Source organism: Draconibacterium sediminis (assembly GCF_000949475.1).
Lineage (GTDB): Bacteria > Bacteroidota > Bacteroidia > Bacteroidales > Prolixibacteraceae > Draconibacterium > Draconibacterium sediminis.
Map to the genome: position 1 here is coordinate 57,672 of NZ_JRHC01000001.1, position 115,343 is coordinate 173,014.

Genomic DNA, 115,343 nt, shown 5'->3' on the forward strand with positions numbered 1-115,343 from the left:
CTTTGAGTTTAAACTTTCGTTTGATCCAAAAGTTATCGAACACCAAAAGCGGCTTATCCAAATCGATAGCAGTTGAGCCGGTGTTCTTTACGGTAAGAATTAAATTATCGGGATAGAAATTTGCATCCTTCTCCAGTTTGATACTTAGCTGTTTAAGTTGCAAAAATGGCCTGCGCTCTTTTTTCGATTTCTTGCCAAAAGAACGGCTACTTACAATAAACGCTACGATAATTGCAACCAGAAAAAGAAATACCCATAGCAGTTTATGCCCTTCGGGACCTACCTCGTTTTGGGCAAAAAGCCACAACGAATTCAATAATAAAACCGCAAGAATACTTCCCTTCTTCATTGTTGCTAATTTGAGGCAAAAGTAAAGTTTTTATTGATTTAAGATCGCTGATGCTTACAGGTTTCAATACAATACGTTCCATACTTAACATGAAACCCATAAGCATCAGTATTTTATCATCGAAGTGTTTCTACCTCTTCAAGCGTTTTTGGCTTTGGTTTGCCGAGTAGCTGTACACCGCTTTCGGTCATTACAAAGTCCTCTTCGTTGCGTATTCCGCCAAAGTTACGATAGCTGTCAACCTTTTCCCAGTTGATAAAATCGTTGAATTTGTCCTGCCCGCGCCACAGATCGATTAGCTCCGGAATAAAGTAAATTCCGGGTTCGATGGTAAACACATGTCCGGCTCTCAGCGGTTTTGCCAAACGAAGCGATTTCAACCCAAACTGTGTACTTTTTGGCTGGCCATCATAACCCACCCAAACTTCACCAAGATCTTCCATATCGTGCACATCCATACCCATCATGTGCCCGGTTCCGCAGGGGAAAAACAAAGCGTGTGCACCCGCCTCAAATGCATCCATGGCATTTCCTTTTGTAAAGCCCATTGCTTTTAGCCCGTCGAAAATGGTTGTAGCGGCTGCAATATGCGCTTTTTTATAGGGTTTGTTCAACTCAAGTGCGCTGATGGCAGCTTCGTGTCCGGCCAGTGAAATTTCGTAGATATCTTTTTGCTCGGGTGTAAATTTTTTGCTCACCGGAAAAGTACTTGACAAATCGCCCGAATAGCACAATTCGTTTTCGTAACCGGCATCAACCAAAAACAAGTCGCCTTCTTTTATGGTGTTACCATGAAAATGATTGTGCAAGGTTTGCCCGTTTTTAGTGGCAATTATCGGGAACGCAATGTTTCCACCGGCTGCCAGTGCAACTTTATGGATTTCGGCAGCTACCTGTGCTTCCGTCATTCCCGGACGAGCAAACTTCATGGCTGCAATGTGCATATCAACCGATACGTTAACCGCCTGATGCAGCTGTTCGATCTCTTCTTGTGATTTTATCTCACGCTGGCTAACAACGGCTTTTACCAACTCCAACGAGTACGTGTTGGCTACATCTTTTGGCGCCACATCAATCAGCTCGAGCAACTTTATTTTATTCTCGGGGCGGTATAGCGGCAGGAAATGAATCTTCTTGCTTCTCTCCACCACCGATGCCAGTTCTTTCATGGGGAAAACTGTTGACACGCCACATTGGACGGCACGATCAGCAATGGAAGGCTGTGGCCCCATCCACACAATATCATCGATGGTGTAATCATTTCCGAAAATAATCTCCTTGTCGTTATCGATATCGATTACCGCAGCCAAACCCGGATGCTGAATTCCAAAATAATACAAAAAGGTGCTGTCTTGCCTGAAATGATAGGTATTATCAGCATAATTCATCGATGATTCGTCGTTTCCAAACAACAAAATCAATCCTTCCCCAACTTTCTCCTTTAGAACTTTTCTTCGTTCGATGTAAATCTCTTTCTGAAACATTTAAGCAATTTTTTTATGAGCATGTGAATGTAATAAATTCTCAAATTCACACTATGACAAATGTTCGCATTGCTTTCACAATGATTACCACGGAAAATACTTTGCACCATACTTCGGTACTTTTTGTATGAAACAGGTGTTGCAACAATAAAATTAATAAACCACGCAACCTTTGGTTAGCATTGCCCATCTGATTACTAAACAAAGAGAATGAGAGCTAACTACTTTTTCCTGTTATGTTTGTTAATGGTGGCTTTTGTTTCGTGTAATAACGGTTCGGATAATGATCTGGAAATGCCGGAACGCAGTTATACCAAGTTAATTGAACGAAATTCGGATAACACTTTTGAAGCCGAACTTATAACAAAAGCCGAATCGTACTATCCTCCGCGTGAAGATCTTATTGCTGCCACTGAATGGTCGGGAATGGAAGTGCCGGAGACAGATTATTGGTATTACAATCATTTTGATGGTGTGTTGATTCCTTATTGCATAACCACAGAAGCCATTGATTATTACACGACATTAATTGACGATTTCAACGCTAACAAAGAGGATGTTTTCTTTATTACAGCCGAGTTTACCTATTCCGCCAATGTTAGCTTTCACGATGCATACACTTCTCCGGATAAAAATTCAAGGGGAGAAACGTTAGATCCTCAAAGTTTTGAATCAGTTTATGTGGTAACACTTGATTTATACTGGATGGATTATTGCGGACCACTATGCGCGATGTGGATTGAAAAACAACGAATTGCTGTTTTTAATGAATCGGGAGAATTACTTGAAGTTTTTATGGACGGAACAATATCAGTTCCAGTCTCCTAACCAATTCGAATATAAAAAGAGCCTTACTTGTCTGTAAAGATCAATGTAAGGCTCTTTTGCTGTTATAAATCTACCACCTGAAAACCGGCTACATAAAAATCTTTATCTATTTCTACTTTTTTTACTTTCTCATCAGAGTCGAAAAATTTCCAGCGACTGGAAGGATTTAACCAATGAGGCTCTCCGTTAATGTATACCTTCAGTGGCAATTTAAAATTGTCGACGCAATTTGTCCACCTGTACTGCAGCTCACCATCAATCATCGCGTATTCAAAAGTTGGGATTCGGGTATCGCGCAAATACTGGTTAAAAAAGCCTTGCAATTCCAACCCGGTGTGCTGCATTAAATAGCCTTCAATTTGCTCAGCTTTTACCGTTTGATGATAGAACTCTTCATTTAAACCGCGTAGTATACTGCGCCATTTTTCATCGTCGTTCACAACTTGTCGCAGCGTATGCAACATATTGGCTCCTTTGGGGTACATATCGCCCGATCCAGGATAATTTACGCCGTAAACCCCAATAATGGGTCGATCGTTTAGAATTCCTATACGGCTTCCCCGAATATACTCGGAACCTGCTTTTTTGCCCCAGTGATACTCCACAAACAGATTTTCTGAGTAATTGGTAAAACTTTCGTGTATCCACATATCGGCCTCATCCCAGTTGGTAATGTTGTTGGCAAACCACTCGTGTCCCGACTCATGAATAATAATAAAATCGAATTTAAAACCCCAGCCCGAATAACTGATATCGCGGTTGCCAAAGCCATTGCGATAACCATTTCCGTATGTCACCGAACTTTGGTGCTCCATACCCGGATAAGGCACTTCCACCAACTTATAACCATCTTCATAAAACGGATACGGCCCAAACCAGTGCTCAAAGGCTTCCAGCATCATTGGCGCCTGTTTAAAATGCTCTTTTGCCTTTTCCAGGTTTTGTTTCAACACCCAGTAATCGCAATCCAAATCGCCCTTTTCGCCTTTAAAAACTTCGTGCCAATGGGCATAATTTCCAATGTTAATGTTTACACCGTAGTTGTTTATCGGGTTGTTTACAAACCAGTGAGCCGTTTTTGTGCCGTCGGCGTTTTGCTCCACACCGCGTAAACGGCCGTTCGATACATCCATTAAATGATCGGGAAAAGTTACACTTATCAGCATACTGTCGGGCTCATCGTAAGGATGGTCTTTGCATGGCCACCACAAACTGCCACCATCGCCCTGGTTGGTATTTACAATAAAATCGTTGCCATTTTCATCTTTTCTCCAACTTATGCCGCCATCCCACGGAGGTCTTCTACTTATCTTTGGTTTCCCTGAATATACAACCAGCAGCTCGTTAACCTCATTCGGATTTTGCGTTTTCTCCAATTCAACAAACCATGCATTTCCATCTTGATTATAGTCAAGAGCCTTGCCATTTTGAGTAATTCGCGAGATCTTCATTGGTGGCTGAAGATCAATCTGCATCACCTGATTTGATTCTAAAACCTTGTATTGAATCAAGTTGCTACCCGAAATTGTACTGTCAGTAGGATCGACCTTCACATCCAGATGATAATAAGTAAGATCCCACCAAACCCGTTCGGGCGTTATGCTGCCACGCAACGAATCCTGGCGTGTAAAATTTGTTTTTTGTGCAGCTACATTCAATACAAAAACAAGCAACACTACTGCTATTAATAATCGCTGTTTCATTCAACTAATATTTTGAAACTCGTTTTATTGAATGGCTTTGTCGTAAGCTTCTGTTCCACCAACAACCGGAATTTCAATCCTTGTTCCGTTCAAATCAACCGTTAATTCTGTTCCGGGTGTTGGCCGAAGTGTAAAATCGCGGTCGCTCGAAAAGATCATGAGCCCGATTTGTTGTCCGGCTTTAATCACCTGGTCATCGGGTTGCAGTTCGAAAGTCATTTCGTAAAACCTACCCGGTTTTAGCGGTTCACTTTCGCGTAATGATTTATAATTCTGAAGATCGGCCCAGCCGCGTGTTATAAGATTATCGGTAATTTTTGGTTTGCGCCATTGTGAATTATTCCAGGGTAACGAAACCAGGTAAACCGAAAGATTCACTGCCGGTTTGCTACTGGCTGCCTTGATGGTAATTTTTGCTTCTCCTGATATATGAAGGTCTTCTTTCAATTCCGGACTTACAAATATTAATCGGTGCTCAGTAATTTCGGCTTGTGCCAGCGCCTCTGCCGAAAACGAGTAATTATCAACAAGGGCTTCAGCTGCTTGCTTCGATGGTTGTTCGGTAACTAAACCTCCTTTTTTGGGAGCACCGCCGGTAAGGTAAAATTTCACCGGACTCGCATCCGGGTTTGGATAGTCTTTATACGGTGTTGGCTTCTCACGCTCGTCATCCTCGCGAACGATCCAGGCTTTTGCATCGCTTTCCACACCATTTTCTATCCCAAACAAATAGCGGGTAAACCAACGGTTCATCATGCTAATTGGTGGCGGTCCGCCATGTCCGTTCTGGTGATAGTAAATTTGGGCAGGAATTCCCTTTGCTTTTGCAGCTTCGTAAATACGGTAGCTGTGCTCGGGCATTACATTCCAATCGTTAAATCCGTGCGACATTAAAAGTGCCGCCTTCATTGGCTCCATGTCGTTCAGGTAATCGCGGCCGGCCCAAAAATCATTGTAATCACCGGTAACGCGGTCTTGTCCGTTTTTCATTTCCGTATCACGAACATGCTCACGTGCGTAGGCTCGTTTTTCCAAATCGCCGCTGTGAATAAAATCAAAAAGCACATCCACATCCTCGCCCAAATAACCTCCCGGAGAGCGAACCAAACCATTGGACCGGTAATAATGATAATACGAAGTGTTGGGAGCTACCGGAATAATCGCTTCCAGTCCTTCAACACCTGTAGTGGCAGCTGCCAGCGGCAAAGTTCCGTTATACGAAGTTCCGGTCATCCCCACTTTCCCGGTACTCCAGTAAGCCTCAACTTCTTCGTTTCCACGACGGGTTTTGTAACCTTTGGCGCGTCCGCAAAGCCAGTCGATTACCGCTTTTGGCGCCAGCGATTCGTTGTCGCCGCCAACAGTTGGCGAACCATCCGACAGTCCTGTTCCGGGCGATGATGAATGCACAACAATATAACCACGAGGTACCCATGTATCTACATGCCCTTTTGAAATGATTGGTCTTTCGCCGCGGCGCTGAACTTCGGGTGGGTGTACATGTTGTTTGGGTTGCTCGCCAAGCTCGTGATGAACATCCCAGAAAAATTCGGGATTATTACCGGCCGTTCCTGCGAAATACGGGCTCGAGTTATAAACTACCGGAAGTTTTAATCCTTCGCTTTCGGTTTGCCGCGGACGTGTAACATCAACATGCATGCGGTCTAAAAGGCCATCGCCATCCGAGTCAAATTCGGTTTCCACCCACAGATCTTCGCGAATCCAATAGGCCGGATCTTCAAACGCTTTTACAATTTGTGCCTCCCCATCCTTAAAAACAGGTTTTGCCGGCTCGTTTTGTTGTGCACGACTATTAAGAGCACACAACTGCATAAGCACCAAACAGGCAACACTTAAACTCAGGTTTTTTCTAATCTTCATTCGTTCAAAAAATTTTTACGCAGTCGGTCAATGGCAATACAAAAATTGGCCCCGGACTGCTTTTGTTACAGTTTTTTATGATCTATATCCCCAAAAAACAGGGGTGATACCGATGAGAAATTAAACTGAGCTTTTGACTCGCAAACTCCCAAAAGCTCTTTAATTTTCTATCGGCATTAACCATTGTAATCTCAAAGTTTCACCAAAGCTCACTTTGAAATACAATTGGTATAACAAGCATGTTTTTGAAAAGCTAAATATAGCCACACTGAACTTTTATATGATGACGAATGACAGACTTTGTTAATTATTTGTAAGGAATTAAAGCGTAAATCATCCTTTTTGTAATTAAAAGAGTCATTTGTATTTTATTTGCATCAATTATTAACACGACAGCTATGAGACAATTGGTTTGCCCCATATCGAAAGATGTGGTGGATGAAAAAATTACCCGAATAAACGCATTGATTGGTATTTTACTGCTAATAACAGCTTTTGTTATGGATTCGTCAATCTTTTTGATTGTACTGATGGCCGACTTTTTTATGCGCGCTTTTACCAATGTAAAGCTTAGCCCGATTAGCTATGTTAGTTATTGTTTGTCGAATGCATTGAATTTAAAAGAGAAACCAATAGCAAAGGCACCAAAGATTTTTGCTGCCCGATTGGGTTTTGTAATGTCGCTAATAATTGTCGGTTTGTTCTTCGCGCAGCTAAACACGGCAGCCATTGTTGTAGCCGGCATGCTGGTATTTTTTGCATCACTTGAGTTTGCTGCAGGCATTTGTATGGGGTGCATTATATACACTTATATCGTACTACCTTTTTATAAATAATTCTACTTAATACAATTTTTCAGTTTTTAGGCTTCTGTCAGTTGACGGAGGCCTTTTTTATTATAAGTCGCGCCAAAGCTGCCCATCAATACTTGAATTAGAATTGTTCGCGCGAACTTTTAAACTGTGTTTAACAAGTTTGCAAAAAATAAAAACACTATTTTTCCGGCTTTAATCTTTAACGACTAAAACCATCAATGATAAAAGCAACAAACAAAGTTGCCAGTCCGGCAATGTGGGTTCCAACAGCCTATTTTGCAATGGGTTTACCTTTTATGGTGCTGGCACAGTCAACGGCTATCATGTATAAAAATATGGGGATCTCGGATTCCAAGATCGCCTTCTGGACCTCGCTGATTATGCTTCCGTGGACCTTAAAACCACTATGGAGCCCGGTTTTGGAAATGTTTAAATCGAAGAAGTTTTTTGTTGTTACCAGCCAGTTTATTACCGCAATAACTTTTGCTCTGATTGCTTTTGCCCTTCCGTTACCCAACTTTTTTGCCTACACCATTGCACTGCTTGGTGTTATTGGTTTTAGTGGTGCCACCAACGATATTGCAACAGATGGAGTTTACCTCAGTGTACTTTCATCAAAAGATCAGGCCAGATACATTGGCTGGCAGGGAGCGTCGTACAATGTGGGTAAATTTTTGGCCTATGGAGGGTTTGTTACCATCGCCGGAATTCTTGAGAAACAAATGGGCGTAGTAAATGCCTGGGTAGCCGTGATGCTTGGAATTGGTGGCGTAATGGCTTTGGTAGGTCTTTATCACTCGCGTATGCTACCGGGCGGAGAAGCATCAACATCAGAAGTACAAAGTCTGAAAGAAGGATTTGACACACTTTTGGATGTGCTAAGAACATTTTTTCAGAAAAAACATATTTACTGGTACATTGCTTTTATAGTGCTGTACCGTTTTGCCGAAGGGTTTGCCATAAAAATTGCACCGCTGTTTTTTAAAGCTGCGGTTGCCGATGGCGGATTGGGATTATCAACCACCGAAATTGGCGTTGTTTACGGAACTTTCGGAACAGGAGCATTTGTTGCCGGATCGTTATTAGCCGGTTATTTTATTGCACGCCGCGGGTTAAAACGAGCTCTGCTTATTCTGGTCAGCACTTTTAATATTCCGTTTTTGGTTTATGCCTTGCTGGCCCATTATCAGCCATCCAGCCTTTACCTGGTAGGTGCTGCAGTGGTTTTTGAGTATTTTGGCTATGGTTTTGGTTTTGTAGGCCTGATGTTGTTTATGATGCAACAGGTAGCCCCCGGAAAATACAAAATGGCACATTACGCTTTTGCCACCGGAATTATGAATCTTGGGTTTATGGTGCCGTCGATGCTGAGTGGTTATTTCAGCGACTGGCTGGGCTACAAATTGTTTTTTGCCTGGGTGCTGGTGGCCACAATCCCCATATTTATTGCTACACGGTTCGTTCCCTTCGGACACCCCGACAATGTTGATGAAGAAACAATAGAAACAGATAAAAATGACTAAAAAAGTTAACATACCTTTTGAAGAGCGCCCGCAAGGTAGCACCGATGTAATGTGGCGCTACTCGCAAAATCCGGTAATTGGCCGCTATGCAATTCCAACATCAAACAGTATTTTCAACAGTGCTGTTGTTCCTTTTGAAGATGGTTTTGCCGGCGTTTTTCGCTGCGATAACAAAGCTGTTCAGATGAATATTTTTGCCGGCTTCAGTAAGGACGGAATCAATTGGGACATCAATCATGAACCCATTGAAATGGTTGCCGGAAATACGGATATGATCGAATCAGATTACAAGTACGATCCGCGTGTTACCTGGATTGAAGACCGCTATTGGGTTACCTGGTGTAATGGCTACCACGGACCAACAATTGGCATTGCCTATACCTTTGATTTCAAAACCTTTCACCAGTGCGAAAACGCCTTTTTGCCATTTAACCGGAATGGTGTATTGTTCCCGGAAAAAATTAACGGAAAATATGCCATGTTAAGTCGCCCAAGCGATAACGGACACACCCCGTTTGGCGACATTTACATTAGCTATAGCCCCGACATGAAATACTGGGGCGAACACCGCTGTGTAATGAAGGTTACTCCGTTTGAGCTGAGTGCCTGGCAGTGTACAAAAATTGGCGCCGGATCGGTTCCGATTAAAACTGAAGAAGGCTGGCTGGAATTCTACCACGGTGTAATTAACACCTGCAACGGTTTCCGCTACTCAATGGGTGCTGCAATTCTCGATCTGGAAGATCCATCGAAAGTATTGTATCGCACGCAGCCATATTTACTAGCTCCTGCAGCGCCATACGAACTGGCCGGCGATGTTCCGAATGTTGTGTTCCCTTGTGCCGCACTTAGCGACGGTGAGAAAATAGCTGTTTATTACGGTGCTGCCGACACGGTTGTAGGAATGGCATTTGCTTACCAGCAAGAACTTATTGATTTTATTAAGGAGAATTCCATCTAAAACGAAGTTCACGCAAAGACGCGAAGGTTTCGCAAAGCACGCTGAGAAAAATAATGAAACATGATGATGCTCTCACTAAGAGTGAGGGCATCAATATTTTCGGGGATCACCTTCAATACGTTTTTCTTGTATAAAATATACCTTGCTGGAATCAGGCACTGCAACCGGCATATTCCAGTAATTTCCCGAAGGTTTTACAACCGGCATATTATCACCCAAAGCCATAAATAGGTCTGTTTTTGATTTTAAAAATGGATTGTCGACTGTATTTTCTTTGTTATCAGCCAAAACCAGAGATTGAGGGATCTGGTTTTCCAATTTTAATTGGGGTGAAATTGTTAAATAATCAGGTTGCTGCTGTTTCTGAAAATCATCAAATTCAATACGCGGAAGTGGTTTTATGGCGTACTCATTTTGACTTAATGAAGTAAAACTCAAACAACAAACAAACATCAAAATAACTGTTGTCTTCATATCTTTAATTTTGCTTTAGCAAGTTAACAAAGAGCACTTTAAATAACTAAGCAATTGTGGTTTTTAACATTTGCAGTACTTCATCCTTCACACATACTTTCCAAAAGTATTTTTGGGCAAAAATCTGATACTTTACTCTCCTTTTATCGCCTTCAAAACCAAAGGTGTTAAATCCTCGCTTTCGGGCGAGATATAAGCCACGTTTCCGGCACTAACATCAAGTACATAGGTAAAGTTTTGCGCACCGGCAATGTTGCTGATTTCCTGGTTAATTTGTTTGTAAATAGGCTGAATAAGCTCCATGTTGCGGTTTTGCAACTGTTGCTGTGCGGTTTGGTTGTAGGTCTGTATTTTTTGCGACTGCTCCAAAATTTCGTTTTGCCGCGTTTGTTTTACAAAATCAGAATAGGTAGCGCTTTCGGCTTCAAACTTTTCTATGGCAGCCTCATGCTCTGCAATCATTTCTTCGTAAATCTCCTGCATGTCTTTTGATTCTTTTTCTATAACCGTTTGAAGACTATCAAGCATTGGGTGTTTTTGCACCAGCTCCTGGATATTTACATGACCGATTTTCAGAGGATTTTGTGCGTTTGTAAGCGTGGCAACACAAAGAATTACCACAGCAGTTAAGAGAAACTTTATTTTCATAGTTTATAATTTAAGATTTTGAGCAAAGATGATTGAATTATTGTCCCAATACAGCTAAAAGAAGTTAAACCTGTTTGCCCCAATAGTTAACAAACCAAAAGAGTTGAAGCCGATTCTTAAATTATGTTTCTAATCTTAAAAATTGTGTAATAAAGAAAGTTCTTGAAGTTGACTTTCCCTGTAGCAGAGCCAGGTGGCATCACGCCAACATCATTTCAGCTAAATCACTGCAACCAAATTTTCTTTATTTCACCCCTCTGTCATCCGTCAGCTGAAGAATGTCATCTCCCCTCAATGAGGGAGAAAAAGCGGAACCCCATGGCAAAGCCAGTGGGAATTATTAGACAAAAAAAAGGGCGGAAAACCGCCCTTCAATATTTTATATGTGGAAAATCTTAATTTGCAGGTTTTTCGAATAGAGCATCGTCAATTGGCTCATCTAATTTTATTTCTTCCATTACCACCGACTGTTTACCCATTGGCATTTCAATCTCAATTTTGTTGGCCATTTTAATACCATTCAAATCTTTATATTCTACCATTCTGGTTACAATATCCATGGTTTGACCCATTGCTTCTGCTCTCGATTCCACTTTCGAAACCAAATAATCGCTGGCATTGATATAATAGGTTTGAACAACTCCATCCTTATCGGTAAGTTTCAGTTTGTATGCTTCAGCGCCATCAACATCAACTTTGCCCAGCATTTCAATGCTACTCCCTTTTGCTTTGTAGTTGTACAGGGCACCTTCCATATCGGCCTGGCTCATTGCTTGTTTTAACTGGTCGCCTTCCAGATCCTGAGCACCCGCTCCCATCATCGGGTTAATCATCCATCCATGTTCGCCATCGTAAGCGCTGGTAGTTTTTTGTCCCATCATTTCCATATCAACACGGAACTTGTTGGGTTTTTTTACTTTTATTTCCATGGGCATTTCCATTCCCATTACATTTACTTTTGCTTTAACATTGAATGTTTTTACATCGGCCATTTTGTCCAGGCCATTGGCTTTGTAGTAACTATCCAATACATTGTCGAGTGATTGTGCTTGTGTGCTGATTAATGCAAAAAGCATTAAGGCGGCTAATAAAAAGGTACGTTTCATTTTGATTATGTTTTATAAAATTAAGTGCTAACAATTAATACCACTAAAGTACAAATTATTACAATCGGATTCAAAAGGGGTATTAAAAATAAATTTCGGCAATTATATTGGCATAATCCACACCTCTTTCAATTAGCATATCGCGCACTTCCACAACCATTAACGCCTTTCCGCAGAGGTAATATTTTACATCGGGCAATTCCGTCAGGTTCTCCAGATAATCGGTAACCCTTCCGGGAAAAACGTCACACGATTGTTCCTGCGAGCAGCAACGAACATAATTTTTTCCCATCGACCACTCCAGTTCATCCTCGAAATAAAACTGGTTTAAATGCCGAACTCCGTGTATAAGTGTTTTATTCTCAGAAATTCCCGAGCGGTACATGGCATAAAAAGGAGCAATTCCGGTTCCGGTGGCAATCCACCAGGCCGGCTCGCTGGTTCCCAGAAAACTACCGTAGGGTTCCGATACATACAAAATATCTCCCGGAATCATGGCTGCCATTTTGGGGGTTAAAAAACCATCGTCTTTAATGTTGAACAGGATTCGGATCTCATCCTCCTGGTTGCCGCTGCAAATGCTGTAAATACGCGGTGCGTGATCGGTGTCGACGCCGATTTTTACCACTTGCCCGGGCAAAAAATCCGAATTCCGTTTAAAAGATATCACATGCACTCCGGGCGATATCTCTTCATTATTGGTTATTACCTGCTTTACTAATGGTGCTTCTTTTTTTGCTCTTGCTGACATTATATTCAAATAGAAAAACTAAAGCATCGTAACAAAGCATTTGGCTAATTGTTTCGGAAAGTGAATGTTACCACAAGCGGATCATCAACTCCGGTAAGCATATTATTTACCCGGTAATAAACATCCAGGTTGTTGGCATTTGCCACCTCATCCGAATTGCCGCTTAAACTCAGTGCCGAAACATGATGCGCTTTCAATTTAATCGTTTCCGGAGCATCGAAACCCACACCGGGCTGAACCAGCTCCAGTTCGTAATCTAGATCCGAATTATTGGAGATTTTTACCACTCTCGATTCTTTGTTTCTAAGTTTTATCGGCTTGGTATCGTATTTTAACGACCCGAAAAAAAGCGGCTCCAGGTATTCAGAACGGCCGACAATGGTATTGTCAAAATAAACAGCAGTTCGTCCATCGAACAAAGCTTCTTTAATTCCACCAATAGTACGGCTTTTTGCAAAAACAAGGGTAAGCGGCCGGTGTCCGTCGTTAACATCCATTGGCCCGTGCACATCGGAATTTCCCAACATGGTTAGTTTCTTTTCGTTCGCCCATACCAGGGCTTCCGGGCAAAACTCCCAGTTATAAACTTCAATTCCGTGCAACATATCATTTTCGAAAAAGTAGGAATGTTCGTCCCACCACAAAACCGAGTCGGGTTGCTGTGCATCCCAGCACGGATGATTCCACATAAGAAATGCACCTTGATCGCGTGCCTCTTTTACAGCATCCTGCGCATCATCCAGTTCCAGTAAATTGGCATTTTTTATAAACAATGCATTTAAGTGTCCCGGCGGCATACTGCGCGTAATTTCTGCTCCTTTAATCAGCAAAATTTCTGATTGATCGGCCAATGGTTTTGCCAAATCGTACGAACGGTTGTGATCGGCCACCACATCAATCGAATGCGGCCGATATTCGATGTGATCGGTAATTGAAATGGCATCCAGCCCCTCATTCCAGGCTTCTTCAATACGAACAGTTGGCCATACAGTACCATCAGAAAATACGGTGTGCATGTGCAAATCGCACTTTAGTGTTTGGTAACCACTAATATTCGGAATGTTAATTATTCGTCGTGCCTGCGCAAAAAGTACCCCGCTGCTAACAACTAGCAATACAATTATAAACCCAAATTTTTTCATCATGCCGGAAGATTTTATGTAAATGTATCCGATTATAAATATCATCGAAAGTAATTAACATTAAAATATTATCATATTAATTTTTTATGAATTGTAAATGAATGGTTAAATTTAGGAGAATTAACACATTCTTTTTAATTTTTTTAAAAAGAAGCTTGTTTCATATTTAAAATATTCTGATTTTTGCACCAACAGTTATGGAAAAACTATTTAAAACCACAGGAAATCAAAGTCAGGCAGTTGAACAAAAAAAGATTGCCCAGAAAAAACAGATTCTTCGTTCAATCTATTTCAACGGGCCACTTTCAAATTCCGACCTTGCCCGCCAAATAAAATTAAGTACACCAAAAATAAACAGCTTATTACTCGAGCTTATTGAAGACCAACTGGTAACCGAATTAGGACGTGGCGACTCGAGTGGTGGCCGGCGCCCCAATATTTACGGGCTTGTTGAAAACGGTTTTTATGTAGTTGGAATAACTATAAATGTGGCCCGTACAATTATTTCCATTTTCAACAGCTGTAACCAGGAGGTTAGCGGCCCGCATTATTTCCCCATAAAAATGTCGTCGGACATTAACATTTTTAACCAGGTAAATGCCGAACTGGAAAAGGTTATTCAAGACAGCAATATCAACCGTGAAAAAATTCTGGTGGCCGGACTTGAATTACCGGGTTTGATCAACCAAAAAGAAGGCATTAACCAAACGTATTTCCCGGAAGAAAAAGACCTGTTTTCGAAACTGCAGAATATATTCGGAATACCGGTTTTTATTAGTCACGATGCCAAATTACGCACCTTTGCCGAACAGTATTTTGGACTGGCAAAAGGCAAGAAGAACGTGTTGATGCTGCAAGCCGACTGGGGATTGGGACTGGGTATAATTATTAATGGAAAATTGTACACCGGAAAATCGGGTTACTCGGGCGAATTTGGCCACCTGCCACTGGCCGATAACGGAGTACTTTGTGTGTGCGGAAAGCAGGGCTGTTTGGAAACCATTGTTTCGGCCAACGCCATTGCACGCCAGGCCCGCGAAGGAATTGAGCAAGGCCATTCGTCGCTGATAAAAGAACTTGTAAAAGACGATTTAAACAAAATAGATATCTCAACAGTTATTCAGGCTGCCAACTCCGGCGACCAGTTTGCCATTTCGCTCTTCTCGGAAGTAGGAAAATGGCTGGGACGAGGAATGGCTTATCTGATTCAGATTTTTAATCCTGAGTTGATCATTATTGGTGGACAAGTTGCCGTGGCAAGTCAGTTTATTCTGGCACCTATACAACAGGCCATTCATACATTTAGTAACCGCGACATAAGCAACGAAACCCAAATTCAGTTTTCGGAACTGGGAACCAAAGCCGGAACGATGGGAGCAGCAGCTTATGCGCTGGAAAGAATATCAAAAAAATAAAATATGACAGTCAATTTTACAAAGGTTGAAGAAGCATTTTTCGAAGAAACAAAGTCAAAGAAAATTTCGACCAGAATTCCGTATATCACCACTGAAAGTTTCCCAAAGCTGGGGCTGCTTTCGGCATTAAGCTTTTTAGAGTGGGCAAGTAAAAACCCTAAGGGTGTAGCCTGTTTACCAACCGGGAAAACGGCGCAGTATTTTCTGGATTTCACCCATCTTTTGCTTGATAACTGGAATAACAAGAAAGGAAAAGACTTTTTGGAGAAATATGGTTTAGCCGATGTAAAAAAGCCTGATCTGAGCGAGCTCTCCTTTGTACAAATGGGCGAGTTTTTCCCCATTAACCCGGAGCAACACAACAGCCTTTACAACTACGCACAAAAACAATACATTGAAGGTTTAGGCTTTAAAAAAGAAAATGCCCTGCTCATTAATTCCGAAGACATTAAACTGGCAGAAGGCAAACATTATTCCGAGATCTTCCCGGATTATAAGATCGATCTGTCTTTACGTTACCGCGAAGCAAAAACACATCAGGAGCAATTGCAACAAGAATCGATTTTTAATATCGATAACTGGTGTACAGCTTACGAAAATAAGATTCGCCAAAAAGGTGGAATCGGCTTCTTTTTAAGTGGTATTGGCCCCGATGGATTGATCGCATTCAATACACGCGGATCTGATCATTTTTCATCAACACGTTTAACCGAAACAAACTTTGAAACGCAAGCCATAACGGCTGCCGATTTGGGTGGAATTGAAGTATCGAAAAACCGCCTGGTTATTACCATCGGTTTGGGTACACTTACTTTTAATCCGGATAACAAAGCAATTGTTTACGCCGCCGGTGAAGCCATTGCCGACACCATCAAAGCGTCGTTGGAAAAAGAACCTTCAGTAACGTATCCGGCAACAGCTCTGCAAAAATTAAAAAATGCCCGTTTTTACCTTACCGATGGTGCAGCGGTGACGTTGGAAGATAGTATCGAGTATTTCTACACCGGTACACCGTGGAACCACCAGAAAACTGAACGCGCAGTTATTGAGCTCTGCAAAAAGATAAACAAGTTTGGCTCGAAATTGGATTTGGAAGACCTGAAAGCCGACAAATACTGTAGTATGATTCCTGGTCTGAATGAAAACACGGTTCAGTCGGTTATCGATTCTATTTTGGAGAAACTGCAAAAAGGAATGCAAAAAGAGGTGAACCAGGTGTATTATCACACCGGCCCGCACCACGACGATATTATGCTTGGCATTATGCCATCAACCAACCGCCAGTCGCGCGATGCAAGCAATGAGCTCCATTTTTCGGTAGCAACTTCGGGATTTACAGCGGTAACAAATACCTTTTTGTACAATGTGCTGGTTGACACTAAAGACCTGATCAACCAGGGTAAAATTGAAATGATCAATTTCCCCGACTTTTTTAAAGACGGGCACAAATACAAGTGGGACAAAGACATTTACCACTACCTCGACAACATTGCAGCGCAGGATGAAGAAGAAAAACGCCGTGGAGTTTGCCACCGTGTAGTACGTGCGCTGGTTTTAATCTGGGGAATTAAAAACGAAGAAGAACTTCGTGAAACGATTTTCGAGGTACTCTCCAGTCTGAGAAATACTTACGATGGCGGAAAAAATCCTCCAAAAATTCAGAAGCTGAAAGGAATGATCCGTGAGTTTGAAGAGGAACTGGTTTGGGCGCACTACGGCATTATGGTGAAAAACGTTCACCACCTGCGTTTGGGCTTTTACTCGGGCGAATCGAACTACGACAAAGACATTCTTCCTATTCTGGAGGACTTCCGGAAATACAAGCCAACAGTTATTAGTTTGGCAATGGATCCGCAGGGAAGCGGCCCCGACACGCACTACAAAGTGCTGATGGCAATTGCAAAAGCAGTTGAAGACTGGAGCAAAGAAGAAGACCTGAGCAAGCTGCGAATTGTTGGTTACCGTAATGTGTGGTTTAAATACAACCCGTGGGATGTTGAAGTGATCGTTCCGGTTTCGTTAAACTCGCTGGCAACACTGGGTAAATCATTCTCGGAATGCTACATTACGCAGGTAAATGCATCGTTCCCGAGTTACCAGCTGGATGGTAAATTCAGCGACCTTACGCAACGTGTTTGGTTCGATCAGCACAAACAAATACAACTGCTGTTGGGTAAAAACTTTTTCTACCAAAACGAATCGCCACTGCTACGCGCTACTCACGGAGTAATTTACCACCGCGAATTAACAGTTGAGCAATTCCTTGAAGAAGCCCAGAAACTGGGAAAAGCAACGGAAAATATACTTTAAAAACCAGAATATAATGAAACTAGTAATTCATAATAACTACGATGGATTAAGCATTTGGGCTGCCAACCATATTGCCGAGAGAATTTGTGATTTTAATCCATCGGCAGAAAAACCATTTGTGCTGGGTTTACCAACCGGATCAACGCCGCTGGGAACCTACAAAGCACTGATCGACTTGTACAAACAAGGAAAAGTAACGTTTAAAAACGTGGTTACTTTTAACATGGACGAATACGTGGGCATTGCCGAAGATCATCCGGAAAGCTACCACAGTTTTATGTTCGAAAACTTTTTTAATCACATCGATATTCCAAAAGAAAACATCAATATTCTTGACGGAAATGCCAAGGACTTAGATGCTGAATGCGAACGTTACGAAGCCAAAATTGAATCGTACGGAGGTATTGAATTGTTTATGGGCGGAATGGGCGCCGATGGTCACCTGGCATTTAATATTCCGGGATCGTCGATTCAGTCACGCACGCGTTTGGTTGATTTGAACTACGACACGATTGTGGCCAACTCGCGTTTTTTCGATAACGATTTAAACCAGGTGCCAAAACAGGCTTTAACAGTTGGTGTGCAAACAGTACTCGACTCGAAAGAAGTATTGGTTTTGGTGAACGGCTACAAAAAAGCCCGCGCACTGCAAAATGTAGTGGAAAACGGAATTAACCACATGTGGACATTGTCGGCGCTGCAAATGCACCCGAATGGCATTATTGTTTGCGACGAAGATGCCACAATGGAACTAAAAGTAGGTACGGTAAAGTATTTTAAAGAATCAGTTTAACTAACTGGATCCCAACAAAATAAAACTGCCCGCCTGATGATTCAGAGCGGGCAGTTGTTTTATATTTTTTCTGTGGATAGTTTCCAAAATCCACTACGCTACTCACTTGCAGATCTTTTTCGGACGGGCTTAATAACCACCTCCTGTTCGCACTGCGGGCAAATATAAATTTCGCATCCGGTGCAGGCAAAACAATTACTGCACGTGCGCGGAACATCGAGATTCGAGAACTGAAAATTACAGTATGAACAGGTGTATATTTTTTCCTTTTTGGGTGCAAACATTACACAAACGTTTTAACCAAACGAAGTATTCCGAAAATAATAACCAGCGTAAAAATGATAGCGGCTCCCGAAGGAATATTCAGGAAGTAGGAAATAAACAAACCGGCTATTGTGCCCACAAAAGCAAACAACGACGAATACACCAGCAGGCGTTTAAAATCGTTGGTGAATAAATTGGCTGTTGCCTGCGGTATGGTCAGCAACGACAAAATAAGAATGATACCCACTACCCTGATATTCAACACAACGGTTAGTGCAATGAGCACCATTATGAGGTAATTAAACAAAGCCACCGGCAAACCTGCTGTGCGTGCAAACTCTTCGTCGAAAGCGATGTAAAGGATTTTACGCAGAAATACGGCAAAGAATAGTACAATTACCGAGTTCAGCATAAACATCCACCAAAGCTCGGAAGTAGTTACCGTAAGAATATTCCCGAACAGGTAGCTCATCAGGTTTGGTGTATATCCGGGAGTAAGGAAAACAAAAATAATTCCCAGCGCCATTCCCAGCGACCACCAAATGGCAATGGAAGAATCTTCCCTGATTTCGGCTACTTTGGTAAAAAACTGAATGCCCAAAGCCGATAAAACAGCAAAAAGCACGGCCCCCAGCAAGGGGTTAAAGCCGAGGAAAAATGCCAAGCCGATTCCGCCAAACGAAGCGTGCGTTATTCCGCCACTAATAAACACAATACGCCGCGAAACGATGTAAGCCCCAATAATTCCGCACGAGATACTGGCAAACACGGCAGCCAAAAAGGCTTTCTGAAAAAAATCGTATGAAAATAATTCTATTATCGCGTTCATATTAATGATGATGGTGCTTTAAAACGGTATGCGGAATTTCGCCATGCGAGATGATTTGAATCGGGCAATTATAATTGGCCAGCTGCTCTTGCGAAATTACGTTACTCGGGTGATAATGCAGGTACTTATTTACACAGGCAATAGATTTTACGCAGCTCGTTATGGTACCCACATCGTGCGACACCAAAAGTATGGCAAGCTCTTCGTTTAACTTCTCCAACTTTTCGTAAAGTTCGCCTTCAAAACGGTTATCCACAAAAGTATCCGGCTCATCAAGGATGAGCAATTTAGGATCGCTTAACAAAGCACGGCATAAAAACACACGTTGCATTTGCCCGCCCGACAATTCGCCAATGGCTTTGTTCCGAATACCGGCAACACCCATTTCTTCCAGCAATGCTTCCGCTTTATCTTTTGCAATGCTCTTGGCATTTTGGCGATTTTGCATAATACCACCCGAAAGTACCACATCGAAAACAGTGATCGGGAATTTCCGGTCAATATGTCGTACCTGTGGCAAGTAGCCAATTGGTTTTTTCCGGCCGCTCATTTCTTTCGAGAAATGTATTTTCCCCGATTCCGGTCTCTTTAATCCCAGAATAGCTTTTAGAAGTGTTGTCTTACCTCCTCCGTTGGGCCCGATAACTCCCAGAAAATCGTTCTCCCGAATTTCGAGATCGACATTTTCCAGCACCGGCACCTTATCGTAAGCAACCGTCAGATTTTCTATTTTAATTAACGGATCCATTAAAAATTATCGATCAGAATTTGAGTCATAGTTCTCAGGTTTTCTTCCCACTCAGGTTTAAGCGGCGCCACCTGCATGATTTTACCTCCAATTTCATCGGCAAAAACGCGGGCATGTTCCCGGTCGAATTCGCTTTGAATATAAATAACTTTTATGCCTTCTGACTTGGCAATGTCAACCACTTCGCGCAAGTGTTGCGGCGTTGGCTCTTTTCCGCCGGTTTCAAGCGAGTACTGCTCTAAACCATATTCGCGGGCATAGTACGAAAGGCTCGGGTGAAAAACGATAAATTTTCGTCCGGCGTAATCTTTTAACTGATTTTTAAGATCGATATGGAGCTGATCACATTCTTTCACAAAACGCATGTAATTGGCCTTGTAATCACCTGCCTTTTCGGGTTTTAATGCCGAAAGTTCATCGAGAATTACTTTTGCCATTTGTTTTACCATAACCGGCGACAGCCACACGTGCGGATCAACACCATCAATATGCACATGGTCGCCGTGTTGCTCCATTTTGTCGGCAATCAAATCCAGTCCTTCCGAAATATTTACCACCTTCATTTTGGTATTGGCCTGCTTAATTTTATCGGCCCACGAATGTTCGAAACCAATGTAACCAATACGAAACCAAACAGCCGAACGCGAAATATCTTTCAATTGAGAGGGCAAAAGTGTATAGGCTGCCGGGCTCGATCCGGGTGGAATAAGCAGGTTTATTTCAAAATCATCGCCCGCAATTTTCTCGACAAACGTTTTTTGTGGTAAAATACTCACAGTAACAACGTCGGCCGCGGCACTCTTATCTGATTTCTTTTGGTTCCCGCACGATGCAAACAACGTAGCCACAACCAATAAAAGGATTATTCTCTTCATCAATGTATTTTTTAGTGTCTCATTTTAACAATGTTCCACAAATTTAGTTTTATGTTTTGGAATAAATAAATTGAACTCAGCTAAATGCTTTTTAACCCGCTATTCTTTTGGCGGAACGGGGTCGTAACCATGCGTTCCCCACGGATGGCATTTTGAAAGTCGCCTGACAGTAAGCACAAATCCTTTGAACGGACCATGGATTTTTATGGCCTTTACTGCATACTCCGAACATGTGGGAACGTGCCGGCACGATGCCGGAGTAAGTGGCGATATTCCGTATTTGTAAATATAAATCGGAATTAAAAGTATCCACCCCAAAAACTTCAGAATTGCTTTACCAATTGTTTTCATAATTATCAAGAAACAAAGGTAAGATTAAAATTCATCGTTGATTGGCGTTCTGAAATTCAGATTCATCTTAAAAAACGTTAAAGCTTAATTGAATTCAAAATAAATAGCCATAAACCGATGTCCGGCTCCCTTCCAATTGCATAATATTTTTAATTTTGCTAACACACAGAAAATGCAGATAAAATCTAAATTAATAAGCTTAATAAAAAATGAAAAAAGTAGCAATTGGAGTTGATATTGGCGGAACAAATACTGCCATTGGCGTAGTTGACGCGGAAGGACATGTGATGGTTAAAGACAATATTTCTACACCATCGCATGGCGATATCGACCAATACATCTCAGATTTGGCAGCAGCCATTAAAGAACTGATCAAATCAGTAAAGTTATTGAATGAGAATTTAGAAGTAGTTGGAATAGGAATTGGCGCTCCAAATGGTAATTACTACAGCGGAACAATTGAATATGCTCCAAACTTATCGTTTAAAGGAGTGGTTCGTTTAGTTGAATTACTTCGTGCACACTTCCCTGAAATGGAAGCACTTGCACTTACAAACGATGCAAATGCAGCAGCCATTGGCGAAATGATTTACGGTGGTGCCAAAGACATGAAAAACTTTGTAATGTTCACCCTTGGTACCGGTGTTGGTAGCGGTATTGTTGTAAATGGCGACCTGGTATACGGAAATGATGGTTTTGCCGGAGAATGTGGTCACACCACACTTATTCCTGGCGGACGTTTGTGCGGATGTACAGCGCTGGGCCACTTAGAGGCTTATTGCTCGGCTCCAGGAATGAAACGTACTGCTTTTGAATTGATGGTTCAGTACAACGCAACCGACAGTATTCTGGCCGACAAATCGTTTAACGAGCTGGACTCGAAAATGATTTACGACGCTGCTGAAAAAGGCGACAAAATTGCTTTGGAGGTATTTGAAAAAACAGGTGCATGGTTAGGACAAGGTTTGGCTGACACCGTTCACCACCTGAGCCCTGAAGCAGTATTCCTGTTTGGCGGACCAACTGCTGCCGGTGATTACATTTTCAAACCAACCAAAAAGCACATGGAAAAACACTTGCTTCCTATCTTTAAAGATAAAATCAAGATTCTTCCATCGGAATTAAAGCCTGGTGATGCAGCTATTGTTGGAGCCAGCGCACTGGCCTGGAAAGAGCTTGAAAAATAAAAAGTATATCCTTATAAAATCGAAAGCGGACCATTATGGTTCGCTTTTTTTTGCTTTAAATCTTCATTCGGAATTGTATCTTTAAGCAATGATAAGATTCGTCCACATCCTTCTCTTTCTTTACATTTCCGTCAATGCCATTGCGCAGGAGAATGAACTGTTCATCTCAGACAAAATAGCACTAGAAGAAAGTCGGAATTTTGTGCTGAAATCGAATTTTATCGAGAGCCAAAATTACAGCCTTACCGACTTTATCTATCAGCGGATGGAATGGCAGGTCGATCCGGCGGTTCGTTACATTTCCGGGAAAGTTACCACCCACTTTAAGAGCCAAACGGGCTTACTGAACACAGTTGAATTTGATCTTTCAGATTCCTTAACTGTCGATTCGGTTATAATCAGAAATAAAACCGCCACATTCACCCATCAGAATAATAAACTTGAAGTTGATCTGCCTGAATCTCTTTTGCCCGATCAGCTTGATTCTGTTTCGGTTTTTTATCAAGGAGTTCCTCCAACATCAGGTTTTGGTTCTTTTGAAACCAGTTTTCACGGCAGTGAATTTACACCGGTTTTATGGACTCTTTCGGAACCGTATGGTGCTTTGGAATGGTGGCCCTGCAAGCAGTCGCTGGCCAATAAAATCGACTCGATTGATGTGATTGTTACCACACCAAAAAAGTATAAAACAGCAAGTAACGGCATATTGGTTTCCGAGCAATTAAGCGATACCACCAGAACCATGCACTGGGAACACCGTTTTCCGATTGCAACCTATTTGGTTGCGATTGCAGTGACTGATTATGAACGCTATTCGGATTACCTGGAAACGGGAAATGGCGACTCCATTGAAATCCTGAATTACGTTTATCCCGAGGATCTTGAAGATGCCAAAAGCAAAACTCCGGTAACTGCCGAAATTATGCAATTTTACCAAAACCTTGTTGGAGATTATCCTTTTGCGGCCGAAAAATATGGCCACGCGCAGTTTGGCTGGGGCGGCGGAATGGAGCATCAAACCATGAGTTTTATGGGGAATTTTGGTTTCGGATTGATAGCCCATGAACTGGCCCATCAGTGGTTTGGCGATTACATAACGCCGGGATCGTGGCAGGATATATGGCTAAACGAAGGATTTGCTACCTACTTAACCGGACTATCGTACGAAAATATTGAAACCAACTGGTGGCCGGTGTGGAAACAAGTGTATTCCGACCAGGTAAAACAGCAGCCCGATGGTTCAGTTTATGTTGCCGATACCACATCAGTGGCGCGCATTTTTAGCAGTCGCTTATCGTATGCAAAAGGAGGCTATTTACTGCACATGTTGCGTTGGGTAATTGGTGATGATGCCTTTTTTCAGGGTCTGAAAAACTATTTCAACGATCCGGCAGTTGCCAATGCTTTTGCCCGCTCCGAAGATGCGATAACCCATTTTGAGCAGGTAGCCGATACCAGCCTTGCTGAGTTCTTTAACGACTGGTTGTATGGCGAAGGTTATCCGGTTTATTCGGCCAGTTTTAAACCGGGTGACGAAGGAAAAACCTTGATAACGCTGAGTCAAACTACAACGCATCAATCGGTTGATTTTTTCGAAATGCCGGTGCCTGTGCGCTTATTCAATGCCGGTCGCACCGATTCGCTCGATGTTAGACTGAATCACACCAGCAACCAACAACAATTTATCGTCGACACCGAATTCCATGTTGCAGAAATGGTGATTGATCCTGATCTCTGGCTAATTTCTGAAACACAGGAGATTGTTGGTGTTCCGGTAGAAACCAATACCCAAACCATAGAAATCTTCCCCAATCCGGCTACCACTGAAATCAGCTTACGAATTTCTTCGTCGATGAAAATCACTGGCATCCGTATTTTCGATATGAACGGTGCGGAAGTAAAACATTTCGCCATAAATCCGAATAAAATAAATATCACCGGCCTCGTTCCCGGAATATATCTGCTAAAAGCCGAACTGGCTGACGGAACTTTTCAAGACCGTTTTATCAAACACTGAAGCTACCAGTTGAACTTGATGGTTTGAACCAGATCAGGATGTAAACTTAAGGGCACCGGACTAATGCCGGCAACACTTTCAACCAGCTGCTTTTCTTCGTCGGTATAGTTTTTTGCCGGAAAAGTAAATTCCACAACCACCTCGGCTACACGTCGCGGATCGGAAGCCATTATTTTCGTTACATCAACCTGAGTTCCCTCAATATCAATTCCGTTATCGCGGGCTTTTATTCCCATAATGGTCATTATACAACTTCCCAAAGCCGTTGCCAGCAGGTCGGTTGGCGAGAAATATTCTCCTTTTCCACGATTATCAGTCGGCGCATCAGTTATCACTTTGTTACCCGATTGCAGGTGCTCATTTTCGGTGCGTAACTCGCCCAGGTAAATGGTTTTTATCGTTGTCATACCCTATCAATTTATTTGGTTTAAAGATAAAGCATTTTGAACAATCCGGATTTTACTACCGCAGATTCATTCTATTTTCATACATTCGTGTTACGAATATTAAAATTAGTATTACCATGGCCGTTTCCAGGTTTGGCGTTTCGTTAGATGAAGAACTCCTTGAAGCTCTCGACAAGTATGTTGATGACAATGCATTTGCCAACCGTTCGCGCGCTATCCGTCACCTTATCGAAAAGAATTTAGTGGAGGAAAAGTGGAAATGTGATAACATTGTGGCCGGTGCAGTTATCATTGTCTTCAACCACGAAAAAAAGGATATACTAAAGAAATCGGCCGAGATTCAATACGAACACAAGGAGTTTATTCTTTCGTCGCAGGGCTTTTATTTAAACGAGTTGAATTACATGGAAATTATTGCTGTTAAAGGTCCCTCGCGAAAACTAACTGAAATTTCAGAGCAGCTCATTAGCCTGAAAGGGATACAGCATGGAAAATTGGTAATGAGTAAAGCCGAATAATTTTTTTGGCCAAATGGTAACACGATTAAATTAATACGTAACACAATAAACTTAAATAATGCGAATATTTATCTTCAGTTTTTTCATCCTACTAATCGCTCAAGGAATTGCAAGTGCACAAATGCACTTTGAAACCAACGACACCATAACAATTAACGAAGTGGTGGTTACCGGAACTCAGGTTCAGGTAAACCGCAACAATGTTCCAATGGCTGTTTCGGTTGTTAACCGCACTCAAATTGAGGAAAGTGATGAGTCGGCACTGCTACCGATTTTAAATGGCCGGGTGCCGGGTTTGTTTGTTACCGAACGTGGTGTTACCGGTTTTGGTGTGGCAGCCGGATCAGCAGGACAGATTTCAATTCGCGGAATTGGCGGCAGTCCAACCACCGGCGTTTTAATGCTCATTGACGGGCACCCGCAGTTTATGGGGATTATGGGGCATCCTCTTCCCGATTCATACGTGGCCTCGGATGTTGAACGCGTGGAGGTAATTCGCGGACCTGCGTCGATTCTGTACGGATCGAATGCAATGGGTGGTGTAATCAACATTATCACAAAAAAACAGGATACCGAAGGTGTTAACAGCAATGCCCGCATCTCTTACGGATCGTACAACACCCAGAAATACATGGGATCAGTGGGTTTCAAAAAGGATAAGTTTAGCGTATTTATTTCAGGAAATCATGACCAGACCGATGGCCACCGCCCCAATTCTGATTTTAAAATAACCAACGGATACCTGAAACTGGGTTACCAGATCAGCAAGCATTTTGATGCTGCAGCGGATTTTAGTGTGGCTGCTTTTGATGCATCTGATCCCGGTCCTGACACCCTGAATGCTTCGGCTGGAGAAACAATAGATATTTTGCGTGGCTACGGATCGTTTTCGTTGCGAAATAACTTTGAAAAAGCATCGGGAGCACTGAAGCTTTTCTATAACTTTGGGGAACACGAAATCACTGATGGTTTCCATTCCAACGACCATAATTACGGATTAAATCTGTACGAAACCTTTCAGCTTTTTGAGGGAAACAAGCTTACCGCCGGAATCGACTTGATGAATTATGGCGGGGATGCTGAAAATACTTTTGCCATGGGTGGAAAGGGACTGACTTTTGCCGATACTACCATTACCGAACTTGGTGCCTACCTGTTTTCACAACAAAACATTGGCGAAAAACTAATCATCAACGCTGGTCTTCGTTTCCATAACCACAGCGAATATGGTTCGGTATGGATTCCATCGCTTGGGTTTGCCCATTCATTCTCGTCTTCTACCACATGGAAAGGAACCATTTCAAAAGGCTTTAGAAGCCCTACAATGCGCGAACTGTTTATGTGGGGGCCCAATCCCAATCTCGACCCGGAATCGATCTGGAATTACGAAACAGGCGTAATGCAAACCTTTTTCAATGGTACGATGCGAACTGAACTTACCGCCTTTTTGGTTAAAGGCGATAACCTGATTGTTAATACAGGTCAGCCAAACGGATATCAGAATACCGGAGAGGTTTCAAACAAAGGAATCGAGTTCTCGCTGGATGCATCACCAACAAAAGCACTGACATTGAATGCAACATACAGTTATACCAATATGAAAAATCCGGTTTATGCTACGCCGGAACATCACCTGTTCCTAAATGCATCATACCGCATGAAAAAGCTGCTGCTGGTAGCCAATATACAACATGTGTCGGGTTTGGATAACGACCCAACGCCGGTTACCAACCAGGAAAGCTACACATTGGTGAATGCAAAGGCAAGCTACAACCTTACAAAAAATGTAAAACTATATGTTAGCGGAGAAAATCTGTTGAGTACGGATTATGCGGTAAACCGCTATTATACCATGCCAGAAGTTACCGTATTCGGCGGATTGAGTTTGATGTTCTGAAAAGAGAATTAGAGAAATACCTGAGAAGTAAGTTTATTCCTGGATACTGCGACGGCCACCCAAATCATCGCGGAAAGAGGTTCTTACGCACCGGAATCCGACATACGATTTTGCTGTGTCTTGGTACTCAAAAGTTCGCGTACCCGACTGTATGAAATAGGCAATGTCTTTCCACGATCCTCCCCGTACAACCTTCCGTTTCATTACGGCCGGATCGTCGGGACGGGCATTGTACTGAATTTCCGGATTATAATCATCAATGGCTTCGTAGCCTCCTTCAAAAAAAGCTGTTGATGTCCACTCGGCAACATTACCCGCCATATCGTAAACGCCGTAAGGATTAGGATCGAATAAACCCACTTTCATCGCTGTTGTGGTAGTCGGACTATCGGCAACATAATTTCCGCGCAATGGCTTAAAATTGGCCACAAAACACCCGTCAACACTTCGGGTGTAATAACTTCCCCACGGATACATTGTGTTGTGCATACCGCCGCGTGCTGCAATCTCCCACTCGCTTTCAGTTGGCAGGCGGTATTCGTGTGCCGGCGCTTCATCAGAACGGGTAAAGGCAAAATCCTGTAATTTATTACGCCAGTTACAAAATGCCCGTGCCTGATCCCATGTTACTCCAACAACCGGATAGTCATCAAATCCAACGTGCGAAAAATATTTGATTGTGAATGGCTCATTGTAAGTGTAGGCAAAATCTCTGATCCAACACAGCGTATCGGGATAAACAGGAACCGATTCGTGCATTAAAAATGAACTGCGGTTTGCAATCGGTACTACCTCTCCATCTGAGTTTACAACAGAACCTTCATAACGTTGCGTTTCATAATTATAGGCGTTACTGCGTTTTGCGGCTTGTTTATAGTCTACCCAGTAATATTCGTAAACGAGCTTACGGGTATCAATTTCCTTTTTATAACCAAAACGTTCGTATTCCGGCAAATACAGTTCTTCCATGGCCATTTGATACTCCGGGTCATCCCATTCAATTCGTTCTTCCCAGTTTATTTCCGGCTCTTCCAGCGGGGCACCGTATTTATCTTCTGTAATCAGGAAATCGGTGTAGGTTTGCCCGAGTAATTCGCGGGCTTTTTTATCGCGTACCCAATATACAAACTGCCGATACTCGTTATTGGTAATTTCGGTATCGTCAATCCAAAAAGCTTCTGTTGATACCGTTCGATTTGGTGTTATGGCGTATAGCTGATCATCGTTTGGCCCGAGGTTGTAGGCTCCCCTTGGCACATAAACCATTCCGTGAGGTGTTGGCTCAAACCATTTTTCACTTGTTCCTTTACCCAATTTAAGGTATTTGTTGCTTTCGTTCCTGCACGAAGCAAGCAAAAGCGTCAGTATGAACAAGTATGTTATGGTTTTTCTCATCAATAATTATTGGATGCTACATTTCTAAACGCCTTATTGATTTTAAAATTGTTTCAAAAAAAAGCCTTATGACAACATAAGGCTTTTTTTATGCTGGTTAGCGCATTAATATTCCCAAAGATCTTGTTCGTAATTAAAGATCTCGTCTTCAATTCGTTTTGATTCCAACATCGCTTCTTTTCCAACCAGGTATGAACTGATTTCGCGGTTGTTGTACATATTCGATTCCTGAACCACGTAACTATTAAACATACGTTTTATGAACAGGTCGTCGAAAGATTGTTGACGAGCTTCGTTGTACGGATTTTGAACCACGTTGGTTGCCAGCAACGGACGTGCTTCAGGATAATAAATCCAAAATACTTTTTGACGCTGTGGTTGTCCTGATGTATCGCCTTCGCGCATGTATTCGCGAATTGGGCAGATACCAAGAATACGCACGTTTAAAGTAGATGTTTGTTTATCGAAATACCACTGTTCTTTAATCATGTATTGTTTGATCTCGGTTGGGCGAATTTCACCCTGAACCTGAACTTGAGTCCGTTCACCGGTATCAAAGTCAATTTTCTCCTCGGTGGTAGCTTCCGCACCAAACCTCGCTTTTACCTGTGCAAAACTCATCGGAATTTTAAAGTCATCATCAGCCTGCGCGTCATACGGAGTAATCTGACCACTTTCAATTCCTTTAAGCAGTAAAGAGATCAGGTTTGTACGATCGGCAATGGGTATTGTCGGATAATAGAGCGGGATATTCATTTTCTCGCGCAAATCGATAACACGCCACAAGGTCTTCTGCCAGAAAACATCTGCCTCGCGAACCGGAACCAACGGCATTGGTTTTTTCTCGTAAATATCGTTTTGTTTATAGGCTCCGTTTACAATTTGGGCATCGGCACTTTTATGCATAATGCCTAACGCAAAAACAACCATTCCTATAAAAACAACTATCTTCTTCATAACTACCTATTTTACTTTGAAGGATATTGGGTCGAGATCACGGGTTGTACCATCATCTCCTAAGGCCTTAATATCTCCTATATAAACTATACTATTGATGTTCACATTCCTCAGCGCATTTTTTTGTTCCGCGGTAAAACGATTTGAATTTGACGGATAGCGGTTGGTGTATCCTCCGCTTGTTGTTTCCATTGTAAACTGAGTTACTTTGTACCCAAATTCAAAATCGAAATCTTCAAGTACCGCTAAAACACCATCCTGAATTTGTAACGTTTCTTTACGGATATCTCCTCCCGACTGACCATTAATTTGTGCTACCGGATCGGGAACACGCTTCACGCGCCATTCGGTTGTACCTATCAAACGTCGGCTTCCGTTAATTGTTGCGTAAACACTTACTTTAGTATTACGCCCCATTTCATCAAGATCAGTTGGTACCACTATATATGCATCACCTCGTTTGGTAACCCTTCCGTTGGTCATTTGAACTTCAAGATCTTCATTCGGGATGGCTCCTCCACCCACATCAAACGGGTTATCCAATCCTTTGTAGAACACGTTCATTTTGGTAGCCGACATGGTTACTGTTGGCTCCGACACCTGGTATTCCTGCTCAAAAGGATAGCTTTTAATAATTCCTCCCGGCGTTTTATATTTAATTAAACCGCTCCAGGTAAACTTACCTGCCTGGCTGGTATTACCAATGTAGGTTGCCTTGCCGTCTTTAACTTCAACCTCATTGCCATTGATCATGATAACAGGTTGTTGTGTGGTATCTTCAGCAGCAAGGAAAACTTCGGCTTTATATTCGTCGCCCATCAGTACTACATTCGAATTGGCAATAACGCGGGCTCCCAAACGGTTAAATTTAAATGAGCCTTCATCAATTTCAGCATACAAATATTTTGCTACCGATGCTTCAGAGTTTTTAACATCAATCTGAATTTTAGACAGCAAGGTCATTACCGCAATTAAAGGCTTATCTTCAAAGTGCTCCGATTCCCATGTTTTGTAGTTGCCTTCTCCTTTCGAACCTTTCTCGGGGTCTGAAGTTTTAAGCTCATTCATAATCAACTCGCGAAGTTCGCTGTCATCCTCGTTCACCAATGAGGAAAGAAACTCACGATATTCGATAATGGCATTTTTAAGATCGTTTGCTCTTTTTTGGGTGATCAGTAATTCCGACGGGCCGTTCATGTCATCTTTCTTGGCAACTTCAACAACCGTCCCGTCAACTTTTGTATGGTAATACCCCTCTTCATACATCGGGTTATCTTCATCTACCGGCTTTTCTCCGGAGTAAGCAACAACTTCGTCTTTTAATGCCCCAACGTAGTTTATCATTTCTTCCGATCGATTCCTCAATTGATCTGATTTATCTTTCCATTCCTGAACTTTGGTTGGATTTTCAATATAAGCCTGCTCAAATGCAGAATAAATCTGCTTATTCTGCATGTCCACTGCCTCGAGCGTTTGCAGTAAACTACTGTCTACCACACGAAACGCTTCAAGTACCTCAGCCGCAACGTTAAGAGCTAACATTGCGGTAAGTACAATGTACATCAGATTTATCATTTTTTGCCTCGGTGTTTCCGGACAATACTTTGCACCCATACGCTAGGACTTTATTTTTTATAGCTCATTGCACCCAACATGTTGCCGTAAATGGTATTTAAGGCTTCAAGGTTTTTGTTGAGTGATTCAGCATTTTCTTTATACTTTTTCAATTCATCAACCGAAGAGGTCAGGATGCTGTTCATTTCAGCAAGATCCTGGTTAAATTTCTGATTGGCTTTGAATTGATCCTGAGTATCTTTCAATTGGTTTTCGAAATTGCTGTTCAGGCTATCTAAATTTTTATTAAGTCTTTCCAGGTTCCCTGAATATTGTTTTGAACTGCTTCCAATATTCTCTAATTCACCCGATATGATATCTGATGATTTTTGATAAACGGCAGAAAGATTTTTTCCGGTTTCAGAAAGTTGAGTAGCAGCAACAGAATAGGAATCGATTAAGGTATTCACTGAACTGTTGATCGATTCGTTTGCCTTGTTGTTAATTTGGGCAAATGAGTTCATTGATTCTGAAGCCGATCCCAGGTTTTTAACATACATATCGGTGGCAAGTGTAGCCGAAGATATGTCGCTGATTCCCTTGGCAGTATTACTTAATTCTGCTAATCCTTTTCCAACACGGTCCATCAGTTCCGGAGTAAGCTCCGAGCTGCCAAAAAGTGTTTCCAAACCATTACTTTTGTTGGTTGTTCTCAACTCTTTTACTTCCTCAAGCTCGTAGTCTTCGTTTAATTCCGGATATACCTTATCCCATTCAGGAATACTGATTGGAGGCTCAAATGCTGAGAGGAAAAATATAAATGCCTCTGTAAGCAAACCTACGGTTAATAACTCGCTGGAGCCTTTCCAGTGTTCAAGTTTGAACAAGGCACCAACCATAACGACTGCTGCCCCCCATCCATAAACATACCCCATGAATGTTTTCCAGCGCTTAGTTTTAAATAGTTCTCCCAGATTCATATCGTTTGGTATAAAGTTTTGTTTTAAATACTAAAATTCTTCGCCAAAAGTAGAGCGAACGCATCGGAAACCTACGTATGATTTCGTCGTATCCTGATATTCGTAATTACGTGTAGAAACCTGCACAAACTGCGAGATATCTTTCCACGAACCACCTCTTATCACTTTACGTTTCATCACAGCCGGATCATCCTTGCGGGCATTGTATGTAAAGGTTGGGTTTAAATCACTAAAGTAATTGTAACCGGCTTCGTCGTATGCAGTGCTTGTCCACTCTGCAACGTTACCGGCCATATCATATAATCCGTATTCATTCGGATCGTAACTTCCTACTTTTATGGTTGCAATCGAGCCATCTTCAACATAATTTCCGCGAAGTGGCTTAAAGTTGGCCAGAAATACCCCTTTTTCGTCGCGGGTATAATAACCTCCCCATGGGTACATCGAGAAGTCTTTACCACCACGGGCGGCATATTCCCACTCAACTTCGGTTGGCAAACGGTAAGCCATTAATGTTGGCTCTCCTTTTTCCGACAAGTAATCCGTCTGAATTTTAGTACGCCAGTTGCAGAATGCATTTACCTGTTTCCAGGTAACACCTACAACCGGATAGTCGTCGAATCCGGGATGCCAGAAATAGCGCGTTGCCAACGGCTCGTTATACGAATAGGTAAAGTCTCTGATCCAGCAAAGTGTATCAGGATAAACATGCACCTGATCCTGCATCATAAACGAAGAACGGTTCTCAATTGGAACCAGATCGCCATCCTCGTTGTATACATTACCTTCGTAACGTTGTGTTTCGTAGTTAAAGCTGTTACTTCTTTTGGCTGCCTGATTGAGGTCAACCCACCAATATTCGTATACCAGTTTACGGGTATCTATTTCTTTTTTGCCAAAGAAACGTTCGTTTTCAGGCAAATAAAGGTCTTCCATTGCCATTTGCATATCAGGGTCTTCCCAATCAATCTTTTCATCCCAGTTTATCTGTGGAGGATCGATAATATTTCCCTTCCTGTCTTCAGTAATCATAAATTCAGGATACTGATCGCCTAACATTTGACGAGCCATCGATTCTTTTACCCATTCAACAAACTGTCGATATTCGTTATTGGTAATTTCGGTGTCGTCCATCCAAAATGGTTCTTGCGATACCGTTTTTGTTGGTACACCTGCCCTACTTGCGTCCTCATCGCTAGGCCCGATATTGAAACTTCCTCTGCGAACGTACACCATTCCCAGGGGCTGGGTTTCTTTAAATCGCTGCCTTCTTTCTACTCCTGTCAGCTCTCCGTTTCCTCTCCCGCCACCACCAAAGCAGCCGGCAAAACTAAGTGCAATCAAGAATAAGGTTGCAATAGAAAGTAGTCTTTTCATAATGTGTCTTTTATACTTTACGAGCTCTGATTAGTCGTTAAAAATAAGTAGAAACAATGAAATAATAAAATATTAAATTCCGTTCCTTTTCTTATTTTCACTAAACATATTTTACAAAAATCTAATACTCTTGTATTTTTGGTTACGATTTCTCTCTAAATCAATCGAATAACTTACAAATACTTCATGCGAACCAAAACCAGTACGGCGCATTGCCGATGTTACAAAATCGAATGAATACCCGATTCGCATGCCATTAAACAGTTCCATACCAAGAAGCAGAGCCACTGCTTCCTGATGACGATAAGATAGACCGCCCCAAAATTTGTCGTTATAAACTATATTCGTGTTAATATCAAATTGTACAGACGCTAAATCTGTTTTTACTAAAAACGACGGCCACAATTCAAACAACGGATCAGCAAGTTTAATATTGTACCCGCCCATTAAATAATAATGTCTCGTTAAAAAATCAACAGCAACGTCATCGTATCTTATAGCGCCCTGATTAAGATGCATTGCCGAAAAACCTGCATAATAATTGTTTGTATAAAGAAAAGCTCCAAATCCAACATCAAAAGCAATTTGACTCGCTTCGCCTTTTGGGATGGAAGGATCTGAGTCGGGCGGTGTATACATACCACCTTGCGGAATTACCCATTCACCATTTACACTGTAATTAAACAGTCCGGGCGACAAGCCCAACCCCAGGGTTCCGATAGAAGTAGTAACTCTATGTGCCAAACTCAATGTAACCCACGTGTTATCATAAAATCCCAACTTGTCGCTTAAAACGCTAATTCCAATCCCTTCTGTCCTGTCAAACGCATTTACCGCAGCATCAGCACTAAAAACAAGCACTTTACCGCTCCCCGACCACTGGTACCTGGTAATCAATAAACCGGTTATGGCATCGCCGGTTCCGGCAAATCCGGGATTTACACCTAACTTATAATACATATTATTGGTGTATTGTGGATCTATTTGACCGTACGTAACCAGTGTAACCGACATTATGATGAACAAAAAAGATACAGCCTTTCTCATACTTCTCTTTTCATAGGGCAATTTAGCCTTTTCTCTGCTGCGGCAAAGAAACAATTTTTAGTTGTTTGTAACAATCAACTGTTAACAAGGTATGCAAAGAACGTTTATTAGAAGCTATTATTTTACTATTTCGTCGGTTTTTTGAACATATTTCAACCAAAGCTCAGGTATTTCGTTACTACTGGCCACCTCGTAATCTTTTTCTGAACAGGCAAAATATCTGGTTTCGTTGTTTATTGCCTGCACCTGAACCCACCATTGTCCGGTAGTGTCGTTTTTATAAAATACAAGCGGCGCCGGAAGCTCGGGTATTTCCACACTATATACCGAAAATCCATCACCCTGCTCCGGTTCTCGTCTGTCTCTGATAAGGTAGCCCTGAACAAAATACCAAACCAGCTGTGCGGCCAGGTTTAACGACAATTCTCCCGGCTCCTCGCCGATATTTAAACCAAACAAACCAAATACTTTTAAACGATTACTTGCCCCGGCGTACTTCATTAACTGGCAAGCTTCGTCGGCATACAAACCGTTAGGGAGATTCAGACTGTTGGGTGCTTCAGACGACTTTAACGCCGCCATATCAAAAGTTAAAAAGTCGCTGTTTCGAAGAACCGGCTCGGCATCGGCAATATTATCACGCAGTTTCCCCAAGCGCAAATGCACTCCAATCCCTTTGGTCTTCTCGAAATAAACATCGGGAACGTAATGACTCTGATAAGCCAGCAAATTAAACTGAAACAGATCGGGAAGGGCTTTAAAAACCTGCGACAGATAATTTGTTGAACTTAGCGACTCAACTCCCTTTTTCACATCTAAAAAGGCATCGATAGTGCTAAACGAGAAAAAGGGATTCGACTGGAAAGCCTGACAAATGCCGTAGCTGTAATCCTGGCTTCCGCCAAATACAATAGTAACAATATCCAATTCGCTCAGGTAATCTACCACATCGCGCAGTGCCAGGTAATTTCCTTTGTGGCTGGTTGATGCTTTCAGGTTACCCAAATCAATAATGTTAAGTTTCCCAACTCCGGCCAAACCGTAAAATGCTTTACGCAGTTTATCGGGCGTTGCCGTTCTTTTAAAATCATCGTGCTTGCTGTTAAACGGAACGCCAACAATAGCCAGCTCAATATTTTTTAAACGGCCTTCCTGCAATTTAACGGTATTCTTTTCAATGGTGGCTCCCATCGAATATTTCCAGGCGAAAGGTACATCATCGACATACTGCGAAAAATCAACCGCATCGAAGTAGGGAAACAAATTCATTTTTTTTGCTTTTAAAAATAAAGGCAAATGATCAAATCATCTGCCTTTATTCTTTATTTTTTTCTACCGCGACGGCTTTTAGGTTCCGGAGACGTCTCGATGATCTTCATACAATCTTCGAAAGTCAACTCCTCAGCTTTAGTCGTTTTTGGTATTTTGTAATTTTTCTTTCCGTGCTTTATGTAAGGCCCCCACCTGCCGTTAAGCACCTGAAGATCTGCGTCTTCTTCAAATATTTTAACAACAGCATTACGGTCTTTTTCACGCTTGGCTTCAATCAGTTCAATCGCTCTGTCGAGTTGCACCGAATACGGATCATCTTCTTTTCCTAGCGAAACAAATTTATTGTCGTGACGCACATACGGACCAAAACGACCGATGGCTACAGTTACCTTTTTGCCTTCGTATTCGCCTAATTCGCGAGGCAATTTAAACAAATCGAGTGCTTCTTCCAGGGTAATTGTTTCGATATGCTGACCGGTACGCAAGCTTGAAAACTGTGGTTTTTCAGCTCCTTCGTCCTGCGACACTTCTCCCAATTGAGCCAGGGGTCCGAAACGGCCAATCTTAACCGATACCTCTTTACCGGTTTTCGGGTCGATACCCAAAATACGTTCTCCTTTCGAGCGCTCCGCATTTTCAAGGGCGTGTTCCACTTTGCCATGAAACGGCTGATAAAACTTATCAATCATTTCATTCCAAACCATCTTCCCGTCGGCAATATCATCAAATTCCTTCTCAACATTTGCCGTAAAGTTGTAGTCCATGATCTCATCGAAATTGTCCATCAGGAAATCATTAACAACAATACCTATATCGGTTGGGAACAGTTTATTTTTTTCAGCTCCGGTGATCTCGGTCTTTTCTTCCTCTTTTATTTTTCCGTCTTTCAGGGTAAGAACAGTAAAGTTCCGTTCCACACCCGGACGCTCTTCTTTTACAACATAGTTTCGGTTTTGAACCGTTGTAATGGTTGGCGCATAAGTTGACGGACGACCAATTCCAAGCTCCTCTAAACGTTTAACCAGCGACGCTTCCGTATATCGTGGCGGACGTTGTGAAAAACGTTGTGTTGAAACCACAGAAGTCATCTCAAGAGCATCGTTTACATGCACAGGCGGAATTAAAGTCTGCCCATTTGCATTTGTATTTTCATCGTCGGTCGACTCAATATATACTTTCAGGAAACCATCAAAAACAATTACTTCGCCGGTTGCCTGGAATTTCTCCGTTGCATTCGACACATCGATGGTTACATTGGTGCGCTCCAAAATGGCATCGGCCATTTGCGAAGCGATGGTACGTTTCCAGATTAATTCGTACAAACGTTGCTCCTGCGACGATCCGGGAACCGTTTGGTTTTCCATGTAGGTTGGACGAATGGCCTCGTGAGCTTCCTGCGCACCTTTCGATTTCGTCTTGAATTTCCTGATCTTCACATAATTTTCGCCATGAAGTTCAGTGATCTTTTGTTTCGAAGTATTTAATGCCAGGCCCGACAGATTCACCGAGTCGGTACGCATGTAAGTAATCTTACCACTTTCGTACAAACGTTGTGCAACTGCCATGGTTTGCGACACCGAGAATCCCAGTTTTCTACTGGCTTCCTGTTGTAATGTTGAGGTAATAAATGGTTGTGCCGGCGTTCGTTTACCCGGTTTTTTCACCACATCGCTAACTTTAAACTCTGCTGATTTGCACTTTTCGAGGAAAGCGTTGGCCTCTTCGCGGGTTGTAAAACGTTTTGAAAGTTCTGCTTTTAATTCAGTAGTGTTTCCATCTTCATCGGGCACCAGGAAGTATCCGTTTACACGAAACCAGGTTTCCGTATTAAAATCGCGGATTTCGCGTTCGCGCTCAACAATTAAACGAACTGCTACCGACTGCACACGACCGGCACTTAACGATGGTTTTACTTTTTTCCACAAAACCGGCGATACCTCAAAACCCACAATACGGTCTAACACACGACGGGCTTGCTGTGCATTTACCAAATGCTCGTCGATATCACGCGGATTTTTAACGGCACGTGTAATGGCATCCTTGGTTATCTCGTGAAAAACAATTCGTTTTATTTTATCATCTTTCAACTTTAACACCTCTTTCAGGTGCCAGGCAATAGCTTCTCCCTCGCGGTCTTCATCGGAAGCGAGCCAAACCGTTTCGGCCTCCTTAGCTAACTTTTTCAGTTCTGTTACTATTTTCTTCTTATCTGAAGAAACTTTGTATCTGGGCTGATAATTGTTCTCAATATCAATCCCGAAGTCTTTCTTTTCCAAGTCTCTAACGTGCCCCATACTTGAGGTTACCACGTAGTCTTTTCCAAGAAATCCTTCTATTGTTTTCGCCTTTGCAGGGGACTCGACTATAACCAGGTTTTTGTGCATATACTTTCTAATCCGTTCTAAAAATTCTGCAAATTAAAGAAAATGATGAGCTAAGTTCAAAATTTAATGAGCTATTTTTTCATTTTCTATTTAATTGAAAATGACGATTTTATTTTTTAAAAAATAAAATATTCTCCAATTTCAAGGCGTTATTTACGTGGTTCCCATAACAGAATCGTATATATTTGTTGCCACATTAAAACGAGCGAAATTCATGAGCGAAACAAAAAAAAGCTTTAAAAAATACATCCTGATTTTCTGGTCGATCGTAGGCCTGGGTATCGTTTCCGTCTTTCTCCTTTTCTTTCTGATAGCCAAGGGTAATCTGGGTTTTATGCCAAGTTTTGAAGACCTCGAAAACCCACAAAATATTCTGGCATCGGAAATCTATTTTGAAGACGGACCGACCATCGATAAATATTTTAACCAGGAGAACCGTACTTACGTAAATTTCGAAAATTTACCACCACATTTGATAAATGCTTTGGTTGCCACAGAAGATGTTCGTTTTTACGATCATTCGGGAATTGATTTTCGCGGCCTGATTCGTGTATTTAAAGGAATTGTTACCGGCGATACCAGCTCGGGAGGTGGAAGTACCCTAAGCCAGCAGCTGGCAAAAATGCTTTTCCCACGCGATGGACTTTCCAGCAGCATGGAACTGGTAATGAGAAAATTTAAAGAATGGGTTATTGCCGTAAAACTGGAGCGCAGCTACACCAAGGAAGAGATTATTTTGATGTACCTGAACAAGTACGATTACCTGAACAACGCGGTTGGAATTCGTTCGGCAGCCGATGTTTATTTTAATACGCAACCCGACTCACTGAAACTTCACCAGGCAGCCATGTTGGTAGGTATGGCCAAAAACTCTTCGCTATTTAATCCGGTTCGCCGCCCCGAAATGGTGTTGCAACGCCGGAATGTGGTACTGAACCAAATGGAAAAATACGGCTACATTACGCCTGAAGTTGCCGACTCGGCCAAAAAAATGCCACTCGATTTGGAATATAAAAAGGTGGATTACAAACTGGGGCCGGCACCCTATTTCCGCGAATACCTGCGCTTAACGCTTACTGCCAAAAAACCGGAGCGCGAGAACTATGCTTCGTGGCAGGACCAAAAATTTATTGAGGATCTGGATGAGTGGGAAAACAATCCGCTGTACGGTTGGTGCAACAAAAACACCAAACCCGATGGAGAACCTTACGATATTTATGCCGATGGTTTAAAAATATACACCACACTCGACTCGCGCATGCAAAAATATGCGGTTCAGGCGGTTGAACAACATTTACGGTACGACCTGCAGCCTTTATTTGATGGCAGCCTGTCGGATTTGCGAAATCCGCCTTTTGCCAATAACATGAGTGCGGAAGATGTTGACAACCTGCTGAACAACGAAATCAGAAAAAGCGAACGTTACCGTGTAATGAACCGGGCCGGAAAAAGCCTCAATGAAATAAAGAAGGAATTTAACAAACCCGTTGATATGACGGTTTTTAAATGGGGTGGCGCAGTGGATACCTTGATGACTCCGATGGATTCGATCAAATATTACCTAAAGTTTTTCCGCTCGTCGTTTATGGCCATGGACACGGAATCGGGGAAAGTTAAAGCTTACGTTGGCGGCCCCAATTACCAGCATTTTATGTACGACATGGTAAAAGGCGGAAAACGCCAGGTTGGATCAACCGTAAAACCGTTTTTATACACGCTGGCCATGCAAAACGGCTTAACGCCCTGCACCAAGGTTCCCAATGTCCCCCAACAATTTATACTCTGGGACGGAAGCATTTACGAACCAAAAGATTCGGATGTTGACCCGGAGACTGACGGAAAAATGGTTACGTTAAAGTGGGGACTGGCAAATTCGAAAAACCGTATTTCTGCCTGGGTTTTAAAGCAGTTTACTCCTGAGGCCGTGGTTGAGGTAATGAAACGACTGGGGATTTACAGCCCCATCGATCCGCAACCCTCAATGATTTACGGGACCTCTGATATTACTTTATACGAAATGGTAGCGGCATTTAATACCTATGCCAATCTCGGGGTTTACATTAAACCATACTTTGTGACCCGTATCGAAGATCGCCATGGCAATGTAATTGCCCGCTTTGTTCCCGAACGCCAGGAGGCCATTGATGAGCAAACGGCTTACCTGATGCTAAACCTGTTGCAGGGAGTAATTGACCAGGGAACCGGAATCCGTTTACGTTTTTCGAACCTGTTTCGCGAAAGGGTAACCACCGATTATGGAAGTTTTAGCATGCCAATTGCCGGAAAAACCGGAACCACACAAAACCATTCTGATGGCTGGTTTATCGGCACAACACCAAAACTTACTGCCGGCGTTTGGACCGGTGCAGATTTACGAAGCATTCACTTTAAAACCATTGCATCAGGGCAGGGAGCCAATATGGCACTGCCAATCTGGGGTTATTTTTACAAGAAGGTTTTGGCCGATGAATCAATCGGTTACAAAGAAGACGAAATGGAATTTAAAAAACCTGCAGGCTTTAACATCAACCTCGATTGCGACGAACTGGAGAACAGGAGTTCGAATCCGGAAGAATTCGACGACTTCTTTTAGAAAGATATCTGGTCATACTCTCACTCAAAGTGAGGGTATGACTATATACCAACTAACTTTTTACATTTCAGTTACCTTTTTCAATACTTAAAAGGTATTCACTTTTCGGAGCATAATTAAAAATCAATTGATCACCCTCGGCGCAGAGTTCAAATAATTCTTTATCAACGTTGAAATTTATACCATCAACAACAAACTCAAACTTTTCAGTATAAGCCTTAGACATATTGCTGCCCAGTGCAGAGGCATGATAAATAGTTGACTTTGATTTGTTCATCAAGGTTTTTATTACCTGAACTTTTTCATTGAATTGCAAATCGCGATAGTATTTATTACATATCAGAAAGTTCAGGAGCACTGCAGAACTCAACGTTCCGATTGTAATTAAACCTGCTATTTTAAGATTTAATCCATTGGGATTCGTATCAAAGGATAACTCGTAAATCGTTACTCCAATAACTGTTGCAAGAACAAATACCAGCAACGATAAAATCAATCCCATTTTACATTGATCTCTCAAATTCTTTCTATCGGTTTTTGTAAGACCCCGGTGCATTTGTTTGTTTTTGGCTTTCATTGTTTGTATTGGTTAATGATATGTGTAAAGATATAAATTCCGAATCTTTATCATAACTATAATTTTCTGCTACTGAGCACAATTACCACTAATAGCCGTTCCAGAATGTTTCCATAAAAAAATGGCACCTCAAAACGAGATGCCATTTTCAATATTGTTTAGTGATAGCCTCACTCCACAAGTGAGACCATCACGTTTAAAAGCTTACAATAATCCACTGCGTTTTAGCAGTGCATCAACCTTTGGCTCCTGACCGCGGAAACGTTTGTAGAGCGTCATAGGATGCTCAGTTCCACCTTTTTCCAAAATATTTTCGCGGAACGAAGCAGCCACATCTTTATTAAAGAGGCCTTTTTCTTTGAATACGCTAAATGCATCGGCATCCAGCACTTCGGCCCATTTGTAACCGTAATATCCGGCTGCATAACCTCCGGCAAACAAGTGCCCGAATTGTGTACTCATACAAACACCGTCGATTGAAGGGAAGATCTGCACTTTCTTCCACGCACTTTCTTCAAAATCTTTCACATCGCCTTCAAAAGGTTTTTCCAGCGTATGCCAGGCCATATCCAAATAACCAAAACTCAACTGGCGAACCGACAAATAACCTGCAAGGTAATTTTGCGAATCAACAATTTTTTGTACCAGCTCGGCCGGAATTGGCTCACCGGTTTCGTAATGTTTTGCAAAACGATCGAGGAAGTCTTTTTCAACTGCCCAGTTTTCCATTATCTGCGATGGAAGCTCAACAAAGTCGCGGTAAACATTGGTTCCCGACAAGCTTGAATACGTTGATTTTGCCAGCATTCCGTGCAGTGCGTGGCCAAATTCGTGCATAAATGTTTCCACCTCGTTAAAGGTTAACAAAGCCGGCTTGCTTGAAGTTGGGCGGGTAAAGTTCATTACAATGGTTACATGCGGGCGCGAATCAACGCCATTCTCCATCCACTGTCCTTTAAAATCGTTCATCCAGGCACCACCACGTTTTCCGGGGCGCGGGTGAAAATCGGTATAAAATACGGAAAGGAAAGTGCCATCGGCATCAAACACCTCGTAGGCTGTAACCTCATCGTTGTAAACCGGAATATCTTTATTCTCTTTAAACGTTACGCCAAAAAGTTCGGTGGCCAGGCCAAAAACGCCGTCAACAACGCTGCTTAACTCAAAGTATGGTTTTAGCATTTCGTCGTTCAGATCGAATTTTTCCACCTTTAGTTTTTCGCTGTAGTAGCTCCAGTCCCAGGGCATTAAATCGCCTTCAAAACCATTCTTGCGGGCATAGGCTTCAATCTCAGCTTTTTCCTCTTTTGCCACTTTGTACGATGCCTCATACAAATCGTTGAGCAAACCGTAAACGCCATCGGCATTCATTGCCATTCGGCGCTCCAAAACGTAATCGGCATAGTTTTTATACCCCAGTAGTTTTGCCATTTCCAGGCGTAACTCCACAATACGTTTTACATTTTCCTGGTTATCCAGCTCATCTCCTTTAAACGATTTCGAGCCGTACGCCATATACAACTCTTTGCGCAAATCGCGGTTATCGGCATATTGCAATACGGGCAGGTAGCTTGGCATCGAAATATCGAAAGTCCAACCTTCCTGATCTTTTGCTTTTGCCTTTCCGGCAGCTGCTTCCAAAGCACCTTCCGGTAATCCGGCCAGCTTGCTTTTGTCGGTAATGTTTAACTCGTACTTATTGGTTTCTTTTAGTACGTTCTCGCCAAAATCGAGGCTTAACTTCGATAACTCGGTGCTGTACTCGCGAAACTTTTCTTTATCGGTGTCCGACAAATTGGCTCCGCTGCGTACAAAACCAATGTAGTTATTCTCCAGAAGCGTTTGTTGCTCGGTGGTTAAATCCAACTCGTCTTTTTTGTTGTACACGGCTTTAACGCGCTCAAAAAGTACCGGATCTAACGAAATGTCGTTCTGAAATGCAGTTAGCATTGGCGATACTTCCTGCGCAATGCCCTGTAATTCGTCATTGGTTTCCGAACTCAGCAGGTTAAAAAATACACCCGATGTACGTGTTAACAAACGACCAACCTCGTCTAATGCAACGATGGTGTTTTCGAATGTTGGCGCCTCCGGATTATTTTTGATTTTCTCTACATCGGCCTTGCCTTGTTTTATTCCTTCCTCGAAAGCCGGCATAAAATGCTCGTTTTTAATCTTATCGAAAGGTGCCGCATTGTGCGGTGTATTAAAATCTTCGAGTAATGGATTTGTTTGTGCTGTTACCATTCCTAAATTCATTAAAAAGATTGATGCTAATAAATAGATGCTCTTCATTTTTCTCACAATTAAATATTATTCTGACTAGTCTTCAGAAAGTTTAAAGGATTACAAAAAAAGAGCGGAAATTGTTTAAAAAGAATGATTTATTTCATTTAGAGAGGGTACGACAAGCTTCCGTTTTTTATCAAAATCCTGCTTATACTTCACCCGTACCACTATCGGAAAACCTTATTTCTTTAATCTCAACCTTAGTAGAAATCGGATTGAAATAATAACCCAAACCTTATTTCTTTAACAATAGTTTTCTCATTCAATTAGGTTAATAAGGTTTTGTTCCTGCTACATTCGTTACTACTAAGGTTTTTCTCAGAATAAGGTTTATTTTACTTATTTCGTTTCTTTTTCGTTTTTTTCTTCTCAACCGACCAGCCAAACTTGCCAATACGTTTTCCCATACCGAAATAGTGTCCATGACTGTAAACCAGAGGATTTGCCTTGGAGAAACTGAAAGCCTGTTCTTCATTCATATAAGTATCGTCGACTGAAACGCTTACCACCTCGGAAATAAACATGTGGTGCGAGCCCAGCTCAACAATATCTTTTACGCGGCACTCGATGTTTACCGGCGACTCCTCGATAATGGGTGCTTTAACCATTTTGGCAGGTGCAGGAGTCAGGTTCATCTCCTTCCATTTATTGTACTTACGGCCCGAGCGACAGCCACACCAGTCGGTTGCTTTTGCCAGCTTTTCGGTGGTGAGGTTGATAACAAACTCGCCGGTGCGTTTGATAATATCGTACGAATGGCGCCCCGGACGAACCGAAATATAACACATGGGCGGATCACTGTTAATGGTGCCGGTCCAGGCGATGGTTATAATGTTGTATTCTTCAGGATTTTCGCCACAACTTACCATTACTGCGGGCAGGGGATAAACAATTGTTCCGGGTTTCCAGTACGTTCGTGCCATATTCTTTTGTTTTATGCAGTGTCGTATCAAGCCTGCTCTAATGCCCCAAGTTTTGTTCTTTTTTGTTTTTACTCACCATAAAAAGACTCACGTAGCTATGGCTATGCTTGCTTTTTCTGATTTCGTAAAACTCAAAAAATAACTGCAACTTAACCGTCATTTCAGACTTGACACGACACTAGTTCTATTCAAAGATAGGAAATACAGGGCTTTTGCAATACTCTCCCCTCATTTTCATTGATCGTACTGAGTACGATGCTTCCCTCAAAAGGTTTTCTTCAATCGTACTAAGTACGATGCTTCGCCCACAGAGTTTTCTTTAATCGTACTGAGTACGTTACTTTCGATTTATTTCGTCCGGTGTCGCCAACCATTTCTATCCAACTTTCTTCGCCGGACGATTTACACCTTTATTCTATTTCCCGGCGCTTCCTGACTCCGTCAGTCGCACCGGGCTATTGACTGTCGCCCCTTTGGGGCTCTTAATAAAAGCGCTGAAAGTGCGTTGTATTTTAGCCCGGGGCAAAGTAATTCTTTGAATTGCGTCGCCCCGGGTAAATGGATGATATGTAAATCGTCCGGCATAGAAAGCTGTTCAACGCTGATGGTTGTTCCGGACGAAAATCAGAACAGTTCCATCGAAAAAGCGGCAAAAAAAAGGATCCGACCTATACAAAGATCGGATCCTTTGTTATTATATAATACTAAATACTAATCTTCAGGATCTTTCCAGTCGCCGTTTTCGCGAATCAGTTGTTCCAGTTCTTCCACGGCATTTTCGTACGGAATGTGGCGTTTTATAGGCTTCAAACCTTTGTACAGGTTTACCTTGTTATTGCCGGCACCAACAAAACCGTAATCCACATCGCCCATCTCGCCGGGTCCGTTTACCACGCAGCCCATAATACCAATTTTCAGGTGGTCGAGATGTTTAAAATGTGCTTTTACGGCACGGGTTGTTTCCTGCAGGTTAAACAGGGTTCGTCCGCAACCGGGGCACGATACAAATTCAGTTTTGGTAACACGCATGCGGCTGGCCTGCAGTATGCCAAAACTCAAATCTTTCAACTCGGTGAATGTGATATTTTCGTTGTCGTTCGACAGGCAAATTCCATCGCCGTAACCATCAATCAGCAAACCTCCAAGGTCGGCCGAAGCAGTGATCTGAAGATCCTCCAAACGGCTTTCGTTGTAGCGGCGGTAAAGTATAACTGGCACTTTCCAAATGTGCGTTTCAAGCGACATAAAGAATGCTCTCAACTCGGCCATTGGGTTAGCGTTGTAACTTTCAAGAATCAATACCGTTTTCCGGGTCTGCTTCAATTTCATGATAATCTCGGGGTGCATATCCATAAAACGGTCGAATTCCGCTTTGTTGGTACGGATAAATTTCATTCGTCCCCAGCGAGTACTTTCAAACAAGTACTCTTCAAGCGTAATTACCGGATATTCTTCGCCTTCGATATCCAAAATTTTATTTCCCGATATAAAATAATCAGGAACCAGTTTCCCGCGAATCGGGATCATCTCGCGTAAGGTTCTGTCGCCCAAATCGGCAATTACCACCGGAAGTTCTTGTCCTCCCATGTTGAGTACCGGACGTGTATCGCGGCGCTCGTATTCAAACGGGTTGGTTTGTGCAATCATTGGTGCCGAAATCGGCTCGTGATTCTGGTAGCGTTTAAAATGATTTACCAGTTTTAATGCCACCGGAATTTCGTTTATCGGCGCTTCGGTTAACGAAATGCGCACGGTGTCGCCAATTCCGTCGCTCAACAAGGCACCAACTCCAACGGCCGATTTTATACGTCCGTCTTCACCTTCGCCGGCCTCGGTAACTCCCAAATGAATCGGGAATTTCATATTCTCGAGGCGCATTTTAAAGTTCAGTAAACGAACGGTGTAAACCATTACGCGTGTATTGCTCGATTTTATCGACACCACTACGTTGTTAAAATCTTCTTTTTTACAAATGCGTAGAAATTCCATCACCGATTCAGCAATTCCGGCCGGAGTATCGCCATAGCGGCTCATTACTCTGTCGGAAAGCGATCCGTGATTGGCACCAATCCGCATGGCGGTTTTGGTTTCTTTCAGCATTTTTATAAACGGCACAAACTGCTTTTCAATAATATCAAGCTCTTGTTTGTACTCTTCGTCGGTATAGATTTTATTTTTGAATTGTGCTCGTTTGTCGTAGAAATTTCCCGGATTGATACGCACTTTCGATACGTACTGAGCGGCAACTTCGGCCAGTTTCGGATTGAAATGGATATCAGCAATCAACGGTGTATTGTACCCTCTGTCAACCAGTTCTTTCTTAATAACCTTAAGGCTTTCCGCATCCGACAAGCCCTTTACGGTTACACGAACATAGTCGGCACCGGCTTTTACCACGCGGATAATCTGCTCAATTGTAGCATCGGTATCCGTGGTGTTGGTATCGGTCATTGTTTGAATCCGGATGGGCTGACTGCTACCAACGGGAACTCCTCCAATGTTCACTTCTACTGTTTCTTGACGTTGATAGCGGGTTAAATCTTTAATATAGTTGAAATTACGATCCTTCATCAATTAATCTGTTAAGCTGAACTGCAAATTTAAAGTAATGCTTCTAAAATAAAAAGAATCCTCTATTTTTGTTTTGCATTCTTTAATTATGATTGTTGAAACAAGAAATATCACAAAATTGTTTGGCAAACAGAAAGCACTCGATTCGATTAGTTTCTCGGTAAACAAAGGCGAACTCGTTGGTTTTCTGGGGCCTAACGGAGCCGGCAAATCTACTACCATGAAAATTATTACCGGTTATCTTCCGCAAGATGAAGGTGATATTTTGATCGACGGGGAGAAAGTTTCGGGGCAAAACCTCGAATATAAAAAGCAAATTGGCTATTTACCCGAGCATAATCCGCTTTACACCGACCTTTATGTGAAGGAATTTCTGGAGATAACAGCCGGTTTTTACCACCTGAAGAACAAAAAACAACGCATTGCTGAAATGATCGACCTTACCGGGTTGGGAATTGAGCAGCACAAAAAGATACGTGCCCTGTCGAAAGGTTACCGCCAGCGTGTGGGTTTGGCACAGGCTTTAATTCACGATCCGTCGATATTGATTCTGGATGAACCAACAACCGGTCTGGACCCGAACCAGCTGGAAGAAATCCGGACTTTGATCCGAGAGATCAGCAAAGAGAAAACGGTAATTCTATCGTCGCACATTATGCAGGAGGTGGAAGCCGTGTGCAACCGCGTGCTGATAATCAACAAGGGAAAGATTGTTGCCGATGGCGATATCAAGGATGTAAAAGCCGGAATCAATATTCAAAACCAAATCGTAATTGCCGGATTTAGAGAAAATGTTTCGGAAGATCAGCTTTTACAAATCTCCGGCGTTAACAGCGTTACGCAAAACGAACTGGGCTGGGAAATTGAGGCCGGAGCTGAAGCCGACATCCGGCAGAACATTTTTCAGTTTGCCGTTGCCAATAAACTCACGCTGCTTACCCTTTTTGAAAAGCAACAAAACCTGGAGAACGTTTTCCATCAACTTACCCGTAATCAGACCTGAGAATTTTAGTAATGAGTAGTGAGACAAAACCTGAGCTTTCAGTTGTACTCCCCTTTTTTAATGCTGAAAAAACATTAAAAGCAGCGATAAAAAGCATTTTGGATCAAACTTTTTGGGATTTTGAATTACTGCTGATCAATAATAAGTCCACCGATGCTAGTCTGCAAATTGCAAAAACACTCTCCAAAGCCGATCGGCGCATTCATATTTTAAACGAAAGTAAAGCTGGTGTAGCCAATGCCATGAACTGCGGATTAAAAAACGCCCGCGGCCGTTTCATTTCCCGCATGGATGCTGATGATGTGGCCCACCCTGAAAAACTACAGAAACAATACAACTACCTCGAAAATAATCGGTCAATTGATTTTCTGGGCTGCGAAGTTGAATACGTTCCGCACATTGCCGAAAATAAAGGCTTCCGGCGATTTGTAGATTGGGCAAACTCGTTTCACACTACTGACGAAATTGAGCTAAAGCAGTTTATTGAGATTCCGGTAATTAACCCGACGATATTTTTTCGCCGCGAGCTCTTTGATAAATACGGGGGCTGCCGCGACGGTAATTTCCCCGAGGATTACGAAATGCAACTGCGCTACCTGAGCCATGGAGCAAAATTGGCGAAACTACCTGAAAAGCTGCTGGAGTGGCACGATTACTCCACCCGATTAACCCGCACCGACGAGCGTTATTCCACGGAAGCTTTTTTCCAAACCAAAGCCTTTTATTTTAAACAGTGGTCGGAGCAACACAATCCGCTTCACCCCAATATCTGGATTTGGGGAGCCGGGCGCAAAACCCGCCAGCGAAGTGCTTTTCTGCAAGAACATGGGCTGAACATCGAGGGCTACATCGACATAAAAAAAACTAAACCCGATGCCATTTTCTACCAAGATCTTCCCCAACACGGGCGGCTGTTTATTGTGTCGATGGTAACCAATACCGGCGCCGGAGAAAAGATCAGGGCCTTTTTACAGGAACGGAATTATGTGGAAGGGAACGATTTTATCCTGATGGGATAGGAACGATGCCGATAAATGCAGAATATTCCCTAAATTCAGCACTTCATCGGAAAAAGCTGAATTACCAAATGATAACACTGTTTATTTGACCTGAATTTTAAAACCAAACTATTATGAAACAGTTGTTATTTACCCTTCTTGCGTTTATTACTTTTCTAAATACAGTTCGTGCGGAAGATTCTCACTCATTTGAAGGAACTTCCTGGAATATTATCAGGGAAAGATTATTCAACGGAGAAAACTCAAACGCTTATCGTTTTGAAGATGATATCCGTTTTCAGCTAATCGGAGCAAAAACGCATCAGGATTCGGCCATCGTAACGCAAATGATTGTCGAATTAAACGGACTGCTTGAAACCATTCAAATAAAAATGGTAGATAAAGATCCTAACTTCACACTTACCATATTACAGGAAGAAGGTGGACAATCATCCAATTCCAGACAGCTAACTTCAGGTTACAATATAATATCGGTTAACCTGGAACTCGGAATCCAGGGAGCTTTTAGCGACAAAGAATCAATAAAACAAATTTATTATCATACCATTCGTCAATTAACAAAGCTCTTCGCACCACGGTTTGGAAGCTCTGGTTACGGCGGTATTTTTGATTCATCAAAAGCCTCTGAATCTGAATTCAAGGAAAAAGACAAAGATCTTCTTAATCAACTATATTCACCTGATTTCTATAAAGAACTAAGAAAAAACACCGTAAGAAAATACGGTTTTCTATATTATTTAAACCTGAGATTTGAGGGATGGATCAAGAAATTTTCCATCATTGTTACTGTCATATTAATAGTACTACTTTTTCTTTTACTACTATCTTATCCCGCTATTTCTTCATCCCAAAAAGGTTTTTGGGATTACCTAAAGCGGCAATCAATTACCCTAATTGGTATTTCCATAATCTATGGGGTTTATAGCTTGCCGAACGCTATTCCATTTTTTGAATTCATGAACGGATTCTATCATCTTTTTATAAATCTGGTAGAATTAATACTTTATGGTGTTCCTGCTCTAATTCTTATCTATTATTCTGACCGACTACTTTTGAAAAGGATAAATAATTTCTACCAGCAACAGATTTATGTATTAATTACAACTTTCCTATTCATTCTTTTAAGTTATTGGCTAATTTCAATTCCATTTGCCTTTTCAATCTCCCGAGAATATGGACAAACCTTTAATATCACTGATCATTTGAGACTTACTAAACTTGTAGACATAACAATCATTGCCAGTTTGCGCGTTCTCTACAATTTCATACAATTCCGCATCCAAAGCATGGTGAACCAAAAAGACGTTGAAATTGCGAAAATGAAAGAGCTGAAAAACCAGGCCGAATTGCATGCTTTACATTCGCGAATTAATCCGCACTTTTTATACAATTCGTTAAATTCTATCGCCAGCCTGGCACATACCGATGCCGATAAAACCGAAAACATGGCCACCGGACTTTCTGATCTGTTCAGGTACTCGATCAACAAAGAAAACAAAACCTTTGTGTCGGTTGCCGAAGAATTGGAAATGGTAAAAAAATACCTCGAAATAGAAAAAACACGTTTTGGCAACCGGCTGACCTACGAAATAAATGCCGGAGAAAGTACAGTGGAAAAACAAATTCCAAAATTCCTGATTCAGCCACTGGTAGAAAATGCCATTAAACACGGGCTTTCGAAAATGAAAGGCAATGGAAAAATACGTGTAGAAATAAAACAGGAAGGAAAAGATCTGCTCCTTTCGATATTTGACAACGGCCCCGATTTCCCGGACGAACCGGTAAGTGGTTACGGCCTGCAAAACCTGCACGATAAGCTGGATATAATTTACGGCAACCAGGCGCTTATTAACTGGGAGAATGGTGCGCACAAAAATTTTACTATTATGCTGAAAAATCAGTTTGAATTATGAATACCGGACAAGCTTATAAAACAATAATAGTTGACGACGAACCCTTGGCACGATTACGATTGCAGACATTGCTTGGAGAATATCCGGAGAAATTTGAGCTTGTTGCCGAAGCCGAAAACGGGGATGAAGCCATTGAGAAAATCAACCGTTTAAAACCGGAGTTTGTTTTTCTCGACATTCAGATGCCCGAAACCAATGGTTTTGAAGTGCTCAAAAAACTGCACTACCTGCCCAAAGTAATTTTTTGTACGGCTTACGACGAGTTTGCCCTGCAGGCTTTCGACACCAATTGTATCGATTACCTCGTAAAACCACTCACCAGGGAACGTTTTGCAAAAACAATCGAAAAAATCGGGCAAATAAACGGAACCACTTCAGAAATTAACCTGGATAATCTGATTGCCCAATTTAACCGGGAGTACAAAAAAAACGATGCCACCTCCATTCCGGTAAAAGTTGGCGACCGTGTAATTTTTGTACGACTCGACGAGGTATCCTTCTTTCAGGCTGATGAGAAGTATGTTACCGTTGTTACCAAACATTCGAAATCGTATACTTTGGATTCGAGCCTAAAAAAACTGGCCGAAAAACTTCCCGACAGCTTTATTCGCGTCCACAAATCTTACCTCATCAATAAAAACCTTTTAAAAGAAGTTAGAAAACACTTTAATAATCGTTTTGTGCTGATTATCGACGATTACAACCAAAGTAAAATTACCAGCGGAAGAAGCTATTATCAGGAAATAAAAGCATTGTTTGAAATGTAGCCATGAACTTTTTTTTGATTTTGAATCACCTCACTATTCAGAATAATTTCAAATAAGCTTTTTTATTCAAAATAAACCTATTACATTTGCTCCCGCTACGTGGAAAGATTTGAGATTGATTGCAACCACATGAAAAAAACGCTAAAACAATCGCATTTTTCAATATCAATCGAATATCCCGCAGTTTTAAAATTTAGTATTTAATGTACTGATTAACTTCAGTTTAAAAAGGGATTTTATGAATTATTTATTTACAAGCGAATCAGTATCGGAAGGCCACCCGGATAAGGTAGCCGACCAGATTTCAGATGCATTACTCGACCAGATTCTGGCTTTTGATTCGAACTCGAAAGTAGCCATTGAAACACTGGTTACAACCGGACAGGTTGTTGTTGCCGGCGAGGTAAAATCGCAGGCTTATGTTGACGTGCAGGAAGTTACCCGAAACGTAATTAACCAGATTGGCTACACCAAAGCGGCCTACCGTTTTGATGGCGATTCGTGTGGTGTTTTAACTGCCATTCACGAACAAAGTGATGACATTAACCGCGGTGTTGACCGTGAAGAAAAAACCGAACAAGGTGCGGGCGACCAGGGAATGATGTTTGGATATGCCTGTAAAGACACCGAAAGTTATATGCCGTTAACGCTCGATCTGTCGCACAAAATTTTGCAGGAGCTTGCCGTTATTCGCCGCGAAGGTAAGGTGATGACCTATTTGCGTCCCGACTCAAAGTCGCAGGTAACGGTTGAGTACAACGACTCGAACGAGCCGGTGAAAGTGCATACCATTGTAGTATCGACACAACACGACGAGTTTGATGCCGACGAACCCATGCTGGCAAAGATTAAGGATGATGTGATCAATATTCTTATTCCACGCGTAAAAGCGCAATTGTCGGAAGAAGTGCAGGCTTTGTTTGGCAACGACATTATTTACCACGTAAACCCAACAGGTAAATTTGTTATTGGCGGGCCACATGGCGATACCGGATTAACCGGACGAAAAATTATTGTTGATACCTACGGCGGTCGTGGAGCCCACGGTGGTGGTGCTTTCTCAGGTAAAGATCCATCGAAAGTTGACCGCTCGGCAGCTTATGCATCGCGCCACATTGCTAAAAACCTGGTAGCAGCGGGTGTTGCCGACGAGATTCTTGTCCAGCTTGCCTATGCCATTGGAGTTGCCCAACCGGTGGGTGTTTTTGTAAATACCTACGGCCGTTCGAATGTTGGTATTACCGACGGAGAAATTGCGGAAAAAGTGAAAGCTATTTTCGATCTTCGCCCGGCAGCAATTGAAGAGCGCCTTAAGTTACGTAACCCGATTTACCTTGAGTCGGCTGCTTATGGGCACATGGGGCGCGAGCCAAAAACCATTACGAAAACTTTCGAGTCGCCATACAGTGGTAAGGTTACCAAAGAGTTAGAACTTTTCACCTGGGAAAAACTCGACTTTGTTGACACGATTAAAGAGACTTTCGGACACTAGTTCCGAGGGGTTGTTTAATATACGCCGAAAGGACGGTACTTGTGCCGTCCTTTTTTTATTCATTTTTTTTGAGAGAAGTTGCAGTTTAAAAAAAAGGTATTATATTTGCACCCGCGTTCAAGAAGACATTTCAAAAGAAATAAAGATATATTGCGGGATGGAGCAGTTGGTAGCTCGTTGGGCTCATAACCCAAAGGTCGTAGGTTCGAGTCCTGCTCCCGCTACTTTTAAAAACAATAGAAGCCTTTAGGTCAATGACTTAAAGGCTTTTTTGTTTTATCTTGGGACACATAGAAGACATTTTCATCGATTTGAAATCTTATGTGAAAACAAAAAAGCCGGATTACGTCCAGCTTTCAAATAAAATCTCCAGATAATTTTCGTCAAGGATTACCTGCTCGAACAAAGAAGGCCAATATGTAATCCAACACATTAAGCTTGTCTGCAAGTAGAATTACAAGTAAGCCCCCAAATACTCTTACTAAGTACGGATTAATCCTTTTCCAAAAACCTGCACGTTCCTGCCTTTTCCTTTCTTCTTCCAAAACAGCTACGTGCGAATCAACAATTGAATGAATCTCTTTCAGCCGTTCTTTTTTCGATTCGTAACTCTCAAATGGACCAGGATTAATATCACCATCCACATTTTTATTTTTACGAATCTCATCAATCTCATGCTGGATAGTTAATATCTCAGCTTGAATTTCATTATAATATTTTGGAAAGACTGTATTTATCACCGAAGGCTTATACTGACTAACTATACCGTATATATCTATACCAATATTTGAAACAATTATCTCATACACATCGTAACCTGCTCTATTTAAATGAGATTTTGCCTCCATTAAATTATTTGACAAATCCTTAGGACTGTCCATCATACACCCTTTCATTATATGATCTAAAGTATTACGTAGCTCATTAAAAGGAGCCATATAAGTTTCCTTCAGAGGATCAGTTCCTTCTGCTTCAATAATAGCATCCTTAACTTTAAAATATAACGGTGCAATCTCTTCTCTCAAGACAGAGTGGAACTTAATTGGCAGGTTTTCCATTTGATGTTGAGAATATTAAAACTTAAGGCTCAAGAATCTTTGAACCATGCTTTCTGATTGATATTTCATTTTAATTCGTTTCAGACGCAAACGAATAGAACCAATAACTCCTCTAAAGTCAATTTCTTCAACAGATTTTATTGAATTCAAATCTTTATATCCGTGATTGGTTTTCATATATATTCTCTTAGTATAATTTTTAGTGGAGTGCAAATATAAAACAAATATTTTATCAACAATCCCAAATTAATGACAATTTCGCATAAAAAACAACATCTATCTTTCTCTTAACTATTCAATGTACTCATTTTTTGTCAACTTTCAAAACACTAAAATACTACCGCTTTGTGCTATTTGTCTATATATCTGTGCTTTGTTATTTTTATTTATTCTAATTCTAACAACTTTGATCCATCGAAAATAATTATAAACATTATCAACAGGACGAGCTTAGCTTCTATTTTAACTAAAAAATACTGTTAATAACGAACCATTTAACAATATTTTGAATGGTAAAATTACCTTTATAACAGATTATCGTACATAAAAATTCCCGACATAACTTCGATTTACAGTAAAACTACACCTTGAAGCTTTGTGCATTGGAGCAATCCCAAAACTTCGACAAGGTATCAGATTTGACATAAAATGATAACTTTAACAAAGATAAATACCTATTATTTATGGTCAACAAAAAACAACTTCCACTTAAACTATGTAGAGATATTGAAGAAATCTATAGTGATATTCGAAAAGTCGCCGTAGCAAAACAAAATATAATTGTCATCGAGAAGGAAGAAGACCTTCACATCAAGATTATAGATAATGACCCAAATTCGGATTTCTTCCTTTCAATCCTAAATCCAAAATTCAATAGGAAGTCAATTTTTGAGATGAAGTGGAAACCCATGAATTCTATATCACTAGACACCCATACAACAAAGGTTGACAAAGAAAATGTAATCAAATATTTTGTTACTTGGATTGATACTATCGAAGCTTACAACTCTGTATACCTATCTCCAGATGAGAAAATCCTAAAACAATATGAAACTGAATTCTTTGACAGTTTCGAAATAATTGATGAAGACGCCGACTACAATTCTTTCGATTTTGAAAGACAACTTATAATTCAAAAGTTCTTAGAATCAACTTTGAAGATTTTAGAAGAGCATCCTTCGGATACGAAATTGATTGAAGAAGAAGTTAATGACCTTAAAAAAAACATCCCTAACTTAACGAAGAAAGTCATAGTAAGACGGATTAGTAAGATTCTTGCACTGGCTAGAAAACATAGTTTAAATATGTGTAAAGCAATTTACATTGAAGTGAAAAAGCAACTGATTTCAAGAGCTGTCACTGGTGGCCTTGATTTCATTTTCGATTCAATTTCAAATCTATGATGACTTTCTATCCATTCTCGAAATTAGGCTATAACAATGCTCTACAATAATTACTAGCTTCGCGGTTAACAAAATATTAATAGCTTTGGATAAAATCAAAATCGACCCAAATGGACCATTACTCAGCGGTTTACAAAAGACTTACTAAGATTACTAAAATACACTTTGCAAAGGAATTGAACTATACGTCAATTGTATTTGAAGATTTGTTCCAGGCAAGAAATTTACTCACCGAAAAAGAAATGTACATTCTTGTTGTCAATGGGTATTGTATAAGATTTATCACAGGATCACTTTTATTGAGAACTTTAGCTCCTTATTAGTAGATAGTATTCGAGAGCAAGAAATGGAACATGAAAGGTTAAAAGGCCTCGAAAATGAATTTACCCATGGAATTCGGCTTGACGAAGCAATTAAGAAGCAGTGGGCTGAAGTTTATCATCAGAAGGGGCTACTGAAAAAGATTTATGAATTAGGAACACAAATTAAAAACCAAGATTATTAATCCAAATGAACAATTCAATTATCGATCAACTAGGCAAAAAGTACAACCGCTGGGCCATTATTATCATTTGCTTAGGAGCGCTTTTTATAGTCACTTTCCCTTGGTTACTTAGTCAACACTATTGGAAATTTGACTTTACAGAAACCGGTCAGATTGGAGACACCATCGGCGGAATAACCGCACCAATAATAGGCTTTATGTCGGCAATTCTAATTTACCTCTCTTTTATGATTCAACACAGGGCAAACCAAATTCAATGGAAAGCTATTAGAGATGAACAATTGTTGAACCGCATCCCATCATCGATTAGTGAGATTCAGTTAATAATACAAAATGAAAAAGATAGTGAATCCAAACCTATTGATCAGTTAATATACCGTATTGGCAAACGAAGCGAAGAAAATGGACTGCATAAACTAAGATACTGGTCTGTATATGGTCATTCATACAAAAAACTAACCATTTATTTAGAAAGAACAAGTATTATTATCAATCAAATAATCACTTCAGGCATTGATAATACGCTAAAAAAGGATCTGCTATTCTCCGTAATAGACACTGATAGTTACTGGTATGATGACTTTTTCAATCTACAGTACCGACTTAATATGTATTTCAAAGCAATGGCTGATGAAACGGAAATAAATCAAGAATTTCAAATAAATATAGACGAATACAGAAGACTTTTCTCGCGATTAACAAAATATATTAATGAAATTACGAAAGTTAGACAAGATCTATTTCAGAATTAAAACAAACCTAAAGAATTCAATCCAATACATACAGGAGCTAGTTTGATATTTCACCTAGCAACTAAACCAAATACAAGGCCCCGTCTTCGATCTCGCCAATGTATTCACCTGCAGGTACCACTGTATCAAATTCCGGATAGTAAGCCTTGAGTGTTTTCCCTTCATTGCGAATTCGTGTAAGGATCCTGATTATCTCATCTTCTGAACCGGCCGCAATGATCAACAACGGGACCAGCTCATAGAGTTCACCTTCTCCCCTGGTTATTAAGAAGTGTTCCAGGAGATCCTCCAAGCTCATATTTTTCAATTCCGAGATCATAACTTCAAAGATATCAATAAAGTACCAAATTAAGGGACTGGTGTCCCACCATGCGTAAGGGTTTTAGTCCTGAGGGGATATGAACCTTGCCCCCTCACCTGTTAAAAGCCAGTTAAGGTTGACCCGAAGCCGGTGGTAGAGCATAATCATTGTGGCTTGCTTAAGATGTATGGCCCCGGATTCAACCTTGTTTATGTATTGAATAGACTCATCCAACCGACGGCCAAGTTCCGCCTGGGTGATGTTCAACTCTTTTCTGATCTCTGTTAATCGCTTACTTGTTTCCATGACTTAATATTTTAAATGTTCAAGTCAAAGGTACCGGGATAAAGATCTTGATTCAATACCATAAATGAGGGAAAAAATGTGTCCACCTTTTTATCCTTTCATCGAGGATAAAATGATGAAAAAACAATCACAAAGTAAAGTTTTTCAAACGGCCAAATCGAGCACCAAATGCTAACACTCTGATTTTCACCACATACTATATACCCTCAAAAGTTGTCCTTTCATATTCCAAAGGGAATTCCCTTTTTCGCAGGGCGAGGCAGGGCTTTGTCGATTGCAAATTTTTAAAGCGTAAATTATGTCTGAAAAAAAGCAATCGACATCAGAACAGAGCCAGGGAAGCTCAACAATCAGATTTTGGAAATGGTCATTCGAAAATGTAGAAATCAACTTTAGAACAGTTATCCTTTTTTGCTTCTTTATCGCGATTTCAGGTATCATGGCAATTGTCCTTTTTATTGTATTTCTAATAATTACTATTAAGCTGGAATTGTTTGAACATGTTAAACAACTAATTGAAGCAATTAAGGCATAAAAAAACCTCCCGAAGGAGGCTCTTTTGAATGCCTGTAAATCTATTTTACTTCCATACGTGCAAAAGATTCAGCAAGAAACTTTGCATAGTAGATATCACCAGCTGTAGGTAGCATACCTTGAATGTCTATGCTGTTATTAATCGCCTCGGTCGTTAATTGTGCAATACAATAAATCATGTCACGAATCACACCGGCAAATTCTTTCGGATCAGTCATTGTGAAAAGATCATCAAGTTCTACTAGTGAATACTTTGTAGCTCCAAACTTAATTGTACTACCCTCAATGGTTACCGTATTTATTTCGCCATTTTCATCTTTGAATGTGATTACATTTTTTTGATTTTCCATATCTCTATACTTTTTAAGGTTTAATAATTCGAAACAAAATGATTTGACCTGCTGGCCATAGATTTAATAAAGCTGCTCTCTTCCGAGTTGAGTTCCTTACCGCTTTTAGACTTTTCAGCCAATTGCGTTATATGAGCGTGCTCCCCACCGGAGAGAACCTCGGTACTGATCGATACATTTAATGATTGAAAGATGATTTTCATAGTGCATATTGTTTTAAGGTTTCAGTTCTAACCTGGTAGTAAGTATCAAATACCTCGGCTTTGGTAATTCCGGGCTGAGCTTTTAAATGGTCCAAAAACATTTCCAGATAACCACCAATTCCGATTGATTTAATCAGGTTGGTTTTCGATATTGTTATTTGTCTCAAATCCATTTTATTACGTTTTAACATCATTTATATATAACAAATATAACGCTTAATATCATACAAACAAATTAAATATGATATTTTAACGTAACTATTTATGATTTTTTATAACTTTGAAGCATCATAACACAATATAGAACGATGTTAGATATTAAATCAGTAATCAAGAGCAAAGGATATACAGTCACATCTTTGGCCGAAAAGATGGATATCGCTCAAGTTTCATTGAGTAGGATAATCAATGGAAATCCCAAGGTTGAAACACTAGAGAAAATTGCAACGGCCCTGGATGTAGATATCCGGGAGCTATTCATCCCAACAAAGGAAGAGAAACAAGACTTTGATTTTAAGTGTCCCAACTGCGGGACCGAATTAATTGTGAATAAAAAAAAATAGTCATGTGAGGACTCGAACCCTGTAGTTCTTTAGGACACTAGTCCCTTTCCCAGAACTTATGACCACACGCCCGCATCCATACTGTCACCAATGCCAGCACTTCAATACCTTCAGTGAACAATCATGTAAGGCAAACCCGGAAGGAATACCGGACCGCATCTTTATTTATGGCCATGCTCATAATAAACCCCGGAGAGGGCAAAAAGGAACCTTTGTTTTCACCCCGAAAGAAGCTTAAATTTCTGTCAAACTGGCTGAATTTATACTTTATGATTCAGTATTTTTTAAGCCCAAAACACAAACATCTAACAACCTGCACTTTAACAAACTCGAATTGTCCTTATAACGGCTATTATGAAAAATAAAAAGAATATCGATTACCTAGGATTCAGATTCTTTGAATAGCTTGATATTAGAAGCATATATCATTACAGATATTACTCCGGTTAAGAGCGTAAGACCGGCTATACCCCAGGGTCCCCAAACCTCAAAAGTTGAACTTGAGTAGACCATCACATAATCGGCAGCTCCCACCATTATCGCAGCAACCAAACAACTAATAACATGAATAATAATAACCATGTAAAAAAGCCATGGTGCCAGCTTTATTTCATTATGCATCTTATTCAAAATAGAAAATACAATAGGCCATAAAATTGTCATTAAAACCATCGGAACACTTAGATCTAAAGTCTCCTCTATCATATACTGTTGGATTGTTAAAGAAAAATATGCGAATGGTTCCTCCACTACTAAGTAGAAAATAGATCTCGTGATAAGGGCCAAGGCTAAAAAAACCAGAAGAAATCTAAAATTTTTTGCGCTTAAGAAGTCTGATAAATTCATGATGGTAATATGAGAAGATTATACTGATAACACTCTGAACTTAAGTAATGTTTAAAAAAGGGCGACCGAAAGTTCGGCAGCCCTTCATCATGAGTATGTGAAAAACAAAAAGCTAAATGCCTAATCCTGCTTTTAGTGTTTGGTTCATGGTTCTCAATTCTTCGTGCATGCCATCAAGATTATGGTTATATGACGTATTTTCTCGGATATCCTGCAATACTTCCAGCTGCTCTTCTGCCATGGCCAGCTGATCCATCATCGTATCGTTTGCCCGTACCTGGTATTCTCGCATCGATGAGAACTGACCAACCAATAAGGATCCTGTTTCTTCGGTAATGCTTCGCTGAATACCCTGCAATTCACTGTATCCATATGAATATTTGGAGAAGTCTAATCCTGCAATCTGTGAAAGCTCATCGTACATAGAGCTGGCATCATTTACGATGCTGTTGTATACTTCTTGCAATTTGGCCACCTCACCATCATCAAGCGCTCCGTCCGATTCTACATAGCCGGCAAAAGTCTCATACCAGTCTTTAAGCGGTTTTTCCAGATATTGCACTTTGACTGAGTTCAGGATAGCATCTCGCATGAGACCTTCGAAATTATCGGCAAAATCAGAAGCAGCATTATAACCATTCTCAAAACCATCGATTATGCTGTCAGCAATACTGTCAGCCATAGTTGCGGTTAGTAGTTTGTTTTTGGCTTCTTGCGTATCTGCATAACTATCCAGTAGCTCAGCATAGTAATCAACTGCATCAATTACCTTTTGATCTGTTACTATGCCATCATCAATTAACTGGTTGATTTTATCAAGTGAGAAATTGCCCTCGTTATCTTTTAACAGCTTTTCAAGATTGTAACTATAAGTTTCGGAGTACTTTAGATAGAAGGGTAACGATGTCTTATCATAATCAACGAAGGTTAGGCTGTCACCAAGTATCTTTTCTAACTCCTTCCGTTGTTCTTCAACATCGTCATATATTTTTTTCCCAGACACGGCGGCTCCGCTGGCTTCAAAGGTAAATGACAAATCAAGTCCTGATAATTTTTCTTCTACTTCTTTTATCTTGTTGAGATTTTCCTCAAGTAGATTGTCGTTGAAGGTGTAACGTGCGCTACCAATAGCTTCGTCACGTAGCTTTATGTAACGCTCAAGTTCGCGGTTAGATGCCGATACCCAATGCTCAAATTCTATCCATGGTTCAGCAAGTTTATCTTTCTTGTTACCAATAGCTGATGCGTATATTCCTACTATATTTCCGATAATTCCGATACCGGATGAAATGGCAGCTGTAGGATCTTCTGCGATAGAAGCAATCATATTACTCGCATTTCGTGCCATGTCTGCCAATCTTCCTACGGCTTGACCGGCTTTAGAATCCACCTCTCCAATTGCATAACTCAGAGCTCCGAGTATTTCAGAACTATCCTGCATGGCTTGTGCAAGTTCTTCCAGATTCTCTATTTGGGTACGCTGTGCGTCAATCTTATCGTATTCAGCTTCCTTCTGTTTTTCCTGCTCTTCGGTCAGCTGCTTCATCGGTTTAAGCAGCTTAGTGATCTCTTTAGTCTGCTCTTTGTAGGCTTTGGTTTGATCCTCGATAAGCTTAGAGGCGTTACCCTTAGATGCTGTTTCCGAGTTAGAATTATCAGCCCCAACAGTTCTGTTAAACGGAGTTTCCCAACTCTCGTTGATAGCCTGGTTAAATCGGTCACGTACCTTTCCATAAAACTCATCAATCTTAGCCTGCTCATCGGCAATTTTAAACCGGAGCTCAACCTCCTGTTCGATCGATACAGTACCCAGCTGTTCTTTAAGTCGTTCAATTTCGGCCTGACTTTCGCCCACGGTCCAAGGTTTTGGTTTATCACCTCCACCACCTCCGGATCCTGAACCACCTGCAGAATTCAAAACCTGACGGTAAAGCTCTTCAAGCTTTTGACGCACCTGTTCATTAATGGCGATGTCCTTTTGAACGATCTCAAGGTTTGCCTGGTTATAACGTCCCGACAATGTCGCCGGTCCAAATCCCAAAGCCGCATTAAAATTCTCGGCTTGACGCTGCAACCAACTAGGCTGTACTTTTTCCCATTGAGCGGATTCCTGACCTAAACTCACATATTCATTCTTCAACTCGATAATCTTATCAGTGATAAGCTTGAGTTTGGCTTCTTTATCATCGAGCTGATTGAGGTCTGAAAAAAGGTTATTGATTGCTGACTGAGAAGCTGGTCCGATAACGTCAGCTTGTTCATCAGTAAGGATCCTGTTGAAGAAATCAGCAATACCGGAAGAAGCTACTTTGAGCGAATCCCCAACTTGAGAGAGCTCTCTTTGCCACTTGTTGTGCACTTGACTCCACTTATTGTCTGCCTCTTCCATCATGGTCTCATAAGCTGTCTGCATGGATCCTGTGGCCTCTGACAGCGTTTTAAGATCATCTGCCGCAGCTATTGCTTTATCCCCGGTTAGAGCCAATACAGCGTTTACACCTTCAATCCTACCCATCATGTCTTTTAAGGCGGTATCAGAACCGCCAGCCATATCACGTACAGCCTGTAGAGCTTCTTGGAATGTCATGGCCTCACTCCAACCATCACCCAAATTCTCATTTAAACCTATAATGGCTTGTCTGATTTGAGTCATGGCCATGCTGGTAGTATTACCCTGTTTCGTCAGTGAAGCTGTTGCCCCCAGAATCTCTTCCAGGGAGATCTTCATTGCGCTGGCCATTGGTGCCACCTGAGCAATATTCTGAGCTAATTCCGGGAAAGTGGTTTTACCCTTTTCTACCGTTTTGAAAAGAACGTCAGCCACCTTTTCGGCTTCTGTTGCATCCTTTCCCCAGGCATTGAGAATGGTTGTTAGACCGTCTGCAGCCGTTTTCGTATCGGTTATACCGGCCGTAGCTGCTCTACTCGAAACATCCAGCAAGTTAAGACCTGCAGCGCCGTCATACCCGGCACTAGCAATTTGGTAATAGGCTTCTGCCAGCTGGATCGCATCGTCGGGACCGTTCGCGGCCAGATCAATAATGGCCTTATTCATTCCTTCCCAATCTTCCTGTGTAGCCTGAGAAATAGTTTGTACTTCTCGCATCGCTTTAGAGTACTCGTTTGAGAAATCATACGCATCATTTCCCAACTTCGCGAGAATTAAGCTTCCGGCTGCCAACGGGGCAAAAGGTGCTAACTTCCCAATGTTTCGCCCCATACCAGCAATAATCGATTCTGCTTCTGCTGACTTGGCTCTTAAACCAGCATTGCTCATTGTATTTACAAAGTGTAATCCTTGAATTCCTCCTGTCATCATATCGTTTCCTGTTTAGAGTTATTACTTCAATTCTTTGAATACTTCTTTCAAAAGCTTCCGGGTTTCCGGTACCGAACCTGTTATTACATCTATTCCCCGGGCTTCGACATAGATTCCATACTCCATGCCCGCAACACCGATTAAGGCCCAGCCTGTAGGAAGGTTGATCATTATTTCTTTTGCTAAGCGCTCAGCCGCCTCCTGCCCTTCTTTTGTTGGAGATTTCCCAATACCGCGAAGCGCCTTAAATACAATTTTCTTATCCTTTACAATCACATATCCGATAGATGACTGCAGGTTCCCAGTGTCATCCTTAAACTCCCGGTTTAGCCTGGCATTCTTAACGAACGTCTCACCAGCATACTTCAAAACCTGCAGAGTCATATCATCGGCTTTGGCTACCTGGTTCTGAATCGCCCGGATTACATTGGCAGTATTTTGTATGACTATTCGACCTTTCATTTCATCGTTTTTGAAAGTTCAACTAATAGATTAGAGACTGAATCCTCACCCAGCTCCCGGGGCTTTACCAGACTACAATCAAATATTTTCCCTTCGGCAGTTTTTACAAATACCTTATCGATATCATGTTTCGCAGCAATAGACAAAACAGCTTCAACCTGCCCGATATCTTTTTGAGTTTGCACCCAGGCAGCAAGTCGCTTTTTCTTCATTTCCGGATCCTTTTCAATTTTGAAGGATATCTGATACTGGAAGAGAACACTCTTCAAACTTTTACCGATCAGCTCATTTACTTTCCGTGTGAAAATTTCCGGCGTTATGAGAATTTTCTTTGCTGTATTTTTGCTCGTTGCTGCCATGTCTTATAATTTATTATATGAAAATCAAAACTGAACCACCTATAAACAAAGGATTTCAGAAGACTCACACTTCATCCTTTCATGTTTATGTTTACCCGTCCCATTCTGAACCTTTTTTCGATTATTGTTTTCTGTCTTTTTATTTCACGGTTTGTCTAAATATCTATCCCTACCATTGTCCGGGATATAAACCACTCCATAGTCGAAATCATCATCTTCCGGTATCAACATTGAATTAAGTCTTGCCATTATCACAGCGCCGGTTCTTACTGCCATCATTCCCTCTTTTACCGATATATGCTTATGCGGCTCTTTATCGGGTCGATATGCCCTCTGAATAACATCGGTACCTATCTGACACAGCAACATTCCATACTTGTAAACTTCTGCCAGGTCATCTGCAGCCTTATCGATGATTTGCTCTTCGGTCGTTAAAGTACTTTCAGAGGTTTGCTGTATTCCATACTGAACAGCTTTTTGCAGAATAACATCCCATGAGCCATCCTTCGCCCAATTACCAATCGTAACATGAGAATATTTTTTGTTAAAATCCTGTTCAATTTCTTTCGATATATCCCTTAATGAATACATCCGCTTACCTTCTTTATCCCTTGATAAATAAAGAGTTTTAGCGTGATCTTTAATTTTTTGTGATACTGCCATGATTGTTAAGTTTTCTGTAGTGTTAAGTGATCTGTTAAGTAAAAGAGGAAGGGACCAATGGCCCCAACCCCATTAAAAAGAACTGAATATCTTATTTAGTCGGTACCCAAATCAACTGTCCCGTGTGTGTCAGCTTCCCAATCATATATTTTTTTGTATTCTTCTTCTTTTAATTCAAGAGATTTTACCCACTGCGAAACTGTTAACCCTTCAGGCTGTCCTTCTGAATAATATTTCATTGCCCAGCTAATATCATTGTAGCCGGTATTCTTTAATTCTTTAAGAATTTCCAATACTGTTTTGTCTTTTGCCATGATTTTTAAATTTTAAGTGATTATTTCTGTTTATCAATTTCTCTAGAGCCAAGTCTACCAATTCCCTGGAAGCAGAGGAAGAAGCTAGGATCTGGTTCAGCTCGGGCATAATTGCCCTTTTTCTGCATTTTCAGGATGAATGCTTCGTTAACATCGATTGTATCTTGGAGCGATAAAATGCCGGACTTCTCAGCGATATCCTCCATTTCGTTAAATGCGTGAACGAAGTTCTGAATCGCCTCCCACATGTTTTTTCGTGCCTGTGTATTCAGAACAACAGTGAATTGTTCCTCAATCGATTCGACGAATGACTTCTTTAGTCCAGCTTTGCCTGCAGATACTTCCAGGTCATCAGCTTTCACCTTCGCGGTATTCATGGCCCGATATAACTCAGCGTGAGTTTCTGAAGCTCTTTTTTGATTAATTGCCGTAGCATCCTGAAGGAAAGACTGCTTCAACTTATCGAGCTTAAGGTTCATTTTCTCAATGTCCTTTCGGGCAATACTGCCCAGTGCGCCAATGATGTAATCTCCACCTCCTGTTATAAACCCTTTTAAGTGTTCCGGCGTGGGAGATATCCCTTCGTCTTTGATAAATTGCAGTGCCTTGTTTGCTGCAGGCAAAACTTGCTCAGACTCCTTGATCTTATCGCTAATTGCTTTTTCGTCTTTCCAGATGGTTTCTTTTTCCATTTCAAAAATTATTTAGTGTTACATTAAATCCTTCATCTATTAGCATTTCCAATACATCTGCTCGGGTATACCAGGTATCATCTAGCAGCTCCAAATAATATCGGGTAATCTCAAAATCATTTTCTTGAAGATCGATGTTGAAAGTTCGAGTCATTCTTATTCCACAATCAATTATAAAATATCGCTTTAGCTTTTGGCAAACTAACTCTCGCCTGAGGTCGCACTCATAAGAAGAGAACTTAATCGCCCATGTTGAATCAATTCCTAATAAATGATAAAACCTATCTGTGTTTTCCCATCTACATAAACCTTCCAAACCAACCAATCGGAATAAATCATCACAGTAGGCCATTGTATGACCGTTCTCCCTCTTGGCAAGTCGGAGTCTTTTACCATCGATATTTATGAAGTCATTCATTTGGAGTAAAGAGTATTTAAAATTTCATTTTGCTGGTTAGTAGACATCTTCGAAATAATACATCCTCGTTCTTTCCGATATTCTCTACATGCCCGTAGAACTATTTGCGGATTGAATTTTCCATAGAACTCTCCGTAAAATCCCTCACGAATACGATGAAACAGTAAAGTCAGTTCAGCTAGATTCAACATTCCAATCTCTTCATACATGTACTCTGAAGTTTGCCTAAGCTGAATTTCTATTGCTTCGAAACCCATGAATAAACAAAGTTGAGTTAGCCACAAACTCAATAGTAATCTTGGAGTTTCTTGGTTATACACATTTGTTAATTCTCGCAGATTAATCATCTTAGAAACGAGAGCTGCTTTCTGGGTATTAAGTATTCGATACCTGTCAGCACAATAATCGAAATTAAATTGCTTCAAAAAATCCTTTCCAGTGGAACAAACCTTTTGTAGTTCAACTTTGCGTTTGCTCAATTCTGGCAATAATGTTTTCGACTGTTCTCGCTGTTTCAGCGCCCCTCGAATTGCTAGTTCTTTTCTTGTTTCCATTTCGTGATTTGTATAGCATTGAATCAAACCAGCTTTGTCCGGTTGAATTCTGTTTAACTCTTAATTTTTCAGTTTTTTGTACATTCTGTTGATAGAATGGATCTTGCTCAAGAACATGCCACACCTCCCTTATATCATCTTCAGATTTTTGATCCTTTTCAACCAACATTTTAATGGGCTTAGTCCAGTCATCATATTTTGCCTGATCAACATGTTTGGTGCTCAAGTTAAATCGGACAAGATTGTCTCTGATTAATTTGTGAAAGGCTAAAGCAATTTTTAAATACTCCTTAGATTGAGTATCGAGGATTGATTCATCAACCTCGATAAGTAGTTCTTTCTTCTTTTTAAGTTTGGGTTTAGGTTTAGGTTTAATTATTGTATCAGGGTCACTATCAGACTGACTATCCAAGTGACCATCAGGATGACTATTATATTTTGACACTATCAATAATTGATACTCTGTTTTATTTTTTATATCTCTTGGATTACCCGAAGTGCCTTGCTTAACTTGAATAAGACCAGCCTCGATCAACCTTTTTTGTGCACTTTTAACAGAATTCACACTAAGTCCCGCCTTCCCACTGAGTTGGCGTTGACTTTGTTTAAAAGGATTTTGCCAATTGTAAGTATTACACAGATGGACTAGAAAAAAATATAATCTGGTTTCATTGCCAGAGAACATATACTCTTCGTTAAGCCTCCAAAACTGATTTGCCAATTCAATGTAATTAAGCCCTGGGCGATATGTATTCTGATCACCCATGCTTCATTAAGGTTTTAAGATTGTTATGAATAAGAATCCGGCGAAGATTTTCCATTTCGGATTTTGTGCCGGTACGCCGACTGCAGTATTGTCCCAACGGCCAGTTACGAGGTAAATCTTCGAGTTTCACGATCTCTAATTCACCTGAATCGAGACATAGCAGCAAAGTATATTCCTCTGTGCTTTTAGCTTTTTCATCTTCCATATAAAATGCTTCGTTAATAGTTTATTCTTTTACTCATGACTATAACAGAAGCCGTTACGTAGTTTAGAAATTAGCCAGATCCTCACGCAGCTCAGAATCATAATAGATTATCTCACGACCAAGTCTGTGGTGTCTGATCTTTCCTTGTTTCCGATACTTCGAGAAAGACACACGTGACTTATTGTATCTTTTGCTAGCTTCCTTTTCGCTCAAAGGCTTTTCATTGATTTTTAAGCCCACAATAATTTCCTTAGCCGTCATTGTTGCCACACTTTGAGCAAAATCATTTAAGCTTTCCGGTGTTACAAAGAGCTGTACATTAGCTCCTACTCCCGGTGTGTTTTTTTTAACTAATTCTTCTAACCTCATATTTCAAATCTTAAAAAAATGCATAAAAAAAGCCCGTCCCACGCGAACGTGAGATAGGCTTTACTTGTATCTCAAAAGTAATGCTTAGTTTACATCAATGCAAATTGAGTTATGAATAGGGTTATTAACTTTGCTCAAGTATTACCATTATTGTTCAGGCAGACTTAACAACCTCCATAATTTGATTAACGCTTTTGGTTTGGGCAAGATTATTTCTTAAAGCGTCCTTATCATCGTCGATGTACCTTTTTAAAGTTTTAAAATCGCTATGTCCGGTTATTTCCATTACCTGAGGTACTGGCATTTTATAGATATTCAACAATATAGAAACAGCTGTACGCCGGGCCATATGTGTTGAAATTATCCGATGAATTGGTTCCTCAATTACAATCGATTTCACACCTTGTTTTCTGGTAATTTTTACAACCCTCTTTAACTTGGCCTTTTCAGCTGCTACCTTCAGGTTGTCATTTAGTTTCTGATTACTTATTTCTGGAAGTTTATATTTATACTTTTTAAGTACATCCAATGCCGGTGCGGCATATCCGACTAGTGGAATAACTGTTTCTTTCTTTGTTTTATAAGCTTGAAAAATCCAGGCATCCCCCATAATTTGTTCCTTTTTAAAGCCTGCAACATCACTCCAACGCTGGCCAGTAAAGGCTCCAAAACAAAATAAATCCCGAGCACGGTCCAGGTGATTATCCTTTCCAAAGTCGTGATCATAGAACTGTTTCAATTCTTGGATGCTAAGCGTTACGATATCTACATTCGAATCACGTTTGCTTCTAAACTCTGAATGTTGAAATATTGTATTCGAATGATATCCTCGTTCGAAACTCCAACGAAGAAAATTCTTTAAATTCTCTATGAATTTTGATACCGTATCATCGCGATATCCATCCTCTTCTGACTTCTGATTCTCTGCTTCATATAACAGATAGTGACGATATGAATCAATGAAGTTCACATCAATCTTATCAAAATCAAATCTTCGATAGTATTTATCAGTGAACTTGTTTAATACAGTTTTCGCAGTATTAAATTTTTGGATTGTTCGCGGATGGAGCTCAGCCGTCTTTCTCCGAATAAATTCTTTATAAACATCGAAAAATCCATTCTCTTCTTTTAACCTTGGATTCTGAAAATCAAATATAAAATCCTGAAGCTTATTTTTGATTTCATCATAAGAAGGCTGTTTGAGCTCCGCCTCCTCCATAATAGTACTATAGTACTCCTGGCTCTTCTCCAATAACCGGTTTAGCGATTTATTGAATTTCTGAGCTCCCGGTGCCTGTTGTTTCTTTCTTTGTTTGACAAAATCCCAATGTGCTGGAAAAACTTGCATGCCAGTTTTACATTTAAATCGGTGTTCCCTATCGAAACTAATAAAGAGTAAAACCGGCGTTTGATCTTGATTAAGTAATGATGAAATGTTTTTACCTAACTGCCTTCTTTTCTTCAACTCTTCAGAAACGCCCTTTTTATAGGGTTTCCGCAAAACAAAACTATAGTTTGGCATGATAATATTTTATTGTGTCCCGCGTGTCTTCAATTAATTTAGCTTGAAGATATAGAGACAATTCACTATAGTAACCTGATTATCTGTCATTCAAAGATACAATAATTGGACACAAACGAGACACAAATCATTTACATTTTTATGAACTAGCTTTACATCGTTGTAAAACAATTATAGAAAATACCTCTATAATCTGCGTTTTTAAGGGGTTAAAAGCAATTTAACTATTTATAATTGTAAATTAAAAGTAGCGCTGCTCCCGCTACTTAGATAAGCCAGAGGAATTTTTCTTCTGGCTTTTTTTATGCCCAAAATTTTATTGAAATACGCCCCTGTTTGAACAATTACACTTTAATTTGTTTCATAGGTAAACGAAACGAAAAACTGTTCAACGCGTCATGATTAAATCAGAATACCATATTGCAAAAATGGACTGTCCTTCCGAAGAGAATATGATTCGGATGAAACTGGATGGAATTCAAGCCATAAAAAAACTGGAGTTTGACATTGAAAACCGCAACCTTACCGTTTTTCACTCCGAAGAAAATGAGGAAATTCTCTCGCGGTTGGAATCACTGAATTTTGGCGCAAAACTATCGGCCAGCCACGCGGTGGATGAAAACGATTTTGCTCCGGAAAGTTCAGAGGTGCAGTCGAAACTACTTTGGTCAGTACTTTTAATCAATTTTGGCTTTTTTGTTATTGAAATGACAACCGGACTCATCTCCCGATCAATGGGACTGGTAGCCGATTCGCTGGATATGCTTGCCGATTCGTTTGTATACGGGCTCAGCCTTTGGGCCGTTGGTTCAACAGTTCTTCGAAAAAAGAAGGTTGCACGCCTAAGCGGTTACTTTCAGCTTTCACTTGCACTGCTGGGTATTATTGAAGTAGTGAGGCGCTTTATTCAGTCGGAAGCCATGCCCGATTACCGCATGATGATCGGCATTTCAATTCTGGCACTGATTGCCAACGCCATTTGTTTATGGCTTCTTCAAAAATCGAAAAGTAAAGAGGCTCATATGAAAGCCAGTATGATTTTTACCTCGAACGATGTGATTATTAATAGCGGTGTGATTTTAGCCGGTATACTGGTTTTGGTAACACAATCGAAATATCCCGATTTAATTATCGGTTCAATCGTATTTCTGATTGTTGTTAGAGGGGCGATACGAATACTAAAATTGGGCAAATAACAACAATTCCTATTTTACCACATAATCAATTAAATTCCACAATTCAATACGCTCGATGACGCGAGCTTCATTTGTTTTTTTCATTATTTCGTTAAAATCCTGTTCAGGATGTATCGCTTTAAACGATTCGGCAAAACTAAGCTCTAAGGCATAGGAGTAATCCGAAAAAGTATTCATTGTAACATATTGGTATGGCCGGCCGGCACCACGCGGAAACAGCGCCTCCCAAAGTCCCCAGCCAACAGTTCTCCCCGATCGTATCGACTCCTCGTGAATCGGCATCCAAACATCCTTCTCCAGCGCCTCGTATTCCGAACCTTTTCCCGGCTCTACTTTCATATAATTCACCTGAATGTAATTCGCCGGATCTGCAAAAGGAATGGACGGAATGGCCGCCACGCCCTGATACAACTCCGACCGAACAATTTCGCGGGCCTTGTTGGTGCGATCAAGTATTTCGCTTAAACCCATATTAGGATGAACCTTTGCCGGAATTTCAGCATTCCAGGGATTTTCCAGTGTTTTCGGATTATTATAAGTGGTAATTGCCACATAGTTGTAACTATCTGCCGACCCTGTAAATTCAACCGCATATAAATTCCAGCTAACAATTATCCCTTGTTTTATTCTTTCCTGGTGCATGGGTTTCCATATTTTTTGCTCCGCCTCGAGATATTTCAGGTGACCATCGGGTTTCACATTAAAATATTCAACCACCACATATACCTGATCAGCAGCCTTTGCCGGCGTCGTTGCGAATACAAATACGGTACAAAAAACAACCGCCGAAACAAATAGTGTAAGCCCGGCGAAACGCGATGATTGTTTATTCTTCATGGAAGTATGCTTTTTGTTAAAGATTAATCCAGTACGACATTTTTAAAATCAGTCCCCTGTTCTTAGAAACCATTCCATCGGGCAAAAAGTTCTCGGTGTAAACAAGGAATAAATCAGAAACGGGAGCAAACCTCCACTGTAACCTCGAGTTGATGTTAACATTATCGGCCTGTTCGTTATACTGAATAAAATTAGTCCAGAATATTTTCTCGGTGAATGTCAGGTCAATTCGTGGCCCTACCAGCCAAAACGCTCCACTTGGGTAGGGATCAGGCAAATCGATTTTGTTGTAGGTGTAATTCATTGCCAAACTAAAAATGGGCTTAATCCGATATCGAAAAGTTCCCGATACATTTGTGGCATTTCCATTGTAAAAACCTCCGTATCCTGCGCGGATATCAAATGAAAAATCCTTTCTGCTATTTGAAGAATAACTGGTATTTATTGCATTCCAGGTATATTCCGATCCCGATGGCAAAGGTTCCGTGCCCTCTTTAAACTGCCTTGTCGGATCAAAATCATCAAACAATTTTACATAAATATTTTGCCACTCAACATCTAAACGGCTTGAATTTAAAAAGTTTATTCTGTAACCCGTTTCCATTTCTTTGTCGGTAAATTCCCAATTTGTGTCGAGGAAGTAATCCGCCCGAAAAGTTGGGCCATGTGTGCTAATTGTTTGGCTTTCGGGATAAAAACTGTAGCGCACATACGGGCCAAAGGTAAAGTAGCCGGTACGCGGAAAGAAGCCCATTTCGGCATTAAAGTTTTCGGCCACATATTCATGCGTCCAAAATGCCATAATTTTTCGGGTATTGTACCGAACACTTGTTCCGTGCGCCCAGTGTTTTGAGGTATGAACAGGATCATCAGAATTAAAATAGTAGAAACTGCCATCCCATTTATCGTCGGCCGACAAGAGGTTGTATTGCAAACCATATACGCGGTTGTATTCATTTTGATCTCCGAAATCAAATCCGTCATCCTGGTCTTTTGAGAAGTTAATGCCCTGTTTCATGGCCACAATACCGGAAATGTTCGATCGGCCGAAAAGCTGTTTTTTAAACGTCGCAACGGTATAATTATAAGCCGGTGTATCATCAAAACCATCATTTATCTGGTGTTTGGTTTGGGCATTTAACAGGCCCACACGCATGCCCTCTCCTACCTGTCCGCTTAAACGTGCTCCAAAAATCATGGGCGACGATAAACCAATACGGCGCGAGAAAAACACCTGCGACTGCCGGAACCCAAAATCGCTGAAAAGGTCGCTGTTTTCGATAAAAAACTGGCGCCGCTCGGGATAAAACAGCTCGAAACGGGTAACATTAGTTTGCTGACGGTCGACTTCAACCGTTGAAAAATCGGGATTTAAAGTCAGGTCGAGATTTAAAGAAGTTGACAAGGCCACTTTCCCGTCGAAACCCGCATTCCAGTCCCAGCCAATATTGTTATTTACCGAAAGATCTTTCTGAGTGGCAGAACCCGAAACATAAGGAATAATACTAATGTTGGAGCTGGCTTCAGGCGGTGTACCATCCCATTTCAGCTCTCCTGAATACGTTAATGATGTTGGCTGGTATTGCCTTTTAACAGTGGTCCAGGTAGAGCGTTCGTTTCTTTTCAAATCATTTCTTACAAACTGTATATTCCAGTTGCTGATATCATCAGCGTACCGAATCGATTTAAACGGAATTTTTATTTCTGCAGTCCATCCCTCATCCGTTTTTTTTGTTTTCGAATACCACACGTTATCCCACGAATCGGAAACAGCCATAAAACCACCGCCGCCACCGGTAACTACACCTTCCATTTGCACCCCCAAAGGTGTAATGGTAAATGCATAACCATTTGTGAGGTCGTCGAAAGGATCGATAACCAACATTAAATAGTCGTTGTTTCGTTCACTGTAATCCCTTCTCAACGATTCAACAACGTAGTTTCCCGGCAACTCATCAAAACAGGTTACTCCCACATACAGGTTGTTATCATCGTAAAGTATACTGGCTTCGGTTTTTGAAAATGCGGTTGTATCGTCGATCGGGTACTGCCTGTGAAAATCCTTTGCTTTGTCGGCTGTTTGCCACACCGCTTCATCAAGTATCCCGTCAATGGTAATATCCGCATCGGTTTTTGTAATTTCCAGTGTCTTCTCCGGAATACGTTTTCCCTTTGTTCGTGAAATTAGTGATAGTTCAAATCGATCTTGTGCACTTCCCTCGAAAATCGAGATCATCCCCAATAAAAGAATAAGCAATCCGCCTAATCCGTAAGTCTTAGTTCGGTTCATTTGGTTTTTTTAGCTAGGAAGCTCTTCACTTACTTCCTGTTTATTTTAAAATATTTTGTTGCGGTTTATCTTTTGCACATTTATATCAGCTATAAATGAACAAGCAGTTAGATGGCCAAAATATCAGAAGGTTTAATTAAATCATAACTGAAGCGATGAATAAAAGATTCAGCGGGATGAATCAGTAGTTTCAGTACGTATTAAGATTATCGCTTACAAAACCTACAGCTTGTTAAGGTGTTGAAACATAACCTGAGTTGGAAGGCTGGCTGATCGGTATAAAAAGGTGGTAGAACAAAGATCCTGTACTGGCGCTTGAAGCATGACCAAACAAGTAATATTAAAAGTATTCCGGCCTCTACCGGGCCGGAACACCCTCCCCTAAGCAAACAGGGTTTACTATGAAAAAAATTGCCTACAAAGCCTTTGCCATGTAGCTTTTGTTATACGAGTTAAACTGGCATAAAGTTGTCGCCCGGCTTGTGGTTTAAAACAAAAAAGCGGGCCCTGGAAAACCAGAGCCCGCTTATCTATTTAGCGTAAATATGTTTACTGTTTTACACGTTCGCTGTATGAACGGTCGGCAGTGCTTACGCGAATTACGTCGCCTTCGTTAATAAACATTGGCACCATAACTTCAGCACCTGTTTCAACGGTTGCCGGTTTCAAAGCTGTTGAGCTGGCTGTGTTACCTTTTTCACCTACAATTGTTTGGGTTACTGTTAACTCAACTTTGTCGGGCATTTCTGCTGTTAAAGGCAATTCTTCTTCGGCATGAAACTGAATTTCAATGATTTGTCCTTCTTTCATCAGGTCGTTGTTTTCAACCATCGAATCAGGAATGGAAATCTGCTCGTAAGTTTCAGTGTTCATTACATTTAATCCCATCTCATCGCGATACAGAAACTGGTATTGACGACGCTCAACACGAACATCATCAACCTTAACACCTGAATTAAATGTATTTTCAATTACCCTTCCGGTTTTTACATTTTTTAGTTTTGTACGTACAAAAGCGGGACCTTTACCCGGTTTTACGTGAAGGAATGATACAATGGTGTAAATTTCACCTTTAAACAAAAAGCACATTCCATTTTTAAAATCTGCTGTAGAAGCCATGATAAATTAATTTCTTTTTATATGCGGTGCAAAAATAATTAAATCCGTTAAAAATCAAGCATTTCTAAATGCTTTTACTCAAAAGCCGAAAATCTACTTTAAACTTTGTTCTACGCCATTAATTTTATAATGTTTTATAACGGTTTTAAGCGAACCTACCTGCATGTCGAACTCGATGTAAACCGGTACCTTGTCTTTTTTTGCCAGATAAAACCGCACTCCGTCCGACTTTTCAAGTACTTTCCCCTTCCGAACGGTCGGTGTCAGCACGTGGCAATCCACTTCTCCAACATCTGTCTTAATCTTTTCATCGCGCAAATATTGTATCGATATATCCGATATTTTATCAGCATTAATTGTGGGATAAATAACTGCATCGCCGGGCTGAAGATTCTCAAACGGATTTTTGTGCACGAAATAAAAAAATACCGAAACCAGATCGAGCAGATCATCGGGAACGGCACGCCACCCACTGCGGCTGCTGTTTATTGAATCAACATCGTGGTAAAAAAACGTCTCTGTATAACGGCGGTAGTTTCCTTCTTTTACATTCCGAATGGTTTTTACAGGAAGGCGCGTTTCGGCATCAACATACGTTTCGTAAATATCATAAACACCATATAGTTTATTGGCCAAACCCGTTGTTTTGCCCATAACGTGGTAATGAATGGCGGGCCGGTCGTTAAAAACCGTATCACTGATGGTCATCTCGGCTTCGCCACCTTTTACGAAACTAAATTTCAGGTAAAATTTTAACGAAATATCCTCGGCAACGGTTGTTTGAGCTGCCAGAAAGAAAACGATAAGTATGGAGAGAAACTTGTTCATTTTATTACTTTGTTTTTTGGAATGGTTGCTACAAAATCCTTTAAATAAAAAGGCTCGAAATAAGCAACGTCTTCAAATTCATTTTTGTTGTACTTAATTTCTGCCAGATTTTGCATAAATCGTGCCGTTGTTTTGTCGGGCCCGGTAAACAAAGCGTTTACGTGCGTTAATTTTTCGCGGCATTTTTCGGCGCCATTTCCAAAAAACAATATTTTTTTTGTTTGAAGATGCTCGGCAAAAGAGTTTTCATCAATAATTTCAGCAGTCACTTCGTTTATTGCCTTTCCTCCTTTTTCGAAAAGAGCAGTGTACACTTCCATACGGCGGGCATCAATCATCGGGCAAAATAACAGCTCTTCACCATCAGCTGCCTTGTAATATTCGCCGGCATTTTCGGCTACGTAATGCCCCATTGCTTCAATCGAGCCAATACCAATAAGCGGTTTACCTAATCCGTAACACAAGCCTTTTGCCACCGATACGCCAATGCGCAAACCGGTGTACGAACCAGGCCCTTTACTTACAGCCACTGCATCAATATTATGGATATCGAAATTGTTCTCGCTAAAAAGCTCCTCAATAAAAACGGTAAGCAACTTCGAGTGATTTAATCCCTCAGTGCTTTCTTTTTGGTAAAGTGTTTTACCGTTTTCTGCCAGCGTAACCGAACAAACTTCGGTTGATGTTTCGATATTTAAAATAATTGCCATTTGAATCCTTTTAACAAAGTTCTGCAAAAATAGTTAAAGCAGAACAAACTTTCCATTTAACACCACGCCGTCGAGTTGCATTTTTTTTGCCGATTGCAGTGCATCCTCTTCGGTATGAACGATGGGTTCGCCACCTGCGTTAAACGAGGTATTTATCAATGCTTTTATTCCATGCTTTTCATCCAGCTGCTTAAGCAAGGCAAACAAAAACGGGTTCTCCGATTCTTTGGAAATGGATTGAAAACGTGCAGTTCCGTCGGCATGAATTGCGCCGGCTATTTCCTGTTGTTTTTTGGGAAGAACAGAAAAATCGAGCAACATAAATTTCGCCAACTGATGAACCTCCGGTTGGCCGGTAAAGTACTTTACGTTTTGTTCCAAAGCCACCGGTGCCAGCGGACGGTACCATTCGCGGCCCTTTTTCTCCATGCTTAGTTTTTTCGACAGTTCTTTCGAGCCGGCAAACGCTAAAACACTGCGGTTTCCCAAAGCACGCGGTCCGGCTTCGCCAAAGTTATTGCAAATGCCAATCAGCTTTTTAGCAGCCAGTTGTTCGGCCACTTCATTTATAGTTTCCTGTGAAAAACCGGCTTTATAATTTTCAATTCCCCAATTGTTTAAATAGGCTGAATTAAGTTCAACGTTCCCGTGTTTTTTCCACTCGGCAAAAGCAGCAGCTCCCAAAGCTAACCCTGAGTCTTCGGTACACGGAGGGATAAAAACCTGCTGAAACATTTTGCTGTTTACGATGCGCGTATTGGCTACAATATTCAAAGCCGACCCGCCGGTAAAGTACAAATTTTCAGTTCCGGTTTTTTGCTGCAACATTTGCAGCTTATTCAGTATTTCCTGAACAAAAAGTTCCTGCAGCGTTGCAGCTACATCCTGAATAAAGGGATCTTTCTGATTAAACGATTTCAGATCGACTCCCCAGTCCTTTTTTTCAGCCTCGAAAAAAACCGATGTTTTTCCCCAAATATCCTGGAAGAAATGGTTCCTTTTCAGCCAGTCGCCCAACTCGGGGCGGTAGTTTCCAAGGCCTGAAAATCCCATAAATTTTCCGGGAACGGCATTTTGTTCGGGCAGTTTTGCACCGATTATTGCAAACACCAGCGCGTTGGCATTAAACAGCGTTGAGTAGGGTTTTAAATCCCAGTGGTATTCGAGCCACTCCAATTGGCCATTTTTAAATACCGCTGCTGAAAAATTGCTTAAACTGGCGCCACCATCAAAGTGAACCAGCAGGCTGTTATCGTGCATGTTGCAAAAAAAAGGCAGGCACGAAAACATATGCGCCAACTCGTGGTTCAATACCCAGGCTTCCTTTTCTTCGCCAAACCACCAGCATTTTCCTTTTTCCAAACCGGTGGCTAATTCGTGGTTTAACGGCGCTTCAAAACGCACTTCGCCACTTTGCAGCAAAAAGGTGCGCCCCACCACATTATCAACAAAAACAAGGTCGTAATCTTTGCCCAGTAGTTTCTTTTCTTTTAAAATCGATTTCAGATGAATATGAAGCGAATTGTCTCGTTTGCGGCGCGAAATCCTTTCCTGCTGCAGGAACCACTCCACTTTTCCGTTTTGCATGAAGGCCACATTATGGTCGTGCACATAAAACGGGTGTTCATAATCAAACCGATCCTGAATACCATAAATCGCTAAAGTTGGCTTGTTCCTGTTCATTGGAAAAAATCGAAAGAAAACTGCATGGAAACAACAATAAGCACTAAAAGGATAAAAAGCAACTCGCTCCAGAAGCGGCTTTTCATAAACACAAAATAGTTAGCAATAAGGTAAGTAACGGGAATTGCGGTAATAACCAGCATTTCCTGCGAGGTTACCGGGTTTAACGCAAATCCGGCCAGCGAAAAAATAAAAATCCAGAAAAATACTGTGAAGTACTTTCGCGAGCTGATCTTTTTGGTATCGTATTGTCCAAACATTCCAATACTTCCGGCAATAGTATATAATATTAGCGCTACCAGGTAAACCTGCAAGGGAATATTTGAACGGAAATGATTAACCGGTGTGACGATACTTTCTTTCATAATATTCAGCACCTCCAGCCAGCTGTCGGTTAACACGGCATAGGCAGCAGAAAAAGCAAAAGGAAGAAAGAACCCCAGGATCAAGGTGGTAAATTCGCGCCACCCGACTTCGCGGCCCAACAAGGCTATACCCACAATAAACGCAGGAATCAGCACTGCAACATCGAGGTAAAAAAGCGCGCCTACTCCCAACAAAAATCCTACATCGAAAGTGGAAGAATAGGCTTTTTTCGTATCAAAAATGCCAAACAGCCGGTAAACGGCAAGCAGCATAAATAAAGCCCCAAAATATACCGGATGCAAAGTGTGCATGGGCACAAAACCACCAACAATAACCACAAACAGCAAGGCAGGCAGCTTACTTTTTATTCGGATAAACATGAACCGGTCGTTTACCAATTGCATGGTGTAGGCCAGCAATATAACCATAACAATTCCGATAATAACCTGCACCAGTGGCTTGTCGTGAACCAGCCGGTAAATCAAATTAAAAAGGATGTTTTGATCTTCGCCCGGGAAATAGTTATAAGCAAACGGGTGCTGCAGGCTCTTTATCCACAGTGCAATTGTGACCAAAGGCACCAGGAACAAACTTACAGAACTGTTCGACTTTAACTTTTTTAGTATCATGCCATTTTGCTTCTCAATACTTCAGAATATAAATAACTCCGGACCTTGGCTCTCACATAAAAACAGCCAAAGTACGGAGTCTTTTTAAGCCGTAGGATTAAAGATCGAATCCCAGGTCTTTACGGTAATATTTTCCTTCGAATTCGATATGTGCGGCGTTTTTAAATGAAGTAGCCAGTGCATCGTTCATATCCGTTCCGTACGAACTTACCGAAATCACACGACCTCCGGCTGTAACCACATCGTCGCCTGCCTGTTTTGTTCCTGCATGAAAAACAAGACTGTCAGTTACCTTTTCAGTTCCGGTAATCACTTTTCCTTTTTCGTAATCTCCCGGATATCCGCCTGAAACCAACATTACAGTAACGGCAGCACGCTCGTCGAATTCAATCTCTTTTTCGCCAAGTGTTCCGCTGGCAGCTCCATCAAGCAACTCAACAAAGTCAGATTTTACACGCAACATAACCGCTTCGGTTTCCGGATCGCCCATACGCACGTTGTACTCAATTACATACGGCTCGTTGTTTACATTTATCAGTCCGAAGAAGATAAATCCACAGTAGTCGATTCCATCTTTTGCCAAGCCCGAAACCGTAGGAGCAATGATCCGCTTCTCCACTTTTTCCATGAATACGGCATCAACAAACGGGACCGGTGTAATGGCACCCATTCCGCCGGTATTTAAGCCGGTATCGCCTTCGCCAATTCGTTTATAATCTTTTGCTTCGGGAAGAATTTTATAATCTTTACCATCGGTAAGAACAAATACCGAAACTTCCACGCCGCTCAAAAACTCTTCGATTACCACTTTGCTGCTGGCCTCGCCAAACTGCCCGTCGAGCATTTCCTTCAGCGAGTTTTGTGCCTCTTCCAGCGAGTCGATGATCAGCACCCCTTTACCGGCAGCCAAACCATCAGCTTTAAGCACATACGGCGATTGCATGGTGGTCAGGAACTCAACACCTTTATCCAGGTTATCGGCAGTTACCGTAAAATATTTTGCTGTAGGAATGTCGTGACGAGCCATAAAAGCTTTGGCAAAGTCCTTACTTCCTTCCAGTTCGGCACCGGCTTTTTTCGGGCCAACAACTTTTACCGATGCCAGTTCAGGATCGGCAGCAAAAAAATCGTGCAGTCCTTCTACCAAAGGCACTTCCGGCCCCACTAACATCAGGTCGATGTTATTTTCGAGCACCAGTGTTTTTATTTTCTGAAAATCAGAAACACCTGCATCCAGGTTGGTTCCCAATTCAGATGTACCGGCATTTCCCGGTGCAAAAAACAAATTATCTACTTTTTCGCTTTGTTTAATTTTCCATCCCAAAGCGTGCTCTCTTCCTCCCGAGCCTACAATCAAAATATTCATCAGTATGTTGCTTTTAATTTTTACTATTGCATGTTGCCATATCGTTCGAAATAGCTTTGCAGGCTTCCGCCAATTTGTTCAGCCAATTCGCTGTTACCCGCTTTTGAAGCTGTTCGTTGCAGCTGCTGCATATAGAACAGCTTGCGTTGAATCTCTTCCATAATGCCCCCCATAAACTTAGGCTGTAGTGAGAAATAATAAGTCAGTTCGTCGTTGAATACGCCATATGCGGTTTCAACCATTTCAAGACCTTTATCGTTTGCACCAGCCCGGATATAACCGTCGGCCAGTTCCAGGGCAAAATATTCGTAAGGTATAATGCTGTTTGGTAACAACTCGTTGCAGCGGTCGATAACTGCAATGGCCGAATCCTTTTTACCTTCTTCAATCAATGCCGATGCCAGTCGGTTAAAACTGTTCCGGATGTTGGTCATCATGCGGGTATTGGTTTCGTCGAGGTACACTTCAGGGTCGTTCATGTTACCCCACTCGAAGTTGTTCATCAGGTTATCGTACATCGCAGATGTATTCACCCGGCCAAACTGCAATTGCTGCGGATTACTCTGGGTTTTTATCGGAACCAAACGGTAGGCAAAACCTTCCACCTGGAAATAATCCTCAAGATTCAGGTATTTGCTGCGGCCAACGGTAATCGACCAGTAAATAGGACGTTCCCAGTTGTTGGTTGCCAACATATCGAGCACCATCATTTCATCTTTCGATAACATACTTTTGCCCGACAAATCAATAACTATCTCGTCAACAATTTTGTCGTAATCTTCCGGAGCAACCACTTTATTTCTGATCACTGCTTCCTTATCCACTTTAAACTGAAGTTTCTTTTTCGGAAGATAAGCTGCATTGTCGGCCTGCTGCAGTTTGGTAGCCGGGTCATCATTGGCAATCCAATCAATGCCCTGTTTTAATCCAACAAAATCACGCTTGAAGCGTGGATCATCAACAATGTAAACCGCATCGCGGGTTCCCAACAGATACTGATCGGGCTTTAACGTAAAATCGATTGGCTCCGAATCGTAAGCTTGTCGGCGCATCTGATCGATATACCAATCGGTTTGCAGATAACTTAAGTTACACACACGGACGTCGGTCCGAACACCTTCCACCTCCTGGTTATACCACAGCGGGAATGTATCGTTATCGCCATTGGTGAAAATCACCGCATTTGGCTCGCATGTTTTCAGGTAATTGGCACCAAAATCGCGGGCAGTATATCGTCCTGATCGATCGTGGTCGTCCCAGTTTTGCGCTCCCATAATTCCGGGAACCAAAATCAGCGTTACCAGTCCGGCAATTCCTCCGGCAAGTGTTTCAGGAATGTATTTTTTTAATGTTTCGGAAATGGCCAGCACTCCCAAACCAATCCAGATTGCAAAGGCATAGAACGAACCGGCATAAGCATAATCGCGTTCGCGCGGCTGGTGCGGATACTGGTTCAGATAAATTACGATGGCCAAGCCGGTTAATACAAACAGCAGGAATACCACCCAAAGTCCTTTCCGGCCTTCTTTACCGCGGTTATACTGGAAAAAGATGCCCAGTAATCCGAGCAGTAGGGGCAGGAAGAAATAGGTGTTTCGGGCTTTGTTATTGGCCAGTTCAGCAGGTAAATTATCCTGATTGCCCAAACGAGCCTCATCAATAAATTTTATACCACTCAACCAGTTTCCGTATAGTATATCTCCGTGTCCCTGAATATCGTTTTGGCGCCCCACAAAGTTCCACATAAAGTAGCGCCAGTACATATGATTTACCTGGTAGCGAAAGAAAAACCGCAGGTTTTCGCCCATGGTTGGTTTTACAATGGTTTCCACCTCGCCACGTTCGTTGCGGAACTGAATACGTGTACCTTTTATTTGTGCCCACTGCTGATAATCCTGCTCGTGTTGCGGATCCATATTGCTCCACATACGCGGGAAAACGGTGGTGAATTTCTCGTCGTAATTCGGATTAAAACGGTGATACGTAATTTTGTATTTTCCGTCGACCTGCGAATAAACCGGACTTCCTTCAGTAAAACGATCGCCCACTTTGTAAGGCGAATTGTAGTACTGGCCGCTAAACAACGGACGCGATCCGTATTGTTCGCGGTTGAGGTAGCCCAGCAGCGAGAAAGTATCGTTCGGACTATTCTGATCCATTGGCGGTTGAGCCGATGAACGAATAATTATTATAGCAAACGATGAGTAACCGATAAGAATTACGGCAACCCCCAGTAATACAGTGTTCCATACCACTTTTTGTTTTTTGTGCGTGTAGTAAATTCCAAAAGCTATGGCAGCAATTACCAGCACAACATAAAAGAAAACGCCTGAGTGATAAGGCAAACCAAAGCCGTTAACAAACATCAGTTCGAACCACGATGCAATGGTTACAAAACCCGGAATAATACCGTACATTATAGCTCCCAGCAACACCACCGAAGCCACCAAAGCCCAGATAATACCGTTGCGGGTTACTTCATATTTTCTGAAATAATAAACAAAAACAATGGCCGGAATTGCCAGCAGATTCAGTAAGTGAACCCCGATTGACAGGCCAACTACGTAAGCAATAAATATCAGCCAGCGGTTGGCATATTTTTCGTCGGCAACGTTTTCCCATTTTAAAATGGCCCAGAATACCACTGCCGTTAACAACGACGAGCTGGCGTAAACTTCGCCTTCAACAGCCGAAAACCAGAATGTATCGGAGAATGTGTAAGCCAGCGCTCCCACCAAACCGGCTGCGCAAATTGAAATGGTTTGCCCCAGTGAAACCTCTTCGGCTTTTACCATTATCTTTTTTGCCAGGTGGGTGATGGTCCAAAACAGGAACATAATGGTTCCGGCACTGGCCAGTGCTGAAAGCACATTCACCATTTTTGCGGCGCCTTCAGGGCCTGCAAATAGTGTGAAGAAGCGGCCAACGATCATAAAAATCGGTGCCCCCGGCGGGTGACCTACTTCAAATTTAAAAGCTGTTGTAATAAATTCGCCACAGTCCCAAAAACTTACAGTGGGTTCAATGGTCATTAAATAAACAATGGCTGCAATTAAAAAACTAACCCAGCCAAAAACGATATTAAACAATCTGTATTGCTTCATTTTCAAGTGATTTCTGAAAGCGTAAATGTTCGAAATTTTTAATAGTTGCGAAGATAAGGCTTTTGCTGAAAACTCAGAGAACAGTATATTATAATTAAAGCTTATTAACGTGAAATGTAGCCAACAACTATAGGCTAACAAGTGCGGAAGAGGGCATTTTTTTGCAAATTCATTACCTTTTGCAATTAGAAGGGGGCATTTTTTCAAAAATATATGGTCTTCTGTATGCGGAAGTCTAAATATTTTTGCCCAAATGTGCCCTTCCAACTGCAGCTTTATGAGGTTTTACATAAATGAAGCCGGAAAGAATTACAAAATCATAAAACTTATTTCCCGAACTCAGCTTTTACTGTTAAGCCGGTATCCAAGCACAAATTCGTGAGTATTCAGTGTTTTACTATTCAGAAAATCATTAAAACTATAGCTATATCCAAGTCGGAATTTTTGTTTCAAGTCTACTCCCAACATGAGTGAGTGGAAATCCTCGAAATCAAAATTCTGGTACCCGCCCCAGAATGTGTTTTTGTATTCTGCAAAAATTCCAGGTATAAGCGTATAGTCTTCATCGGAATAGTCGACCATAAGATTTGGGGTGAACGCAAAGTTCTGTGTATTAACAATTTTATAAGAAAAAACTCCGGTAAAAACCGCAGGAATATCAATCGCCAAATTATCTTCACCGGAAATTTGTTCCTGAACGGTTACACTCAATCCTGCACTTAACCTTTCCGAATAAATAAAAACACCCATATTTCCATTAAACGTTTTGTAATGTTCATCCAGAGGATTTTCAAAAAAAGGATCATTGGGATCAAGAGAAACATATTCAGACAAGGCATTCTTGTGGAAAGTAGTACCGCCCGAAATTCCGAAACTTAAAATAGCAGCATCAAAAACATTGAAGTCATAGGCATAATTTACTTTCACTAGATTAGCTGTTTCGAGACTGAGCTTTGTATGGTAAAAATCGAGCCCTATGGTTCCGGCTTTTTGAGATATTTTATAATCGAACGAAGCAGCAAACAAATTATAGGATTCCTTCCCAAAGTCTCCAAAATCGTAGGCCAGGTGAGAAAAGGATCCATAAATCCAATCGGATGGAGTAGAAATTGCCGCCGGGTTTTGGAATGATAGTCCCATCCAATAAGCTCCTTCCTGAGCTAACGATTTTTGGTTAGAAAAATGGAATACCAAGCTTAACACGGTAAATAGTTTTAATACAATGTGCCTGCTGCTTTTGACTTTCATTACTATATGGTTTTTGTTCGAAATAATTATATCTGTTCTTTACCAAAATTAAGCTTGCTTAAACATCACAACTCGCTACACCACTCCTTCAGCAATATGGCTTTACTAATTCAATTTATACCCCAGCGTGAATTGATAGAACTTTATCGTTCCAAGCTGGTAGTAGTCAGAAAAAGAATACCTCAATGCAATCCTGAATCGGTTTGAAACATCTGCCCCGGAGTATATGCTACGCACCCCGTTTGTTCCGGTAGTTACATACCCTAACCAGACTTTATTGTTGTACGCCGTATGAATTCCACCAAAACCATCATTGTCGCCACCGCCAAAGTCCATTCTAAGATTAGGCTCAATTACAAACTTCTCTTTTATATAAAAGCGGTAAGCAGTAATAAACGTAACATAGTTATCAATTAAACTGCCCGAACTATATTCGTTATCTACCTCATTAAAAAAAGCATAACTAAGCCCTAAATCCAATTTCCGCGAACGATATAAAGTACCAAGGTTTGATTTCAGATAACTTGCTTTCGGGTTACTGTAACCATAGCTGCTATAATCACTCTCCTGCCCCTCAATACCTGTCGATACCCCAAAATTCCATTGCCTGTTCTTTTTCCGAGTAATCGTGTACGCATAAAGTAACTCCGCCAAAAATGCCGTCTCATCTCCTTTATGCGTGCGAATAAAATTTGCACCTATCGTGCCTGCTTTTTGCGAAATGGTATAATCAGCAATTAATGCAAAACTGTTGTAGGCATCATTGTATTCCGGAATATCAGCAAACTCTGCAACACCCCAAACCCAGTCTGACGGGGTACCGATAAGTGCCGGATTCTTAGAGGATAGCCCCATCCAATAAGCTCCTTCCTGGGCGCTGCTTTTTTGCTGAAGAGAAAGAAAAATGATTAAAAAAATAAGAATTGTTTTGGGGAATAAACCAGTGTTTTGAGTATTCATTTTGGGTTAATATTAATTGTTTGAGGAGTAAATATATATTTTTTTGTTAAATGTTTATTCCGGTGAGGTTACAAAATCATTATACCCGAAACCATTCGACCGGTATCTACCCCATCGCGGCGTGCGGAATAATACTTTTCGGCCTCGGAAAACGAACACGCTCCAAGCACCTCAATATTTTGAGCCGGCACCCCGTTTTTTAACAACAACTGCCGGTTGGCCTCCCAAAGGTTAAAATGAAATTTGCCTGTACCGTTTTTATGCAGGGTTGTTTCAGCATTTGGAATCGATTTTCGGGCAGCAGCCACCACTTCGTCACCCACTTCATATATTTCGGGACTAATTGACGGGCCAATGGCAGCCACAATATTTTTTGCAGAAGCGCCGTAGTTAGTCATTTTGCTAATCGCCTTTTCAGCTATTCCGCCAACGGTACCGCGCCACCCGGCGTGAACAGCAGCAATTACTTTTGCCTCCGGATCGAACAACAATACCGGAACACAATCGGCCGTTTGCACACACAAACACAGCCCGACCTGATTGGTAACCAGTGCATCGGTTTCTGAAATTACAGCATCGGGAGCCTCCTGAATAGCGGCAACACAGCTGCTGTGCGTTTGATCGGGATAAACCATTTGCCCAACTTCCAGCGCCAGTGCCTCGGCCAGTTTTGCCTTATTTTCGGGCACATTGCTGTATCGCACGCGTTTAACCGGCAAGGTACTTTTGGTGGTGGTAAAAGCACAAAGTTTATCGAAAGGCTGAAATATGTTGTAACGGATTAAATTCAGGTTTCTATCCATTTTCCAATAAGCTGTTTAATCCCTCTTTATCAAGCAGGGTAACGGTTTTCTTTTCAATTTTTATCAGGTTTTCACTCTGCATTTCGCCAAGTACACGCGCGAGCGATGGCCGGGTAACTCCAAACAATTCGGCCAGCTGTTGTTGTGTATTTTTTAGTTCGAACGAATGAAACCGGTCGCCCGCCTGTTGAAGCAGAAAATGCGCAACCTTTTCTTTTATGGTTTTAAAACTCAGAAAATGCAGTTTTTGCGAAAGAAACTGCGCACGCGTTGAAATGTTATTCAAATAATTGCGTAACAAACGTGTATTTAGTTGTAACAATTTCAGGAATTCAACAACAGGAATGGCCAGCAACTCCGACTTTTTATTGGCAGTTACCGTAACCGGAAACTTGTTTTCTTTACCAAACAAAAAAGCAGCTGCCAAGGGACGCGGTGCTTCAATGTCTTCAATCTTCACCGTTTTCCCCGAGTAATCGATCATCTCGCCCCGAACACTTCCGGAAAGCACAACAAACAAGTTGGTAACCTCCTCGCCTCCCTGCACAACAATCGCATCCTTTTCGAATTTACGTACCTGGTAATGAATTTTCGAGCAAAGCGTCATGCACTCTTCTTCTGAAATGCCATTAAACAACGGACTTTTAACAAGAATTGAATAATCTATCATTTTGTAACAATTGATACATTTTGCCTAACACCGGCAACCTACTTTTGTTGCGTAAACTTAAAGAAAAGAATAAAAAAGATGATACGGGAGATAATAAAAATTGACGAGGATTTGTGTAACGGATGCGGCGTTTGTGTGCCGAACTGCCACGAAGGCGCGTTGCAGATTATTGACGGAAAAGCACGACTGATTAGTGAGTTAATGTGCGACGGACTGGGCGCCTGTATTGGCCATTGCCCGGAAGGAGCAATTACCATTGAAGAGCGTGAAGCCGATGCTTACGACGAAATTACAACCATTTCGCAAATGGTAAAACAAGGAAAAGCCACCATGTTTGCGCATTTAAAACACTTGCAGGATCATAACGAAACCGGCTATTTGCAGCAGGCATTGGGTTTTATAAAAGCCAATCGCGAGGCCATGCCTTTCGAGATCAGCGAAGTGCACGAATTGCTTCACGGAGCAAAAGAAGAACAAGCTTCGGGTGGTGGTTGTGCCAGCGGCGGATGTCCGGGTTCGGCACCAATGGCTTTTGATGCAGGTGGTTTAAAAATGGCCGCTCCAGCGGCAGAAGTTCCATCGGAACTTACCCAGTGGCCGGTGCAAATGCACTTGATTAACCCGGCAGCAAGTTATTTCCAGGGCGCCGATCTATTGGTAGCAGCCGACTGTGCAGGTTTTGCATACGGTAATTTCCACAACGACTTTATAAAAGGTCGGAAAATGGTAATTGCCTGTCCAAAACTCGACCAGGGAAAGGATATCTACGTTCAGAAACTGGTGAAGCTGATCGACGAATCGAGAGTAAACACAATAACCGTAGTAATTATGGAAGTTCCATGTTGCGGAGGATTGTCGCAAATGGTAAAAATGGCCACCCAAATGGCATCGCGAAAGGTACCCGTTAAAGAAGTTGTGATAGGAATTAAGGGCGATATATTAAGCGATGAGTGGATGTAAACCACAAAAATTACCCAATTAAGTTGTGATAGAATCAGCCCCTTTTCACAAAAAAATCAAAAGAATAATCTAAATAAAGAATAGTAGAAATGAGTATGTTTTGTTTTCAATGTCAGGAAGCAGCCAAAGGAACCGGCTGCACTATTGCAGGAGTATGTGGAAAAACCAGTGATGTAGCTAATTTACAAGATACTTTACTTTACGTATTGAAAGGTATTTGCTGGTATAACGAGAAATTAAGAGCAGTTGGTGCCAACCCTAATAAAGTTGACAAATTTGTTTTCGATGGTTTGTTCAGTACCATCACCAATGCCAATTTTGATGCAGCGGTATTCACCAAACGAATCATAAAAGCACTTCAGTTAAGAAACGAATTGCACGTATTGAGCAAAGAAGCCGGTGTTGTTTTACCAGCAGAATTACCGGCCTTTGCCTCATGGACAGGAAATACTACCGAAGAATTTGAAGCCAAAGCGGAAGAAGTTGGTGTATTGAGCACTGAAAACGAAGACATCCGTTCGTTGCGCGAGTTAATTGTTTACGGTGTAAAAGGATTGGCAGCTTATGCCGAACACGCTTACAACCTGGGAAGTCAGAAAGATGAGATTTTTGCTTTTATGCAACGTGCCCTGGTAGCCACTACCGAAGATTTGAGTGTTGACGAACTGGTTGCTTTAACGTTGGAAACGGGGAAATTCGGTGTTGATGTAATGGCACTACTGGATGCAGCCAACACCGGTTCTTACGGAAATCCTGAGGCTACAAAAGTAAATATCGGGGTGCGTAATAATCCGGCAATTCTGATTTCAGGTCACGACATGAAAGACATGGAAGAATTGCTGAAACAGACCGAAGGAACAGGCGTTGATGTGTACACACACAGTGAAATGTTACCGGCTCACTACTATCCGGCTTTCAAAAAATACGAACACCTGGTGGGTAACTATGGAAATGCGTGGTGGAAACAAAATACTGAATTCGAAAGTTTTAACGGACCGATTCTGTTTACTACCAACTGTATTGTTCCGCCAAAAGCATCGGCAACTTATACCGACCGTATTTATACAACCGGAGCTTCAGGTCTTAACGGTGCCATCCACATTCCGGATCGCAAGGATGGCAAAATGAAAGATTTCAGCGCCATTATCGAGCACGCTAAAAAATGTGCGGCACCGCAGGAAATTGAAACCGGAGAGATCGTTGGAGGATTTGCACACGCTCAGGTATTTGCACTGGCCGACAAAATTGTTGATGCCGTAAAATCAGGTGCTATCAAAAAATTCTTTGTAATGGCCGGCTGCGACGGACGCATGAAAAGCCGCGACTACTACACAGAATTTGCTGAGCAATTGCCACAAGACACTGTGATTCTTACTGCAGGATGTGCAAAATACCGTTACAACAAACTGCCTCTTGGCGATATCGGTGGTATTCCACGCGTAATTGATGCCGGACAGTGTAACGACTCGTATTCGCTGGCAGTTATTGCCTTAAAACTGAAAGAGGTATTTGAGCTGAACGATATTAACGAACTACCAATTTCGTACAACATTGCCTGGTACGAACAAAAAGCAGTAATTGTGTTACTGGCACTGTTACACCTGGGCGTAAAAAATATACACCTTGGGCCAACACTTCCGGCATTCCTTTCTCCAAATGTTGCCAATGTTTTGGTTGAAAATTTCGGAATCGGCGGTATTACCGAGGTTGAACAAGATTTGGAATTATTTATGAGCGCAGTTTAGAAGTTGAGGAGAGAGGGACGAACCTTAAATTGAGGGACAGTTTGTTTTGAGGTTTTTACAATGGCATCTGCGAGAGTGGGTGCCATCTTTCATATAACTGTAACATTTATAAAAACTATTTACACTTGTCTTTTCAGACAGAAAATCCTTTTTCCTATAGCTGAAAAAGGATTCAAAAAAGCCACCGCTGACGATAAAAAGCTAAAAATAAATTCCTTTCACTAAAATCAAGAAACTTCCCGATGCTACCGATCGGGACAGGCTCTCCTTTTAGCCCTTCGTACCTCAGTGCTGACGAGCGTCAAACAGACTTGATTTTTTCACGCTCTCTCCATTTATTTTCTTAACGCTTTTTCTCGAAGGCGGACTTGAGGGTAAATTTTGTGCGGGCTCGTCAAAAATCCGTCAGTCGGGCAAATTGGTCACATTGAAAAAACGCAAAGGTTATTTTTTGATCCCGATAAAATCGGGACTTTCTTTTCATCGAATGGAAAAGAAAGAGCCTGTCTGGCTTGAAGACAAAAGCAATCTTAACACCCAGATTTTCAGCAAATCCGAAGAACTACAAATGATCGAACACCTTTTCGTTTAACGGCAGAGTAAACCAAAAAACAGAACCTTTTCCCAAGGAACTCTCCACCCAGATTTTACCGTTATGCCATTCGATAAACTCTTTGCAAAGCATTAAACCCAGTCCGCTGCCTTTTTCGCCTTTGGTCCCCGGTACTGTTTCCTGTTTTCCCGTCCGAAATAAATACTTCATTTTATCGGGCTCCATTCCAACACCTTCATCGCGAATTCCCAGCGTTATAAAACGATCATCCGAATTACCTCTTACAATATAAACCGAACTTTCGGGATTGCTGAATTTTACCGCATTGGTAAGCAAGTTCCTGAAAATGAGCAAAAGCATATTATAATCGGCATACACATCTAATGATTTATCCTGAATCCGATTTTCAATCACAACTCCCTTTTTCTTCGCTACTGCCTCAATTTCGTAAAGCGCCACTGAAATAAAATCATCAAGAACGATTGATTTTGGAGAAAACTCAATCACTCCCCGCTGCGACCTCGACCAGTTCATCAGATTCTCGAGTAAAGCAAAAGCCCCGTCACCGGCTGCTTTCAGGTTTTCAAGGATCTCCGCCATAAGTTTCTTATCGAACTTTTGGTAACCCTCGATCAGCACATCGGTGTACCCCAAAATTACATTAAACGGGTTTCGAAGGTCGTGCGCAATAACCGAAAATAATTTATCCTTTGTGGCATTTATTTCCGCAAGTTGATTGGTACGACTTGCCACAGCCCTTTCCAGTTTCTGCTTTTGCTGCTCGAGCGACCTCACACGCATGTGATTGACAAACCAGAAAATACAAACAAAAATTACGAACAGAGTTAAAATAAACCACCAGCTTTTCCACCACGGAGGTACTATAATAATCCTGAGCGCAATCCCTTCTTCATTCCAAACCCCATCGCCGTTGGCACCTTTCACCCTCAAAATATACATTCCGGGATCAAGATTGGTATAGGTTGCCTGATGCCGTGTTCCGCAATAAATCCAATCTTTGTCGAAATACTCAAGCATGTAAGCATGTTGATTTTTTGTTGGGCTGGCATAATCCAAGACACTAAAATGAAAGGTTAAAACCGATCGTTTTTCAGAAATTTTAATCTCATCAACTTCTGAGATCACTCTTTCAAGCGGCGATTCGGGCTCGTTCGGATAAACTACTTTGTTAAAGATCTCCAGCTCTGTTAGTTTTACAACCGGCACATGTTCGTTCTTTTTCAGCTTTCCGGGGTAAATAATGCTGAAGCCGTTGATTCCTCCAAAATATAAATTGTTATCCGAGTCGACCAACACACTTCTCGGCCTGAATTCATTGCTCTGCAGGCCGTCGTCGCTGTAATAACTTTCAAATACATTTTGATTATCATTGTATCGACACAATCCGTCAGAAGTTGAAAACCACAGAAAGCCATCGGCATCTTTTATAATACCATTCACTGTATTATTAGGCAAGCCGTCATTTACAGTGAAAGTGCGGACATCTCCGGTTTTCGGGTTAAAATGATATAAACCCGACAAGCTTCCCACCCAAACCGAAGTAGGACTTTCAACAAAAATATCGTAGATATGAGCCGCACTCAGCGTTTCCATTTCGTTCGTAACCGAACAATTGGTAAATGAATTATTTTCAGGAAAGTACCGTACCAATCCCGAGTTGGTTCCTACAAAAAAGGATTCATCGTCGGCCCTGCGAATTACGTTGACATAATTAGCCTGAAGATCGCTGTTTTCAGCATCAAACACTTCCCACTTGTTTTCTTTTGGAAAATACCGCACAACTCCCGCACTAAATGTAGCAATTAGCAAATCGGAGTGATTTCCCGGGCAAACGTGAAACAGGTTATCGTCAGGAATTGGAGAACTCTCTGTATCAAACTTTGTAAACACCCCGCTTTTACCGTCATAACGTACCAATCCCGATCCCCAGGTTGCCAGCCAGCCGTTTCCATCCTCATCTTCAATTATCGACAACACATAATCGTTGGGCAAATCAGAATTGGACGAATTCAGATTGGTAAAGAAACCGGTATTTTTATTCATAAAATTCACTCCACCCCCATCGGTAGCTATGGCAATGGTACTATCGTTAAGCTCAAAAAAAGCATTTACCATATTGTTGGTATTGCTTAAATCTCCTCCTTTAAACTTGTTGTACGACACAATGGCCTCCCCATTTTCAGGAGCTATCTGTACTCCGTTTGCATAAGTTCCTATCCATAAATTGTCGCCGCTATCGATAAAAAGACATTCGCCCGAATAGGTTTGTGCAACCAGTGGATCGGATTTAGCAGACAGAAAATGTTTAAACTGTTGCCGGTTTTTGTCGAGGCAATAAATACCGTCGTTTTCGGCCCCTACCCAAATATTATTGTCTTTGTCGGCTACGAGGCTTAACAAGCGGTTTTCCGAGATAGAGCCCGGCTGGTTCGGATCGTGCCTAAAGTTTTTTAAACGCGCTTCACCCTTGTTATTCCTTGCCACCATAAACAGCCCGTGCGCATAACTGGCTGCCCAAATGTTTCCCGAACGGTCTTCCATAATTTTACCGATTCTTGTTCCGGAGTAATTTTCATTGTTAACACCTTTTACTACCCTCTCAATTTCTTTTGTTTCGGTATTTAATACGGCAAGTCCGTTGGCCGAACCAAACCATAGCCGTCCGTCGGAGGCTAGAAACACGTCATCAATAACCGAAATGCCTAAATTATTTATATGCTCTACGGTATTTCTCTGCGGATCGAAACAAAAGATTCCGTTGGAACTGGCAATGTATACCGAACCATTTTTGTCCACTTGCAGGGCTCTTGCCTGAATGGGAAGATCGTGTAAACAGGATAATGAATCGTATTTAAAACTGTGCAACTTATCGCGTGTAGGATCATAAAAACTTAAGCCCGAATTCGATCCCACATACAAGCGGTTATTATTATCGATACACAGGGCCAGAATCAAATTATCGGGCAAGGCATTATTCTCAAGCTTGTTTTCATCTTGACGGTAGGTTTTAAAATGGTAACCATCAAAACGATTAAGCCCCTTGCGGGTTCCAATCCACATAAAACTGTTTTGATCCTGAACGATACTTGTAACAGATGATGAGGATAAACCCTCTTCGGTTCCTAAATGATGTAGTGGAAGAAATTCGGGTTGTGCAACAACACGATTTATCTGAAAAGAAAAGATCAGAAGAATTCCGAGAATACCTATATGCCCTTGTTTTACTATCATTACACAACCTATAATACCCAGTTTAGAGCAATGCTTTTACTTCTACAAGGACGTATAAAATAATTGAAATGGAATTCACTGCCTATTATGCGTCAGGGGTTTCGAGAAATCAAACTTAAGAAATATATTTCTATCAACCATATGTTTTCCCTACTTATTTCGCACTTATTCCCTATGATAGCGCACAAAAAATAGCAAAATGTCAGTTTTGGGGAATAATACTTTTCGGATTAAAGTGCTTACAAACAAAAATGAAATTAGGGGCTGTCGACAGCATTTCATAAAAAAAGGACGGTGAATTCACCGTCCTTTCTATAATATATGGAATTACTTTCTTAAGCTTTTCCTGCCGAACCCAAAACGTTTTCGTTTTTGTGCTTGTACAACTCTTTTAATGAATCGCGTGCAGGTCCCAGGTATTTACGTGGGTCGAATTCTGCAGGATTATCGTTCATTGTTTTGCGGATAGCTGCAGTCATTGCCAAACGACCGTCAGAGTCGATGTTAATTTTACATACTGCAGAAGAAGCCGCTTTACGCAACTGATCTTCAGGAATACCTACAGCAGCTTTCAAATCGCCGCCGTTTGCATTAATAACTTCTACCTGATCCATCGGAACAGAAGAAGAACCGTGAAGAACGATTGGGAAACCAGGAATACGTTTTTCAATTTCTTCCAGGATATCAAATTTTAATGGTGGTGGAACCAAAACGCCGTCTTCGTTTTTAGTACACTGCTCAGGAGTAAATTTGTGTGCTCCGTGAGAAGTACCAATCGAAATAGCCAGTGAATCAACACCGGTACGTTTTACAAAATCCTCAACCTCTTCTGGTCTTGTATAAGTTGATTCTTCAGCAACTACATCGTCTTCAACACCTGCCAAAACACCCAGCTCACCTTCAACACTTACACCGTGTGCGTGTGCGTATTCAACAACTTGTTTTGTAAGTGCCACGTTTTCTTCGTATGAGTGGTGCGAACCATCAATCATTACTGAAGAGAAACCGTTATCGATACAGTCTTTACACAATTCAAAAGTATCGCCATGATCCAGGTGAAGAACGATAGGAATTTCGCAACCCAGTTCTTTTACATACTCAACAGCACCACGTGCCATGTTACGCAACAAAGTAGCGTTGGCATATTTACGTGCACCTGATGATACCTGAAGAATTACCGGTGATTTTGTTTCAACACAAGCCTGAAGAATAGCCTGCATTTGCTCAAGGTTATTAAAGTTGTAAGCTGGAACAGCATATCCGCCTTCAACTGCTTTTGCGAACATTTCTTTTGTGTTCGTCAAGCCTAAGTCTTTGTAACTTACTGCCATTTTTATTCGAATTAATCTTTGGTTTTTAATTTTTTTTGCGCCGTGAAAGTAAATAAAAAACAGAGAATGAAGAGGTTTAGATAAATCCCCGAATCGATATTTAACGTTAAATACAATAATGTTACAGCGTTAATTTTCAGATAATTTTGTCCGTTTTTTACGATCATTAACAAGGAAAAATTGGTTAACCTAAACTCAAATCGTAATTTTGTGTTCTTATTCTATTTGATTTAAAAGTAAAACGATTTAATTATGGGAAAAATATCCGAAAACGTTAAGCCGGGAGTTGTTACCGGTGCCGACGTACAATTTATTTTCGAAGAAGCTAAAGCTAAACAATTTGCCATGCCTGCAATAAATGTTGTAGGTTCTTCTTCAGTTAATGCAATTATGGAAGTTGCCAAAGAGGTAAACGCTCCTGTTATGATTCAATTTTCGAACGGTGGTGCTGCATTTAACGCCGGTAAAGGTTTAAAACTTGAAGGCCAGGAAGCAGCCATTTTAGGAGCTGTTGCAGGTGCAAAACACATTCACACTTTAGCTGAAGCTTACGGTGTACGTGTTATCCTGCACACCGACCACGCCGCAAAAAAATTGTTGCCTTGGATTGACGGTTTGTTGGATGCCAGCGAAAAACACTTTGCTGAAACCGGTAAACCACTTTTCAGCTCGCACATGCTTGACCTTAGCGAAGAGCCATTGGAAGAGAACATCGAGATCAGCAAAAAATACCTGGAGCGCATGGCCAAAATGGGCATGACTCTGGAAATTGAATTGGGTATTACCGGTGGTGAAGAAGATGGTGTTGATAACAGCGATGTTGATGCATCGAAATTGTACACGCAGCCGGAAGAAGTTTGCTACGCTTACGAAGAATTAAGCAAAGTTTCGCCAAACTTTACAATTGCAGCATCGTTTGGTAACGTGCACGGTGTATACAAACCGGGTAACGTTAAACTGACTCCAAAAATTCTTGACAACTCGCAGAAGTACATCCAGGAGAAATTGGGAACTAAAGAAAAGCCAGTGAACTTTGTATTCCACGGCGGATCAGGTTCAACTCACGAAGAAATTCGCGAAGCTATTTCGTACGGTGTTGTTAAAATGAACATCGACACCGATACGCAGTGGGCATACTGGGATGGCGTTCGTGCTTTTGAAGCTGCTAACCACGATTACCTGCAAGGACAAATTGGAAACCCTGAAGGTGATGAAAAACCAAACAAAAAATACTACGACCCACGTGTTTGGTTGCGTAAAGCAGAAGAATCAATGATTGCCCGTTTGAAACAGGCTTTTGAAGATTTGAATGCTATCGACGTTCAGTAAGAACAAATTTCGATATAAAATAGTAAAAACCGTTTCTCGTTTGGGAAGCGGTTTTTTTATTCCAGCAACTGCGTATAATGCTCGTAGCGGCTAAAAATCTGTTTCACATAACTCACCGGTTCAATTCCGCGCACATAACCATATTTAATAAATGGTTTATTGTAATTCTCGGGATAGCTAAGTTTTAACATCGATTCCTCAACACATTCATCCCACCTGTAACTGTCAATTCCTTCCTCTTCGGCCAGTGTTCGTGCATCAAGCACATGGCTGTAACCACAGTTATAGGCAGCCATTGTAAATTTTATGCGCTGCACCGAATCAGGAATATCAATAAAACGGTCCCACAAAACTTTTAACACCTTGGTTGCTCCATCAAGGTTGTCCTCAGGGTCGGTTCTGTCTTCAACTCCGTAACGTTCGGCAGTTTGCGGCATCATTTGCATCAACCCTTTGGCTCCTGCCCACGATTCCGACACCGGATTAAACCTCGATTCCTGGTAAATCATCGATGCCATCAATCGCCAGTCCCAACCTATTGTATCAGCATAGGTTTGTATCAAATCGTCGTATTCACTTATCCGGTTGTGGTTAATACTGTAGAAAACACTGTTTTCGCGCATCTTAAACGACCGTTCGTTTTTAAAGTACTTGTTGTAAATGACGTAATACGCTACTCCGTTTTTCATCGAGTCGATCCAGCTGTTTAGTTCAGCCAGTAACTCATCCGAATTGGGACGGAGAGCCCAGGCCATACGTTGTGAAAAACTAACCGGTACCCGGATATCGAGATTGGGATAATACGATGCATTTATGCTGGCAATATTATTATCGGCAAAGGTGTACTTGATTTCGCCGGTCGATACCATTTCAATAATTTTATCGGTCGACAAGTCGCCGGGCAGTGTATCAACATAAATTGTTCCGCCCATTTCGTCCATAAGGTTTTCTACCCGGTTCAGATATGACGAGTTGGCGCGTACCGAAACGGTATCGTCAATCAGCTCAATGGCATCGTGTAGTAACGCGTTTTGTACTGCACTCCATTTCATCTTTCGCCAGTTGTCGGGCTTTTTCTGTACCAAAACCTGGTGAGTGAGGTACAAATAATCGGAAAACTGCACCAACTCCTTGCGTTTTCCGGTAATGGTTAATCCATGCGCAATGAGGTCAACTTTTCCGTTCATCAGCATTTCGTGCATGGTCTCAAAATCATTCGATACCTCAAGTTTGTATTCAACACCAAGGTGTTCGGCAAAACGTTTTAGCAGTTCATACTCGTAACCCATAGGCTGTCCCCGGTACAGAAAATAACTGGTACTGCTATAGGTGGTAACCACATTCAATACGCCATCATCCAAAATCTCAGATAAATCACGAACAATAATTGGGCGATCTTCTTTCTTGTTGTCTTTTGGATTTTTGTTAGAGGTGCATGCAGCCAACATAAATAGCAAGACGATGCAAATAATACCAAAATAATGTTTTACCATACATTTTACGGTTTATAATCTCTGATCTTACTCCGGCAAGGTATAAAAAGAATTAGAAATATGAAATTTATCAGTTTTCACGCTCACATCATTTACATTTTAGTTACAGTTGCCACCAACTGCCACCTTACATAAAAGGATTCTTTAAAAATAAACCATCAAATGCACATTTTTCATTGTATGAAGTTGATTTAATTATATTTGCAGCTCGGTGCAAACCTATGAGAAATCGGAGTAAACATATTTTACTGAGTTTATTGTTCGCAATTGTTGTTGGCGGTTTACCTGTTTTTGGAAACGATACACTACAGATCGATTCGCTAAAAACGGCTGTTAAAACGGAAACAAATGCGGAGAAGATCGTCGATATCTACATCGATCTGTCCGATTTATACGACTTCACCAATCCGGATAGTTCGTTGGCATACGCACAAAAAGCACTGGAGCTGTCGCAAAAAATAAACTACAAATACGGCGAAGGAACAGCACTTTTTCTTATCAGTTATGTGTACGACCAAACAGGCGACTGGCTTCCTGCCATTTCCAACCTCGAACAAGCCATTACGATATTTACCGAAACCAAAGATTCGGTGTCGTTACTCGCTTGCTACCTTAACCTGGGCGTATTTTATTCCTACGGAAAAGACCAGGTACAGGCACTTAATTACCTGATTAAAGCAAAAAATATTTGCGAAGAGGCAAACCAAACTTACGGGCTTTCTGAAGCGTATTCAAACATTGCCACGTATTATGAATATTTAAAAGAATACCGAAGCTGCCAACTTTATTACCAAAAAGCTCTTGATGTTGATGTTGAAACCCAAAACACCCGAAACCAGTGTTTGAATCACATTTCGCTGGGCTATACCAACTTAAAATTAAATCAACAGGAACAGGCCCTTCATCATTTGAATAAGGCTCTGGAACTGTTACCACAAATTAATGACAAACAGCGAGAGATTGAAGTTCTCCTGGGCTTTATTACCTATTATCTTGAAACAGAAGATTTATCGTTGGCAAAAACCGATATTGACCGGGTTACTGATTTGAAAAACCAAAATAGTCAGATAAAATATGACGTTGAAATCAATTATTTACAAGGTAAATATTACCTCAGAAAGAAAGATTTCAATACAGCCACAAAATACTTCAACAAAGCCATTTCGAAAAGCCTGGAATTGGAAAAACTTGACTATGTCTCGGATTATTACACCGAAGCAGGAGAAGCTTATGCCGGCCTTGGGCAATACGAAAAAGCCTACCAAATGAACATGAAAGCCAAACAGGCATTTCAATTGTTAAAGCCCGATGAAATTATAGAAGCACTGGGCAAATTCGAAGCCGACGAAGCCAGTAAGGCCGAAAGAAATAAAATTCTGCTCGAGCAGCAGTTGGCTTCAGCAAAAAACGAAAGCGATCAATTTAAATTTCGCGTAAAAGCGGCCTTTGCCATTGTTGCCTTACTTATTATTTTGGTGACACTCAGCTTTTTCCTTATCCTCCGAAAAAAACACACCGACGAGCTAAAAGCCAACTACAACACCATCAACCGTCAGAAATTATTGCTTGAAGAAAACCTCGTAAAACTTGCTGAAGACGAAAAAAACCTCAAAAAACTAAACGCCACAAAAGACAAATTCTTTTCGATTATAGCCCACGATTTAAAAAATCCGTTTAATGTTTTAATTGGCATTTCCGATTTGCTGCGTAATGAAAAGAAAACCAGAAACTCGGATGATTTTGATGTGCTTATTAACGGCATGTATCAGGCTGCCACCAGTGGTTACGAGTTGTTGGAAAACCTGTTGGAATGGTCGCGTACACAAACCGGATCCATTAAATTCGAGCCACAATCATTCTTTATTCATAAAGTTTTTGAAATTAACAAAGATCTCAATCTTGAGGTAGCCAAAACCAAAGGCATAAGCATCAACATTTCGGAAAAGAAAGTTATGGTTTATGCTGATTTCGATATGGTGAACTTTATTGTTCGAAACCTGCTTAACAACGCCATAAAATTCTCGAATCAAAACGGCAAAATTGATCTGCTTGTCAAAAAGGATGGCGAAATGCTGATTGTTACGGTAAAAGACAATGGCATTGGAATGACTCCGGAAATGATAGAAAACCTGTTTAAAATTGAAAAATCGGTGCAACGCGAAGGAACTGCTCACGAAAAAGGAACAGGTTTAGGTTTAATTCTTTGCCAGGAATTTGTTAAAATAAATGGCGGCAATATCTGGGTCGAAAGCGAAGAAAATCTTGGCAGCAGCTTTCATTTCAGTCTTCCGCTTTCGTTATCGTAACTATCCTTTCCTCACAAAACGTGTTGCAGGATAGGTTTCGCAATCATTTGAGTTATCCGATTTCTTTGCATATTTGTACCATACCAGTACCTACCAGTGTAAATTTTGTATCTGAAGCAACAAATATTTTACTGAGAGCGTATGTATGTATTAATGAAAAGGCGTCTGTGTATATAGAACCTTATATGAAATTCGGTTACAATACACCACCTTTATTACAAAAAGCAAGTTCTCTTATATAGTACGCCGGCGTATTTATCCACTAAAAAACAAACAGTTTTTATAATATGAAATCATTATTTTCTTTCATTATTATTTTAGCTCTTTTCTCGGCTTGTGTCGAAACAAGCAGCGAAACCCGAAGTGTACAAACACTGCAAAAAGACTGGAAATTTATTAACCAGGAAGTTGCCGATGCACAGCTTCCACAAACCGATGTAGCCAACTGGGAAACCGTTGAAGTTCCGCACGACTGGGCTATTAAAGGACCTTTTGATAAAGAAATTGATGCACAGAAAGTTCGCGTTACTCAGGACATGGAAAAAGAGGCTCGCCTGCGTACCGGACGCACCGGCGCACTGCCACACATCGGAATTGGCTGGTACCGCAAAACATTCGAGCTTCCGGATTTCAGTCCGGGCAAAAAAGCCCTGCTTGTTTTTGATGGTGCCATGAGCAACGCCGAGGTGTACATCAACGGGAAGAAAGTTGGAAACCGTCCCTACGGTTACAGTTATTTTTATTTTGATATCAGCAATTATGTAAATCCCGGCGAAGAAAACCTGTTGGCTGTTCGTCTTGAAAATAAAGAATCATCATCGCGCTGGTATCCCGGAGCAGGAATTTACCGCAAAGTGCAGCTTATTGTAAAAAACGAGGTGAATTTTAACCAATGGGGAACATTCATTACCACACCCTTTGTCTCGGAAGAAGAAGCGCAGGTAAACATTAAAGCCGAAGTTAACGGAAGCAACATTAAAGTGGTTACCGAAATAAAAGATGCCGAAGGAAACGTGGTGGCAACAAACACCACCAACGAAGTTTTTGGCACCAAAACAGAACAAAACATTGCTATTCCGAATCCGAAACTATGGGATACCGAATCGCCTTATTTGTACACCGCAAATATGAAACTGTACGAAGGCAACACGCTAAAAGACGAACAAAACATTCGTTTTGGAGTGCGAAGTGTGGTTTACGAAAGCGGCAAAGGACTGGTATTAAATGGCGAAGTTACCAAGTTTAAAGGGATTTGTCTGCACCACGATTTGGGGCCACTTGGAGCTGCTGTAAACAAAGCTGCCTTAAAACGTCAACTGACGATTCTAAAAGATATGGGTTGTAATGCCATCCGTTCATCACACAATATGCCATCAATGGAGCAATTGGAGCTTTGCGACGAAATGGGTTTTCTTTTCCTGGCTGAAAGTTTTGACGAATGGGCAAGGCCAAAAGTTGAAAATGGGTACAACCTTTATTTTGACGACTGGGCCGAAAAAGATGTGGTAAATCTGGTTCGGGCAACACGCAACCACCCGTGTATTGTTATGTGGAGCTCGGGCAACGAAGTTCCCGACCAGTGGGGCAACGAAGGCGTAAAACTGGCCAAATGGCTGCAGGATATTTTTCACCGGGAAGACCCAACACGCCCGGTTACCGTTGGAATGGACCAGGTGAGCAATACTCTGAAAAACGGATTTGGTGCTATTATGGATATTCCCGGTCTCAATTACCGCTTACATTTATACGACGAGGCTTACGAGCGTTTTCCCCAGGGATTCATTCTTGGCTCGGAGACCGCGTCAACAGTAAGTTCACGCGGAATTTACAAGTTTCCTGTGATAGAGGGAAAAATGATGAGATACGATGATTTCCAAAGCTCATCATACGATCTGGAAGCTTGTTCATGGTCAAACATTCCTGACGAAGATTTTTACTGGCAGGATGATTTTGACTGGGTAATTGGCGAATTTGTCTGGACCGGTTTTGATTACCTCGGCGAACCTACTCCATACAACGAAGCGTGGCCATCGCGCAGTTCGTACTTTGGCATTTGCGATTTGGCAGGTTTACCAAAAGACCGCTTCTACCTGTACCGCAGCCGCTGGAACACGGAAGACGAAACCCTGCACATTCTTCCGCACTGGAACTGGGAAGGCCGCGAAGGAGAAACAACGCCTGTTTTTGTGTACACCAATTACAACAGTGCCGAATTGTTCGTTAACGGTAAAAGTCAGGGCATTCAGAAGAAAAGCAAGGAGACATTGCTGAACCGGAACCGCCTGATGTGGATGGATGTAAAATACGAACCGGGAACTGTAAAAGTGGTTGCTTTCGACGATGATGGAAATGCCGTTGCCGAACAGGAAATTCACACCGCCGGAGCGCCTCATCACCTGCAATTATCTGCCGATCGTGATCAGATATCTGCTGATGGAAATGACCTCAGTTACATCACCGTTTCAGTGGTTGACAAAGACGGCAACCTTTGCCCTACCGCCACCAACCAACTGAATTTTAAAGTGAACGGTGCCGGAAAATATAAAGCCGTTTGTAACGGCGATGCTACTTCGCTCGAGTTGTTCCACCTGCCAACAATGAAAGCCTTTAGCGGCAAACTGGTGGTAACGGTTCAATCGCTTGAAGAGGCCGGAGAAATGCAGCTGGAAGTAAGTGGCGAGGGACTTGAAACTGCAACAATTTCGATTCAAACAAAACAGATTTAATACGACTAACTAATTATGAGAAAACTAATCTTACCAGCTATTCTAAGCTTGCTGCTGCTGGCTTGCCAGCCTAAAACTAAAACAACAGAGACGCAGCCTGCGCAGCCAAATATTATTTACATCCTGGCCGATGATTTGGGTTATGGCGATCTGAGTTGCTACGGGCAAACGCATTTTTCAACACCCAATATCGATAAGCTGGCCGCAAATGGCATGCTGTTTACCCAGCATTATTCGGGTTCAACGGTTTGTGCTCCGTCGCGCTCGGCGTTAATGACCGGGCAACACACCGGCCACACACCCGTTAGAGGCAACAAAGAATGGCAGCCCGAAGGCCAGTATCCCATGGCGGCCAGTGCTGTCACCGTGGCCGAAGCACTTAAAGAAGCTGGTTACACCACAGGTGCTTTTGGCAAGTGGGGATTGGGTTATCCGGGCTCGGAAGGTGATCCGAACATGCAGGGATTCGACGAGTTTTATGGCTACAACTGCCAGCGAATGGGACATAACTACTACCCTTATCACTTATGGCACAACCAGGAAAAAATTGTTCTTGAAGGCAATTCCGGTAAAAAAACGGAATCGTACGGACCGGAACTCATTCATAAAGAAGCGCTTCGTTTTATCGAAAACAACAAAAACCAACCGTTTTTTATGTATTATCCGTCCATAATTCCACACGCCGAATTGTTTGCTCCTGAAGAATATATTGCCAAATACCGCGGCAAACTTGAGCCCGAAAAAGCTTACAAAGGAGTTGATGATGGCCCCAACTACAAACAGGGTGGCTACGGTTCGCAGCAGGAAACGCATGCAGCATTTGCAGCCATGGTGGATTACCTTGATATGCAGGTTGGCGAAATCGTTGCCAAATTGAAAGAACTGGGGATTTACGACAACACTTTGATCATTTTTACATCTGATAACGGACCACATTTGGAAGGTGGAGCCGACCCTGATTATTTCAACTCAAACGGACCATTAAAAGGTTACAAACGCGATTTATACGAAGGTGGTATCCGGGTACCAATGATTGCAATGTGGAACGGAAAAATTAAAGCCGCCACCACATCCAACCATATTTCTGCATTTTGGGATGTCTTTCCAACCGTAGCCGAAATTACCGGCATTTCTACTCCCGATTCCATTGACGGAGTTTCATTTTTACCTACACTGCTGGGCGAAGAACAAACGGCTCAGCACGATTATTTGTATTGGGAATTCCATGAATTGAAAGGCCGGCAGGCAATTCGTAAAGGCGATTGGAAACTGGTGCGCTACAACGTTTTCACACCCGAAAAAACAACTACCGAATTATACAATCTGGCTACCGATGTGGGCGAAGAGAACAATGTTGCTTCCGATCATCCTGAATTGGTTGAGGAAATGATTGCGCTAATCGAAAAATCACATACTAAATCTGATCTTTTTAAATTCGGAAATGAAGAATAAACGGAACATTATGAGCAACAAAATCACATTTCTGCTTCTAATTGCGATTACATTGTTATCGTGTGAGCCCAAAAAACAAGAGGTTTCAAAACCCAATGTTCTTTTTATTCTGGTTGACGATTATGGCTACACCGATTGCAGCGTAATGGGCAGCAAATACTACGAAACACCCAATATCGACCGTATTGCCAACGAAGGGATGCTGTTTACCGACGGCTATGCAGCTTGTCAGGTTTGCAGCCCGTCGCGAGCCAGCATCTTAAGCGGAAAATTCCCGGCACGGCATGGTATTACCGACTGGATTGGAGCAAAAACCGGCGAAGAATGGAGCAATACCGGCCGGGCCACAAAACTGCTTCCACCGGAGTATGTTCATCATCTTGAGCACAGCTACACCACATTGCCCGAAGCAATGAAAGAGGCCGGCTATAAAACTTTTTTTGCCGGGAAATGGCATTTGGGCGAAAAAGGATCGTGGCCCGAAGATCATGGTTTTGACATCAACAAAGGCGGTTGGGATGTTGGTAGTCCGAAGGGCGGTTATTACGCCCCCTGGGAAAATCCTAATCTGCCAAGTGGCCCCAATGGAGAGAACCTCACCATGCGCTTGGCAAAAGAAACTGTAGACTTTATCAAAAACCATAAAGACACCGCTTTTTTCGCTTACCTGTCGTTTTATGCGGTACATGGCCCCATTCAAACCACACAGGAAAAATGGGCAAAATACCGCGATAAAGCCGAAGCAATGGGAATTGCCGAAACCGGATTTGAAATGGGTCATTTTCTGCCCATCCGTCAACATCAGGATAACCCCATTTATGCCGGGCTGGTGGAAAGTACCGACGACGCAGTTGGTTACATTCTTGATGCCCTGGACGAATTGGGCCTGGCAGAAAATACAATAATCTGCTTTACCGGCGATAATGGCGGAGTGGCGGCCGGCGATGCATTTGCCACCTCGAATAAACCCTTGCGTGGCGGCAAAGGATATCAGTACGAAGGCGGAATTCGCGAACCATTCTTTATAAAAGTTCCTGAGCTGGGAAATGGACAGACGTGCAACACTCCTGTTACCGGAACCGATTTCTACCCTACAATTCTGGAACTTTGCGGGGCCAATTTAAAACCGGAAGAACACAATGATGGAGTGAGTCTTGTTCCGCTTTTAAAAGGCGGATCACTTGCCGAACGACCTTTAATCTGGCATTACCCGCATTACGGGAACCAGGGTGGCGAACCATCATCAATTATCCGTTTGGGCGATTGGAAGCTTATTCATTATTACGAAGACGGCCGGGAAGCTTTATATAATTTGAAAAATGATTTAAGCGAAACAAATGACCTGGCGGCTGAGAATCCGGAAAGAGTGGAACAGTTAAGCCAACAACTTTTTGCAATGCTGGAAGAAATGGGAGCTCGTTATCCAACACAAGATCCAACGTGGACAGCAGAGCGCGAAAAAGCACATCTTCAAAAGGTTATTGATAAAAGATGGCCGGCACTGGAAAAAGAACGGCTTTGGATGCTCTCAGAGGATTTCGATCCGGGTAATGATTGGTGGGGAAGTAAAATCACGATTGACTAAGCAAAATATAGTCATATTTCATATCTTTTACGTCTTAATAAAACAGTACATACTTTTAATGTCTCAATAAACAACAGACAAAACAGCACATAATTTAAACCACATAACCAATGGAAAGAAGAAATTTTATTCGAAACACAGTAGCGGGCAGCCTGGCATTTAGCGGTATTTCCGGAATTGCAAGTGCAGCAACGCCAGATTCAAAAGTGTCAAATTCGGCAAAGTTTAAGTTGAAATACGCTCCGGGGCTTGGAACCTTCCGCGAGCATGTTGGACAAGACCCCATTGAAAACCTAAAGTTTATTGCCGATCAGGGTTTTACTGCATTTTTTGACAATGGCCTGATGTGGAAACCGGCCGAAATGCAGGAAAAAATTGGTAACGAAGCAGCACGGCTTGGTCTTGATATTGGCCCGTTTATCGTTTATGCCGATCATGGTGCCAAATACGCTGTTACTGACGATCCTGAAGTGACTAAAATGCTGGTAGATAAAACAAAAGAAGCACTTGATGTACAAAAAAGAACAGGTGCAAAAACAGGACTGATAACATTCGGTATATACGACGAAAAAATGGATTGGGATTATCAAACCATTAATGTAATCAATAATATGCGCGCTTGTTGTGATGTTGCCGGAACAACCGGACTGGAGATGGTTATGGAACCACTTAACCACCAGGTTGACCATCCAAAATTATTCCTCACAAAAATGGCTCAGGCTAAAATGATATGCGTAGCCGTTAATCATCCAAGCTGTAAAATTGTCGACGACCTGTACCATCAGCAAATTACCGAGGGGAACCTCATTATGAACATGGATATCTGCTGGGATTATATTGGTGCATTTCATTGTGGCGACAACCCCGGACGTAAAGAACCCGGAACCGGTGAAATTAACTTTGTCAATATCTTCAAACATTTGCACGACAAAGGCTACAAAGGCACAATTTGCGCCGAACATGGTAAAAGTATTTCCGGAAAAGAAGGCGAAATAGCGTTTATTGAAGCCTACCGGAAAGCTGATTCTTTTGAAGTTTAAGAGTTAAAACAGTAGATAATTGAAAAAGGTGGTTTGTTAACAAACCACCTTTTTTCATTTATGTTTAATCTAAGAGGAGGGTAGGCAGTTTACGGCAATACTACCGAAGAACCGCCAAATATTTTGTATTGGTTAGTATGTCCTTCTCCGAACGTTTTGCAAAGATCGTTCGACATTCGATAAACGCAGCTTCAAATCGTAAAAATTAAGCTCCATATTGTAAAAAGCATATACCTATACCAATAATTTGTACTTTTATAGCACAACTTAATTCGCAAATGATTCAAACTATTGCTCTATTGTCTCCCATTTACGTTACCTTATTTTGGGGCATAATATTTTTAGTTCAAAAAAAATCGGACAATGCCCCACGGTGGACACTTGGCCTGTTTTTAATTTTTGCGTGCTTTTTATATATCTCTCATGCCATATTTTTTTCGAGACTGTATCACCTTTATGCCTTTTTCGAAAGTATTTATTTATACACCGGACTGTCGCTCTACCCTCTTTTTTACACTTATATTTTAAAACTAACAACCCATAGCTTTAAAACACCCCGTCATTTATTTCATTTTATACCCGGGGTCCTTTTTGGGGTAGTTTCGCTACTATTAACGCTTACACTCTCACCCGAACAACGTATTTACTACGTGAAGCACATTCTCGTTGAAACAAACCTGAAAGCAATAAATTTCAACACTTTACCCGGAATAAAAGGATACATCTTTCTGCTCAGCCGAATTGTTTTTATTCTTCAAACAATAGTTTATCTGATGCTGGTAATTCGACTCTCCAACCAACATAATAAAACCATTAACCAATATTTTTCGAATACCGAAGGCAAAAAAATGAACTGGGTACGTAACCTGAGTATCCTTGCTTTTGCCGTATCGGTTGCAGCTATAGCTTTTGCGCTTTTAGGAAGGAGTTATTTTATACACCATAACCTTTCGCTTCTTATTCCTTCAATTTTTTTCACCACAATATTTTTTCTTATCGGTTACAAAGGAAATATGCAGCGCGAAATCTTTGAAATGTTATACGAACAAGAGAAAGACAATGTGGACGAGGAGATTTCGGACAGCCCTGAAAATGACTTAAAAACACGACTTTTAAAACTATTTGAACACGACAAAATATACCAGGTTAACGAACTGAGAATAAGTACGGTTTGTGAATCGCTACTTACCAACCGCACCTACATTTCGAAATTGATAAACGACGAATTTGAAATGAATTTTAACGAGTTTGTAAATAAATACCGTGTTGCAGAGGCCAAACAGCTATTACTTTCACGCGAAAACAACAAGTTCACAATGGAATATATTGCCCAGCAAGCCGGCTTTGGTTCGGTTGCGTCATTTTCGCGGGTGTTTAAGGAAATTGAAGGAACAACTCCGGGGAAATATCGCGAAAAAAATTCTTCAAAAATGACTTAAATCAGACCGGGATTTCGTCACTCATACCTGAGCGCCTCAATACTGACGAAACTTCGTTTGTCAGCATCTACGCCTACTCATATCGTAAGGCTTCGACAGGATTTCGACTGGCTGCTCGATACGATTGAAAACTTACCGTAAACAAGGCAATCGCTAATGCCAGAACTCCGGCCACCACAAAAATCCACCAACTCAAAGTGGTTTTATAGGCAAAATTCTCCAACCATTTATCCATGGCAAACCATGCCGCAGGACAGGCAATAACAAAGGCCAGCGCCACCCATTTAATGTAATCTTTATTAAGCAGTGTCAGAATTTCGGAAACGCGCGCGCCATTTACTTTTCGCACACCAATCTCTTTGGTACGGTTTTGTGTAATAATCAGTGCCAAACCAAACAAACCCATCGAGCAAATAAACAAGGCAATAAGCGTAAAAACCGATAACAAGCGAGCCTGTAGCAACTCGGCTTTGTACACGCGTTTATACATGGCATTAACGTGCTCGTACTGAAACGGATATTCGGGAAACAGATCATTCCACACCTTTCCCATATCGGCAAGCGCTTCATCTTTCATTCCGGGTTTAAACGACACCACAAAGTTTAAAAGCCATAATTTATCGCGTTTAAAAAGTACCAGCGGCTCTACCTGTTTTCGTAAACTCGACAAATGAAAGTCTTCAACCACACCGATAATTTTCCCTTTTGGTATGGTAATTCCCGATCCCGGAGATGAAAAAATAAGTTTGAAATCTTTACCAACAATATCCTCCGGATTCGAATAATGCAAGCGTTTCATGGCCGCTTTATTGATAATGTATTCACCCGAACCTTCATTGTCTTTGTTGTTTTCCGAAAAATTGGTGCCGGCCAAAAACTGCAGGTTGAATATCGATGCAAACGAATAATCGCAGGGGAAAACACCAATGCCATCAGAATTCTGCCCGGGATCTTCCGTTTCGTAACCTTCCATTTCAAACGGAAACATATCGTTTGCCTCGCCACCCGGTGGTTCCAACATGGCAGAAACCGATTCGATGCTGTTGTATTGCAGCAATTCCTCTTTAAGCACGCCAAATTTTTGCTGAATACTGGCATGAACCGATTCAAAACAAATCACATTGTCTTGCTGAACGCCCATACTGTTTTTTAGCGCGTAGTTGGTTTGCCGCGAAATTACAATTACGGTAATGATTAAAGCAATGGAAAAAGCATATTGAAAAACGATTAAAACACGGCTGACGCCATTGCGGTGAACCGCCACTGCAGATCCTCTGTTTCCACCCAGGCGGATAGTCGAGAAAACCGATTTCAGAACCGGAAGCATACCAAATACCAGCGCTAATAAACTAAATGCCAAAACCAACAGAATAATTGTGGTAGAATTCCCGGCCAGCAAATTCAGCTTATAAAAACGAATGATTCCGGTATTGACCGGCACCGACAGTAAAACGGTAAAAAACAAGGCGGCCGCAAGAATACAAATCCCCTCGAAAAAGAAATACTTAACCACCGCACTTTTTGAGGAGCCAAGTAGCTTGTTTATAAACAGATATTTTGCACTGAAACCGCTCATCCCAATATTCAAGTTGGCGTAATTACTAATTGAAATTAGCAGCAAAATAAAAGCCGCAATGGCCAGTACATAAACGTTTCGGATGTTACTGTTTTCTTCGATCTCGCGGAGTTTATGCGAGTTTAAATGAATATCGGAAATCTTTTGCAAATGCACTTCGGTATCCATTTCCTCCGGATTGGTTTCGTTATTGTTTTTCAGGTAATCGTAAATTCCAGCCGTAACATTTTCAGGCGTAGTATTTTCGTTTAAAACCAGGTAGGTCCAGGCCCAGCCATAGGTAAACTGATCAGTCAGTGGTGTGGCCACAAAATCGGGATGAAAGTGACTGTTTGCCGGAAAATCTTCCATTACTCCTGCTATGGTAAAGTCCTGATCCTCGCCGTAATATTGCCCGGCCGGTAAAGTAAGCACCTCTCCCACCGGGTTCTTTTCTCCAAAAACCATTTTTGCAAAACTTTGGGTGACCACCATTGATGCCGGATTTTCAAGCACCGATTGTTTATCACCTATCAACATTTTTGCATCAAAAACATTAAAAAAAGTACTGTCGCACTCAAAAGCCTGCGCCACTTTGTAGTACCGCTGATCGTATTTCATTAAACCACCACGCACCGGACGTAAACGGACGAATTCCTCCACCTCCGGAAGCGCATCGCTCATTTCATGAATATACCCGGGATTGATGATGCGGGCAAAGTGTTTTCCGCTGAAAAAATCAGGATCCGTGGTTGTATAGCGGTAGATCTGAGCTGATTTCTGATGAAACGAATCGTAAGTCAACTCATTTTTCAGAAACAGCGCAATAAATATTATCCCGGTTAAAGCCAGACCAAGTCCGATTATTTTTACCAGGTTTAAAAACGGATGCTTTTGCAGGTTTCTTAATACAACTTTCAATACCATCTGTGCTTAATTAAGCTGTCATTTCTCACTGCGTTCGAAAGGACAGATATTTGAAACTTATTTTTGATAATTGCTATTCGTCTTCTTTCAAATAACCATCTTTTAAACGGACAATACGGTTTCCGTATTTTGCATTTTCTTCAGAGTGCGTCACCTGGATGATGGTCATTCCCTCATCGTTCAGTTTTTTCAGTAGCTCCATAATCATTTGTCCCTGCTCGCTGTGCAGGTTTCCTGTAGGCTCATCGGCCAGTAAAAGTTTCGGACTACCCACAATTGCGCGTGCAATAGCTACCAGTTGTTGCTGACCACCCGACAACTGACTTGGGAACAGATCCTTTTTGGCCACAATGTTAAAGCGGTCAAGCATTTCGGCCACCAGGGCCTTACGTTCTTTGCCTTTCACCCCGCGATAAACCAACGGTGTTTCGATGTTTTCGTACACATTCATTTCCTCAATCAGATGAAAAGCCTGAAAAATAAAACCGATGTGACTACGATGGTACTGCACCTTTTGTTTTTCTTTTAACTGGTTGGCCGGCTGATCGAGGAACAAATATTCGCCTTCGTTGGGTTCGTCCAGAAAACCAATAATATTCAGTAAGGTTGATTTACCGGCACCACTGGGCCCCATAATTGAAACAAATTCGCCTTGATTAATATCAAGGTTTACTCCTTTTAATACAAAAGTTCGCTGAAACTTTGCGTCGTAGTATTTGTCGATGTTTTTTAGTTGTATCATGTTACTAGCTTATTAATTGTCTGAATCCTGATAATCAGGATTTAAAGATTTTCAGGATTAATGTTTTTTATACAGTCGTTTGGTTTGCAAGCTGGTAGAACCAAAATTCATGAGCAAACCAGTTTCTAAATCGTATGCTGTTAAGTAATTTAAACCTTGAGCGAGATGCACATCCTCAAGATTAATTATTGCTTTTAATTCAACCATAACTTTCTCTTCAATTATAAAATCTGCTCTACGCTTACCAACTTCGTACCCTTCGTAATAAATGGGCATTTCTTGTTCACGCTGATACGCGATTCCTGCATTGTCTAATTCAATAGCCAGGCATCTTTGATAAATTACCTCTTGGAATCCATTCCCCAGAGTGTTGTGCACCTTCATTGCACAACCAATAATTTTGTATGTCAGCTCATCATCTATCTTCGTCATTTCCCTTTTTCAATCAAGCTAATCCTAATATCCTGTCCATCCTGATTCCGAACACTTTTACTCATACTTCAAACTATCCACCGCACTCGAATGTGCTGTTTTTAGTGTTTGATAACTAACGGTTAACGATGCGATTGACACCAGCACCACAATGGGCAAAGCAAAAAACCACCAATTCATTTCCGTTCTGAATGCATACGACTTCAGCCACTCATTCATTATAAAAAAGGCTAAGGGAATACCTAAAATTGCCGAATACAATGTTAAATAGATAAACTCGCTGGAAAGGTTGTAAAACAAACTCGGCGTTGATGCTCCCAGAGCTTTTCGGACGCCCATTTCCTTTTTGCGAATTAATCCGGCAAACAGTGCCAGTGCCCATAATCCCAAACAAGCAATAAAAATGGCCATCAGTGCAAACAGCCCAAAAATGGTAGCAAATTTCCGATCAAGTGAATATTGCGCTTCATAAAACTGATCGGAAAAGAAATAATCAAAAGTTGATTCCGGGAAAAACTGATTCCAGATTTCGTTTACCTTACCCGAAGCAGAAGCAACATCAGCCCCCGATATTTTCAGTGATAAATATTTAGGTCGCAGCCAACCGATGCTGTTGTACATGATCATCATTATCGGGGTGTACGATTTATTCAGCGACTGCTGATGGTAATTTTCAACCACACCAATTACCTGGTAAGGTTCTGATTCGCCTTCAATTAAAACCTTCTGATCGATGGCATCGGCGTTATTCGCAAAACCCAGCTGTTTCACCGTTTCTTCGTTCAGAATAACCTTTTTTATATCGTTGGTAAAAGTTTCGTCAAAACCTCTTCCTTCCAGAATATTCATTTCGTAAGTATCAATAAAATCGTAATCAACCGTTTGCATTTCGTACAGGCGGTTTTGTTTGGCGGCATCTTCAAACAAACGATTTGATGCGAAAAAGGCCACTTCCATTCCAGGCACCGCATTTGAAATAGCCACGTTTTTTACATCGGGCAAATCTTTTAACTGGCGCTTGAAACTCATGACTTTCTCCATTAAATTAGGAGTTTGTGCAGGAAATTTCACCACTAATGTTTTATCGATGTTTATACCCAGCGGCTGATTCTGCATGTATTTTAGCTGCGCATAAACCACCAGAGTTCCGCAAATTAAAACCAGCGAAGCCACAAACTGAAAAACCACCAAACCTTTTCGTACCATACCTGCCCGTTGTGAGTTCAGGTATTTTCCTTTCAATATAATTGCAGGCTTTACATTCGAAAGCACAAGCGATGGATACAGCCCGGAAAGAACGATACCCGTTACAAGAAATAGTGTGATTAAGACCCAAAAGCGGGGCATGTATAAAATTGAAAAACCAATGGTTTTGCCGATAAACGAGTTAAATGAGGGAATAAGAAGCAGGAATAGCCCAATTGAAACAGCCAGGGCAATAACATTTACCAGGGTTGATTCAATTAAAAATTGAATGATTAGTTGCTTTTTCTGTGCCCCCGACACCTTTCTCACACCTACCTCGCGTGCACGCTCCAGCGATCTCGAAGTAGTAAGATTGATGTAATTTATCCAGGCGATAAGAAGAATTGCCAGTGCAATCAGAACCAGGGCTTTTACCGCTTTTTCGTTTCCTTTGGCTTCGCGTTCGTATTGTTTTTGCGGAGTCAGATGAATATCAGCCAACGGTTGTAATTCAATGGCCCAGGTTTTATTTTTAAGTGCATCGGCTGTTTTGTATTTTTCCGACATGGCCGGAAAAGCATTCTCAATGCTTATGGGCGAAATACCTGGTTCCAGCTGAACATACGAATAGGTTTCGTGCAGGTACCAGAAGTTTTTAATCCAATCGGGTTGTGTATCCCACGACACAAAATAGTCGAAATTAAAATGGCTGTTAGCCGGAATATCTTCCAGCACGCCGGTTACTTCGCATTCATAAGCCTGGTTTAGCGTTCTGAACTTTAAAACTTTACCCAGCGGATTTTCATTCTTAAAAAACTTATGGGCTGCCAATTGCGAGATCACTACTTTATTCGGACTGCTTAAGGCAGTTGACACATCTCCATCAATCAGTTTAAACGAGAAAATGGAAAAGAAAGAAGGTTCGGTAACAACAACCGAATTTTCGCGCGATTTATCCTCTTCGTAACTCACCATTTGCTCGGTGCTGTTAATGGCAATTCGCACGAAATCCTGAATACCGGGAATGTTTTCTTTCATGGCACTGGCATAACCAAACGATGCCGTTGCCCAATCGTCGGTGAGCGTTTCGCCTTCGTAGAATTTACTTTCAACACGATATATACGATCCGCATTTTCATGCATCGAGTCGTAGCTGCGCTCAAAACTTACATAGTTAAAAATAAGCAGAGCCACCACCATCCCAATTACTAAACCGGTAATATTTATAAAAGTGAAAAGCTTGTTTTTCAACAAGCTACGAAGTGCAACTTTCAGGTAATTTCTAAACATATTTTTAATAAACTTTTTATTCGTATCTGAGTGCCTCAACCGGATTTAACAACGATGCTTTTAATGCCTGATATCCACTCGACACTAAAGTTACAAAAACGGAAATTCCCAACACAAGCAGCAAATCAAAAACTGTGAATTGATATTTAAAATGCCCCGGTGTTACGTTTTTCAGGAAGTTGGCCAATGGGTACACAATAATATTTGCCGCCACAACCAAAATAATAAACTGCCGGGTAATTAACGGCAATATTTGTGCAGCTTGCGCTCCCTGGACCTTTCGAATTCCAATTTCCTTTATACGTCGCTGCGAGGCAAAAACAACCAGCCCAAATAATC

At 41.4% G+C, this 115,343-nt stretch carries 96 protein-coding genes and 1 tRNA gene (2 of these 97 cut by a window edge); 32 read left to right on the plus strand and 65 right to left on the minus strand.

Annotated features, from left to right (window positions below):
- Both LH29_RS00215 and LH29_RS00220 read right to left on the minus strand, forming a co-directional pair.
- Positions 1-349 carry the 5' portion of a hypothetical protein gene (locus LH29_RS00215; protein WP_045025546.1) on the minus strand. The gene continues 200 nt to the left of window position 1, outside the view, so 349 of the gene's 549 nt are visible here — the first part of the coding sequence; it begins with the start codon at positions 347-349; its stop codon lies beyond the left edge, outside the window.
- 116 nt (positions 350-465) lie between these two features.
- On the minus strand, positions 466-1,833 hold the full coding sequence (locus LH29_RS00220; RefSeq protein ID WP_045025548.1) for an aminopeptidase P family protein: 1,368 nt from the start codon (positions 1,831-1,833) through the stop codon (positions 466-468).
- A 210-nt stretch (positions 1,834-2,043) separates the two neighbouring features.
- On the opposite strand from LH29_RS00220, the gene LH29_RS00225 reads away from it, so the two are divergent.
- On the plus strand, positions 2,044-2,661 hold the full coding sequence (locus tag LH29_RS00225; RefSeq protein WP_157493509.1) for a hypothetical protein: 618 nt from the start codon (positions 2,044-2,046) through the stop codon (positions 2,659-2,661).
- Positions 2,662-2,723: 62 nt separating this feature from the next.
- On the opposite strand, the gene LH29_RS00230 is transcribed toward LH29_RS00225, so the two are convergent.
- The gene (locus tag LH29_RS00230; protein WP_045025553.1) at positions 2,724-4,364 is read right to left on the minus strand and encodes a M1 family metallopeptidase; all 1,641 of its coding nucleotides are present in this window, start codon (positions 4,362-4,364) and stop codon (positions 2,724-2,726) included.
- A gap of 24 nt (positions 4,365-4,388) precedes the next feature.
- Positions 4,389-6,245 carry a Xaa-Pro dipeptidyl-peptidase gene (locus tag LH29_RS00235; protein ID WP_082063355.1) on the minus strand — a complete coding sequence of 619 codons (1,857 nt, stop codon included), beginning with the start codon at positions 6,243-6,245 and terminating at the stop codon, positions 4,389-4,391.
- A gap of 398 nt (positions 6,246-6,643) precedes the next feature.
- On the opposite strand from LH29_RS00235, the gene LH29_RS00240 reads away from it, so the two are divergent.
- The 3 genes from LH29_RS00240 to LH29_RS00250 all read left to right on the plus strand — a co-directional run bounded on the left by LH29_RS00240 (position 6,644) and on the right by LH29_RS00250 (position 9,544).
- A complete protein-coding gene (locus tag LH29_RS00240) occupies positions 6,644-7,081 on the plus strand; it encodes a DUF4395 domain-containing protein (RefSeq protein ID WP_045025555.1) in 438 nt (145 codons plus the stop codon).
- 197 nt (positions 7,082-7,278) lie between these two features.
- The gene (locus LH29_RS00245; RefSeq protein WP_045025558.1) at positions 7,279-8,583 is read left to right on the plus strand and encodes an MFS transporter; all 1,305 of its coding nucleotides are present in this window, start codon (positions 7,279-7,281) and stop codon (positions 8,581-8,583) included.
- Positions 8,576-9,544, plus strand: a complete 969-nt coding sequence (locus tag LH29_RS00250) for a glycoside hydrolase family 130 protein (RefSeq protein ID WP_045025560.1) — start codon at positions 8,576-8,578, stop codon at positions 9,542-9,544. Before LH29_RS00245 ends, LH29_RS00250 begins: the two co-directional genes overlap by 8 nt.
- Before the next feature lie 90 nt (positions 9,545-9,634).
- On the opposite strand, the gene LH29_RS00255 is transcribed toward LH29_RS00250, so the two are convergent.
- The 5 genes from LH29_RS00255 to LH29_RS00275 form a co-directional block, all read right to left on the minus strand.
- Complete coding sequence (locus LH29_RS00255; RefSeq protein WP_045025563.1) at positions 9,635-10,018, minus strand: hypothetical protein; 384 nt, start codon at positions 10,016-10,018, stop codon at positions 9,635-9,637.
- 132 nt (positions 10,019-10,150) lie between these two features.
- Positions 10,151-10,666, minus strand: a complete 516-nt coding sequence (locus LH29_RS00260; RefSeq protein ID WP_045025566.1) for an OmpH family outer membrane protein — start codon at positions 10,664-10,666, stop codon at positions 10,151-10,153.
- Positions 10,667-11,061: 395 nt separating this feature from the next.
- Positions 11,062-11,772 (minus strand): LolA-like protein, encoded by a 711-nt coding sequence (locus tag LH29_RS00265; protein ID WP_045025568.1) that lies wholly within the window; start codon positions 11,770-11,772, stop codon positions 11,062-11,064.
- An 82-nt stretch (positions 11,773-11,854) separates the two neighbouring features.
- A complete protein-coding gene (locus tag LH29_RS00270) occupies positions 11,855-12,523 on the minus strand; it encodes a ferredoxin--NADP reductase (protein WP_045025570.1) in 669 nt (222 codons plus the stop codon).
- A gap of 44 nt (positions 12,524-12,567) precedes the next feature.
- The gene (locus LH29_RS00275) at positions 12,568-13,668 is read right to left on the minus strand and encodes an Sb-PDE family phosphodiesterase (RefSeq protein ID WP_198152312.1); all 1,101 of its coding nucleotides are present in this window, start codon (positions 13,666-13,668) and stop codon (positions 12,568-12,570) included.
- A 194-nt stretch (positions 13,669-13,862) separates the two neighbouring features.
- Between LH29_RS00275 and LH29_RS00280 the strand changes: the two genes are divergently transcribed.
- From LH29_RS00280 to nagB, 3 genes are read left to right on the plus strand one after another with little or no spacing between them, the layout of a single operon-like run.
- Entirely contained in the window at positions 13,863-15,080 is a 1,218-nt protein-coding gene (locus LH29_RS00280; RefSeq protein WP_045025573.1) for an ROK family transcriptional regulator, read from the plus strand.
- A gap of 3 nt (positions 15,081-15,083) precedes the next feature.
- Positions 15,084-17,390: a glucosamine-6-phosphate isomerase gene (locus LH29_RS00285; protein WP_045025575.1), complete on the plus strand. Its 2,307-nt coding sequence runs from the start codon at positions 15,084-15,086 to the stop codon at positions 17,388-17,390.
- Positions 17,391-17,403: 13 nt separating this feature from the next.
- Positions 17,404-18,183: a glucosamine-6-phosphate deaminase gene (gene nagB, locus LH29_RS00290; protein ID WP_045025578.1), complete on the plus strand. Its 780-nt coding sequence runs from the start codon at positions 17,404-17,406 to the stop codon at positions 18,181-18,183.
- A gap of 283 nt (positions 18,184-18,466) precedes the next feature.
- Here the strand turns inward: nagB and LH29_RS00300 are convergent, their stop codons facing one another.
- The 4 genes from LH29_RS00300 to yidD all read right to left on the minus strand — a co-directional run bounded on the left by LH29_RS00300 (position 18,467) and on the right by yidD (position 21,250).
- A complete protein-coding gene (locus tag LH29_RS00300) occupies positions 18,467-19,276 on the minus strand; it encodes a metal ABC transporter permease (protein WP_198152313.1) in 810 nt (269 codons plus the stop codon).
- Between the two features lies 1 nt (position 19,277).
- A complete protein-coding gene (locus tag LH29_RS00305; RefSeq protein ID WP_045025583.1) occupies positions 19,278-20,024 on the minus strand; it encodes a metal ABC transporter ATP-binding protein in 747 nt (248 codons plus the stop codon).
- Positions 20,024-20,899: a metal ABC transporter solute-binding protein, Zn/Mn family gene (locus tag LH29_RS00310; RefSeq protein ID WP_052670468.1), complete on the minus strand. Its 876-nt coding sequence runs from the start codon at positions 20,897-20,899 to the stop codon at positions 20,024-20,026. Before LH29_RS00310 ends, LH29_RS00305 begins: the two co-directional genes overlap by 1 nt.
- A gap of 99 nt (positions 20,900-20,998) precedes the next feature.
- A complete protein-coding gene (gene yidD, locus LH29_RS00315; protein WP_157493510.1) occupies positions 20,999-21,250 on the minus strand; it encodes a membrane protein insertion efficiency factor YidD in 252 nt (83 codons plus the stop codon).
- A gap of 209 nt (positions 21,251-21,459) precedes the next feature.
- Between yidD and LH29_RS00320 the strand changes: the two genes are divergently transcribed.
- Positions 21,460-22,437 carry an ROK family protein gene (locus LH29_RS00320; RefSeq protein WP_045025585.1) on the plus strand — a complete coding sequence of 326 codons (978 nt, stop codon included), beginning with the start codon at positions 21,460-21,462 and terminating at the stop codon, positions 22,435-22,437.
- Between the two features lie 88 nt (positions 22,438-22,525).
- Positions 22,526-24,454, plus strand: a complete 1,929-nt coding sequence (locus tag LH29_RS00325) for a M1 family aminopeptidase (protein ID WP_045025588.1) — start codon at positions 22,526-22,528, stop codon at positions 24,452-24,454.
- Positions 24,455-24,456: 2 nt separating this feature from the next.
- Here the strand turns inward: LH29_RS00325 and LH29_RS00330 are convergent, their stop codons facing one another.
- Positions 24,457-24,861: an OsmC family protein gene (locus LH29_RS00330; protein WP_045025590.1), complete on the minus strand. Its 405-nt coding sequence runs from the start codon at positions 24,859-24,861 to the stop codon at positions 24,457-24,459.
- Between the two features lie 116 nt (positions 24,862-24,977).
- Here LH29_RS00330 and nikR point away from each other — a divergent pair, with 116 nt between their 5' ends.
- Positions 24,978-25,379: a nickel-responsive transcriptional regulator NikR gene (gene nikR / locus LH29_RS00335; RefSeq protein WP_045028345.1), complete on the plus strand. Its 402-nt coding sequence runs from the start codon at positions 24,978-24,980 to the stop codon at positions 25,377-25,379.
- Positions 25,380-25,437: 58 nt separating this feature from the next.
- A complete protein-coding gene (locus tag LH29_RS00340; RefSeq protein WP_045025592.1) occupies positions 25,438-27,276 on the plus strand; it encodes a TonB-dependent receptor in 1,839 nt (612 codons plus the stop codon).
- A 33-nt stretch (positions 27,277-27,309) separates the two neighbouring features.
- Here LH29_RS00340 and porK (LH29_RS00345) read toward each other — a convergent pair whose 3' ends face one another.
- The 8 genes from porK (LH29_RS00345) to topA form a co-directional block, all read right to left on the minus strand.
- Complete coding sequence (gene porK, locus LH29_RS00345; RefSeq protein WP_045025594.1) at positions 27,310-28,671, minus strand: T9SS ring complex lipoprotein PorK/GldK; 1,362 nt, start codon at positions 28,669-28,671, stop codon at positions 27,310-27,312.
- 105 nt (positions 28,672-28,776) lie between these two features.
- Positions 28,777-29,628 (minus strand): type IX secretion system ring subunit PorN/GldN, encoded by an 852-nt coding sequence (porN, locus tag LH29_RS00350; RefSeq protein WP_045025595.1) that lies wholly within the window; start codon positions 29,626-29,628, stop codon positions 28,777-28,779.
- A gap of 6 nt (positions 29,629-29,634) precedes the next feature.
- Entirely contained in the window at positions 29,635-31,242 is a 1,608-nt protein-coding gene (gene porM, locus LH29_RS00355) for a type IX secretion system motor protein PorM/GldM (RefSeq protein ID WP_082063356.1), read from the minus strand.
- Between the two features lie 11 nt (positions 31,243-31,253).
- Positions 31,254-32,162 carry a type IX secretion system motor protein PorL/GldL gene (gene porL / locus LH29_RS00360; protein ID WP_045025597.1) on the minus strand — a complete coding sequence of 303 codons (909 nt, stop codon included), beginning with the start codon at positions 32,160-32,162 and terminating at the stop codon, positions 31,254-31,256.
- A 30-nt stretch (positions 32,163-32,192) separates the two neighbouring features.
- A complete protein-coding gene (porK, locus tag LH29_RS00365) occupies positions 32,193-33,539 on the minus strand; it encodes a T9SS ring complex lipoprotein PorK/GldK (RefSeq protein ID WP_045025598.1) in 1,347 nt (448 codons plus the stop codon).
- A 111-nt stretch (positions 33,540-33,650) separates the two neighbouring features.
- On the minus strand, positions 33,651-34,586 hold the full coding sequence (locus tag LH29_RS00370) for a PorP/SprF family type IX secretion system membrane protein (protein ID WP_082063357.1): 936 nt from the start codon (positions 34,584-34,586) through the stop codon (positions 33,651-33,653).
- Between the two features lie 117 nt (positions 34,587-34,703).
- The gene (locus tag LH29_RS00375) at positions 34,704-35,855 is read right to left on the minus strand and encodes an arginase family protein (protein ID WP_157493511.1); all 1,152 of its coding nucleotides are present in this window, start codon (positions 35,853-35,855) and stop codon (positions 34,704-34,706) included.
- A gap of 53 nt (positions 35,856-35,908) precedes the next feature.
- Positions 35,909-38,242 (minus strand): type I DNA topoisomerase, encoded by a 2,334-nt coding sequence (topA, locus tag LH29_RS00380; protein ID WP_045025600.1) that lies wholly within the window; start codon positions 38,240-38,242, stop codon positions 35,909-35,911.
- A gap of 214 nt (positions 38,243-38,456) precedes the next feature.
- On the opposite strand from topA, the gene LH29_RS00385 reads away from it, so the two are divergent.
- Complete coding sequence (locus tag LH29_RS00385) at positions 38,457-40,835, plus strand: penicillin-binding protein 1A (protein ID WP_045025601.1); 2,379 nt, start codon at positions 38,457-38,459, stop codon at positions 40,833-40,835.
- A gap of 67 nt (positions 40,836-40,902) precedes the next feature.
- Here the strand turns inward: LH29_RS00385 and LH29_RS00390 are convergent, their stop codons facing one another.
- The 4 genes from LH29_RS00390 to ispG all read right to left on the minus strand — a co-directional run bounded on the left by LH29_RS00390 (position 40,903) and on the right by ispG (position 47,195).
- Positions 40,903-41,412: a hypothetical protein gene (locus LH29_RS00390; RefSeq protein ID WP_045025602.1), complete on the minus strand. Its 510-nt coding sequence runs from the start codon at positions 41,410-41,412 to the stop codon at positions 40,903-40,905.
- Positions 41,413-41,616: 204 nt separating this feature from the next.
- Positions 41,617-43,707, minus strand: a complete 2,091-nt coding sequence (locus tag LH29_RS00395; RefSeq protein WP_157493512.1) for a M3 family metallopeptidase — start codon at positions 43,705-43,707, stop codon at positions 41,617-41,619.
- A gap of 329 nt (positions 43,708-44,036) precedes the next feature.
- A complete protein-coding gene (locus tag LH29_RS00400; protein WP_045025603.1) occupies positions 44,037-44,624 on the minus strand; it encodes a flavin reductase family protein in 588 nt (195 codons plus the stop codon).
- Positions 44,625-45,335: 711 nt separating this feature from the next.
- Complete coding sequence (ispG, locus tag LH29_RS00405; RefSeq protein WP_045025604.1) at positions 45,336-47,195, minus strand: (E)-4-hydroxy-3-methylbut-2-enyl-diphosphate synthase; 1,860 nt, start codon at positions 47,193-47,195, stop codon at positions 45,336-45,338.
- Between the two features lie 88 nt (positions 47,196-47,283).
- Between ispG and gldA the strand changes: the two genes are divergently transcribed.
- The 6 genes from gldA to LH29_RS00435 all read left to right on the plus strand — a co-directional run bounded on the left by gldA (position 47,284) and on the right by LH29_RS00435 (position 53,613).
- Complete coding sequence (gene gldA, locus LH29_RS00410) at positions 47,284-48,198, plus strand: gliding motility-associated ABC transporter ATP-binding subunit GldA (protein WP_045025605.1); 915 nt, start codon at positions 47,284-47,286, stop codon at positions 48,196-48,198.
- Between the two features lie 11 nt (positions 48,199-48,209).
- Positions 48,210-49,217, plus strand: coding sequence for a glycosyltransferase family 2 protein (locus LH29_RS00415; protein WP_052670476.1), 1,008 nt, complete (start codon positions 48,210-48,212; stop codon positions 49,215-49,217).
- Positions 49,218-49,330: 113 nt separating this feature from the next.
- Positions 49,331-51,130: a sensor histidine kinase gene (locus LH29_RS23480; RefSeq protein WP_052670478.1), complete on the plus strand. Its 1,800-nt coding sequence runs from the start codon at positions 49,331-49,333 to the stop codon at positions 51,128-51,130.
- The gene (locus LH29_RS00425) at positions 51,127-51,897 is read left to right on the plus strand and encodes a LytR/AlgR family response regulator transcription factor (RefSeq protein ID WP_045025606.1); all 771 of its coding nucleotides are present in this window, start codon (positions 51,127-51,129) and stop codon (positions 51,895-51,897) included. Before LH29_RS23480 ends, LH29_RS00425 begins: the two co-directional genes overlap by 4 nt.
- 238 nt (positions 51,898-52,135) lie before the next feature.
- A complete protein-coding gene (metK, locus tag LH29_RS00430; RefSeq protein WP_045025607.1) occupies positions 52,136-53,389 on the plus strand; it encodes a methionine adenosyltransferase in 1,254 nt (417 codons plus the stop codon).
- Positions 53,390-53,540: 151 nt separating this feature from the next.
- A tRNA-Met gene (locus LH29_RS00435) sits at positions 53,541-53,613 on the plus strand.
- A gap of 159 nt (positions 53,614-53,772) precedes the next feature.
- Here the strand turns inward: LH29_RS00435 and LH29_RS00440 are convergent.
- Positions 53,773-54,447, minus strand: coding sequence for a hypothetical protein (locus LH29_RS00440; RefSeq protein WP_045025608.1), 675 nt, complete (start codon positions 54,445-54,447; stop codon positions 53,773-53,775).
- A 15-nt stretch (positions 54,448-54,462) separates the two neighbouring features.
- Positions 54,463-54,624 carry a hypothetical protein gene (locus LH29_RS24480; RefSeq protein ID WP_157493513.1) on the minus strand — a complete coding sequence of 54 codons (162 nt, stop codon included), beginning with the start codon at positions 54,622-54,624 and terminating at the stop codon, positions 54,463-54,465.
- A gap of 506 nt (positions 54,625-55,130) precedes the next feature.
- Here LH29_RS24480 and LH29_RS00445 point away from each other — a divergent pair.
- Both LH29_RS00445 and LH29_RS00450 read left to right on the plus strand, forming a co-directional pair.
- A complete protein-coding gene (locus LH29_RS00445; protein WP_045025609.1) occupies positions 55,131-55,850 on the plus strand; it encodes a hypothetical protein in 720 nt (239 codons plus the stop codon).
- A 510-nt stretch (positions 55,851-56,360) separates the two neighbouring features.
- Positions 56,361-57,107, plus strand: coding sequence for a hypothetical protein (locus LH29_RS00450; RefSeq protein WP_045025610.1), 747 nt, complete (start codon positions 56,361-56,363; stop codon positions 57,105-57,107).
- A gap of 61 nt (positions 57,108-57,168) precedes the next feature.
- Here the strand turns inward: LH29_RS00450 and LH29_RS00455 are convergent, their stop codons facing one another.
- Together LH29_RS00455 and LH29_RS00460 are read right to left on the minus strand one after the other, a co-directional pair.
- Positions 57,169-57,405, minus strand: a complete 237-nt coding sequence (locus LH29_RS00455) for a hypothetical protein (protein ID WP_157493514.1) — start codon at positions 57,403-57,405, stop codon at positions 57,169-57,171.
- Positions 57,406-57,489: 84 nt separating this feature from the next.
- On the minus strand, positions 57,490-57,714 hold the full coding sequence (locus LH29_RS00460; protein WP_045025612.1) for a helix-turn-helix domain-containing protein: 225 nt from the start codon (positions 57,712-57,714) through the stop codon (positions 57,490-57,492).
- 298 nt (positions 57,715-58,012) lie between these two features.
- On the opposite strand from LH29_RS00460, the gene LH29_RS00465 reads away from it, so the two are divergent.
- Positions 58,013-58,249: a hypothetical protein gene (locus tag LH29_RS00465; protein WP_045025613.1), complete on the plus strand. Its 237-nt coding sequence runs from the start codon at positions 58,013-58,015 to the stop codon at positions 58,247-58,249.
- Positions 58,250-58,289: 40 nt separating this feature from the next.
- Here the strand turns inward: LH29_RS00465 and LH29_RS00470 are convergent, their stop codons facing one another.
- Positions 58,290-58,598 carry a hypothetical protein gene (locus LH29_RS00470; protein WP_045025614.1) on the minus strand — a complete coding sequence of 103 codons (309 nt, stop codon included), beginning with the start codon at positions 58,596-58,598 and terminating at the stop codon, positions 58,290-58,292.
- A 199-nt stretch (positions 58,599-58,797) separates the two neighbouring features.
- A complete protein-coding gene (locus LH29_RS00475; protein WP_157493515.1) occupies positions 58,798-58,974 on the minus strand; it encodes a hypothetical protein in 177 nt (58 codons plus the stop codon).
- A 135-nt stretch (positions 58,975-59,109) separates the two neighbouring features.
- Here LH29_RS00475 and LH29_RS00480 point away from each other — a divergent pair, with 135 nt between their 5' ends.
- Positions 59,110-59,364 (plus strand): helix-turn-helix domain-containing protein, encoded by a 255-nt coding sequence (locus tag LH29_RS00480; RefSeq protein WP_045025616.1) that lies wholly within the window; start codon positions 59,110-59,112, stop codon positions 59,362-59,364.
- A 381-nt stretch (positions 59,365-59,745) separates the two neighbouring features.
- On the opposite strand, the gene LH29_RS00490 is transcribed toward LH29_RS00480, so the two are convergent.
- The 12 genes from LH29_RS00490 to LH29_RS00550 all read right to left on the minus strand — a co-directional run bounded on the left by LH29_RS00490 (position 59,746) and on the right by LH29_RS00550 (position 69,853).
- Positions 59,746-60,210: a hypothetical protein gene (locus LH29_RS00490; RefSeq protein WP_045025618.1), complete on the minus strand. Its 465-nt coding sequence runs from the start codon at positions 60,208-60,210 to the stop codon at positions 59,746-59,748.
- A gap of 112 nt (positions 60,211-60,322) precedes the next feature.
- Complete coding sequence (locus LH29_RS00495) at positions 60,323-63,529, minus strand: phage tail tape measure protein (protein WP_045025619.1); 3,207 nt, start codon at positions 63,527-63,529, stop codon at positions 60,323-60,325.
- A 21-nt stretch (positions 63,530-63,550) separates the two neighbouring features.
- Positions 63,551-63,991 carry a hypothetical protein gene (locus LH29_RS00500; protein WP_045025620.1) on the minus strand — a complete coding sequence of 147 codons (441 nt, stop codon included), beginning with the start codon at positions 63,989-63,991 and terminating at the stop codon, positions 63,551-63,553.
- Positions 63,988-64,350 carry a hypothetical protein gene (locus LH29_RS24900; RefSeq protein ID WP_045025621.1) on the minus strand — a complete coding sequence of 121 codons (363 nt, stop codon included), beginning with the start codon at positions 64,348-64,350 and terminating at the stop codon, positions 63,988-63,990. Before LH29_RS24900 ends, LH29_RS00500 begins: the two co-directional genes overlap by 4 nt.
- Before the next feature lie 144 nt (positions 64,351-64,494).
- Positions 64,495-65,013, minus strand: a complete 519-nt coding sequence (locus tag LH29_RS00510) for a hypothetical protein (RefSeq protein ID WP_045025622.1) — start codon at positions 65,011-65,013, stop codon at positions 64,495-64,497.
- 95 nt (positions 65,014-65,108) lie between these two features.
- Complete coding sequence (locus LH29_RS00515; protein ID WP_045025623.1) at positions 65,109-65,327, minus strand: hypothetical protein; 219 nt, start codon at positions 65,325-65,327, stop codon at positions 65,109-65,111.
- Positions 65,328-65,347: 20 nt separating this feature from the next.
- Positions 65,348-66,019, minus strand: a complete 672-nt coding sequence (locus LH29_RS00520; protein ID WP_045025624.1) for a hypothetical protein — start codon at positions 66,017-66,019, stop codon at positions 65,348-65,350.
- Position 66,020: 1 nt separating this feature from the next.
- Positions 66,021-66,437 carry a hypothetical protein gene (locus LH29_RS00525; protein WP_045025625.1) on the minus strand — a complete coding sequence of 139 codons (417 nt, stop codon included), beginning with the start codon at positions 66,435-66,437 and terminating at the stop codon, positions 66,021-66,023.
- Positions 66,434-66,991, minus strand: coding sequence for a hypothetical protein (locus LH29_RS00530; RefSeq protein ID WP_157493516.1), 558 nt, complete (start codon positions 66,989-66,991; stop codon positions 66,434-66,436). Before LH29_RS00530 ends, LH29_RS00525 begins: the two co-directional genes overlap by 4 nt.
- The gene (locus LH29_RS23485; RefSeq protein ID WP_052670479.1) at positions 66,897-67,757 is read right to left on the minus strand and encodes a helix-turn-helix domain-containing protein; all 861 of its coding nucleotides are present in this window, start codon (positions 67,755-67,757) and stop codon (positions 66,897-66,899) included. The genes LH29_RS00530 and LH29_RS23485 overlap by 95 nt, the downstream gene beginning before the upstream one ends.
- Before the next feature lie 268 nt (positions 67,758-68,025).
- On the minus strand, positions 68,026-68,331 hold the full coding sequence (locus LH29_RS00545; protein ID WP_045025628.1) for a MerR family transcriptional regulator: 306 nt from the start codon (positions 68,329-68,331) through the stop codon (positions 68,026-68,028).
- Between the two features lie 154 nt (positions 68,332-68,485).
- On the minus strand, positions 68,486-69,853 hold the full coding sequence (locus LH29_RS00550; protein ID WP_045025629.1) for a tyrosine-type recombinase/integrase: 1,368 nt from the start codon (positions 69,851-69,853) through the stop codon (positions 68,486-68,488).
- Between the two features lie 398 nt (positions 69,854-70,251).
- On the opposite strand from LH29_RS00550, the gene LH29_RS00555 reads away from it, so the two are divergent.
- The gene (locus LH29_RS00555) at positions 70,252-71,049 is read left to right on the plus strand and encodes a cation transporter (RefSeq protein ID WP_045025630.1); all 798 of its coding nucleotides are present in this window, start codon (positions 70,252-70,254) and stop codon (positions 71,047-71,049) included.
- A gap of 9 nt (positions 71,050-71,058) precedes the next feature.
- On the opposite strand, the gene LH29_RS00560 is transcribed toward LH29_RS00555, so the two are convergent.
- The 13 genes from LH29_RS00560 to LH29_RS00620 form a co-directional block, all read right to left on the minus strand.
- The gene (locus tag LH29_RS00560) at positions 71,059-71,886 is read right to left on the minus strand and encodes a hypothetical protein (protein WP_045025631.1); all 828 of its coding nucleotides are present in this window, start codon (positions 71,884-71,886) and stop codon (positions 71,059-71,061) included.
- A 16-nt stretch (positions 71,887-71,902) separates the two neighbouring features.
- A complete protein-coding gene (locus LH29_RS00565; RefSeq protein ID WP_082063358.1) occupies positions 71,903-74,176 on the minus strand; it encodes a DUF5916 domain-containing protein in 2,274 nt (757 codons plus the stop codon).
- Positions 74,177-74,725: 549 nt separating this feature from the next.
- Positions 74,726-75,295, minus strand: a complete 570-nt coding sequence (gene efp / locus LH29_RS00570) for an elongation factor P (RefSeq protein WP_045025632.1) — start codon at positions 75,293-75,295, stop codon at positions 74,726-74,728.
- Positions 75,296-75,388: 93 nt separating this feature from the next.
- Positions 75,389-76,123: a DUF3108 domain-containing protein gene (locus tag LH29_RS00575; protein ID WP_045025633.1), complete on the minus strand. Its 735-nt coding sequence runs from the start codon at positions 76,121-76,123 to the stop codon at positions 75,389-75,391.
- Positions 76,120-76,833: a tRNA (adenosine(37)-N6)-threonylcarbamoyltransferase complex dimerization subunit type 1 TsaB gene (gene tsaB / locus LH29_RS00580; RefSeq protein WP_045025634.1), complete on the minus strand. Its 714-nt coding sequence runs from the start codon at positions 76,831-76,833 to the stop codon at positions 76,120-76,122. Before tsaB ends, LH29_RS00575 begins: the two co-directional genes overlap by 4 nt.
- A gap of 33 nt (positions 76,834-76,866) precedes the next feature.
- Complete coding sequence (locus LH29_RS00585) at positions 76,867-78,516, minus strand: carbamoyltransferase C-terminal domain-containing protein (protein WP_045025635.1); 1,650 nt, start codon at positions 78,514-78,516, stop codon at positions 76,867-76,869.
- Positions 78,513-79,511 (minus strand): DUF6427 family protein, encoded by a 999-nt coding sequence (locus LH29_RS00590; protein WP_045025636.1) that lies wholly within the window; start codon positions 79,509-79,511, stop codon positions 78,513-78,515. The genes LH29_RS00585 and LH29_RS00590 overlap by 4 nt, the downstream gene beginning before the upstream one ends.
- 97 nt (positions 79,512-79,608) lie before the next feature.
- Positions 79,609-80,877: a phosphoribosylamine--glycine ligase gene (gene purD, locus LH29_RS00595; protein ID WP_045025637.1), complete on the minus strand. Its 1,269-nt coding sequence runs from the start codon at positions 80,875-80,877 to the stop codon at positions 79,609-79,611.
- Between the two features lie 23 nt (positions 80,878-80,900).
- Positions 80,901-83,981, minus strand: coding sequence for a glycosyltransferase family 117 protein (locus tag LH29_RS00600; protein WP_045025638.1), 3,081 nt, complete (start codon positions 83,979-83,981; stop codon positions 80,901-80,903).
- A 339-nt stretch (positions 83,982-84,320) separates the two neighbouring features.
- Positions 84,321-85,229, minus strand: coding sequence for a PorP/SprF family type IX secretion system membrane protein (locus LH29_RS00605; RefSeq protein WP_045025639.1), 909 nt, complete (start codon positions 85,227-85,229; stop codon positions 84,321-84,323).
- A gap of 105 nt (positions 85,230-85,334) precedes the next feature.
- Positions 85,335-86,189 (minus strand): type IX secretion system membrane protein PorP/SprF, encoded by an 855-nt coding sequence (locus LH29_RS00610; protein ID WP_045025640.1) that lies wholly within the window; start codon positions 86,187-86,189, stop codon positions 85,335-85,337.
- A gap of 68 nt (positions 86,190-86,257) precedes the next feature.
- A complete protein-coding gene (pgeF, locus tag LH29_RS00615; protein ID WP_052670484.1) occupies positions 86,258-86,992 on the minus strand; it encodes a peptidoglycan editing factor PgeF in 735 nt (244 codons plus the stop codon).
- Positions 86,985-87,662, minus strand: coding sequence for a Crp/Fnr family transcriptional regulator (locus tag LH29_RS00620; protein WP_045025641.1), 678 nt, complete (start codon positions 87,660-87,662; stop codon positions 86,985-86,987). Before LH29_RS00620 ends, pgeF begins: the two co-directional genes overlap by 8 nt.
- A 78-nt stretch (positions 87,663-87,740) precedes the next feature.
- Here LH29_RS00620 and LH29_RS00625 point away from each other — a divergent pair, with 78 nt between their 5' ends.
- Both LH29_RS00625 and hcp read left to right on the plus strand, forming a co-directional pair.
- Positions 87,741-88,622 carry an ATP-binding protein gene (locus LH29_RS00625; RefSeq protein ID WP_045025642.1) on the plus strand — a complete coding sequence of 294 codons (882 nt, stop codon included), beginning with the start codon at positions 87,741-87,743 and terminating at the stop codon, positions 88,620-88,622.
- Positions 88,623-88,711: 89 nt separating this feature from the next.
- Complete coding sequence (gene hcp / locus LH29_RS00630) at positions 88,712-90,367, plus strand: hydroxylamine reductase (protein WP_045025643.1); 1,656 nt, start codon at positions 88,712-88,714, stop codon at positions 90,365-90,367.
- 562 nt (positions 90,368-90,929) lie between these two features.
- On the opposite strand, the gene LH29_RS00635 is transcribed toward hcp, so the two are convergent.
- Together LH29_RS00635 and LH29_RS00640 are read right to left on the minus strand one after the other, a co-directional pair.
- Positions 90,930-94,172, minus strand: coding sequence for a ligand-binding sensor domain-containing protein (locus LH29_RS00635; protein ID WP_045025644.1), 3,243 nt, complete (start codon positions 94,170-94,172; stop codon positions 90,930-90,932).
- A gap of 335 nt (positions 94,173-94,507) precedes the next feature.
- Positions 94,508-95,503 (minus strand): class II fructose-bisphosphate aldolase, encoded by a 996-nt coding sequence (locus LH29_RS00640; protein WP_045025645.1) that lies wholly within the window; start codon positions 95,501-95,503, stop codon positions 94,508-94,510.
- A gap of 252 nt (positions 95,504-95,755) precedes the next feature.
- On the opposite strand from LH29_RS00640, the gene fbaA reads away from it, so the two are divergent.
- Entirely contained in the window at positions 95,756-96,832 is a 1,077-nt protein-coding gene (gene fbaA, locus LH29_RS00645; protein WP_045025646.1) for a class II fructose-bisphosphate aldolase, read from the plus strand.
- Between the two features lie 56 nt (positions 96,833-96,888).
- Here fbaA and LH29_RS00650 read toward each other — a convergent pair whose 3' ends face one another.
- Positions 96,889-98,325, minus strand: a complete 1,437-nt coding sequence (locus LH29_RS00650; RefSeq protein ID WP_045025647.1) for an MltF family protein — start codon at positions 98,323-98,325, stop codon at positions 96,889-96,891.
- A gap of 221 nt (positions 98,326-98,546) precedes the next feature.
- Here LH29_RS00650 and LH29_RS23490 point away from each other — a divergent pair, with 221 nt between their 5' ends.
- From LH29_RS23490 to LH29_RS00680, 6 genes are all read left to right on the plus strand, one after another.
- The gene (locus LH29_RS23490; protein WP_052670486.1) at positions 98,547-100,631 is read left to right on the plus strand and encodes an ATP-binding protein; all 2,085 of its coding nucleotides are present in this window, start codon (positions 98,547-98,549) and stop codon (positions 100,629-100,631) included.
- 287 nt (positions 100,632-100,918) lie between these two features.
- The gene (galB, locus tag LH29_RS00660) at positions 100,919-103,357 is read left to right on the plus strand and encodes a beta-galactosidase GalB (RefSeq protein WP_045025648.1); all 2,439 of its coding nucleotides are present in this window, start codon (positions 100,919-100,921) and stop codon (positions 103,355-103,357) included.
- A 15-nt stretch (positions 103,358-103,372) separates the two neighbouring features.
- The gene (locus tag LH29_RS00665; protein ID WP_045025649.1) at positions 103,373-104,809 is read left to right on the plus strand and encodes an arylsulfatase; all 1,437 of its coding nucleotides are present in this window, start codon (positions 103,373-103,375) and stop codon (positions 104,807-104,809) included.
- A gap of 10 nt (positions 104,810-104,819) precedes the next feature.
- Positions 104,820-106,394 carry a sulfatase gene (locus LH29_RS00670; protein ID WP_045028366.1) on the plus strand — a complete coding sequence of 525 codons (1,575 nt, stop codon included), beginning with the start codon at positions 104,820-104,822 and terminating at the stop codon, positions 106,392-106,394.
- Between the two features lie 110 nt (positions 106,395-106,504).
- Positions 106,505-107,434 carry a hydroxypyruvate isomerase family protein gene (locus tag LH29_RS00675; RefSeq protein WP_045025650.1) on the plus strand — a complete coding sequence of 310 codons (930 nt, stop codon included), beginning with the start codon at positions 106,505-106,507 and terminating at the stop codon, positions 107,432-107,434.
- 650 nt (positions 107,435-108,084) lie between these two features.
- Positions 108,085-108,873 (plus strand): helix-turn-helix domain-containing protein, encoded by a 789-nt coding sequence (locus tag LH29_RS00680; protein ID WP_198152315.1) that lies wholly within the window; start codon positions 108,085-108,087, stop codon positions 108,871-108,873.
- Positions 108,874-108,946: 73 nt separating this feature from the next.
- Here LH29_RS00680 and LH29_RS00685 read toward each other — a convergent pair whose 3' ends face one another.
- From LH29_RS00685 to LH29_RS00705, 5 genes are all read right to left on the minus strand, one after another.
- Positions 108,947-111,355: an ABC transporter permease gene (locus LH29_RS00685; protein ID WP_045025652.1), complete on the minus strand. Its 2,409-nt coding sequence runs from the start codon at positions 111,353-111,355 to the stop codon at positions 108,947-108,949.
- 73 nt (positions 111,356-111,428) lie between these two features.
- Positions 111,429-112,097 (minus strand): ABC transporter ATP-binding protein, encoded by a 669-nt coding sequence (locus tag LH29_RS00690; RefSeq protein ID WP_045025653.1) that lies wholly within the window; start codon positions 112,095-112,097, stop codon positions 111,429-111,431.
- 57 nt (positions 112,098-112,154) lie between these two features.
- Positions 112,155-112,529, minus strand: coding sequence for a GxxExxY protein (locus LH29_RS00695; RefSeq protein ID WP_045025654.1), 375 nt, complete (start codon positions 112,527-112,529; stop codon positions 112,155-112,157).
- Between the two features lie 57 nt (positions 112,530-112,586).
- On the minus strand, positions 112,587-115,004 hold the full coding sequence (locus LH29_RS00700; RefSeq protein ID WP_045025655.1) for an ABC transporter permease: 2,418 nt from the start codon (positions 115,002-115,004) through the stop codon (positions 112,587-112,589).
- Between the two features lie 16 nt (positions 115,005-115,020).
- Positions 115,021-115,343, minus strand: the 3' portion of a protein-coding gene (locus LH29_RS00705) for an ABC transporter permease (protein WP_045025656.1). 2,020 nt of this gene lie beyond the right edge of the window; 323 of the gene's 2,343 nt are visible here — the last part of the coding sequence; its start codon lies beyond the right edge, outside the window — the gene reads right to left on this strand; its stop codon occupies positions 115,021-115,023.

Excerpts from the sequence above, each read along its gene's own strand:
- LH29_RS00500 (WP_045025620.1), bottom strand. The coding sequence starts at position 63,991 with ATGAAAGGTCGAATAGTCATACAAAATACTGCCAATGTAATCCGGGCG.
- LH29_RS00325 (WP_045025588.1), top strand. The coding sequence starts at position 22,526 with ATGATAAGATTCGTCCACATCCTTCTCTTTCTTTACATTTCCGTCAAT.
- LH29_RS00555 (WP_045025630.1), top strand. The coding sequence starts at position 70,252 with ATGATTAAATCAGAATACCATATTGCAAAAATGGACTGTCCTTCCGAA.
- tsaB (WP_045025634.1), bottom strand. The coding sequence starts at position 76,833 with ATGGCAATTATTTTAAATATCGAAACATCAACCGAAGTTTGTTCGGTT.
- LH29_RS00675 (WP_045025650.1), top strand. The coding sequence starts at position 106,505 with ATGGAAAGAAGAAATTTTATTCGAAACACAGTAGCGGGCAGCCTGGCA.
- porK (WP_045025594.1), bottom strand. The coding sequence starts at position 28,671 with ATGAGAAAAACCATAACATACTTGTTCATACTGACGCTTTTGCTTGCT.
- LH29_RS00640 (WP_045025645.1), bottom strand. The coding sequence starts at position 95,503 with ATGGCAGTAAGTTACAAAGACTTAGGCTTGACGAACACAAAAGAAATG.
- LH29_RS00255 (WP_045025563.1), bottom strand. The coding sequence starts at position 10,018 with ATGAAGACAACAGTTATTTTGATGTTTGTTTGTTGTTTGAGTTTTACT.
- LH29_RS23485 (WP_052670479.1), bottom strand. The coding sequence starts at position 67,757 with ATGGGTGATCAGAATACATATCGCCCAGGGCTTAATTACATTGAATTG.
- LH29_RS00225 (WP_157493509.1), top strand. The coding sequence starts at position 2,044 with ATGAGAGCTAACTACTTTTTCCTGTTATGTTTGTTAATGGTGGCTTTT.
- LH29_RS00280 (WP_045025573.1), top strand. The coding sequence starts at position 13,863 with ATGGAAAAACTATTTAAAACCACAGGAAATCAAAGTCAGGCAGTTGAA.
- LH29_RS00330 (WP_045025590.1), bottom strand. The coding sequence starts at position 24,861 with ATGACAACGATAAAAACCATTTACCTGGGCGAGTTACGCACCGAAAAT.
- LH29_RS00425 (WP_045025606.1), top strand. The coding sequence starts at position 51,127 with ATGAATACCGGACAAGCTTATAAAACAATAATAGTTGACGACGAACCC.
- nikR (WP_045028345.1), top strand. The coding sequence starts at position 24,978 with ATGGCCGTTTCCAGGTTTGGCGTTTCGTTAGATGAAGAACTCCTTGAA.
- LH29_RS00400 (WP_045025603.1), bottom strand. The coding sequence starts at position 44,624 with ATGGCACGAACGTACTGGAAACCCGGAACAATTGTTTATCCCCTGCCC.
- LH29_RS00665 (WP_045025649.1), top strand. The coding sequence starts at position 103,373 with ATGAGAAAACTAATCTTACCAGCTATTCTAAGCTTGCTGCTGCTGGCT.
- LH29_RS00270 (WP_045025570.1), bottom strand. The coding sequence starts at position 12,523 with ATGTCAGCAAGAGCAAAAAAAGAAGCACCATTAGTAAAGCAGGTAATA.
- LH29_RS00525 (WP_045025625.1), bottom strand. The coding sequence starts at position 66,437 with ATGAATGACTTCATAAATATCGATGGTAAAAGACTCCGACTTGCCAAG.
- LH29_RS00515 (WP_045025623.1), bottom strand. The coding sequence starts at position 65,327 with ATGGCAAAAGACAAAACAGTATTGGAAATTCTTAAAGAATTAAAGAAT.
- LH29_RS00510 (WP_045025622.1), bottom strand. The coding sequence starts at position 65,013 with ATGGCAGTATCACAAAAAATTAAAGATCACGCTAAAACTCTTTATTTA.
- LH29_RS00440 (WP_045025608.1), bottom strand. The coding sequence starts at position 54,447 with ATGGAAAACCTGCCAATTAAGTTCCACTCTGTCTTGAGAGAAGAGATT.
- LH29_RS00250 (WP_045025560.1), top strand. The coding sequence starts at position 8,576 with ATGACTAAAAAAGTTAACATACCTTTTGAAGAGCGCCCGCAAGGTAGC.
- fbaA (WP_045025646.1), top strand. The coding sequence starts at position 95,756 with ATGGGAAAAATATCCGAAAACGTTAAGCCGGGAGTTGTTACCGGTGCC.
- porN (WP_045025595.1), bottom strand. The coding sequence starts at position 29,628 with ATGAAGAAGATAGTTGTTTTTATAGGAATGGTTGTTTTTGCGTTAGGC.
- LH29_RS00395 (WP_157493512.1), bottom strand. The coding sequence starts at position 43,707 with ATGAAGAGCATCTATTTATTAGCATCAATCTTTTTAATGAATTTAGGA.
- LH29_RS00285 (WP_045025575.1), top strand. The coding sequence starts at position 15,084 with ATGACAGTCAATTTTACAAAGGTTGAAGAAGCATTTTTCGAAGAAACA.
- LH29_RS00530 (WP_157493516.1), bottom strand. The coding sequence starts at position 66,991 with ATGGAAACAAGAAAAGAACTAGCAATTCGAGGGGCGCTGAAACAGCGA.
- LH29_RS00605 (WP_045025639.1), bottom strand. The coding sequence starts at position 85,229 with ATGAAAGTCAAAAGCAGCAGGCACATTGTATTAAAACTATTTACCGTG.
- LH29_RS00220 (WP_045025548.1), bottom strand. The coding sequence starts at position 1,833 with ATGTTTCAGAAAGAGATTTACATCGAACGAAGAAAAGTTCTAAAGGAG.
- LH29_RS00695 (WP_045025654.1), bottom strand. The coding sequence starts at position 112,529 with ATGACGAAGATAGATGATGAGCTGACATACAAAATTATTGGTTGTGCA.
- LH29_RS00455 (WP_157493514.1), bottom strand. The coding sequence starts at position 57,405 with ATGAGCTTGGAGGATCTCCTGGAACACTTCTTAATAACCAGGGGAGAA.
- LH29_RS00320 (WP_045025585.1), top strand. The coding sequence starts at position 21,460 with ATGAAAAAAGTAGCAATTGGAGTTGATATTGGCGGAACAAATACTGCC.
- LH29_RS00305 (WP_045025583.1), bottom strand. The coding sequence starts at position 20,024 with ATGGATCCGTTAATTAAAATAGAAAATCTGACGGTTGCTTACGATAAG.
- LH29_RS00550 (WP_045025629.1), bottom strand. The coding sequence starts at position 69,853 with ATGCCAAACTATAGTTTTGTTTTGCGGAAACCCTATAAAAAGGGCGTT.
- ispG (WP_045025604.1), bottom strand. The coding sequence starts at position 47,195 with ATGAAGGATCGTAATTTCAACTATATTAAAGATTTAACCCGCTATCAA.
- LH29_RS00260 (WP_045025566.1), bottom strand. The coding sequence starts at position 10,666 with ATGAAAATAAAGTTTCTCTTAACTGCTGTGGTAATTCTTTGTGTTGCC.
- pgeF (WP_052670484.1), bottom strand. The coding sequence starts at position 86,992 with ATGGATAGAAACCTGAATTTAATCCGTTACAACATATTTCAGCCTTTC.
- LH29_RS00600 (WP_045025638.1), bottom strand. The coding sequence starts at position 83,981 with ATGAAGCAATACAGATTGTTTAATATCGTTTTTGGCTGGGTTAGTTTT.
- LH29_RS24900 (WP_045025621.1), bottom strand. The coding sequence starts at position 64,350 with ATGGCAGCAACGAGCAAAAATACAGCAAAGAAAATTCTCATAACGCCG.
- LH29_RS00670 (WP_045028366.1), top strand. The coding sequence starts at position 104,820 with ATGAGCAACAAAATCACATTTCTGCTTCTAATTGCGATTACATTGTTA.
- topA (WP_045025600.1), bottom strand. The coding sequence starts at position 38,242 with ATGCACAAAAACCTGGTTATAGTCGAGTCCCCTGCAAAGGCGAAAACA.
- LH29_RS00265 (WP_045025568.1), bottom strand. The coding sequence starts at position 11,772 with ATGAAACGTACCTTTTTATTAGCCGCCTTAATGCTTTTTGCATTAATC.
- LH29_RS00470 (WP_045025614.1), bottom strand. The coding sequence starts at position 58,598 with ATGGAAAATCAAAAAAATGTAATCACATTCAAAGATGAAAATGGCGAA.
- LH29_RS00585 (WP_045025635.1), bottom strand. The coding sequence starts at position 78,516 with ATGAACAGGAACAAGCCAACTTTAGCGATTTATGGTATTCAGGATCGG.
- gldA (WP_045025605.1), top strand. The coding sequence starts at position 47,284 with ATGATTGTTGAAACAAGAAATATCACAAAATTGTTTGGCAAACAGAAA.
- LH29_RS00565 (WP_082063358.1), bottom strand. The coding sequence starts at position 74,176 with ATGAACCGAACTAAGACTTACGGATTAGGCGGATTGCTTATTCTTTTA.
- LH29_RS00460 (WP_045025612.1), bottom strand. The coding sequence starts at position 57,714 with ATGGAAACAAGTAAGCGATTAACAGAGATCAGAAAAGAGTTGAACATC.
- LH29_RS00300 (WP_198152313.1), bottom strand. The coding sequence starts at position 19,276 with ATGAACGCGATAATAGAATTATTTTCATACGATTTTTTTCAGAAAGCC.
- LH29_RS00240 (WP_045025555.1), top strand. The coding sequence starts at position 6,644 with ATGAGACAATTGGTTTGCCCCATATCGAAAGATGTGGTGGATGAAAAA.
- porL (WP_045025597.1), bottom strand. The coding sequence starts at position 32,162 with ATGAATCTGGGAGAACTATTTAAAACTAAGCGCTGGAAAACATTCATG.
- LH29_RS00275 (WP_198152312.1), bottom strand. The coding sequence starts at position 13,668 with ATGATGAAAAAATTTGGGTTTATAATTGTATTGCTAGTTGTTAGCAGC.
- LH29_RS00545 (WP_045025628.1), bottom strand. The coding sequence starts at position 68,331 with ATGAGGTTAGAAGAATTAGTTAAAAAAAACACACCGGGAGTAGGAGCT.
- LH29_RS00700 (WP_045025655.1), bottom strand. The coding sequence starts at position 115,004 with ATGTTTAGAAATTACCTGAAAGTTGCACTTCGTAGCTTGTTGAAAAAC.
- LH29_RS00590 (WP_045025636.1), bottom strand. The coding sequence starts at position 79,511 with ATGATACTAAAAAAGTTAAAGTCGAACAGTTCTGTAAGTTTGTTCCTG.
- LH29_RS00340 (WP_045025592.1), top strand. The coding sequence starts at position 25,438 with ATGCGAATATTTATCTTCAGTTTTTTCATCCTACTAATCGCTCAAGGA.
- LH29_RS00610 (WP_045025640.1), bottom strand. The coding sequence starts at position 86,189 with ATGAATACTCAAAACACTGGTTTATTCCCCAAAACAATTCTTATTTTT.
- LH29_RS00575 (WP_045025633.1), bottom strand. The coding sequence starts at position 76,123 with ATGAACAAGTTTCTCTCCATACTTATCGTTTTCTTTCTGGCAGCTCAA.
- LH29_RS00235 (WP_082063355.1), bottom strand. The coding sequence starts at position 6,245 with ATGAAGATTAGAAAAAACCTGAGTTTAAGTGTTGCCTGTTTGGTGCTT.
- LH29_RS24480 (WP_157493513.1), bottom strand. The coding sequence starts at position 54,624 with ATGAAAACCAATCACGGATATAAAGATTTGAATTCAATAAAATCTGTT.
- LH29_RS00390 (WP_045025602.1), bottom strand. The coding sequence starts at position 41,412 with ATGAAAGCCAAAAACAAACAAATGCACCGGGGTCTTACAAAAACCGAT.
- LH29_RS00690 (WP_045025653.1), bottom strand. The coding sequence starts at position 112,097 with ATGATACAACTAAAAAACATCGACAAATACTACGACGCAAAGTTTCAG.
- LH29_RS00620 (WP_045025641.1), bottom strand. The coding sequence starts at position 87,662 with ATGATAGATTATTCAATTCTTGTTAAAAGTCCGTTGTTTAATGGCATT.
- LH29_RS00480 (WP_045025616.1), top strand. The coding sequence starts at position 59,110 with ATGTTAGATATTAAATCAGTAATCAAGAGCAAAGGATATACAGTCACA.
- LH29_RS00415 (WP_052670476.1), top strand. The coding sequence starts at position 48,210 with ATGAGTAGTGAGACAAAACCTGAGCTTTCAGTTGTACTCCCCTTTTTT.
- galB (WP_045025648.1), top strand. The coding sequence starts at position 100,919 with ATGAAATCATTATTTTCTTTCATTATTATTTTAGCTCTTTTCTCGGCT.
- LH29_RS00465 (WP_045025613.1), top strand. The coding sequence starts at position 58,013 with ATGTCTGAAAAAAAGCAATCGACATCAGAACAGAGCCAGGGAAGCTCA.
- porM (WP_082063356.1), bottom strand. The coding sequence starts at position 31,242 with ATGGGTGCAAAGTATTGTCCGGAAACACCGAGGCAAAAAATGATAAAT.
- LH29_RS00495 (WP_045025619.1), bottom strand. The coding sequence starts at position 63,529 with ATGATGACAGGAGGAATTCAAGGATTACACTTTGTAAATACAATGAGC.
- LH29_RS00310 (WP_052670468.1), bottom strand. The coding sequence starts at position 20,899 with ATGAAGAGAATAATCCTTTTATTGGTTGTGGCTACGTTGTTTGCATCG.
- LH29_RS00475 (WP_157493515.1), bottom strand. The coding sequence starts at position 58,974 with ATGGATTTGAGACAAATAACAATATCGAAAACCAACCTGATTAAATCA.
- efp (WP_045025632.1), bottom strand. The coding sequence starts at position 75,295 with ATGGCTTCTACAGCAGATTTTAAAAATGGAATGTGCTTTTTGTTTAAA.
- metK (WP_045025607.1), top strand. The coding sequence starts at position 52,136 with ATGAATTATTTATTTACAAGCGAATCAGTATCGGAAGGCCACCCGGAT.
- LH29_RS00375 (WP_157493511.1), bottom strand. The coding sequence starts at position 35,855 with ATGAATTTGTTTCCCTACTTCGATGCGGTTGATTTTTCGCAGTATGTC.
- LH29_RS00245 (WP_045025558.1), top strand. The coding sequence starts at position 7,279 with ATGATAAAAGCAACAAACAAAGTTGCCAGTCCGGCAATGTGGGTTCCA.
- LH29_RS00490 (WP_045025618.1), bottom strand. The coding sequence starts at position 60,210 with ATGAATTTATCAGACTTCTTAAGCGCAAAAAATTTTAGATTTCTTCTG.
- LH29_RS23490 (WP_052670486.1), top strand. The coding sequence starts at position 98,547 with ATGAGAAATCGGAGTAAACATATTTTACTGAGTTTATTGTTCGCAATT.
- LH29_RS00450 (WP_045025610.1), top strand. The coding sequence starts at position 56,361 with ATGAACAATTCAATTATCGATCAACTAGGCAAAAAGTACAACCGCTGG.
- porK (WP_045025598.1), bottom strand. The coding sequence starts at position 33,539 with ATGAAAAGACTACTTTCTATTGCAACCTTATTCTTGATTGCACTTAGT.
- nagB (WP_045025578.1), top strand. The coding sequence starts at position 17,404 with ATGAAACTAGTAATTCATAATAACTACGATGGATTAAGCATTTGGGCT.
- LH29_RS00685 (WP_045025652.1), bottom strand. The coding sequence starts at position 111,355 with ATGGTATTGAAAGTTGTATTAAGAAACCTGCAAAAGCATCCGTTTTTA.
- LH29_RS00625 (WP_045025642.1), top strand. The coding sequence starts at position 87,741 with ATGATACGGGAGATAATAAAAATTGACGAGGATTTGTGTAACGGATGC.
- LH29_RS00650 (WP_045025647.1), bottom strand. The coding sequence starts at position 98,325 with ATGGTAAAACATTATTTTGGTATTATTTGCATCGTCTTGCTATTTATG.
- LH29_RS00520 (WP_045025624.1), bottom strand. The coding sequence starts at position 66,019 with ATGGAAAAAGAAACCATCTGGAAAGACGAAAAAGCAATTAGCGATAAG.
- hcp (WP_045025643.1), top strand. The coding sequence starts at position 88,712 with ATGAGTATGTTTTGTTTTCAATGTCAGGAAGCAGCCAAAGGAACCGGC.
- LH29_RS00445 (WP_045025609.1), top strand. The coding sequence starts at position 55,131 with ATGGTCAACAAAAAACAACTTCCACTTAAACTATGTAGAGATATTGAA.
- LH29_RS00385 (WP_045025601.1), top strand. The coding sequence starts at position 38,457 with ATGAGCGAAACAAAAAAAAGCTTTAAAAAATACATCCTGATTTTCTGG.
- LH29_RS00560 (WP_045025631.1), bottom strand. The coding sequence starts at position 71,886 with ATGAAGAATAAACAATCATCGCGTTTCGCCGGGCTTACACTATTTGTT.
- LH29_RS00635 (WP_045025644.1), bottom strand. The coding sequence starts at position 94,172 with ATGATAGTAAAACAAGGGCATATAGGTATTCTCGGAATTCTTCTGATC.
- LH29_RS23480 (WP_052670478.1), top strand. The coding sequence starts at position 49,331 with ATGAAACAGTTGTTATTTACCCTTCTTGCGTTTATTACTTTTCTAAAT.
- LH29_RS00230 (WP_045025553.1), bottom strand. The coding sequence starts at position 4,364 with ATGAAACAGCGATTATTAATAGCAGTAGTGTTGCTTGTTTTTGTATTG.
- yidD (WP_157493510.1), bottom strand. The coding sequence starts at position 21,250 with ATGAAAACAATTGGTAAAGCAATTCTGAAGTTTTTGGGGTGGATACTT.
- LH29_RS00370 (WP_082063357.1), bottom strand. The coding sequence starts at position 34,586 with ATGAGAAAGGCTGTATCTTTTTTGTTCATCATAATGTCGGTTACACTG.
- purD (WP_045025637.1), bottom strand. The coding sequence starts at position 80,877 with ATGAATATTTTGATTGTAGGCTCGGGAGGAAGAGAGCACGCTTTGGGA.